This is a genomic window from Mycobacterium rhizamassiliense, from assembly GCF_900157375.1.
Taxonomy (GTDB): Bacteria; Actinomycetota; Actinomycetes; order Mycobacteriales; family Mycobacteriaceae; genus Mycobacterium; species Mycobacterium rhizamassiliense.
The window spans coordinates 3,546,116-3,660,716 of record NZ_LT721901.1 but is presented as its reverse complement, the minus strand read 5'-3'; the positions used below and the strand labels follow the sequence as shown (position 1 = coordinate 3,660,716).

General features: G+C 66.7%; 103 protein-coding genes, 1 tRNA gene, 3 rRNA genes and 2 pseudogenes (2 of these 109 cut by a window edge). 41 read left to right on the top strand and 68 right to left on the bottom strand.

The annotated features are described in order from the left end of the window. Together MRAB57_RS17825 and MRAB57_RS17820 are read right to left on the bottom strand one after the other, a co-directional pair. Positions 1–867, bottom strand: the 5' portion of a protein-coding gene (locus tag MRAB57_RS17825) for a cytochrome P450 (RefSeq protein WP_077088529.1). 354 nt of this gene lie to the left of the window's left edge; 867 of the gene's 1,221 nt are visible here — the first part of the coding sequence; it begins with the start codon at positions 865–867; its stop codon lies beyond the left edge, outside the window. Positions 868–878: 11 nt separating this feature from the next. Continuing rightward, on the bottom strand, positions 879–1,901 hold the full coding sequence (locus MRAB57_RS17820; RefSeq protein ID WP_077088528.1) for an LLM class F420-dependent oxidoreductase: 1,023 nt from the start codon (positions 1,899–1,901) through the stop codon (positions 879–881). Between the two features lie 87 nt (positions 1,902–1,988). On the opposite strand from MRAB57_RS17820, the gene MRAB57_RS17815 reads away from it, so the two are divergent. Then, positions 1,989–3,494, top strand: a complete 1,506-nt coding sequence (locus MRAB57_RS17815) for an acyl-CoA carboxylase subunit beta (protein WP_077088527.1) — start codon at positions 1,989–1,991, stop codon at positions 3,492–3,494. Here MRAB57_RS17815 and MRAB57_RS17810 read toward each other — a convergent pair. From MRAB57_RS17810 to MRAB57_RS17795, 4 genes are read right to left on the bottom strand one after another with little or no spacing between them, the layout of a single operon-like run. Further along, complete coding sequence (locus tag MRAB57_RS17810) at positions 3,491–4,534, bottom strand: TIGR03857 family LLM class F420-dependent oxidoreductase (protein WP_077088526.1); 1,044 nt, start codon at positions 4,532–4,534, stop codon at positions 3,491–3,493. The two genes, MRAB57_RS17815 and MRAB57_RS17810, sit on opposite strands and share 4 nt — an antisense overlap. Continuing rightward, positions 4,527–5,669, bottom strand: coding sequence for an alpha/beta hydrolase family protein (locus MRAB57_RS17805; protein ID WP_077088525.1), 1,143 nt, complete (start codon positions 5,667–5,669; stop codon positions 4,527–4,529). Before MRAB57_RS17805 ends, MRAB57_RS17810 begins: the two co-directional genes overlap by 8 nt. Positions 5,670–5,688: 19 nt before the next feature. Further along, entirely contained in the window at positions 5,689–7,317 is a 1,629-nt protein-coding gene (locus MRAB57_RS17800) for a flavin-containing monooxygenase (protein WP_077088524.1), read from the bottom strand. Beyond that, positions 7,307–7,768 carry a nuclear transport factor 2 family protein gene (locus tag MRAB57_RS17795; RefSeq protein WP_077088523.1) on the bottom strand — a complete coding sequence of 154 codons (462 nt, stop codon included), beginning with the start codon at positions 7,766–7,768 and terminating at the stop codon, positions 7,307–7,309. The genes MRAB57_RS17800 and MRAB57_RS17795 overlap by 11 nt, the downstream gene beginning before the upstream one ends. 88 nt (positions 7,769–7,856) lie before the next feature. On the opposite strand from MRAB57_RS17795, the gene MRAB57_RS17790 reads away from it, so the two are divergent. From MRAB57_RS17790 to MRAB57_RS17765, 6 genes are read left to right on the top strand one after another with little or no spacing between them, the layout of a single operon-like run. Then, positions 7,857–8,864 carry a Rieske 2Fe-2S domain-containing protein gene (locus MRAB57_RS17790; protein WP_077088522.1) on the top strand — a complete coding sequence of 336 codons (1,008 nt, stop codon included), beginning with the start codon at positions 7,857–7,859 and terminating at the stop codon, positions 8,862–8,864. Further along, on the top strand, positions 8,861–9,490 hold the full coding sequence (locus MRAB57_RS17785) for a cysteine hydrolase family protein (RefSeq protein WP_077088521.1): 630 nt from the start codon (positions 8,861–8,863) through the stop codon (positions 9,488–9,490). Before MRAB57_RS17790 ends, MRAB57_RS17785 begins: the two co-directional genes overlap by 4 nt. Further along, positions 9,487–10,107 carry a PaaI family thioesterase gene (locus MRAB57_RS17780; RefSeq protein WP_077088520.1) on the top strand — a complete coding sequence of 207 codons (621 nt, stop codon included), beginning with the start codon at positions 9,487–9,489 and terminating at the stop codon, positions 10,105–10,107. Before MRAB57_RS17785 ends, MRAB57_RS17780 begins: the two co-directional genes overlap by 4 nt. 8 nt (positions 10,108–10,115) lie before the next feature. After that, the gene (locus MRAB57_RS17775; protein ID WP_077088519.1) at positions 10,116–11,771 is read left to right on the top strand and encodes an acyl-CoA synthetase; all 1,656 of its coding nucleotides are present in this window, start codon (positions 10,116–10,118) and stop codon (positions 11,769–11,771) included. Positions 11,772–11,785: 14 nt separating this feature from the next. Then, positions 11,786–12,256, top strand: coding sequence for an SRPBCC family protein (locus MRAB57_RS17770; RefSeq protein ID WP_077088518.1), 471 nt, complete (start codon positions 11,786–11,788; stop codon positions 12,254–12,256). Continuing rightward, positions 12,253–13,077 carry an SDR family NAD(P)-dependent oxidoreductase gene (locus tag MRAB57_RS17765; RefSeq protein WP_077088517.1) on the top strand — a complete coding sequence of 275 codons (825 nt, stop codon included), beginning with the start codon at positions 12,253–12,255 and terminating at the stop codon, positions 13,075–13,077. Before MRAB57_RS17770 ends, MRAB57_RS17765 begins: the two co-directional genes overlap by 4 nt. On the opposite strand, the gene MRAB57_RS17760 is transcribed toward MRAB57_RS17765, so the two are convergent. Beyond that, positions 13,046–14,500 carry a coniferyl aldehyde dehydrogenase gene (locus tag MRAB57_RS17760; RefSeq protein ID WP_077090663.1) on the bottom strand — a complete coding sequence of 485 codons (1,455 nt, stop codon included), beginning with the start codon at positions 14,498–14,500 and terminating at the stop codon, positions 13,046–13,048. The genes MRAB57_RS17765 and MRAB57_RS17760 overlap by 32 nt on opposite strands. 188 nt (positions 14,501–14,688) lie before the next feature. On the opposite strand from MRAB57_RS17760, the gene MRAB57_RS17755 reads away from it, so the two are divergent. The 4 genes from MRAB57_RS17755 to MRAB57_RS17740 are packed head-to-tail and all read left to right on the top strand — an operon-like array spanning position 14,689 to position 19,117. Then, entirely contained in the window at positions 14,689–15,900 is a 1,212-nt protein-coding gene (locus MRAB57_RS17755) for a cytochrome P450 (RefSeq protein WP_077088516.1), read from the top strand. A 22-nt stretch (positions 15,901–15,922) separates the two neighbouring features. Continuing rightward, positions 15,923–17,140: a CaiB/BaiF CoA transferase family protein gene (locus tag MRAB57_RS17750; protein ID WP_077090662.1), complete on the top strand. Its 1,218-nt coding sequence runs from the start codon at positions 15,923–15,925 to the stop codon at positions 17,138–17,140. Further along, the gene (locus MRAB57_RS17745; RefSeq protein WP_077088515.1) at positions 17,137–17,943 is read left to right on the top strand and encodes a thioesterase family protein; all 807 of its coding nucleotides are present in this window, start codon (positions 17,137–17,139) and stop codon (positions 17,941–17,943) included. Before MRAB57_RS17750 ends, MRAB57_RS17745 begins: the two co-directional genes overlap by 4 nt. A gap of 25 nt (positions 17,944–17,968) precedes the next feature. Continuing rightward, positions 17,969–19,117, top strand: a complete 1,149-nt coding sequence (locus MRAB57_RS17740; RefSeq protein WP_077088514.1) for a thiolase family protein — start codon at positions 17,969–17,971, stop codon at positions 19,115–19,117. A 136-nt stretch (positions 19,118–19,253) separates the two neighbouring features. Here MRAB57_RS17740 and MRAB57_RS17735 read toward each other — a convergent pair whose 3' ends face one another. The 7 genes from MRAB57_RS17735 to MRAB57_RS17705 form a co-directional block, all read right to left on the bottom strand. After that, positions 19,254–20,447, bottom strand: a complete 1,194-nt coding sequence (locus MRAB57_RS17735; protein WP_077088513.1) for an acyl-CoA dehydrogenase family protein — start codon at positions 20,445–20,447, stop codon at positions 19,254–19,256. A 25-nt stretch (positions 20,448–20,472) separates the two neighbouring features. Continuing rightward, entirely contained in the window at positions 20,473–21,537 is a 1,065-nt protein-coding gene (locus MRAB57_RS17730) for an acyl-CoA dehydrogenase family protein (RefSeq protein ID WP_077088512.1), read from the bottom strand. Positions 21,538–21,539: 2 nt separating this feature from the next. Beyond that, positions 21,540–22,391 (bottom strand): amidohydrolase family protein, encoded by an 852-nt coding sequence (locus MRAB57_RS17725; RefSeq protein ID WP_077088511.1) that lies wholly within the window; start codon positions 22,389–22,391, stop codon positions 21,540–21,542. After that, entirely contained in the window at positions 22,388–24,007 is a 1,620-nt protein-coding gene (locus MRAB57_RS17720) for an acyl-CoA synthetase (RefSeq protein WP_077088510.1), read from the bottom strand. The genes MRAB57_RS17725 and MRAB57_RS17720 overlap by 4 nt, the downstream gene beginning before the upstream one ends. A 12-nt stretch (positions 24,008–24,019) precedes the next feature. Then, positions 24,020–25,222: an amidohydrolase family protein gene (locus MRAB57_RS17715; protein ID WP_077088509.1), complete on the bottom strand. Its 1,203-nt coding sequence runs from the start codon at positions 25,220–25,222 to the stop codon at positions 24,020–24,022. Positions 25,223–25,241: 19 nt separating this feature from the next. Continuing rightward, positions 25,242–26,084 carry an enoyl-CoA hydratase gene (locus tag MRAB57_RS17710; RefSeq protein ID WP_077088508.1) on the bottom strand — a complete coding sequence of 281 codons (843 nt, stop codon included), beginning with the start codon at positions 26,082–26,084 and terminating at the stop codon, positions 25,242–25,244. A gap of 217 nt (positions 26,085–26,301) precedes the next feature. After that, a complete protein-coding gene (locus MRAB57_RS17705) occupies positions 26,302–26,574 on the bottom strand; it encodes a GlsB/YeaQ/YmgE family stress response membrane protein (protein WP_077090661.1) in 273 nt (90 codons plus the stop codon). Positions 26,575–26,652: 78 nt separating this feature from the next. On the opposite strand from MRAB57_RS17705, the gene MRAB57_RS17700 reads away from it, so the two are divergent. Continuing rightward, entirely contained in the window at positions 26,653–26,928 is a 276-nt protein-coding gene (locus MRAB57_RS17700; protein WP_077088507.1) for a hypothetical protein, read from the top strand. Between the two features lie 29 nt (positions 26,929–26,957). Here the strand turns inward: MRAB57_RS17700 and MRAB57_RS17695 are convergent, their stop codons facing one another. Together MRAB57_RS17695 and MRAB57_RS17690 are read right to left on the bottom strand one after the other, a co-directional pair. Continuing rightward, on the bottom strand, positions 26,958–27,965 hold the full coding sequence (locus MRAB57_RS17695; protein WP_077088506.1) for a dihydrodipicolinate synthase family protein: 1,008 nt from the start codon (positions 27,963–27,965) through the stop codon (positions 26,958–26,960). A gap of 34 nt (positions 27,966–27,999) precedes the next feature. Continuing rightward, entirely contained in the window at positions 28,000–28,797 is a 798-nt protein-coding gene (locus MRAB57_RS17690; protein WP_077088505.1) for an SDR family NAD(P)-dependent oxidoreductase, read from the bottom strand. A gap of 254 nt (positions 28,798–29,051) precedes the next feature. Here MRAB57_RS17690 and MRAB57_RS17685 point away from each other — a divergent pair, with 254 nt between their 5' ends. Beyond that, entirely contained in the window at positions 29,052–29,855 is an 804-nt protein-coding gene (locus MRAB57_RS17685; protein ID WP_077088504.1) for a TetR/AcrR family transcriptional regulator, read from the top strand. Between the two features lie 28 nt (positions 29,856–29,883). On the opposite strand, the gene MRAB57_RS17680 is transcribed toward MRAB57_RS17685, so the two are convergent. Both MRAB57_RS17680 and MRAB57_RS17675 read right to left on the bottom strand, forming a co-directional pair. Then, complete coding sequence (locus MRAB57_RS17680; RefSeq protein ID WP_077088503.1) at positions 29,884–30,762, bottom strand: enoyl-CoA hydratase/isomerase family protein; 879 nt, start codon at positions 30,760–30,762, stop codon at positions 29,884–29,886. After that, a complete protein-coding gene (locus tag MRAB57_RS17675; protein ID WP_077088502.1) occupies positions 30,759–31,436 on the bottom strand; it encodes a hotdog family protein in 678 nt (225 codons plus the stop codon). Before MRAB57_RS17675 ends, MRAB57_RS17680 begins: the two co-directional genes overlap by 4 nt. A 207-nt stretch (positions 31,437–31,643) precedes the next feature. Between MRAB57_RS17675 and MRAB57_RS17670 the strand changes: the two genes are divergently transcribed. From MRAB57_RS17670 to MRAB57_RS17645, 6 genes are read left to right on the top strand one after another with little or no spacing between them, the layout of a single operon-like run. Continuing rightward, entirely contained in the window at positions 31,644–32,465 is an 822-nt protein-coding gene (locus MRAB57_RS17670) for an enoyl-CoA hydratase/isomerase family protein (protein WP_077088501.1), read from the top strand. 47 nt (positions 32,466–32,512) lie between these two features. Continuing rightward, positions 32,513–33,325: an enoyl-CoA hydratase/isomerase family protein gene (locus tag MRAB57_RS17665; RefSeq protein WP_077088500.1), complete on the top strand. Its 813-nt coding sequence runs from the start codon at positions 32,513–32,515 to the stop codon at positions 33,323–33,325. Continuing rightward, positions 33,316–34,116, top strand: coding sequence for an enoyl-CoA hydratase/isomerase family protein (locus MRAB57_RS17660; RefSeq protein ID WP_077088499.1), 801 nt, complete (start codon positions 33,316–33,318; stop codon positions 34,114–34,116). The genes MRAB57_RS17665 and MRAB57_RS17660 overlap by 10 nt, the downstream gene beginning before the upstream one ends. Further along, entirely contained in the window at positions 34,116–35,594 is a 1,479-nt protein-coding gene (locus MRAB57_RS17655) for a class I adenylate-forming enzyme family protein (RefSeq protein WP_077088498.1), read from the top strand. Before MRAB57_RS17660 ends, MRAB57_RS17655 begins: the two co-directional genes overlap by 1 nt. Beyond that, positions 35,584–37,110, top strand: a complete 1,527-nt coding sequence (locus MRAB57_RS17650; RefSeq protein ID WP_077088497.1) for a class I adenylate-forming enzyme family protein — start codon at positions 35,584–35,586, stop codon at positions 37,108–37,110. Before MRAB57_RS17655 ends, MRAB57_RS17650 begins: the two co-directional genes overlap by 11 nt. After that, complete coding sequence (locus MRAB57_RS17645) at positions 37,103–38,635, top strand: class I adenylate-forming enzyme family protein (RefSeq protein WP_077088496.1); 1,533 nt, start codon at positions 37,103–37,105, stop codon at positions 38,633–38,635. The genes MRAB57_RS17650 and MRAB57_RS17645 overlap by 8 nt, the downstream gene beginning before the upstream one ends. Here the strand turns inward: MRAB57_RS17645 and MRAB57_RS17640 are convergent. The 7 genes from MRAB57_RS17640 to fabG all read right to left on the bottom strand — a co-directional run bounded on the left by MRAB57_RS17640 (position 38,632) and on the right by fabG (position 44,739). Next, positions 38,632–39,000, bottom strand: coding sequence for an Rv1352/Rv1906c domain-containing protein (locus tag MRAB57_RS17640; RefSeq protein ID WP_077088495.1), 369 nt, complete (start codon positions 38,998–39,000; stop codon positions 38,632–38,634). The two genes, MRAB57_RS17645 and MRAB57_RS17640, sit on opposite strands and share 4 nt — an antisense overlap. Positions 39,001–39,072: 72 nt before the next feature. Further along, positions 39,073–39,687 carry a hypothetical protein gene (locus tag MRAB57_RS17635; RefSeq protein WP_077088494.1) on the bottom strand — a complete coding sequence of 205 codons (615 nt, stop codon included), beginning with the start codon at positions 39,685–39,687 and terminating at the stop codon, positions 39,073–39,075. Positions 39,688–39,698: 11 nt separating this feature from the next. Continuing rightward, entirely contained in the window at positions 39,699–40,376 is a 678-nt protein-coding gene (locus MRAB57_RS17630; protein WP_077088493.1) for a GntR family transcriptional regulator, read from the bottom strand. Between the two features lie 4 nt (positions 40,377–40,380). Then, positions 40,381–41,574, bottom strand: coding sequence for an acyl-CoA dehydrogenase family protein (locus tag MRAB57_RS17625; protein WP_077088492.1), 1,194 nt, complete (start codon positions 41,572–41,574; stop codon positions 40,381–40,383). After that, the gene (locus tag MRAB57_RS17620) at positions 41,571–42,767 is read right to left on the bottom strand and encodes a CoA transferase (protein ID WP_077088491.1); all 1,197 of its coding nucleotides are present in this window, start codon (positions 42,765–42,767) and stop codon (positions 41,571–41,573) included. The genes MRAB57_RS17625 and MRAB57_RS17620 overlap by 4 nt, the downstream gene beginning before the upstream one ends. Continuing rightward, a complete protein-coding gene (locus MRAB57_RS17615) occupies positions 42,764–43,978 on the bottom strand; it encodes an acetyl-CoA C-acetyltransferase (RefSeq protein ID WP_077088490.1) in 1,215 nt (404 codons plus the stop codon). The genes MRAB57_RS17620 and MRAB57_RS17615 overlap by 4 nt, the downstream gene beginning before the upstream one ends. Before the next feature lie 11 nt (positions 43,979–43,989). After that, positions 43,990–44,739 carry a 3-oxoacyl-ACP reductase FabG gene (gene fabG, locus MRAB57_RS17610; RefSeq protein ID WP_077088489.1) on the bottom strand — a complete coding sequence of 250 codons (750 nt, stop codon included), beginning with the start codon at positions 44,737–44,739 and terminating at the stop codon, positions 43,990–43,992. 169 nt (positions 44,740–44,908) lie between these two features. Between fabG and MRAB57_RS17605 the strand changes: the two genes are divergently transcribed. From MRAB57_RS17605 to MRAB57_RS17595, 3 genes are all read left to right on the top strand, one after another. Further along, positions 44,909–46,102: an acyl-CoA dehydrogenase family protein gene (locus MRAB57_RS17605; RefSeq protein WP_077088488.1), complete on the top strand. Its 1,194-nt coding sequence runs from the start codon at positions 44,909–44,911 to the stop codon at positions 46,100–46,102. Beyond that, positions 46,102–46,923: a mycofactocin-coupled SDR family oxidoreductase gene (locus MRAB57_RS17600; protein ID WP_077088487.1), complete on the top strand. Its 822-nt coding sequence runs from the start codon at positions 46,102–46,104 to the stop codon at positions 46,921–46,923. Before MRAB57_RS17605 ends, MRAB57_RS17600 begins: the two co-directional genes overlap by 1 nt. Positions 46,924–47,077: 154 nt before the next feature. After that, positions 47,078–48,931 carry a fatty acyl-AMP ligase gene (locus tag MRAB57_RS17595; RefSeq protein WP_077088486.1) on the top strand — a complete coding sequence of 618 codons (1,854 nt, stop codon included), beginning with the start codon at positions 47,078–47,080 and terminating at the stop codon, positions 48,929–48,931. Here the strand turns inward: MRAB57_RS17595 and MRAB57_RS17590 are convergent. From MRAB57_RS17590 to MRAB57_RS17575, 4 genes are all read right to left on the bottom strand, one after another. Continuing rightward, on the bottom strand, positions 48,928–50,007 hold the full coding sequence (locus MRAB57_RS17590) for a phosphotransferase family protein (RefSeq protein WP_077088485.1): 1,080 nt from the start codon (positions 50,005–50,007) through the stop codon (positions 48,928–48,930). The genes MRAB57_RS17595 and MRAB57_RS17590 overlap by 4 nt on opposite strands. Positions 50,008–50,092: 85 nt before the next feature. Continuing rightward, complete coding sequence (locus tag MRAB57_RS17585; protein WP_077088484.1) at positions 50,093–51,853, bottom strand: ABC transporter ATP-binding protein; 1,761 nt, start codon at positions 51,851–51,853, stop codon at positions 50,093–50,095. Continuing rightward, a complete protein-coding gene (locus tag MRAB57_RS17580) occupies positions 51,850–54,459 on the bottom strand; it encodes an ABC transporter ATP-binding protein/permease (RefSeq protein ID WP_077088483.1) in 2,610 nt (869 codons plus the stop codon). Before MRAB57_RS17580 ends, MRAB57_RS17585 begins: the two co-directional genes overlap by 4 nt. A gap of 124 nt (positions 54,460–54,583) precedes the next feature. After that, positions 54,584–54,665: transfer RNA gene (locus MRAB57_RS17575), tRNA-Leu, on the bottom strand. Between the two features lie 131 nt (positions 54,666–54,796). On the opposite strand from MRAB57_RS17575, the gene MRAB57_RS17570 reads away from it, so the two are divergent. Beyond that, positions 54,797–55,429, top strand: coding sequence for a GNAT family N-acetyltransferase (locus MRAB57_RS17570; protein WP_077088482.1), 633 nt, complete (start codon positions 54,797–54,799; stop codon positions 55,427–55,429). Here MRAB57_RS17570 and mbtN read toward each other — a convergent pair. The 3 genes from mbtN to MRAB57_RS17555 are packed head-to-tail and all read right to left on the bottom strand — an operon-like array spanning position 55,396 to position 58,382. Further along, a complete protein-coding gene (gene mbtN, locus MRAB57_RS17565) occupies positions 55,396–56,559 on the bottom strand; it encodes a mycobactin biosynthesis acyl-ACP dehydrogenase MbtN (RefSeq protein ID WP_077088481.1) in 1,164 nt (387 codons plus the stop codon). The genes MRAB57_RS17570 and mbtN overlap by 34 nt on opposite strands. 1 nt (position 56,560) lies before the next feature. After that, positions 56,561–58,135, bottom strand: coding sequence for a long-chain-fatty acid--ACP ligase MbtM (gene mbtM, locus MRAB57_RS17560; RefSeq protein WP_077088480.1), 1,575 nt, complete (start codon positions 58,133–58,135; stop codon positions 56,561–56,563). Beyond that, positions 58,128–58,382, bottom strand: coding sequence for an acyl carrier protein (locus tag MRAB57_RS17555; RefSeq protein ID WP_083743443.1), 255 nt, complete (start codon positions 58,380–58,382; stop codon positions 58,128–58,130). The genes mbtM and MRAB57_RS17555 overlap by 8 nt, the downstream gene beginning before the upstream one ends. 176 nt (positions 58,383–58,558) lie before the next feature. On the opposite strand from MRAB57_RS17555, the gene MRAB57_RS17550 reads away from it, so the two are divergent. Both MRAB57_RS17550 and MRAB57_RS17545 read left to right on the top strand, forming a co-directional pair. Next, a complete protein-coding gene (locus tag MRAB57_RS17550; protein ID WP_077088478.1) occupies positions 58,559–58,903 on the top strand; it encodes a hypothetical protein in 345 nt (114 codons plus the stop codon). After that, on the top strand, positions 58,900–59,244 hold the full coding sequence (locus tag MRAB57_RS17545) for a DUF3817 domain-containing protein (RefSeq protein WP_077088477.1): 345 nt from the start codon (positions 58,900–58,902) through the stop codon (positions 59,242–59,244). The genes MRAB57_RS17550 and MRAB57_RS17545 overlap by 4 nt, the downstream gene beginning before the upstream one ends. A 23-nt stretch (positions 59,245–59,267) precedes the next feature. Here the strand turns inward: MRAB57_RS17545 and rdgB are convergent, their stop codons facing one another. After that, positions 59,268–59,924: an RdgB/HAM1 family non-canonical purine NTP pyrophosphatase gene (rdgB, locus tag MRAB57_RS17540; protein WP_077088476.1), complete on the bottom strand. Its 657-nt coding sequence runs from the start codon at positions 59,922–59,924 to the stop codon at positions 59,268–59,270. A gap of 72 nt (positions 59,925–59,996) precedes the next feature. Between rdgB and MRAB57_RS17535 the strand changes: the two genes are divergently transcribed. Further along, complete coding sequence (locus tag MRAB57_RS17535; protein ID WP_077088475.1) at positions 59,997–60,440, top strand: nitroreductase family deazaflavin-dependent oxidoreductase; 444 nt, start codon at positions 59,997–59,999, stop codon at positions 60,438–60,440. A 10-nt stretch (positions 60,441–60,450) separates the two neighbouring features. On the opposite strand, the gene rph is transcribed toward MRAB57_RS17535, so the two are convergent. From rph to clpS, 7 genes and pseudogenes are all read right to left on the bottom strand, one after another. Further along, positions 60,451–61,230, bottom strand: a complete 780-nt coding sequence (rph, locus tag MRAB57_RS17530; protein WP_077088474.1) for a ribonuclease PH — start codon at positions 61,228–61,230, stop codon at positions 60,451–60,453. Positions 61,231–61,287: 57 nt separating this feature from the next. After that, on the bottom strand, positions 61,288–62,070 hold the full coding sequence (locus tag MRAB57_RS17525; RefSeq protein WP_077088473.1) for a cyclic nucleotide-degrading phosphodiesterase: 783 nt from the start codon (positions 62,068–62,070) through the stop codon (positions 61,288–61,290). 74 nt (positions 62,071–62,144) lie between these two features. Beyond that, positions 62,145–62,963 (bottom strand): glutamate racemase, encoded by an 819-nt coding sequence (murI, locus tag MRAB57_RS17520; protein ID WP_077088472.1) that lies wholly within the window; start codon positions 62,961–62,963, stop codon positions 62,145–62,147. Beyond that, the gene (locus MRAB57_RS17515; RefSeq protein ID WP_077088471.1) at positions 62,960–63,628 is read right to left on the bottom strand and encodes a rhomboid family intramembrane serine protease; all 669 of its coding nucleotides are present in this window, start codon (positions 63,626–63,628) and stop codon (positions 62,960–62,962) included. The genes murI and MRAB57_RS17515 overlap by 4 nt, the downstream gene beginning before the upstream one ends. A gap of 65 nt (positions 63,629–63,693) precedes the next feature. Next, a pseudogene (locus MRAB57_RS17510) lies at positions 63,694–64,700 on the bottom strand (P1 family peptidase). Further along, positions 64,697–65,281: an oxidative stress transcriptional regulator AosR gene (aosR, locus tag MRAB57_RS17505; RefSeq protein ID WP_077088470.1), complete on the bottom strand. Its 585-nt coding sequence runs from the start codon at positions 65,279–65,281 to the stop codon at positions 64,697–64,699. Before aosR ends, MRAB57_RS17510 begins: the two are co-directional and overlap by 4 nt. A gap of 24 nt (positions 65,282–65,305) precedes the next feature. Then, a complete protein-coding gene (clpS, locus tag MRAB57_RS17500) occupies positions 65,306–65,611 on the bottom strand; it encodes an ATP-dependent Clp protease adapter ClpS (protein WP_077088469.1) in 306 nt (101 codons plus the stop codon). Positions 65,612–65,667: 56 nt separating this feature from the next. On the opposite strand from clpS, the gene MRAB57_RS17495 reads away from it, so the two are divergent. Both MRAB57_RS17495 and MRAB57_RS17490 read left to right on the top strand, forming a co-directional pair. Next, on the top strand, positions 65,668–66,984 hold the full coding sequence (locus tag MRAB57_RS17495; RefSeq protein ID WP_077088468.1) for a nicotinate phosphoribosyltransferase: 1,317 nt from the start codon (positions 65,668–65,670) through the stop codon (positions 66,982–66,984). After that, on the top strand, positions 66,981–69,014 hold the full coding sequence (locus tag MRAB57_RS17490; RefSeq protein ID WP_108638101.1) for an ATP-dependent DNA helicase: 2,034 nt from the start codon (positions 66,981–66,983) through the stop codon (positions 69,012–69,014). Before MRAB57_RS17495 ends, MRAB57_RS17490 begins: the two co-directional genes overlap by 4 nt. Positions 69,015–69,020: 6 nt before the next feature. Here MRAB57_RS17490 and glgP read toward each other — a convergent pair whose 3' ends face one another. After that, positions 69,021–71,645 carry an alpha-glucan family phosphorylase gene (gene glgP, locus MRAB57_RS17485; protein WP_077088467.1) on the bottom strand — a complete coding sequence of 875 codons (2,625 nt, stop codon included), beginning with the start codon at positions 71,643–71,645 and terminating at the stop codon, positions 69,021–69,023. A gap of 230 nt (positions 71,646–71,875) precedes the next feature. On the opposite strand from glgP, the gene MRAB57_RS17480 reads away from it, so the two are divergent. After that, on the top strand, positions 71,876–73,966 hold the full coding sequence (locus tag MRAB57_RS17480; RefSeq protein ID WP_216823747.1) for an alpha-1,4-glucan--maltose-1-phosphate maltosyltransferase: 2,091 nt from the start codon (positions 71,876–71,878) through the stop codon (positions 73,964–73,966). Positions 73,967–73,990: 24 nt separating this feature from the next. Then, positions 73,991–76,195 (top strand): 1,4-alpha-glucan branching protein GlgB, encoded by a 2,205-nt coding sequence (glgB, locus tag MRAB57_RS17475; protein WP_077088465.1) that lies wholly within the window; start codon positions 73,991–73,993, stop codon positions 76,193–76,195. 1 nt (position 76,196) lies between these two features. Here the strand turns inward: glgB and MRAB57_RS17470 are convergent, their stop codons facing one another. Beyond that, positions 76,197–77,120, bottom strand: coding sequence for a thioredoxin family protein (locus MRAB57_RS17470; protein ID WP_077088464.1), 924 nt, complete (start codon positions 77,118–77,120; stop codon positions 76,197–76,199). Positions 77,121–77,298: 178 nt separating this feature from the next. Beyond that, positions 77,299–78,480, bottom strand: a complete 1,182-nt coding sequence (locus MRAB57_RS17465; protein WP_077088463.1) for an acetyl-CoA C-acetyltransferase — start codon at positions 78,478–78,480, stop codon at positions 77,299–77,301. An 81-nt stretch (positions 78,481–78,561) separates the two neighbouring features. Here MRAB57_RS17465 and mce point away from each other — a divergent pair, with 81 nt between their 5' ends. After that, positions 78,562–79,017 (top strand): methylmalonyl-CoA epimerase, encoded by a 456-nt coding sequence (mce, locus tag MRAB57_RS17460; RefSeq protein ID WP_077088462.1) that lies wholly within the window; start codon positions 78,562–78,564, stop codon positions 79,015–79,017. Positions 79,018–79,028: 11 nt separating this feature from the next. On the opposite strand, the gene MRAB57_RS17455 is transcribed toward mce, so the two are convergent. Beyond that, positions 79,029–79,337: a hypothetical protein gene (locus MRAB57_RS17455; RefSeq protein ID WP_077088461.1), complete on the bottom strand. Its 309-nt coding sequence runs from the start codon at positions 79,335–79,337 to the stop codon at positions 79,029–79,031. A gap of 24 nt (positions 79,338–79,361) precedes the next feature. Beyond that, positions 79,362–80,033: an endonuclease NucS gene (gene nucS / locus MRAB57_RS17450; RefSeq protein WP_077088460.1), complete on the bottom strand. Its 672-nt coding sequence runs from the start codon at positions 80,031–80,033 to the stop codon at positions 79,362–79,364. Positions 80,034–80,077: 44 nt separating this feature from the next. Here nucS and MRAB57_RS17445 point away from each other — a divergent pair, with 44 nt between their 5' ends. The 5 genes from MRAB57_RS17445 (at position 80,078) to MRAB57_RS17425 (ending at position 87,705) form a co-directional block, all read left to right on the top strand. Continuing rightward, complete coding sequence (locus MRAB57_RS17445) at positions 80,078–81,685, top strand: adenylate/guanylate cyclase domain-containing protein (protein ID WP_077088459.1); 1,608 nt, start codon at positions 80,078–80,080, stop codon at positions 81,683–81,685. A 396-nt stretch (positions 81,686–82,081) separates the two neighbouring features. Beyond that, positions 82,082–83,476, top strand: a complete 1,395-nt coding sequence (locus tag MRAB57_RS17440) for a condensation domain-containing protein (protein WP_077088458.1) — start codon at positions 82,082–82,084, stop codon at positions 83,474–83,476. Between the two features lie 7 nt (positions 83,477–83,483). Then, the gene (locus MRAB57_RS17435) at positions 83,484–85,118 is read left to right on the top strand and encodes an ABC transporter permease (RefSeq protein WP_077090659.1); all 1,635 of its coding nucleotides are present in this window, start codon (positions 83,484–83,486) and stop codon (positions 85,116–85,118) included. Beyond that, on the top strand, positions 85,115–86,455 hold the full coding sequence (locus MRAB57_RS17430; protein WP_077088457.1) for a hypothetical protein: 1,341 nt from the start codon (positions 85,115–85,117) through the stop codon (positions 86,453–86,455). The genes MRAB57_RS17435 and MRAB57_RS17430 overlap by 4 nt, the downstream gene beginning before the upstream one ends. Then, a complete protein-coding gene (locus MRAB57_RS17425) occupies positions 86,455–87,705 on the top strand; it encodes a hypothetical protein (protein WP_077090658.1) in 1,251 nt (416 codons plus the stop codon). The genes MRAB57_RS17430 and MRAB57_RS17425 overlap by 1 nt, the downstream gene beginning before the upstream one ends. Before the next feature lie 10 nt (positions 87,706–87,715). Here MRAB57_RS17425 and MRAB57_RS17420 read toward each other — a convergent pair whose 3' ends face one another. Both MRAB57_RS17420 and MRAB57_RS17415 read right to left on the bottom strand, forming a co-directional pair. Further along, a complete protein-coding gene (locus tag MRAB57_RS17420) occupies positions 87,716–87,985 on the bottom strand; it encodes a hypothetical protein (protein WP_077088456.1) in 270 nt (89 codons plus the stop codon). A 153-nt stretch (positions 87,986–88,138) separates the two neighbouring features. Further along, positions 88,139–88,468, bottom strand: coding sequence for a hypothetical protein (locus MRAB57_RS17415; protein ID WP_077088455.1), 330 nt, complete (start codon positions 88,466–88,468; stop codon positions 88,139–88,141). A 150-nt stretch (positions 88,469–88,618) separates the two neighbouring features. Between MRAB57_RS17415 and MRAB57_RS17410 the strand changes: the two genes are divergently transcribed. Continuing rightward, positions 88,619–89,551 (top strand): TauD/TfdA dioxygenase family protein, encoded by a 933-nt coding sequence (locus MRAB57_RS17410; RefSeq protein ID WP_077088454.1) that lies wholly within the window; start codon positions 88,619–88,621, stop codon positions 89,549–89,551. Positions 89,552–89,562: 11 nt separating this feature from the next. Here MRAB57_RS17410 and MRAB57_RS17405 read toward each other — a convergent pair whose 3' ends face one another. Continuing rightward, the gene (locus MRAB57_RS17405) at positions 89,563–90,426 is read right to left on the bottom strand and encodes an acyl-CoA thioesterase (RefSeq protein WP_083743442.1); all 864 of its coding nucleotides are present in this window, start codon (positions 90,424–90,426) and stop codon (positions 89,563–89,565) included. Between the two features lie 141 nt (positions 90,427–90,567). On the opposite strand from MRAB57_RS17405, the gene MRAB57_RS17400 reads away from it, so the two are divergent. Further along, positions 90,568–91,599 (top strand): fused (3R)-hydroxyacyl-ACP dehydratase subunits HadA/HadB, encoded by a 1,032-nt coding sequence (locus MRAB57_RS17400; protein WP_077088453.1) that lies wholly within the window; start codon positions 90,568–90,570, stop codon positions 91,597–91,599. Positions 91,600–91,608: 9 nt separating this feature from the next. On the opposite strand, the pseudogene MRAB57_RS17395 reads toward MRAB57_RS17400, so the two are convergent. Further along, positions 91,609–92,331 (bottom strand): annotated as a pseudogene (locus MRAB57_RS17395) (emopamil-binding protein). Between the two features lie 209 nt (positions 92,332–92,540). Between MRAB57_RS17395 and MRAB57_RS17390 the strand changes: the two are divergent. Then, positions 92,541–94,028, top strand: a complete 1,488-nt coding sequence (locus tag MRAB57_RS17390) for a DNA-3-methyladenine glycosylase 2 family protein (protein WP_077088452.1) — start codon at positions 92,541–92,543, stop codon at positions 94,026–94,028. Beyond that, positions 94,025–94,516, top strand: coding sequence for a methylated-DNA--[protein]-cysteine S-methyltransferase (locus MRAB57_RS17385; RefSeq protein ID WP_077088451.1), 492 nt, complete (start codon positions 94,025–94,027; stop codon positions 94,514–94,516). Before MRAB57_RS17390 ends, MRAB57_RS17385 begins: the two co-directional genes overlap by 4 nt. A gap of 46 nt (positions 94,517–94,562) precedes the next feature. Here MRAB57_RS17385 and rrf read toward each other — a convergent pair. The 4 genes from rrf to murA form a co-directional block, all read right to left on the bottom strand. Then, positions 94,563–94,675 (bottom strand): 5S ribosomal RNA (gene rrf / locus MRAB57_RS17380). A gap of 90 nt (positions 94,676–94,765) precedes the next feature. After that, a 23S ribosomal RNA gene (locus MRAB57_RS17375) occupies positions 94,766–97,852 on the bottom strand. Positions 97,853–98,125: 273 nt separating this feature from the next. Then, positions 98,126–99,644: ribosomal RNA gene (locus tag MRAB57_RS17370) — 16S ribosomal RNA — on the bottom strand. Together the 16S, 23S and 5S rRNA genes form the textbook arrangement of a ribosomal RNA operon. A 380-nt stretch (positions 99,645–100,024) precedes the next feature. Then, entirely contained in the window at positions 100,025–101,278 is a 1,254-nt protein-coding gene (gene murA, locus MRAB57_RS17365) for a UDP-N-acetylglucosamine 1-carboxyvinyltransferase (RefSeq protein WP_077090656.1), read from the bottom strand. A 69-nt stretch (positions 101,279–101,347) separates the two neighbouring features. Here murA and MRAB57_RS17360 point away from each other — a divergent pair, with 69 nt between their 5' ends. Beyond that, entirely contained in the window at positions 101,348–101,923 is a 576-nt protein-coding gene (locus MRAB57_RS17360; RefSeq protein ID WP_077088450.1) for a cob(I)yrinic acid a,c-diamide adenosyltransferase, read from the top strand. A 19-nt stretch (positions 101,924–101,942) separates the two neighbouring features. Here MRAB57_RS17360 and MRAB57_RS17355 read toward each other — a convergent pair whose 3' ends face one another. The 15 genes from MRAB57_RS17355 to rpmE form a co-directional block, all read right to left on the bottom strand. After that, the gene (locus MRAB57_RS17355; RefSeq protein WP_077088449.1) at positions 101,943–102,386 is read right to left on the bottom strand and encodes a DUF2550 domain-containing protein; all 444 of its coding nucleotides are present in this window, start codon (positions 102,384–102,386) and stop codon (positions 101,943–101,945) included. A gap of 6 nt (positions 102,387–102,392) precedes the next feature. Further along, on the bottom strand, positions 102,393–102,758 hold the full coding sequence (locus MRAB57_RS17350; protein WP_077088448.1) for a F0F1 ATP synthase subunit epsilon: 366 nt from the start codon (positions 102,756–102,758) through the stop codon (positions 102,393–102,395). Positions 102,759–102,787: 29 nt separating this feature from the next. Next, complete coding sequence (gene atpD, locus MRAB57_RS17345) at positions 102,788–104,239, bottom strand: F0F1 ATP synthase subunit beta (RefSeq protein WP_077088447.1); 1,452 nt, start codon at positions 104,237–104,239, stop codon at positions 102,788–102,790. Between the two features lie 22 nt (positions 104,240–104,261). Then, positions 104,262–105,182: a F0F1 ATP synthase subunit gamma gene (locus tag MRAB57_RS17340; protein ID WP_077088446.1), complete on the bottom strand. Its 921-nt coding sequence runs from the start codon at positions 105,180–105,182 to the stop codon at positions 104,262–104,264. Between the two features lie 6 nt (positions 105,183–105,188). Further along, positions 105,189–106,862: a F0F1 ATP synthase subunit alpha gene (gene atpA, locus MRAB57_RS17335; protein WP_077088445.1), complete on the bottom strand. Its 1,674-nt coding sequence runs from the start codon at positions 106,860–106,862 to the stop codon at positions 105,189–105,191. Positions 106,863–106,906: 44 nt separating this feature from the next. Next, positions 106,907–108,247, bottom strand: coding sequence for a F0F1 ATP synthase subunit B/delta (locus MRAB57_RS17330; protein WP_077088444.1), 1,341 nt, complete (start codon positions 108,245–108,247; stop codon positions 106,907–106,909). A 7-nt stretch (positions 108,248–108,254) separates the two neighbouring features. Beyond that, on the bottom strand, positions 108,255–108,758 hold the full coding sequence (locus MRAB57_RS17325) for a F0F1 ATP synthase subunit B (RefSeq protein WP_077088443.1): 504 nt from the start codon (positions 108,756–108,758) through the stop codon (positions 108,255–108,257). Between the two features lie 8 nt (positions 108,759–108,766). Further along, the gene (locus MRAB57_RS17320) at positions 108,767–109,018 is read right to left on the bottom strand and encodes a F0F1 ATP synthase subunit C (protein ID WP_077088442.1); all 252 of its coding nucleotides are present in this window, start codon (positions 109,016–109,018) and stop codon (positions 108,767–108,769) included. A gap of 44 nt (positions 109,019–109,062) precedes the next feature. After that, entirely contained in the window at positions 109,063–109,815 is a 753-nt protein-coding gene (atpB, locus tag MRAB57_RS17315; protein ID WP_077090655.1) for a F0F1 ATP synthase subunit A, read from the bottom strand. Next, positions 109,808–110,254 carry an ATP synthase subunit I gene (locus MRAB57_RS17310; protein ID WP_077088441.1) on the bottom strand — a complete coding sequence of 149 codons (447 nt, stop codon included), beginning with the start codon at positions 110,252–110,254 and terminating at the stop codon, positions 109,808–109,810. Before MRAB57_RS17310 ends, atpB begins: the two co-directional genes overlap by 8 nt. Before the next feature lie 225 nt (positions 110,255–110,479). Further along, complete coding sequence (locus MRAB57_RS17305) at positions 110,480–111,667, bottom strand: glycosyltransferase family 4 protein (protein WP_077090654.1); 1,188 nt, start codon at positions 111,665–111,667, stop codon at positions 110,480–110,482. Between the two features lie 83 nt (positions 111,668–111,750). Then, positions 111,751–112,404, bottom strand: a complete 654-nt coding sequence (locus MRAB57_RS17300) for an L-threonylcarbamoyladenylate synthase (RefSeq protein WP_077088440.1) — start codon at positions 112,402–112,404, stop codon at positions 111,751–111,753. Further along, positions 112,397–113,245: a peptide chain release factor N(5)-glutamine methyltransferase gene (gene prmC / locus MRAB57_RS17295; protein ID WP_077088439.1), complete on the bottom strand. Its 849-nt coding sequence runs from the start codon at positions 113,243–113,245 to the stop codon at positions 112,397–112,399. The genes MRAB57_RS17300 and prmC overlap by 8 nt, the downstream gene beginning before the upstream one ends. Beyond that, the gene (prfA, locus tag MRAB57_RS17290) at positions 113,242–114,315 is read right to left on the bottom strand and encodes a peptide chain release factor 1 (RefSeq protein ID WP_077088438.1); all 1,074 of its coding nucleotides are present in this window, start codon (positions 114,313–114,315) and stop codon (positions 113,242–113,244) included. Before prfA ends, prmC begins: the two co-directional genes overlap by 4 nt. 115 nt (positions 114,316–114,430) lie before the next feature. Continuing rightward, positions 114,431–114,601, bottom strand: partial view of a 50S ribosomal protein L31 gene (gene rpmE / locus MRAB57_RS17285; protein ID WP_077088437.1) — the 3' portion only. It continues 66 nt past the right edge of the window; 171 of the gene's 237 nt are visible here — the last part of the coding sequence; the start codon falls outside the window, past its right edge; its stop codon occupies positions 114,431–114,433.

Genomic DNA, 114,601 nt, shown 5'->3' with positions numbered 1-114,601 from the left:
GACCCAGCGGATCATCTCCTCGGTGGCCAACGGCATCAGGTCCGGGTTGTCGCGCAACCGGTCGAGCTGGTCGGGGTTCTCGATGAGTGCCTGGAGGCCGCCGGAGATCGTCGCACTGGTGGTGTCGTGGCCGGCGGTGGCGACGATCAGGTAGTAGGACACGGTCTCGATGTCCGAGAGCGGCTCGCCGTCCACGCGGGCGTTGGCGATCGCCGAGGCCAGGTCCTCGGTCGGATGCTCACGGCGCGCGGCGGTCACGCCGTTGAAGTAACCGAACATGTCGAGCAGCGCGGGGATCTGATCCTCGCTCGAGGTACCGCGTTTGAATTCCGAGTCGTCGCTGCCGAACAGCTCCTGGGTGAGCTTGAGCATGCGGGCGAAGTCGGCCTCCGGGATGCCCAGCAGCGACATGATCACGTACAGCGGGTAATTCACCGCGACCTGCTGGACGAAGTCGCATTCGGGACCGACGGCCAACATCTTGTCGACATAGATTTTGGCGAGTTCGCCGACGCGCATCTTCAACGCGCGCATCGCCTTTGGGCGGAACCAGTCGGAGCCGATCGCGCGTATCACCCGGTGCTGCGGGTCGTCCAGGTGAATCAGCGTGCGCACCCCGGCGTTGGCCTGCAGCTCGTCGCCCACGGTGGTGGTCAGGACCGGGCGCGGCCAGTTGGTGAACAACATGTTCTCGCGCTCGATGTCCATGATGTCGGCGTGTTTGGTGATCGCCCAGAACGGTTTGTAGTCCGGCACCTCGACCCAGGAGACCGGCCCGTTGGCGCGCAGGTGAGTCAACGCCGCGTGCAGCCGCTTCTCGTCGGTGTACGCCAGCGGATCGGCCAACACCTTCCCGGCGCCGTCCATCGTCGTTGTGCTCACTGGCGAAACTCCTTCATTGCTACGGTGATACAGGGCTGCGAAGCGGTCATGAAGATCGGCAGGACGCGATCGACCACGCCCTCGCAACGACGCCGCAGGGCGGCGCCGACCTCGCCGACCGAGCCGACGACGGCGAAGGTCGTGAGCATCTCGTCGTCGATCAGCGAGGCCATCGCATCCCACTCCCCCTCCTTGGAGAGCCGGTTCAATTCCTCGTGCAGGTCGCCCCAGCCGTGCAGCTCGAGAACCTTGCGATAGGCCGGCGTGGAGCCGTAGAAGGCGATCTGCTTGCGCACCGCGGCGGTGGCGGTCTGCAGCTCGGCGTCGGTCTCGCCGGTGGCCACCAGCACCTCGGCCGACACCTCGACATCGCTGCGTTGCCGGCCGGCACTCTGCAGTCCGCGCAGCAGGGCGGGCGTGGTGACGTCGGTGATGTACCGCTTGGACACCATCGGGTGGCCGAGGTGGCCGTCGGCGACCTCGCCGCACATTTCGGTCATCACCTCGCCGACCGCCGCGATGAAGACCTTCGGCTTCGGGTAGGGCTGCGGCTCGGGCGTGAACATCGGGGTCATGATCTTGTGCGTGTAGAAGTCGCCCTCGAAGCGGAGCTTGCTGCCGTCGCGCCAGGCGTCCCAGATCGCGTGCATCGCCGAGACGAATTCACGCATCCGGCGGGCCGGATGACTCCACGGCATGCTGAACCGCTTCTCGATGTGGGGCTGAATCTGGGTGCCCAGGCCGAGGATGAACCGGCCCTTCGAGTACGCCTGCAGATCCCAGCCGATGTTCGCGACGATCATCGGATTGCGGGCGAACGCCACGGCGATGTTGGTGCCGACTTCGAGCCGCGACGTGTGCTCGGCGGCGAGCAGCAGCGGCAGGAAAGGGTCGTGACTGGTCTCGGGAGTCCAGCCCCCGTCGTAGCCCTGCTGTTCCAGTGCGCCGGCCGCTTCGGCCGCGCGTGTCAGTTGATTGGGAATGCCGCCGTCGATCTTGAGGCGGGGGCCGTCAGGCATGCGGGTAACTTTACAGTAAGCAATCCAGTATGTGACCCTGCAGACCTGGGCGCGCACGATCGCACCCGCAAGAGGTAGGACTGACGCATGACAAAACCCCCGGATTGGGAGGAAACGCTCTCCGACCTTGCCCGCCGGCGTCAGCACGCGCGGGGCATGGGCGGACCCGAGCGGCTCGACAAGCACCGCGGCAAGGGCAAGCTCGACGCCCGTGCGCGCATCGACCTGCTCCTCGACCCGGGTACCTTCCGCGAAATCGGCACGCTCGTCGGCGGCGAGGTCGCGTCCGACGCATTGATCGTCGGTTCGGGCTCGATCAACGGCTCGCCGGTGATGCTGGGCGCCGAGGACTTCACCACGATGGCCGGCAGCATCGGCCCCGGCGGCAACTCCAAGCGCTTCCGCATCGCCGAGCTGGCGCTGCGCGACAAGACCCCGCTGATCATGCTGCTCGAGGGCGCCGGCTTTCGCCCCGGCGGCGGGCACTACGGCCGCGCCCCGACCGACCTCCTCGCCCAGGCACAGTGCTCCGGCAAGGTGCCAACGGTGGCCGCGGTGCTGGGTCCCTCGGCCGGGCACGGCGCGCTGGTGGCACCGGTGTGCGACTTCCGGATCATGAGCCAGCAGGGAGCGATCTTCACCGCGGGGCCGCCAGTCGTCAAAGAGTCAACCGGAGAAGACATTTCGAAAGAGGACCTCGGCGGTCCGGTCACCTCCTTGCCCAGCGGGGTGATCCATAACGTCGCCGACGACGACGAAGCTGTCATCGCGGACATCCGGCGCTACCTGTCGTACTTCCCGCCAAGCGCATGGTCGTATCCGCCGTCGCTGCCCGCCTCTGAAGCGGGGGCAGACACCCAGCCGCGCGCGACGCCGGAACTGCTCGACATCGTTTCGCGCGACAACCGCCGCGTTTACGACATGCGCGCGGTGCTCGACGTGGTCTTCGACCGGCCGGACTGGTTCGAAGTCCAGCCGCAGTACGGCAAAGCGATCATCTGCGCGCTGGCCCATCTCGGTGGTCATCCGGTCGCGGTCGTCGCGAACCAGCCCAATGTGCTCGCCGGCTCCATCGACGCAAATGCCGCGGACAAGGCGGCGCACTTCATCATGGTGGCCGACTCATTCCACCTGCCGCTCATCTTCTTTGCGGACAATCCCGGCATGCTGCCCGGCAGCCGGTCCGAACGCAGCGGCGTGCTGCGCGCAGGCGCGCGGATGTTCGCCGCCCAGACGGCGGCCACCACGGTGAAGCTGCACGTGACGCTGCGCAAGGCGTACGGGTTCGGCTCGATGGTCATGTCGCTGTTGGGTTTTGACAGCCAGTCCGCGACGTTCGCCTACCCGGGCGCGACGATGGGCGCCATGAGCGCGGCCGCGCTGGGCCGGGCGACGCACGCCGGCGAGGATGTCACCGCGAAGCTGCGTGACGCCGAGTTGCAGGCGTCCTTCCGCTCGGCTGAAAGCATGGGATTCGACGAATTGATCGATCCCCGCGAGACCCGAGACGCCCTGCTGGCTTCGTTGCTTCGCGGATTGTCGGCGCGGCAGGCGGCCGCCGAGCCGGTGAGCCGGACGGTGATTCTGCCCTAATCGCCTGCGCGGTACGCCGTGACGACCGGCTCCAGCTCGTCGGGGGTCGCGCCGTGCATGATCACCGCGTCGGCGCCGTAGTCGAACTCCTTGCGGATCCGCTCCACGCACTGCTGCGACGACCCGGTGGCCGACGGTTCCAACCACTCGTCGGGGATCAGCGTCGCGATGTGTTCGATCTGCTCGGGGGTGGCCTTGTGGTCGATCCCGCCCGCGATCGACGTGACCACCGGATCACCCCGGAACCGTTCCAGCACAGCCGGATCCCACTTGTTGGTCTGCACCAGCAGATCGCCGTAGCCCTGCAGATAGGTGGCCAGGCGCGCGACGGTCTTCTTCAGTCGCAGCTGCTCGGGCAGGTGGTCGCCGACGGTGGCGAAGCACGACCACACCCGAACACTGTCGGGATCGCGGCCCGCCTTCTCCGCGGCGGACTTCACGGTTTTGACGCAGCGCCGCAACGTTTCCGGGGTGAAGTAGGTGTGCAGGATGACGTCGTCGAACGCGCGGCCCCCGAGCTCGAGGGTGTTGGGCCCGAAAGCCACCAGCGCCAACCGAATGTCCTCGTTGAAGTCCGGGTCGAGGAACAGGATGGGGTACTTACCCATCGGGCCCTCGTGGTTGAAGATCAGCTCGCCGTGGAACAGCCGGCGCATCACCTGCGCCCAGTCCTCCATCTGCGCCGTGGTGACCGCCGGTATGCCGAAGGCCCCGTAGATCGCCGCGATGCCGCGCCCGATGCCCAGCGTGAAACGACCCCCGGAAAGTCGGTGCATGGTGGTCGCCCACGACCCGGTGATCAGTGGGTGGCGGGTGTTGTGATTGGTTGCGGCGGTGGCGATTTGCATGCGGTTGGTCACCGCGCACGCGGCCCCGACGAGCGACGATGCCTCCTTGACGTTCCAGCGCTCGGAGATGAACGCGGTGCCAAAGCCCAGCTCCTCGCCGCGGCGGGCTTCGTCCATCAGGGTTGCCGGGCCCTCACCGCCGGCGCCGGCCAGCAGGTAGTAACCCAATTCGTCGAGCGCCCGATCACTCAATTCCGAACTCCTTGTTGGTAGCAATCGCCGAGCGCAGGAATCGCTCGGTCACCCGCTGCACGCGGCGGGAGAAGATGTGGCCGACGTGGCCGCCGTCGTACCAGTACAGCTGGCCGCCCCACCGCTCCTGCAACGCATACGTGGGCTCGCGCATGGCCATTCGGTCGTGCCACGCCCCGACGATGAGCCGGCGTTCCGGCGGCGGTGCGGGGTCGGTCGCCAGCGGGTCGATCACCGACGTCAGCTGCGCGACGACCGGAGACCCCAGCAGTTCGCGGAATTCGCCGCGGCCATCGCCGAAGCGCGACAGGTGCCGCGCGATCATGCCGTTGAGCCCGAGGATCGGCGTGTACAGGCCCACCGCGTCGACCTGACGCTCCAGGTGCGAAACCAGCGCCGCCACCGGGGTGCCCATCGAAATCCCCGATACCACAACGGCGCTGGCCTGCGGCTGCACCCACCGCACCACCGCGCGCACCTCCGACACCGAGCGCATCATGCCGGCGACGTTGCCCAGCGGATCCATGTCCGGATAGGCCGGCCACTCACGGCGCCGCACGCCGTGGCCCGGCTGCACCGGCATGGCGACGTTGAACCCCAGCTGGTGATGGATCCGGCCGATCCGGGACAGCACCAGGTCCTCAGTGCCGCCCTGTCCGGCGCCGTGCACCCAGACCAGCCATGGCCGGGGGCCGTCGGTGTGCCGGCACACGTGCACCACCGCCCGCGCCGGGCCGCCGAGCCCCTCGGCTTCCAGCGTCCTCGGCAGCGCGGGATCATGCTCGAACGTCATCCGCTCGTAGGCAAGTCGGCCGACTCGCCGCCGCTGCACCGCGGTGGCCCGCAGCGGCGCGGGCTCGGCGTGCGCGCCGTCGATGCCCAGCGCCGACAACTCCTCGGCCGCCGGCTCGCACTCGCTCAGCGGCCGCACCCGGTCGGTCAGGTTGCCACCCAGCAGCGAAAAGCCAGTCAGCGCAAGCTCGTCGAGCATGACCTCGCCGAACTGGCGCACGCCGCGCAGCGACGCCGGGACCCAGCCGGTCGACTCGTTGAGGCCCGCCACCGTGCGGGGAACCACCATGCCCAGTTCGCGGGTGATGTCCCTGGAACGTTTCGCCAGCGAAAATCCCGCCATGCCGCTCACCTTAAACCAGCTAACTCAGCTTGAAACCGGTATATCCGCCCGCCGCGATCTCGTCGCAGCGGCGGCGGTATTCGGGGATCCCGCCGGTATAGCCCATGTACATCCGTTTCTTGCCGGGCACGTTGCCGCCGTTGTACCAAGAACTGCAGGACGGGTGCACCAGCACGGTCGACGCCACCAGCGAAGTGGCGTGGTCGATCCACTCCTGCTGCGCGGTGGCCAGCGCCTCGATGGTCCGAATCCCGTTGCCGCGCAAATGCGCAATGCATTCGCTGATCCACTCGACATGTTGCTCGAGCGCGGCGACGAAGTTGGTGGCCGCACTCGGGCTGCCGGGGCCCTGGATGGTGAACAGGTTCGGGAAGCCCGCGACCGCGAGCCCCAGATACGATAGCGGGCCCTCGCTGGCCCAGAACTCGCCGAGCGCCAGCCCGTCGCGGCCGCGGACATCGATGCGGGACAGCGCGCCGGTCATCGCGTCGAACCCGGTCGCGTAGACGATCACGTCCAGCTCGTAGGAGTCGTCCTCGGTGCGGATACCGGTCGGCGTCACCTCGCGGATCGGCGACTTGCGCAGGTCGACGAGCGTGACGTTGTCGCGGTTGAAGGTCTCGTAGTAACCCTGGTCGATGATCGGACGCTTGCAGGCGAACGGATGCACGGGCACTAGCGAGGCCGCGGTCCGCGGGTCCTTGACGATGCGGGCCACCGCCTCGCCATACAGCTGGGCGGCCATCTGGTTGGCCTCGATGTCGAAGAAGATGTCGCCCCAGTTGAGGGCCCCCATCACGCCGTTCTCCTCGATGGCGCGCAGTTGCTCTTCGCGGGTCGCCGACTTCAGCGGCGGCCGCACCAGCATCTCGAGCAGCACCGAGAACGCGCTCAGCCGCGCCGCCCCGATGGGATGCTCGCGCTGCGCGGCCCGGATTTCGCCGTAGCGGGCCTTCATCTCGTCCAGCTCGCCGTCTCCGAACCGGTGCACGCGCCACGGCAAGGTGTATGCCGGTGAGCGCTGAAACACGCAGAGCTGCAACGCTTCCCGGGCGACGACGGGAATCAGCTGGATGCCGGTCGAACCGGTGCCGATGACGCCGACCCGCAGCCCGGTTAGATCGAAGCCCTCCTTGGGCCAGCGGCTGGTGTACAGCGAGGTCCCGGCGAATGCGTCCATGCCCGGAATGTCGGGTTCCAGCGGAGCCGACAGGATGCCGGTGGCGGCGACCACGAACGGGGCCACATACGACTCGCCCGATTCGGTGCGCACCACCCAGACGGCGGCCTCCTCGTCGTAAGCCATCGCGACGACCCGGGTGTTGAACGTGATGTCGCGGCGAAGGTCCAGCCGGTCGGCCACGAAATTCAGGTATGCCTCGATCTCGGGCTGCGCGGGCATCGACTCCGTCCAGACCCACTCCTGCTGAATCTCTTCGGAGAAGCTGTAGGAGTACTCAATGCTCTCGATGTCGCAGCGGGCGCCCGGGTAGCGGTTGAACAGCCATGTGCCGCCGACATTTTCGGCCGCCTCGAGCACCCGAACCCGGATGCCGAGCTGCCGCAGCCGATGCAGCATGTAGAGGCCGGAGAATCCGGCGCCGATCACCAGCGCGTCGTAATGCCCCGCCTCGCCGTCAACTGCCATTGCCACCACTCATCCTCAGGATCGTCCGGGTCAGGTGCAGCGTCTTGATCCGCCAGCAACCGTCGCGCTTTTCGTAGGTCTCGTGGTAGTGACCGGCGCCGTGCAGCTGGCCGCCGTCGGCGAAGAACAGCATGTCTTCCATCGCCCAGATGCCCGTCGCGGTGGTCGCCGAGGTCAGCGCCAGCTCCGGGGTGTGGCAGTGGTGCACCGTGGCCACGCCTTCCAGGCCGCCCAGCACCATCGGCACGAAGTTGTCGACGCCCTCGATCGGCGCGGCGGTCTGGGGATCGGCACCCGCGACGCCGACGGCCATGTCCAGCGTGACCACCAGGTCGGGGGTGAACACGCCGCGCCAGGATTCGACGTCCTTGGTGTCCAGAAAGCGGCAATAACGCGCCTTCAGCTGCCGAAGCTCTTCCAGCTCGTCGGCCGGCGGGACGACCTGACTCATATAGCTCCTTGCCGCGCGTGCGGGGACTCTGCTGAAATCTATACTGTAACGGACTTAGTATCAGCCAAACTACTACGGGAGCGCAGCCGTGAAGGTCCCATTCACCTGGAAAGTCACCGGGTGGTTCATGGTCGGATGGTCGCCGGAATTCCCCGTCGGCGAGGTCCGGCCGCTGCACTACTTCGGCGAGGATCTCGTCGCCTACCGCGACGAGTCCGGCGAGCTGCACGTGCTCGAGGCGCACTGCAAACACCTCGGCGCGCACATCGGCCACGGCGGCAAGGTACTCGGCGACTGCGTCGAGTGCCCGTTCCACGGGTGGCGCTGGGGCCCGGACGGCACCAACCGCTACATCCCGTATCAGCCCGACAAGCCCAACCGCGCGCTACGGCTGCGGGTCTATCCCGTCGCCGAGCAGTACGACTGCGTGTTCGTCTGGCACCACCCCGACGGCCTCGAGCCGCAGTGGGAGATGCCGGACATCTTTCACAAGTTCCCGCAATTCGAAACGGATCCGGCCGCCTACTACCGGGCCTACCCGGAGTTCTCCCGGCGCGCGGAGCGCGAACCGGTGCATCCGCAGATCGTGGCGGAGAACGCGCCCGACAGCGCGCATTTCGAGTACGTCCACCACGCCACCGTGACGCCGCGGGTCTTGGATTGGAAGATCGTCGACCAGGAGTGGCAGTTCATCGCCGGCTGGCCGGACGCGCGCAGCGACAACCCCGACGACCTCGCGTTGCGGTTCCACAGCCACCTGTTCGGCCTCGGCGGGGCGATCAGCGTGTTCGAGGGCGCGCAGAATCACCGGCTGATCTTCACCTGCACGCCGGTCGACGACGAGTGCTCGGACCTGTTCTATTCGATCTGGTGGCCGCGAGTCCCGGGCGATGACGCCGCCGTGCCGGAGGGCAAGCTGCGCGACCTGATCGAAAACCAGTTCCTGTCCACCGTTTTCGACGATCTGCAGATCTGGCGCTACCAGAAGTATGTGGAACGTCCGGCGCTGTCCAAGGTGGACGCGAAAGGCTATATGGCACTGCGGAAATGGGCGGCGCAGTTCTACGACGCAGAGCCCGTGGGCGCCCCAGCATGACGGCGGGGCTGGCGGGGTTGGCCGCACCCGAGCACACCGCGATCGTCACCCAGGAGTGTCAGGGCGCGGTGATGGGTCCCGACGCCGGGCTGGCGATGCTCGCCGACGAGGCGCGCCGCGAGGCGCTGCCCAACATCGCACGGTTGCTGCCCGCGGCGCGAGCGGCCGGGGTGCGCGTGGTGCACTGCCTGGTGCAGCGGCGGCCCGACGGGTTGGGCTCCAACCACAACGCGAAGATCTTCGCGATGGGCGGCGGCAATCGGGTGGACATCACGCCCGGCACGCCGGGCGCCGAGCTGCTGCCCGAATTAGGGCCGGAGCCAACGGATTTGGTGCTGCGCCGCTGGCACGGCGTGGGTCCGATGGGCGGCACCGACCTGGACGCGGTGCTGCGCAACCTCGGGGTGTCGACCATTGTCGTGGTCGGCGTCTCGCTGAACATCGCCATCCCCAACCTCGTCATGGACGCAGTCAACGCCGCCTACCGGGTGATCCTCCCCCGCGACGCGGTGGCCGGCATTCCCGCCGAATATGGTGCAGCGATGATCGCCAACACGCTGTCGCTGCTATCCACCGTCACCAGTACCGACGACCTGCTCCAGGCATGGGCCGAAGGACCGCGATGACCGAAACGGCACCGGAGGTGCGCGGCGGATTTCCCGACGTCAGGCCGGTCGAGGACGCCCCCGACGAACTGGGCCCGTTCGTCGCAGCGCTGCGCCGCCTGCAGGACCTCACCGTGTCCAGCAAGCCGGACCCCGCCCTGTGGGCCGCCGCCACGGAGCACCTCGAGAACGCCTGCGCGCTGCTGGACGGCCACCAGGTCCCCGAGACCGAGGCCGTGGCCGGCCGGGTGCTGACCCTGCCGGGGTTGGCCCATCCCCTGATGCCGCCCTGGCTGGTGACCGATTCCGGTCCCGACGGCGTCACGATGGCCGGTCATTTCACCACGGCGCATATCGGCGGGAACCGGGCCGTGCACGGCGGCATGATCCCGCTGTTCTACGACTGGCTGCTCGGGATGGTGGTGTCCACCGCGGACATCCGCCCGACCCGCACGGCCTACCTGCATGTCGACTACCGCAAGATCACCCCGATCGACGAGCCGCTGACGGCCCAGGGCCGCATCTCTCGCGTCGACGGCAGGAAGGTTTTCATTGACGCTACTATGACATCTGCCGATGGAAGCCTGCTCAGCGAAGCCAACGGCCTGATGGTCCGTTTGCTCCCGCACCAGCCGTAAGAGGGACGATGTCAAAGAACGCAACACAATTCACGGTTCCGGCCGTCGCGAAGGCCGTCGCGGGCGCAATCGGAGACCGCGAGCTACTGATCCAGGGCGAACAGCGATACACCTACGCGCAGGCGGTCGAGCGGGCGAACCATCTCGCCGCATACCTGCACTCCCGCGGGCTGGGCTGCCACACCGAGCGCTCTACCCTCGGCGGCCACGAGGCGGGCCAGGACCTGCTCGGCCTGTATGCCTACAACGGAAACGAGTTCGTCGAGGCGCTGCTCGGCGCTTTCGGAGCGCGCGTCGCCCCGTTCAACGTCAACTTCCGCTACGTCAAGAGCGAGCTCGCCTACCTGCTCAAGGATTCCGGCGCGACCGCCCTGCTCTACCACGCCGCGTTCGCCCCTCGAGTGGCCGAAGTGCTGCCCGAGCTTCCCCAGCTGCGCGTACTGATCCAGATCGCCGACGATTCCGGCAACGAATTACTCTACGGTGCAACCGATTACGAGGACGCCATCGCGCAGGGCGCACGGCTGGCGCAGCCGGAACTGCAGCATTCACCCGACGACTTGTACGTCCTGTACACGGGTGGCACCACGGGCATGCCCAAGGGCGTGCTGTGGCGCCAGCACGACATCTTCATGACGTCGTTCGGCGGGCGCAATCTGATGACCGGTGAGCCCTTCGGCTCCATCGACGAAATCGTGGCCGCGTTGGCGCCGGGGCCCGGCACCAAGTTGATGGTCCTGCCGCCGCTGATCCATGGCGCGGCCCAGTGGAGCGTGATGACGGCGATCACGACGGGACAATCCGTGGTCTTCCCCACCGTCATCGACCACTTGGACGCCGATGACGTCGTGCGCACCATCGAACGCGAGAAGGTTTCGGTGGTGACCGTGGTCGGCGATGCGATGGCGCGTCCCCTGGTCGCCGCCATCGAGAAGGGCATCGCCGACGTGTCGTCGTTGGCCGTCGTGGCCAACGGTGGCGCGTTGCTGACCCCGTTCGTCAAGCAACGGCTGATCGAGGTGCTGCCGAGCGCGATCGTGGTCGACGGTGTCGGGTCCTCGGAGACCGGCGCGCAGATGCATCACCTGTCGACGTCGGGTGCCGTGTCGACCGGCACCTTCAACGCCGGGCCCGACTCCTTCGTGGTAGCAGAGGATTTGGCCACGCTGCTCCAACCGGGCCACGAGGGCAACGGCTGGCTGGCGCAACGGGGTTACATTCCGCTGGGCTACAAGGGCGACGCCGCCAAGACGGCCAAGACCTTTCCGGTCATCGACGGGGTGCGCTACGCGGTACCCGGCGACCGAGCGCGGCACCACGAGGGCGGCCACATCGAATTGCTGGGCCGCGACTCGGTGACCATCAACTCCGGCGGCGAGAAGATCTTCGTCGAAGAGGTGGAGACCGCGATCGCCTCGCACCCGGCCGTGGCCGACGTGGTGGTCGCGGGCCGGCCGAGCGAGCGCTGGGGCCAGGAAGTGGTCGCGGTGGTCGCGCTGGCCGAGGGGGCGGCTGCCGACGCCGACGAACTGGTGGCCCACGCGTCAAACTCGTTGGCGCGCTACAAGCTTCCCAAAGCGGTGGTATTCCGTCCGGTCATCGAGCGCAGCCCGTCGGGCAAGGCCGATTACCGGTGGGCGCGTGAGCAGGCGGAGAATGGCTAAACCTGGGAGTGACAATGGCGTTGCTGCAGAAGGACGAGACCGTGAGCGCGTCGACCGAGGTGCGAGCCTCGCCCGACGAGATCTACGCCCTGGTCTCTGACGTCACCCGAATCCCGCAGTGGAGCCCTGAGACGGCCCGCGTCGAATGGCTTGCGCCCGATCGGTTTCGGGCGTGGAACCGCCGCCGGCTGGGCAGGTGGCGAACCACCGCGCGCGTCGTCGAGGCCGAGCCCGGACGCCGGTTCGCCTTCGTCGTGCAGGCCATGGGTGGCGACTGGACGCGGTGGACGTGGGACATCGAACCCGTCGGCGGCATGACCCGGCTTACCGAGACGTGTCAGATGTGCGTCCCACTGCCGCTCGGCGCCCTGGCCTTCGAGAGGCTCTTCCTGTTCGTGTGGGACCGCCGCACGGACCTACAGCGCAACATTGCGCTTTCCGTGGACCGCATCCGGGGGATCGTCGAAGCAGGAGTGCAGGCATGAAATACCAAGGGCACGTTGCCGTCGTCACCGGGGCCGGGTCGGGCATCGGCCGGGCGCTGACCCTCGCGCTCGCGCGCGACGGGGCACACGTGGCCGCCTCCGATATCGACGCCAGGGGCCTGGCCGAAACCCGGGAGGCCTGCCCGGCCGGCCGGGTGTCCACGTATGCGCTCGACGTCACCGATCGGGCCGCGGTGCTCGCACACGCCGACCAGGTGCGCGGCGAACTCGGTCCGGCCTCAATGCTGTTCAACAATGCCGGGGTGGACCTGTTCGCCGGTGTGGCCGACATGTCCTGGAAAGACCTCGACTGGCTGATCGGGATCAACATCGGCGGGGTGCTCAACGGGACCAAGGCCTTCCTGCCGCAGTTGATCGAGGCCGGCTCGCCGCGCCGGCCGTCACGATTGGTCAACCTGTCCAGCGCCTTCGGGCTGATCGCGGTTCCGTATCAGGGCGCCTACAGCATGTCGAAGTTCGCGGTGCGCGGCCTCACCGAGGCGCTGCGTCAGGAGATGATCATGGAGAGCCGCCCGGTGACCGTGCACTGCGTGCACCCGGGGGTGGTGAAAACCAACTTCGGGGCGAATATGCGCACGGCGGACGGCGAGGATCCCGAGATGGCGACCAAAATGTTCGACCGCGCGGCGCTGACGTCCGCCACCAAGGCGGCCCGGCTCATTCTGCGCGGGGCCGACAAGAACCGCGCCCGGATCCTCATCGGGGCCGACGGCCGCGTGATGGCGGCGATGCCGCGCCTGCTTGGCGCGGGATACTCGGGGCTGCTGGCTAGGGCCGGGAAACTGGCCGACTCGCGCTGAGCCGACGGCGGTTGCGGGCCTTCGTTATTCGCATCATGACGTCGGCATACATCAGCATCGGCTTGCCGAACGGCGGCGCCGCGCTTCCGGTGACGCTGAACGGCAGGTCGCTGCCCACCACCGTCCGGTGATGGCTGAACGTGTCGAAGCCGGCCTTGCCGTGGTAGGCCCCCATCCCGCTGCGGCCCACCCCGCCGAACGGCGCCGCCGACGGAATCATCTGTGCGGCAAAGTCGTTGCGGGCCACGCCGCCGCTGCGGGTATTGCGCACGAAGGCGCGGAAGTCGGCATCGTCTGGCCCGTACCAGTAGGCCACCAGCGGCGCCGGCCGTTGATTGATGTAGTCGATGGCCTCGCCCAGTTGGGCATATCCCTTCACGACGAGGACAGGGCCGAAGACCTCCTCGTTCGCGATCTTCATGGTGTCGTCGATATCGCGGACGATGGTGGGCGCGATCTTGCGGGTGCCCGGGTCCGGCAGCAGCTCCCCTTCCGGTGCAACGGTTTCCACGCTGGCGCCGTTGGCCCGCGCGTCGTCGACCAGACCGACGACGCGGTCGAAATTGGCTCGGTTGACCGACGAGCAGTAGTCGTCGTTGGAAATGATGCTGCCGAACATGCCGCGCAACGTGTCCCGCGCGGTGTCGACAAACGCCTCGAGCCGATCCTCCGGAACGAAGACGTAGTCGGGGCACACGCAGACCTGTCCGCCGTTGACCATGCGGCCCTGCGCGATCCGCGTTGCCGATCGGCGGACATCGGCGTTCGGTGCGACGACGACGGGGTTCTTGCCACCCAGCTCGAGGGTCACCGGGACCAGATTTTGCGCCGCGGCCCGTTGCACCTGGGCACCGACCGACGGCGAACCGGTGAAAAACAGGTGGTCGAACGGCAGCGACGAGAAGGCGGCCGCCACCTCGGGTCCGCCGGTGACGACGTCGAGCTCGGTCTGATCGAAGTAATTGGGTGCCGTCGCCCGCATCAGCTCGGCGGTGTTGGCGGTGACCTCCGACATCTTGATCATCACCCGGTTACCGGCCGCGAAGGCGGTCGCCGCCGGCAGCACCACGAGATTGAGGGGAAAGTTCCACGGGCCGATGATTCCGACCACCCCGAGCGGGGAGGGCTGCACTTCGGCGCGCAGTCCGCCGAGGCGCGCCGCCCGCATCAGCTTGGTGGCACGCATCCATTGAGCGACATGGGATCTCGTGTGCTCGATGACCGAGACCATGCCGATCACCTCGGTGAACAAGGTGGCGGCCTTGGAGCGGGTGCCGAAATCGGCGGCCATCGCGTCGACGAACGCGTCGGTGTTGTCCAGGACCAGCGCCATCAGTCGGTCGATCCGGTTGCGGCGGATGCCGACACCGGGCGGCCCGTCCCGCACAAAGGCTTGTCGCTGCCGCTGCAGCGTGGCGCCCATGGCGGCACGTTGCCGATCGGCGATGTTGTCAGCGTGTGCATCGACTGTGCTCATGACCCACCTCTTGCGACCGCGGTTCTGCAGGGATAGAACTAACACCCTGCCGATATTGCCTACTGTAATAATTACAGTAGGATTCTACGCAAAGGACTGCCCGCTCGGGCTGACATCGAGATCCCGGAGATCAGGTGACGACCCACGTTCACGAGGCCGCCGGAACCGGCGACCAAACCGTCGACCAGCGCGACCCCTACCCCTACTTCGCCCGCAAGCGCCGGGAGTCGTCCGGCGTCTTTCACGGCACCGTCATGGACTATTCCAAGACCCCCGAGTCGCTGATGCCGAAACGTGAGTACTCCGCGGTGTCGTTCAACGCGGTGAACACGGTCTTTCGTGACGGCCGGATCTTCAGCTCGGCGCCCTACGACAAGACGATCGGCCTGTTCATGGGTCCGACCATTCTCGCGATGGAGGGCAAGACGCACCGCGAGCATCGCAACCTGGTGTCGGCGGCGTTCAAGTCCAAGGCGCTGGCCAAGTGGGAACCGGAGATCGTGCGGCCGATCTGCAACGAGCTGATCGACGAATTCATCGACAAGGGCGAAGCCGACCTGGTCCGGAATTTCACCTTCGAGTTCCCCACCCGCGTGATCGCCCGGCTGCTGGGGCTGCCGGACGATGACGTCCCGATGTTCCGCAAGCGGGCCGTGCAGTTGATCAGCTACCACGTCAACTATGAGCGGGCCTTCGAGGCGTCGGCGGCCCTCAAGGATTACTTCCAGGAGCAGATCGACAAGCGCAGATCCAAGCCCACCGAGGACATCATCGGCGACCTGGTCTCCGCCGAGATCGACGGCGAAAAGCTCAGCGACGAAGCCATCTATTCGTTCCTGCGTCTGCTGCTGCCCGCCGGGCTGGAGACCACCTACCGGTCCTCGGGAAACCTGCTGCACCTGTTGCTCACGCATCCCGACCAATTCGCCGCGGTGCAGGCGGACCCGGAGCTGATCCCCAAGGCGATCGAGGAGGGTCTGCGCTTCGAGACACCGCTGACCACCGTGCAACGGTTCACCACCGAAGAGGTTGAACTGGAAGGGATTACGATCCCGGCGCGCGCCGTGGTCGGGGTGTGCATCGGTTCGGCGAACCGCGATGAGCAGCGTTGGGAGCGATCCGAGGAGTTCGACATCTTCCGCAAGGCCACACCGCACATCTCCTTCGCCGCGGGTGAACACACCTGCCTGGGCTTGCACCTGGCCCGGCTGGAGACCCGCGTCGCGATCGGCTGCCTGCTCGGCCGGTTGACCAACTTCAACCTGCTGACCGACGACGACCCGCACATCCACGGGCAGCCCTTCCGTTCGCCGACCGCCCTACCGGTCACCTTCGACGCCAAGTAGGGTCCCGAAAATGGTCAAGGTAATGCAGGGCTTCCGGGTCCTCGAGGTCGCGCAGTTCACGTTCGTTCCGGCGGCGGGAGCCATCCTCGCCGACTGGGGTGCCGACGTCCTCAAAATCGAGCACCCGGTCCGCGGCGACACCCAGCGCGGTTTCCTCAACATGGGCGGCATCCAGGTCGACCCGAACCGGCACCCGCTGATGGAGCATCCCAACCGGGGCAAGCGCAGTGTCGGCGTCGATATTTCGACGCCGGGTGGCCAGGAAGTGATCTACGAACTGGCCAAGACCGCCGATGTGTTCCTCACCAACTACATGCCGTCGGTCAGGCAGAAGAACAAGATCGACGTCGAGCACATTCGCGCGGTGAACCCCAACATCATCTATGCGCGCGGTAGCGCCTACGGCGACAAGGGCGCCGAGCGCGACATCGGCGGCTACGACGGGACGGCGTTCTGGACGCGCAGCGGCGTAGGGTACGCCCTGACGCCCGAGGAATTGGGCGGCGCACTGGGACAGGGCATTCCGGCGTTCGGCGATTCCATCGGCGGCATGTTCATCGCCGGCGGAATCTCGGCCGCACTGCTGCATCGCGAGCGCACCGGCGAGGCCGTCGAGCTCGACGTGTCGTTGCTGAGCACCGCGTGGTGGGCTGCGGGCGCGAGCATGACGCAGGGTATGGAGACCGGCGAAGTGATGCGCACGTTCATGCCGGGCTCCGCCGCCGCGATGTCGGTGAACCCTTTCATGGGCAACTACCTGACCTCCGACGGCGGCACGATCAACCTGTGCATCATCAGCCCGACGGGCTTGATCCGCGACACCTTCGAGCACCTCGGCATCCCGGAGGCGGCCGATGACGAGCGCTTCTCCGAGGTGCTCCCGCTCATCCAGAATGCGAGTGCGGCCGCCGAACTGATCTCAAACGCCTTCGCCGCCAAACCATTTGAGTATTGGCGCCAGCACCTCAAGACGATGAAGGGTCAGTGGGCGCCGTTCCAGAGCCTCATCGACCTCGCCTCCGACGACCAGGCCATCGCCAACGACATGATCTCCGAGGTCGAGCTCGCCAGCGGCGGCGCACCGTTCAAGGTCGTGCGCGGGCCGGTCCAGTTCAACCACGAGCCTCTGGAAACCACTAGGGCCCCACAAGCCTCCGAGCACACCGAGCTCGTCCTGATGGAGATCGGCATGGACTGGGATCGCATCGAGGAACTCAAGAACGCCGGGGCCATCGCTTGACCGACGCCTACTACGAACTTGTCGATCCACACGATTCGCGCGGCGAGAGGTTCAGCCCGTCCGATCATGTGATCAGCACGTGGGGGCCGGGCATGCAGAATGCCGCACCGGTTTCGGCGCTGCTGGTGCGGGCACTCGAGCGCTGCTCACCGCGCGACGACACCAGGTTGAGCCGCGTCGTCGTCGATCTCCTCGGCCCGGTCCCCGTCACCGACCAGTTGTGGGTTCGCGCACGCGTCGAGCGCCCGGGCAACAAGATCGAGTTGCTCAACGCCGACATGCTGGCGCCCGGGCCGGACGGAGAGCCTCGCCCGGTCGCCAGAGCGATCGCCTGGCGATTCCAGCGGAGCGACGCCGAGGAGCTGTTCTCCACACCGACCGCCCCGCTGCGGCCGCTCAGCGAGGGCCGGTCCCGCCTCCCCGACGACGACACCAACCAGACCTACATCCAGAGCCTGGATTGGCGCTGGCTCAACGACATCCTCAACGACTCACCCGGGGAGTGCTGGGCCAGGCCGCTCGTCGACCTCGTCAAGGGCGAGTCCATGACGCCGATGGAGCGGCTGTTCGCGGTGGCCGACGTCGCCAACGGCATGGGCAGCGGGCTCAGCCTCGGCGACTGGACGTTTCTCAACACCGATCTCACGGTGCACGTCCACCGTGTTCCCGAGGGCGAGTGGATCGGCGTCCAAGCCGAAAACCATTACGGGCGAGACGGAGTCGGCGTATCCCGCGGCACCCTGTTCGACGAGCACGGAGCGGTGGCCGCGCTGCAGCAGGCCCAGCTGGTGCGCCGCCGTTAGCGCCGCCTGAGACAAGGAGATACAGATGACCAACGATGTCGCCATCATCGGGGTGGGCCTACACCCGTTCGGTCGCTTCGAGGGCAAGTCGGCGATGCAGATGGGCGTCGACGCCATCCTCGCCGCGGTCGCCGATGCCGGCGTGGCCTGGAAGGACGTCGAGTTCGCCACCGGCGGCAGCTGGACCGTGGCCAATCCGGACGCGATCGTCGGCATGCTCGGGCTGACGGGCATCCCGTTCACGAACGTGTTCAACGCCTGCGCAACGGCGGCCAGTGCGGCGAAGGCGTGCGCCGACGGAATCCGGCTGGGCGACTACGACATCGGCATCGCCGTCGGGCTGGACAAGCACCCCCGCGGCGCCTTCACGGAGGATCCCGCGCTGGTGGGCATGCCGCGGTGGTATGCGGAGAACGGGCAGTACCTGACCACCCAGTTCTTCGGCATGAAGGCGAATCGCTATCTGCACGAGCACAATATCTCCCAGCAGACGCTCGCCAAGGCCGCCGCCAAGAACTTCCGCAACGGCGCGTTGAACCCCAACGCGTTCCGTCGCAAGCCGATCTCCGAAGAAGACATCCTCAGCTCGACGATGCTCAATTACCCGCTGACGCAATACATGTTCTGCGCGCCCGACGAAGGCGCCGCGGCGGTGGTGATGTGCCGGGCCGACATCGCGCACCGCTACACGTCCAAGCCGGTCTACCTGCGGGCCGTGGAAGTCCGCACCCGCCGCTACGGCGCCTACGAGGTCAACACCACCTTCGCGCCGGTCGAGGAGGACGTCGCGCCAACGGTCTACGCCGCGCGCGCCGCGTTCGAGAAGGCCAGCGTCGCACCGACGGACGTCGACGTGATCCAGTTGCAGGACACCGATGCCGGTGCCGAGATCATCCACATGGCCGAGTGCGGATTCTGCGAACACGGCGAGCAGGAGAAGCTGTTGGCCGACGGCGCCACCGAGATCGGTGGCCCGATGCCGATCAACACCGATGGCGGGCTGATCGCCAACGGTGAACCCATCGGCGCCTCCGGGCTGCGCCAGATCCATGAGATCGTCCGCCAGCTCCGGGGAGAGGCCGGCGATCGCCAGGTGCCCGGCAATCCGAAGGTCGGGTTCACCCAGTTGTACGGCGCCCCGGGCACCGCCGCGGCTACCATCTTGACCACCTGAGTTCGGCGAGCAGACGCAGAATCGCACTGCGCGACGAGATTTCACGCGATTCTGCGTCTGCTCGCGAAAGAAAGGGACCCGGCCGCGGGCAACCCGCCGGCGCTCGCGAGCGCGTAAGCGACTGCAGGCGTACGGCTTACGAGACCTTCGCCGCCGGCGGTGCGTAACTGGGCTTGCCCAGCCCGAGCACGTGCTGGGCGATCATGTTGCGGAACACCTCGAGGGTCCCGCCGTAGATCCCGACCAGCGGCGCGAAGCGGTACGAGTACTCCGCGCTGCCGTCATCGGCGGCGCCGTCGGCCCCGAACGGCAGCGCCGCCGCGGCCCCGTGCAGGTCCATCAGCTCCGGCGAGATGTCCCGCATTGTTTGTGCGTTGGCGACGCGTCCGAAGATGCTCGACGCACTCAGCGCCGCCTCGATCCGGGCGAAGCTGCGTCCCAGGCGATATGCCACCGATTTGTCATCGATAGGCCGGTGTCCGTTGGGATCCGGCTGAGCGAGCCGCACCACCGCCTTGTCCAGCGCCGTGGCCATGAAGCCGGCCTGGTGCATCATGATCGAGTTGTCCTGCAGCCCATCGGGTGCGGCCGCCACGGCGCCGTGCTCGACGTTGAGCGGCTCGCGCAGCACCGTCCAGCCGCCGTTGACGTCGCCGAGCCGGTACTTGTCGTCGACCCGGACGTCGCTGTAATAGACGATGTTGGTGCGGTCACCATCGACCGTCCGAATGCCCTGGATCTCGATGCCGGGTAGGTCCAGCGGGACGAGAAACATGGTGAGGCTCTTGTGTTTCCGCGCCTCGGGGTCGGTGTTGGTGATCAGGAAGACGTACTGGCACTTGTGCGCGCCAGTGGTGAACATCTTCGAGCCGTTGATCACCCAACTGTCACCGTCGCGCACCGCGCGCGTCTTGCAAGTGGCGATGTCGGAGCCACCTTCGGGTTCGGTGTAGCCCAGGCACAGTCGGACGTGGCCGCTGAACACCTTGGGCATCACGTCCGCGACGAGCTCGGGTTTGCCGAATTTCTCCACCGAGCGCGCCACCATCGAGGTCGTTCCCCAGGTCACCCACGGCACATGCACGCGGCGCTTCTCCAGCTCCCAGATTCGCCGCTGCACCCGGCTGAACCCGCCGTCGGACGACGGCTTCCACTCCTTTTCCAGGTAGCCGGCGGCGCCCAGAGCCAGATGCACGCCCTCGTCGAAATTGTCGCCGGTCTCGCGGTCGCGGCGCCGGACCTCGTCGGTCACGTGCGTTGCCAAAAAGCTTCGCGCCTCGTCGAAAAAGGCCCTGTCGTCGTCGGCTAGCTCGACGCGGGAGAAATCCATCGGTTGGCTCCTGTCCTACGTTTTCTTAGGCCCGCACGGCCTGCGCCGCGCCTTCGCGGGCGGTCACGATCTCGGCGACGCGCAGGGCGGTGGCCCCGGGGTCGCCCCCGGCCAGCGGCCAGCCCCGGGCGCGCACCAGGTACGCGGTCGCGGCGGCCTCCGACGAAACACCAAGTCCGCCTTGGATGTGCACAGCCATCGTGGCCGCCTTGGCCGCCTCTTCCGCCATGAACACGAACGCCGACGGCGCCAGCTCGGGACGCTCGTCGGGCTCGTTGTCCAGGAACCACGCGGCGCGGCGCGCCAAGTTACGTCCGCTTTGGACGGTAATGGCCATGTTCGCCAGCGGGTGCGAGATGCCCTGCAACGTGGAGATGGGCACACCCAGCGTGTAGCGACTCTTGGCGAACTCGGCCGCGATAGTCATCGTCTCCTCGACCAGGCCCACCAGCGCCGCGGCGGTCAGCAGCCGCCATTCATCCAGCGCGAGTTCGTACTTCGTCAGCGCGTCGGGCCCGCTGGCCACCACCGTTCGGGTGTCGGCGGCCGCCGGGTCCACCCACGCCATCGGCAGCCGACCGATGTTGTCGACCTTGGCCGGGCGGGTGCCGAAGGTCAGCCGCACGATGTCGTCACCGTCGCGCACGATGATGTGGTCGGCGATCGATCCGGTAGGAATCAGGCGCGCACCGGACACGCTGTCGATCCGCGCGTCCAGCGCGGCGAGCTGGTCCCCGTTGACGACGCCCGCGGCCTCATCGCCCAGTGCATCCAGGCTGGCCAGCAGCCGGGCGGCACAGACGTGGTCGATCCACGGCACCGGCGCCAGCGACCGGCCGATCTCCTCGGCCACCAGGGTCAGGTCCACCAGTGTCGCGCCGTCCCCGCCGCACGACTCCGGCAGCGCCATGGTCGTGGCGCCCATCGCGCACAGCCGCTCCCAAAGGTCCTTGTCGAAGCCGGAAGCCTCTGCGGCGCGGACCGTTTCGATCGGGCAGTGCGTCTTGAAAAACTGCTTGTAGACAGTCTGCAAATCGACATGGTGTTCGGACAGGCTGTAATCGATCCTGCGCAGTTCGTAGCGGTCCATCGTCAGTGCTCCTCGTGCGGGTTCTGCGGCTGGGCGCCGAAGAAGAATTCCTCTGCATTGTTATAGAGGTAGTTGTCCAACACCTCGGCGGGAAGGTCCAGGGCGCGGGCTTCGGGGATCACCCGGCGCATCCGCAGCACCGGCCAGTCCGACGCGTAGATCACCTTGTTCGGCCCCCGGGTCCGCATGTAGTGCAGCAGGCTTTCCGGTAGCCGCTTGGGCGACCATGCCGACGTCATCAGGCGCAGGTTCTCGTACTTGATCAGCAGGCGGATCGCGACGTCCCACCACGGGTCGGCGCCGTGGATCATGCACAGCTTCAGTTCGGGGAAGCGCACGCACACCCGGTCCAGGTGGATGGGGTTCTGCACCTCGCCGGGGATCGGCGGCCCGGGGATGCCGGTGTTGACGCAGAGCGGGAGCTCCAGTTCCGCGCACTTGGCGTAGAGCGGGTAGTACACGGCATCGCTGGGCGGGTACAGGCCGTCGCCCCAAAAGCTCGGTCCCACTACGGCATACGCGACCGGCAGGTCGTCGCGGATGGCGGCCAACTCGCGCAGCGGCTGCACGGGACGCAGCAGGTTGATGCCGCCGATCGCCAGGGCGAACCGATCGGGCTTGGCGTCGACGAATTTGCGCGCGGTCGTCGACGGCGTAGCCAGGTTGTCCATCAGGATCGCCTTGCGCACGCCTTGCTCGTCCATCTCGTCGAGCAGCTCCGACAGATCGACGGGCGCGAACATTGATTTCGGGCCCTTGAAGTAGTCGTCGCGAACCTTGAGCATCCAGGTGGGCTGCGACCCGGTCTCGCCGAAGTGCACGTTGAGTAGGCAGTCGATCACTTTTTCGGTCATGCCGGAATCTCCTGTAGTGCAGCCTGCTTGGCCCAGCGGTAGTTCGGCTTGCCGTTGCCGAGGCGCTGAACCTGCTCGACGAACAGGATCACCTTAGGCGCCTTGAAGTGGGCCAGCTGCGACTTGCACAGCGCGGCGAGCTCGGCTTCCTCGACGGCATCGGCGCCCGGTTGCAGCGCGACCAGCGCGACGATCTCCTGGCCCCACCGGTCGCTGGGCCGACCCACCACCAGCGCGTCGGCGACGCCGGGATGCGTGCGCAGCACCTCCTCGACCTCTTCGACGAAGACCTTTTCACCGCCGGTGTTCACCACCAGCGAGTCGCGCCCGTACAGGCGCAGGGTGCCGTCTTTTTCGATGCTCGCCCGGTCGCCGGGGATCACCACCCGCGTGCCGTCGATCTCCGGGAAGGTGCTCTTGGTGGCGTCGGCATCGTTGAAGTAGCCCAACGGGATTCGGCCGCTGCGGGCCACCCACCCGATCTCGGGATCACCCGGTGCCAGGAACCTGCTGCGATCCTCCGATATCACCGCTCCGCCCTCGCGGAACTGGAACGTCTCGCTCTGCGTGCCGCCCGAGCTGTGCCCGAAGCCCATGTTCCCGGACTCCGACGAGCCGTACCCGTCGATGATCGTCACCTGCGGCAGCTTTTCCATCAGCGCGCGCTTGAACTTGGGATTCGTTGCGGCCCCGCCGGTACCGATGCCGTTCAGCGTCGACAGGTCGTAGGAGCCGCGTTGCAATTCGGCGACCAGCGGGCCGGCGTAGGCGTCGCCGACCATGGTCATCAACCCGACCTTTTCGCGCTCGGCGGTCTCCCACACCGCGCGCACGTCCAGCTTGCCCCGGCCGTCGTAGAGCACCACCGTCAGCCCGTTCATGATGGCGGAGAAAGCGGTCCACATGCCGGCGGCGTGCATCAGCGGCGAGACGGCGAACCACGGCGCTCCGCCCCCGCGCACCTTGGCGTGGATCTCGTCGACGCTGGCGTGGTCGGCGCCCACCATCGACGCCACATACATGTCGCTTTGCCGCCACAGCACACCCTTGGGGCGCCCGGTCGTCCCGCCGGTGCACATCATGATCAGGTCGTCGGGCGATCCGGGTGCTGGAGTTCCGGAACCCCCTTGCGCCAGTGCGTCATCCAGCGATACGGCGCCCGGCAGTTCGGCGGCGTCGCTGCCGTCGTCGATCGAGATCAGCAGCTCGGTGCCGTCGGGCGGCAGCACCTCGGCGAACCGCTCACCGAGCGACCGGTGGTAGATGATGCCCCGGGGCCGCACGTAGGACAGCAGGTCTGCGATCTCCCGCGGCGAGTAGCTGTAGTTCACGTTGACCGGGACCACCCGGGCCTTCAGGCACGCGATCACCGCGTCCGGGTACAGGTCGTTGTACATGATGAGCGCGACCCGGTCCTGACCACACTCCCAGCGGTTCAGCGTGTCTCGCTCCTGGTGCGCCCCAAAGCCGTTGGCGCTCAAGAAGTTAGCCAATCCGCTGGTGCGGCTCGCGGACTCGGCGAAGGTGCTGCGCCGCGACCCGCACACCGTCATCAAGCGGTCACCGATGACGTCGGCGATGGCGTCCAGAACTGATCCGACGGTCCATTCACTCACGGGCCGGGCTACCTACGCCGCCACTGTGGTTTTGACGCCCAGTAGGTCCAACGCGTTGTCGCGCATGATCTTTCGGACATCCGATTCGCCGAACGCGGTGAGCTCCTCGGCGAACGACACCGGGGTCTCGAGACCCTCGCCGTGCGGCCAGTCGGAGCCGAACAGGATCTTGTCGACGCCGATGACCTCGGCGAGCTCCGGCAGGTCGTCCTCGTAGTAGGGGGCGACCCACACGTTGTTGCGCAACTGCTCCACCGGGTCCTCGGGGAAGTAGCGGGGCTGGGTGTTGGCCGCCTTCTTGAGGCGCTTGACCAGCCGGTGGACGAAGTAGGAGCCGTTTTCGATGCTGACCGCCTTGAGCTTCGGATGGCGGGTGAACACACCGTGCACGATCATCGAGGCCATCGTGTCGTGGATGGCGCGGTCGTCCAGGAGCACGTTTTCCAGCGGATCCTTGGCGCCGAAGCCCTCGAACTTCGCCTTGCCGCCCCACGCCGCCGCGATGTGCAGATAGCCGCTGTCGGACAGGTGGAATCCCACCGGCACCCCCGCCTCGGCCAGCCGGGCCCAGACCGGGTCGTGGCTGCGATCGCCCAGCGACCGCGGCTTGACCGCACCGGGCACCGGCGCCGGACGCACCAACACCAGCTTGGCGCCGCGCGCCAATACGAAGTCCACCTCGGCGAGCGCCTTGGACGGATCGGCCAGCGAGATGATCGGCGCGGCGATGATCCGGCGATCCGGACGGTCGAAGCCCCAGTCCTCGTCGAGCCACAGGTTGAACGCGTGCACCGACGCCATCGTCGCGTCGATGTCGTGCTTGAGCGCCTCCTCGACGCCGCACCCGAACGTCGGCAGCATGAACACCGTGTCGATGTCCTGGGTGTCCATCACCGCGATGCGGGCATCGCGGTTCTGGTACTCGGGGTGCTCGCCGAGCCGCTCGACCTTCATCAGCGATGCCGGGTCGACGCCCTCGGGGATCTCACCGCGGAACAACAGGTCCAGGCAACCGGGCACGATGATCGGGTCGAAGGTGGGGTTCGGGATGAAGTGGTTGACCTCGCCCCCGATCACGGCCAGGGTGCGCTTGCCCTGACTGACCATCTGCACACCGCGGGCCTTGAACTCCTTGTCCAGGTGGCGGGTGAACGAGTCGACTGGCTCGTAGTAGTGGTTGTCGACGTCAATCGCCTTGTAGCTCAGGCTATTCATGATCTTTCCTTCCCGGGTACTAAGCGTCTGTGGGACTGAGCGCAGGGAACTGCGGGGCCCGCTTCTCGAGGAAGCTGGTGATCCCTTCGATGACGTCCGGCCGCGACATTGCCTCGCGCACCAGGACTTCGGAGAGGTCGTTCGCCGCCACGACATCGCGGGCGTCGTCGCCGTAGACCTGGCGCTTGATCACCGCCATCGATGCCGGCGAGCAGTTCGCGGCTAGGTCCTCGGCGTACTCCATGACACGCTTCATCAGGTCGTCGGCCGCCACGACCTCTTTCACCAGACCCAGCTCGACGGCCTCGTCGGCGAGGAATGTTCGGCCGCTGAGTAGCAAGTCAAGGGCGACGGCCATGCCGGTCAGGCGCGGAAGGATCCAGGAGACGCCGAATTCGGCGATCAGCCCGCGGCGCGCGAACACCGCACCGAACTTGGCGCCGGCGGCGGCGAACCGGACGTCGCACATCAGCGCCTGGGTGAAGCCGATGCCGACGCACGCACCGTTGACGGCGGCGATGACGGGCTTGCGCAGGGTGGTCACGAAGTGGGGTGGCCGCTCGCCGACCAACTCGGCGAGGTTCGTCTCGCCGGCCTTCTCCATCGATTCGCCGACTTTGGCCGCCCCGCCCGACGCGCCCAGGTAGGCGCCGGCGCAGAATCCCCTGCCACGGCCGGTCAGCACGATCACCCGAATCGCGGGGTCGGATTCGGCACGGTCGATGGCGGCATAGAACCCGGCGGCGATGTCGGGGCCCCACGCGTTGAGTCGGTCCGGCCGGTTGAACGTCAGGATCGCGACGCCGCTGCCGGTGGCCTCGTAGAGCACCGCTTCGTCGGAAGCACCGTCGCTGCCGGACATGTCCCGCGGCACCTCCTCATGCTTTAACTACCGAATTCGCTGGGCTTTGTACCCATACTGTATACCTATCGGTAGCGCGTTCCACAACTGCCGCCGGGACCCCGCGAACGCCGGCCAAACAGCAACTTTCGGGGGCCTGAACCGGCGCTCGGGACCGCGTGGCCGGGGCCGCCGCACGGCGCTGGAAACACAACGGGCCGAACGGGATTGGTGGCCGCTACCGGGATGCCCGGCCCCCGGTGATGACCTTGACGATCCCCAGCAAGATGACCGCCCCCGCCAGACACGTCATGAACGAGAACAGCAGGCCGCCGCCGGCCACGTCGACCCCGAACCCCCGCAGCAGAAATCCGCCGATCAGGCCGCCGATGATCCCGACGGCGATGTTGAGCACGACGCCCATCTGGGCATCGGTCCCCATGAGCTTGCTGCCGACCCAGCCCGCCAGGCCGCCGATGATGATCCAGCCGATGACACCGAGAGTGAGCATGGTCTCACGGTATGCCCCGCCGACCGTCTTGGTAAGCCCGCGGGTTTGGGCCGGCATTGCGCGGGTTACCGACACCTCATGAACTCGACGACGAAGAAAATTGCCCACCGCCTGCGGCAGGCGCGGGTGGCCATGCTGCGCACGCAGTTGGCGTTGACCGGCGCCCAGATCCTGTTCTGGTTGACGCTGATCGGTGTCGTCCTCGGCGTCGCGGCCCGGGTGCTCAAGGGCCGGCGCCGCGCCGGTGCGCACGCGGCGGGGAGCACCCCGTCGCCGGCAAGCTTTCCCGCCGCGAGCGACCGGGAGGCGACACCCACCCATTCGGGGGGTGGACAGGCCGCCCAGGGTGAGTGACTTATCCCCTGTGCCGCAACGGTTTTCGCCTACGCGGCAATGAGCCCCAGCCGTCGATAGGCGCTCTCGATCTGCGCCTTGGCTTCGGGCGGAAGCATGGCCTGCGGCGGCCGGGAATCCGGATAGGCGCCGATCGGCAGCCCCAGCAGCGAGGCGGCGTACTTGAACGCGCCACCCCAGTGCGTGAAGTAGTCCGCGCGTCCCGGATAGCAGGTCCACCACGAGCCGATGTCCAGGTCGAACTGGTCCATGCCGGATTCGCGGCCGTAGTCCATCGCCTCGAGCAGCTTGTCGTTAAGCACCAGATCCCAATACTCGGAGAACTGTCGTCGCTGCGGCGTCTCGAAGAGGTAGCCGGCGGTGCCCAACTGCGCCGGGCAGACGATGCCGGCGCGCAACCATCCCGCGCGGTACACGGTCCGGTCACACTCCCAGACCGCCAGGCCGGGCGCCAGCTCGTGCAGCCGGCGGCTCGCCTCCGGGCGGAAGGCGCCCTCCTTGGTGGCGCACACGGCGGGAACCTCGTCGTAGATCCGCGCGCTTTCGGCCGGGGTCAACACGTAGCCCGAGGACGGGGAGTTGAACATGCCCAACGCGATATCGGTGCGCTCGCCGATGTACTTGAAGAACCTCAGCACGCCCTCGCCGCCGTGGGCCTCCATCATCGGCGTCTGGATGTAGGCGATGTCGGCGCCCGCCTGCTGGGCGTGCTGCGTCAGCTCCAGGCAGTCCTTCGCCGACATCGCCGCCGTACACGCCTGCACGACGACGCCCGGGTTCAGGGCGCGCGCCTCCTCGATCGCCACCTCCAACAGGCGTTTGCGTTCGTCCATGGTCAGCGACCAGAACTCGGCGATGCCGCTGGTGCACCACAACATCGGGTGTCCGAGGTCGCCGACGCAGTAGCGCACCAACGTACGATAGGCGTCCCAGTCGATGTCGTCGCCATCCGTACCGCAGAACGGGGTATAGAGCGAATCCCCTATCCCCCGCAGCGCACTGCGCGCCCACGCGCGCGCCTCGTTAGCCGTTGCCATCGTCCACTCCTTCTGTCGGCCAACCGATTTCGGGTCAGGTGAAGTCTGAACCACCATCGACGTTGATGTTCGCCCCGGTCATATACGAGTTGCGGCGCGACGCCAGGAACGCGGCGACCGGCCCGATCTCCTCGGGCAGCCCGGCCCGCGGCATGTGCGCGGGATGCCCGAAGTGCTTGTCGATGGCCTGCATCAGGGCGTACGGGTCGTTGCCGTCGACGTCGACCGACTTCGCCCACCCGACCAGCGATTCGGACGCGATGCTGCCCGGCGAGACGACATTGACCAGGATTTCGTCCTTGGCCAACAACAACGACAGGTTCTTCGACACGCTGGTGAGCATCGACTTGGCGGCGGTATACGCGGGCAGCATCACGCTTTGCCGCTGCGTCGAGTGCGCCGAAAAATTCACGATCCGCGCCCATTCCGCCTTGCGCAGCAGCGGAAGTGCCGTGCGCACGCAGCGCACCATTCCCAGCACACCGTCTTCCACGGATTGCAGCCACTGCTCGTCGGAGAGTTGCTCGAAGTTGCCCGCCGCACCCGGGCCGACGGTGTTGATGAGCACATTGAGCTCGCCGCCCCAGCGCTCGCCGAGTTCGGCGAACGCCGTCGTCACCTGCTCCGCGTCTCCGATGTCGACGGCCAGGCCCACCGCGTCCGGGCTGCCGCGACCCGTCAGGTCTTCGACGGCGCTGTCCAGGACCGCCTGCGTCCGGCCGATCACCGCGACCCGCGCGCCGTCTTCGGCAAGGCAGCGAGCCGTGGCCAAACCCATACCGCGACTGCCACCCACTACGGCGGCCGTGGCATTCGCCAGCCCTAAATCCATGGCTTCAGCCCGGTCATATTCGCCCGCCCAGGTGTATTACCAAAAAGCCTACGATAGGTATTACAGTAGCAGACAGAAAAACGCACGAGAGCCGCCAGAACGGATGGCCACCGGCAACGTTGAGGGTGATAACGGAACGGCGACACGCCGATGTATACGCAGGTGAGAGCCTATCCGCCGGTAGATTCTTCAGTGACCGGTAATAAAGCTCTTTCGACCGCATGTACAAGCTATTTTGACGGAGGTGCCGGGCAGTGGCAAAGCAGGCAACCGGCGATAAGCGCCAGCGGCGCGAACGCGGGTCCATCAATCCCGACGACATCATCAGTGGCGCATTCGAACTCGCGGAGCAGGTGTCGATAGACAACCTGAGCATGCCGCTGCTGGGCAAACATCTCGGCGTCGGCGTCACCAGCATCTACTGGTACTTCCGCAAGAAGGACGACCTGCTCAACGCGATGACCGACCGCGCCCTGAGCAAGTACGTGTTCGCCACGCCCTATGTCGAGGCCAGCGACTGGCGCGAAACGTTACGAAACCACGCGCGGTTGATGCGTAAGACGTTTATGGGCAACCCAATTCTGTGCGACCTGATTTTGATTCGGGCCGCGCTGAGCCCGAAGGCGGCGCGAATGGGCGCCCAGGAGATGGAGAAGGCGGTGTCCAATCTGGTCGAGGCCGGTCTGTCGCCGGAGGACGCCTTCGACACGTACTCCGCGGTCTCGGTGCACGTCCGCGGATCGGTGGTGCTGCAGCGGCTCTACGAGAAGAACCAGTCGTCGGACCTCGGACCGCGCGCCATCGAGGACGCCGTGTCCATCGACCCGGAAAAGACCCCGTTGCTCTCCCAGGTGACCCGCATCGGCCACCGGATCGGGGCGCCCGACGAAACGAATTTCGAGTACGGCCTCACCTGCATCCTCGACCACGCCAGCAGCTTGATCGACGAGACCGCGGGCTCCAGCGGGAAGGCCGCCAAGTCGGCGCCGTCCCGGGCGCGCAAGGCGACCAAGTCGTCCGCGCCGCGGGGACGGGCCAAGGCCGCGGCGGACCGCTAGGCCGCGCCGGAACCTGCGAATCCGGTTGTCAGGCTTCCGGTTCCGGCACGTGGAAGTGCTCGTCGCGTAGCCGGAACGCCTCCTTTGTGCCGTGCTGGGCGCGGGTCTTGACGAAGTTGAACTCGTCGGGCCCGAATTGCAGGTTGGTGCCGTAGGCGTGGAAGAGGTAGCTCGCGACCTCCTCGCCGTTGTACGCCTGGCTCTGCTCGACCATGCGGAACGCCTCCTTGGCGATCACGACGCCGTCGGCGGGCATCTTCGCGACCTTCTCCGCCCAGTATCGGGCCCGAGCGGTCACGGCGCCGGAATCGCATGTCTCGGTGAAGATTCCGAGGTGTTCGAGCTCGCCGGCCTCGACGATGTCACCGGTCAGCAGCAGGCGCCTGGCCAGCACCGGACCCAGCCGATGAAAGAACATGTGCAGGCTGCCCAGCGCCGGGCCCAGGAAGCGCGTTGCCGGCATGCCGATCTTCGTGTCGCGCGCGATCACCGAGATGTCGGTCATCAGCGCCATCTCGAAGCCGCCGCCCAGGGCGTAGCCCGAGATCTCCCCCACCGTCACCTTCGGGAAGCCCATGAAGTTGTGGTAGAAGCTAAATGACTTGCGGTCCACGGTAAGTCGCCTGCGCTGGCTGGGCCGGCGCTTGGCCGCGGCCTCGCTCTTGTCGCCGTACCAGCCGTACGCGTTGTTCATGTCGGCGCCGGTGGAAAACACGCCCTCGGCCCCGCGCAGCAGCACCACGATGATGTCGTCGTCGTCGGCCACCCGATCCAGGCAGCGGCCGACCTCTTCGCGCATCGCGGCGTCATAGGAGTTGCGTTGCTTGGGATTGTTGAGTGTGATCGTGGCGATCCGCCGGTCGGGATCGACCTCGAAAAGCACCCGATCGTCGTTCGAGGCAGTCATCTAGCGGACTCCTTTCGCCGCCTCCCGAATCTGTATCCGGTCAGTTTGTCTGGCTGCGACGCCAGGGTGTTCACCTCGCCGAGGCAGAGCACTTCGTCGCCGAGCAGCAGCCGCGCCGTCGATGCGATGCCCCGCTCGACCTCCGCCCGGACGATGTCGAAGCGCAGCTCGGTCAGCAGCGGCGTCGGCCTGCGGAAGGTCACGTTGAGCGACCGCGTCTTGCCGGACAGCCCCATGACGCAGCTGTGATGCTGGATCACGCAGTCGAAGAAGACGGCGATGAAGCCGCCATGCACGAGGCCCGGAGGTCCCTCGTAGGTCAGCGGGAACACGACCCGGCCGTCGGCCCTGTCGGCGTCGAGGGAATCGAAGGAATACTCGGGAAACGACGGGTTGTAGGCGCCGATGTCGGTGGCATGGTTGAGATAAACACGGCGCGGATCGTCGTCGGCCTCACCGATGCGCGGCGCGCTGTCGGTCGGTGCCGCGGCCGCCAACTCACTTTCCCACTCACCGAACTTCGCCAGCATCGCGTCGACCGTGGGGTGCGGATGTTCGAGCGAGAGCAGCAACGAGCTCAGCCGCCTCATCGCGGCGGCGGCCGCCACGGTCTGAGCGAGGGGCGTCTCGCCGAATTTCGCGTCGTCGGCGCGCACCGGTGTCCCCTCACCCATTGGCGCCGCTCCTCTCCCCCGCAACCGGGAGGTACCCCCACATCGCTTTCCGCTCTGCATCGTCGCCGGCGCGGACCATGCCACCCTCTTCCACCGGTTTCGCCCGGTTGTTCCGTCGGCAGCGTTTCCTTGATAACTTATACAGGGTAACAATCGTATTGCCTACTGTATGGGTAACCGTATCTCCGAGAAAGGCCGGATCCGACGGTGAGTCATGAGGCCGAGACCGCCGACGCCGAGGGTTCGGTGACCGCGCGCCGCGACGGCGCGATTCTGCGGCTCACCCTCGACCGCCCGGCGCAACGTAATTCGTTGAACCGGTTGATGATCGAGACTTTGATCGATGCGCTGACCGACGCCGCCGCCGACGATGCGTTGCGCGCGATTCACCTGCGCGGTGCGGGCGAGCACTTCTGTGCCGGGGCCGATTGGGTGGCCACCAACAGCAGCGGGGGCCAACGCCCGCGCACCGGCGATCTGGTGCGCCGAATTCCGCACGCCGCCCACCGGTTGATCGAGTTGATCCACACGATCCAATTGCCGGTGGTGTGCAGCGTGCGGGGATGGGCGGTGGGCATCGGCTGCAACCTCGCGCTGGCCGCTGATTTCACGGTGGCCGCCACCGATGCCACGTTCTGGGAACCGTTCATCGACCGTGGGTTCAGCCCGGATTCGGGTTCGACCTGGCTGCTGCCGCGGCTGGTCGGCGTCGCACGCGCGCGGCGCATGCTGTTGCTCGGCGAGAAGGTCAGCGCGGCCGACGCGGCCGATTGGGGCTTGATCCACCAAGTCGCCGACCCGGCCGCGCTGGACGCGGCCGCCGACGAACTGCTGCAGCGCCTGGCCGGCGGGCCGACCGTGGCGCTCGGGCTGGCCAAGCAGGCGCTGAACTTCGGTCAGCATGCGACATTGAGCCAATCCCTGACACAAGAACTCTATAACCTCGAACTATCATGCCGCACAAGCGATTTCAAAGAGGGCCTGGAGGCCTTTCGGCAGCGACGTGCGCCGAAGTTCGATGGACGCTGACCAGATAGGCTTCCGATCGCATCGGGCGCCACACGAAGGGAACACGAATGCCTGCTGACTCGTTCGACACCATCAAATACGAGGTCGACGGTCACACCGCAACGGTCACGCTGAACCGGCCGGAGGCGCTCAATGCCCTGAGCCCGCACATGGTCTCCGAGCTGCGGGCCGCGTACGCCGAGGCGGAAAACGACGACAACGTCTGGCTCACCATCGTGACCGGCACCGGGCGCGCGTTCTGCAGCGGCGCGGACGTCGGGGAAATCCCCGAAGACGGCAAGGTGATTTACGAGCGGCCGTACCTGTCGACCTACGACCAGTGGGAGGCTCCGCAGGAGGGCACCCCGCCGTTTCGCACGATGGCCAAGCCGGTGATCACCGCCGTGAACGGAATCTGCTGCGGCGCCGGCATGGACTGGGTCACGACGACCGACATCGTCATCGCCTCTGAGCAGGCCACCTTCTTCGACCCGCACGTCAGCATCGGCCTGGTCGCCGGACGCGAACTGGTGCGGATATCCCGGGTGCTGCCCCGCTCGATCGCCCTGCGGATGGCGTTGATGGGAAAACACGAGCGGATGAGCGCGCAGCGGGCCTACGAGCTCGGATTGATCAGCGAGGTCGTCGAGCACGACCGCCTGCTGGACCGGGCCCGCGAGATCGCCGACATCGTCAACTCCAATGCGCCGCTGGCGGTCCGGGGCACTCGGCTCGCGATTCTCAAGGGCCTGAATGTGCCGCTGCACGAGGCTGAGATCATGGCTGAGACCTTCCGCGAGCGGGTGCTGCGGACCGAGGACGCGGCCGAGGGCCCGAAAGCCTTTATGGAAAAGCGCAAACCGAATTGGCAATGCCGATGAAGTTCGACACCATCCTCCTCGACGTCGACGCGCACGACCACGTCGCCACCATCACGCTGAATCGACCCGATCAGCTGAACGCGTTCAACCGCGCCATGTGCGAGGAGATGGCGCAGGCCTGGCGCGCCGTCAAGCTGGACGAATCGGTGCACGCGGTGGTGTTGCGGGCCGCCGGGACACGGGCGTTCAGCGCGGGGCTGGACATCAAGTCACCGTACGGACAGCCCGAAAACGTGTGGAATCACGAGGATCCCGGTGAGTTGCTCAGCCCCAAGTGGCAGAAGATGTGGAAGCCGGTGGTGTGCGCCGTACAGGGCATGTGCACCGCAGGTGCGTTCTACTTCCTCAACGAATCCGATGTCGTCATCTGCTCCGACGACGCAACATTTTTCGATTCGCACGTGTCCGCGGGGCTGGTCTGCGCCCTGGAACCGATCGGCCTGATGCGGCGCGTCGGCCTGGGCGAGACATTGCGGATTGCGTTGATGGGCAACGACGAGCGCGTCAGCTCCGACACCGCGTTGCGGATCGGACTGGTGTCGGAGGTGGTCTCCCCCGACCGGCTGTGGGGCCGTGCCCACGAGATCGCCGCGACGATCGCCGCCAAGCCACCGACCGCCACCCAGGGCACCGTGAAGGCGATCTGGGAATCGCTGGACAAGCCGTACCGCGCCGCGATGGAACAGGGGCTGATCTATACCCGGCTGGGCAACCCCCTCGGCACTGCCGAGCTGGCGGCGCAGCGCAACGCCAAGGACAAGGACGCCAAGCGCGACCCGAAGATCCGGTGATGAGCGCCCACCCGTTGAGTCAACGCATCGCCGGCGTGCTGGACTTACAGCCCGGCGCGCAGGCGATCGAATACGACGGCCGCTGGTTCTCCTGGGATCAGGTCCGCGGCGCCGCGCATCACATCGCTTCCGTCACAGCTGAATACAGCGGAAGTCCACAGATCGGGATGCTGTTGCGGAACCGCCCTGGCCACGTGGCGGCGTTCCTGGGAGTGCTGCTGGCCGGCGGTACCGTCGTCACGATCAATCCGTCCCGCGGCGATGCGCGCACCCGAGACGATGTCGCCGCCCTGCAGCTACCCCTGATCGTCGGCGAACACGGTGACCTGGCCACGCTGGTCGGCCCCCAGACTCCGACGCTGCCGATCTCGGGTCTGTTGGACGAGGCCGACGCGGGACGGCGCAATGCCGGCGTGACCGCCCGGCAGGACGTCGCGGTGCGGATGTTGACCAGCGGAACGACCGGCCCGCCCAAGCGGGTTGACCTCAGCTACGACATGTTGGCCCGCAGCGTGATGGGCTCCGACCCGGCCGGCGCCCCGGCGCCCACCGAACTGCGCCGCGGTGTGGCGATCATGAATTCCCCGCTGGTGCACATCGGCGGTGTCTTCCGGGTGCTGCAATGCGTCGCCGAGGCAAGGCCTTTCGTCCTGCTGGAACGGTTCGAACTCAACGCCTGGGCCAGGGCGGTGCGCACGCACCGACCCCGCGCGGTATCGCTGGTGCCGGCCGCGCTGCGCACGGTGCTGCACTCCGACCTGCCGCGAGCCGACCTGGACAGCATCCGCGCCGTCACCTGCGGCACGGCGCCGCTGTCGGCCGATGACGCCGACGCGTTCACCGAGAAGTACGGCATCCCGGTCCTGACCTCCTATGCCGCAACCGAATTCGGCGGCGGCGTGGCCGGGTGGACCCTGGCCGATTACCAGCAGTACTGGCGGGCCAAGCGCGGCAGCGTCGGGCGGGCCAACCCGGGCGCGCAGCTGCGGGTGGTCGACGACGCCGGCGCACAGCTCGGACCCGATCAGGTCGGGCTGCTCGAGGTAAAGCCGGGACAGCTGGGCCCGTCGACGCGCTGGATCCGCACCACCGACATGGCGCGCATCGACGCCGACGGCTTCGTCTGGATCGTCGGGAGGGCCGATCAGGCGATCATCCGGGGTGGTTTCAAGGTGATGCCCGACGACGTCCGCGTCGCGCTGGAGGGCCACCCCGCGGTGGCGGGCGCGGCCGTGATCGGGCGACCCGACGACCGCCTCGGCGAGACGCCCGTTGCGATGGTGGAACTGCGTGAGTCCGCTTCGGCCGACGCCGATGCCTTGGTGGAGTTCCTGCGAACACGGCTGGCGCGCTACGAGATTCCCACCGACATCGCGATCGTGCCCACGATCCCGCGCACCCCGTCGGGTAAGGCCGACCTGGGCGCGATCCGCAGCTTCTTCGCGCAGTCCGCCCCACCCGCCGACCATGCCCGGTGAGGTGACGGTCGCCGAAATCCTGCGGCACCAGGCCGGCTCGCGGGCCGGCCACCCGCTGTTGGTGTGTGACCGCGACCGCATCGGCTATGCGGAGGCCGATCGCCGGTCGGCGGAGCTGGCGCGCGGGCTGATCGCCCTGGGTGCCGGCAAGGGAACGCACGTCGGGCTGCTCTACCCCAACGGCACCGAATTCGTCGTCGGCATGCTGGCGGCCGCCCGGATCGGTGCCGTGGTGATCCCGATCTCCACGTTCGTCACCGCGCGCGAGCTGCGCGAGCAGCTGGTCGACAGCGACACACAGATCCTGTTGTCCGCGGCGTCCTTTCGCTCCCACGACTATGTTCAACGACTGTCCGAGGTCCTTGCGGAGACCGATTTCGAGTCCCGGTTGTTTTGTCCAGCGGCGCCGCAATTGCGCTACGTCACGATCACTCACGAGCCGGTGTACCGGCGAGCCGACGCCATCGCCCCGGAGCTGCTGCGGGCGATGGAAGACGACGTCGCCGGCTGCGATCCAGTGGCCATCGTGTACACCTCCGGGTCGACCGCCGCCCCCAAAGGGGTGCTGCACACGCACGCCGCGCTGATCGAACACCAGCGGAACCTCAACGAGATCCGCGGTTTGGCGGCCGAGGACAGGCTGTTCTGCAATTCGCCGTTCTTCTGGATCGGTGGGTTCGCGTTCGCACTGCTGGCCACGCTGGTCGCCGGCTCGACACTGGTGTGCTCCAATGCCACCGACCCCGCCGCGACGCTCGACTTGCTGGAGGCCGAAAAGCCCACCATCACGAACGGTTTCGCGGCCGGCGTCGCGCAGCTGGCCGGACACCCCAGCTTCGCCGGCCGTGATCTGTCGTCGATGCGCCGGGGCAACCTGTACCCGATCATGGCCGCCGAGGCCCGGCCCGCCGACCCCGAGCTGCGGCACAACATGCTCGGGATGACCGAAGCCGGAAGCGTCCTCCTGATCGACGGGGACGAGTCCGACCAACCCGAAGCGCGCCGCGGATCGTTCGGCAGGCCCGCACCCGGATTCCAGACGATGACCGTCGACGGCGAACTGTGCATCCGCGGTCCGCATGTGATGCAGCGGTACTACAAACGCAGCCGTGAAGAGTGCTTCGACGCTGACGGCTGGTTTCATACCGGAGATCTCGTGCGGGTGGACTCTGACGGCTTCGTCTATTTCACCGGCCGCAGCGGCGCCATGATCAAGTCGGCGGGCGCCAACGTTTCACCGCCCGAGGTGGAGAGGGCGATCGCGCGGGCCACCGGCGGAATGGTGGCCTACGCCATCGGAATCCCCGATTCGAGGCGCGGTCAACTCGTCGTGGCCGTCGTCGCCGTGCCGGATGGCGCCGTCTTCGACGAGGCGGCGCTGCGCGAACGGCTTAAGGGCGAGCTGTCCGCCTATAAGATCCCGAGCCGCATCATCGCGGTGCGCAGCGCCGAAATCCCCTTGCGATCCAGCGGCAAGGTCGACACGCAGCGACTGAGGAAGCTGTTCGATGCCTGAATCGACCGCCCGCACCATCGACGAACTGGTCAGGTGGCATGCCGCTCACGACGGCGACAAGCCGATGGTGATCGACCCCGCTGCCCGAATCAGCTACCGCGAACTCGACGACAGCACAGCCGATTTGGCGGCGCGATTCGTCGAGGCCGGTGTAGGCAAGGGCACCAGGGTCGGGCTCATCATGCCCAACAGCACCCGGTGGGCGCAGGTCGCCATCGCGCTCACCCGCATCGGCGCCGTCCTGGTGCCGTTGAGCACGTTGCTGCAGGCCGGCGAGCTCGCCACGCAGCTGCGCGTCGCGGCGGTGCAGTTCCTGGTCAGCGTCGAGGAGTTCCGCGGGCACCGCTACCTCGACGACCTCGAGGCCGTGCCGCAAACCGAACTTCCTGCCCTACAGCGGGTTTGGACGGCCGAACAGCTCGACGATGCACCGGCGAGCGATGCGGCCCGGCGGCTCATCGAAGTGATGACACAGACCGTCACGCCCGCCGACCCACTGGTGATCATGTTCACCTCGGGCAGCAGCGGAACACCGAAGGGCGTCATCCACTCGCACGGCAGCGCGTTGGGCGCCGTGCGGTCGGGCCTCGCGGCGCGCTGCATCGGCTCCGACACGCGCCTGTATCTGCCGATGCCGTTCTTCTGGGTGGGCGGGTTCGGCAGCGGAGTCCTGTCCGCGCTGCTGGCCGGAGCCACCCTGGTGACCGAGGAGCTACCGCGGCCCGAGACCACGCTGCGGCTGCTGGAACGCGAAGGGGTCACGCTGTTTCGGGGTTGGCCCGATCAGGCCGAGACGCTGGCACGGCACGCGACGTCGGCCGGCATCGAGCTGCCCGCGTTGCGGCCCGGGAGCCTCGAGGCCCTGCTGCCACCGGACCAGCGCGCGAAGCCCGGCGCACGGGCGTCCCTGTTCGGGATGACCGAGGCGTTCGGGCCGTACTGCGGCTACCCCGCTGACACCGACATGCCCGGATCCGCCTGGGGCAGCTGCGGAAAGCCGTTCGCGGGCATGGAGGTTCGTATCGTCGATGTCGAGACGGGCGAGCCGGTGCCCACCGGGACCGCCGGCATGATCCAGATCCGCGGGCCGCACACGCTGCGCGGAATCTGCGGACGCAGCCGAGAAGAGCTGTTCACCCCCGACGGCTACTACCCCACCGGCGACCTGGGCCAGCTCGACGACGACGGATTCCTTTTCTACCGCGGGCGATCCGACGACATGTTCAAGGTCAGCGGCGCGACCGTCTACCCGAGCGAGGTGGAACGCGCGCTACGCGCGATCGACGGCGTCGACGCAGCGTTCGTCACCAATGTGCCCGGCGCGGCCGGCGAACGCGTCGGCGCGGCGGTGGTGTGCCGCGCGCTGACCGCCGAGCAGCTGCGGGACCGTGCGCGCGGGTTGCTGAGCGCTTTCAAGGTGCCGGCTGTGTGGCTGCTTTTGGATTCCGATGATGACGTGCCGCGCGGTGGCACCGGCAAGGTCGACGTCCGCCGGCTGCGTGAGCTGTTGAGCGACCAGCCCTAGGGCACCCGCGTCCAGGGCTCACAGTTCTGCGACTCGAAGGCCTTGATCGTCGTGTTGATATTCGCGAACATCGGGCCGACGGACATATTCGTCTGCACTACATGGTCTTTGTTCGCATCGGGCGTGCTGTAGGTGAACCACGCGCACATCGAGTCCTGGGTCGGCACATTGTTTATCCAGACTCCGAACGTCGACGCCGTACCGCTCGTGTGGTACAGACCCGGGGCGATGTCACGCCCGACGACAAAGACACCGTTGCCGGGGATCGGGTCGAGTTGGTCGGCAACCGCCGGCGGCGCGAGGGCAATGGCCGTCATGATTGCCACAGATGCGGCCGATGCGCGAAGCGCGAGCTTTGAGGCCATTTTTCTGCTCTCTATATGGTTGCCCACCCAGAGAGAAGCCTATGCGCAGCGAGGTCGCGCAACAAGAGATGGCTACAGCCCGGCGTACCAGTGCTTCTGTAGCTCCGGGTAGCGAGCTTCGAGGGCGAATCCCACATTGATGTTCGCGACGTGAATGTCGAGCAGCCGGCTTCGTCCGTCGCGATCCCCCGGGTCCCCAGGACGTCGCAGAGCGACCGACTTCACCCCCGCGAAATCGACCGCGTCGATCCAGAATTGCAGGTCCGTACCGACTTGATCCGCGGTCACGCCTTGGCGGCGGATCCCGCCATCATCGGTGAGATTGAACGACGCCTTTGACGGGTTGTCCCGATCCGAATCAGAGCCGCTGCCTGGAAACGTCACCGCCAGCGACACCAGGTGCTCGGCGAAGCCGCCGCGGTCGACCTGCGTGACGCATCGCCGTCCGATCTCCGCGGCCGCCGCCGGCGAGATGGTTCGATCGACCTCGACGTTGAGGTCGAAGGAGGCGCCGCGATCTAGGGAGTTGACGTAGTGCGGCTGTACCTCCTTGACGCCGGGCATGACCCGCACGTTCGCCGCGATCGCCTCGGCCTGCCGTTGCCGGTCGGGGAAGCCCGTGCATCCGGTCCCGCATGCGGACAAGACGATGACGATCAGCGCCGGAACCGCGAACCGCGCACGCATCGTCAACCGCCTCAGTCGGATTCCACCACCACGCCGCGGGCAACGAGGTGATCGATCAGCGGAACCGCGCCGGCCGCAAGGTGTTCCGACATAGCCGAACGGGAAAGCGTTTCGTCGTGCAGCTCGAGCGCGTCCAGGATCTGCCGATGGTCCTGAACCGATTGGCCGGGCCATCCCTCGATCGCCGGGAACACCGACTCGGGCGCGTAGCGGGTGATCTGCAACATCAACTGAGCGAGCTTCGGTGAATCCGCCGCGACATTGATGGCCCGGTGGAACTCGTGGTTGAGGCGAACGGTCCGCTCGTGGTCATCACCGGCGTAGGCCTTCTCCAGTTCGGCCTGAATCTCCTTGAGCTCGAGCAGCTGCTCGGGGCTGATGTTGACCGCGGCCCGGGCGGCCAGCTCGCCGCCGACGTGGGCCTGCACGTTCGCGACGTCGGTGACGTCGCGGCCGGTGACGGGCAACACCGCGAAACCGCGGTGTGGCTGCTGGGCGATCAGGCCTTCGGCGCGCAGCGCGAACAACGCCTCGCGCACGGGCGTGACGCTGATGCCCAACTCCGCGGCCAACTGGTCCAGCCGGACGTAGGTGCCCGCGGCGTAGCTGCCGTCGAAGATCCTGCCGCGGATAAGGCGCGCGACATCATCCGAAAGATGCGGCCGCGCAGCGAAATCCGGAACGCTCATCGGTTCACACCTGGTACTCGGCGAGTAGTCGCTTGCTGATGATGTTCTTCTGGATCTCGCTGGTGCCCTCGCCGATGAGTAGGAACGGCGCGTCGCGCATCAGCCGCTCGATCTCGTACTCCTTGGAGTAGCCGTAGCCGCCGTGGATCCGGAAGCTCTGCTGGGTGACCTCGGTGCAGTACTCGCTGCACAGGTATTTGGCCATGCCGGCGGCGACGTCGTTGCGCTCTCCCGAGTCTTTGAGCCGCGCCGCGTTGACCATCATCAGATGTGCCGCCTCGACTTTGGTTGCCATTTCGGCGAGTTGGAAGGCGATGGCCTGGTGCTCGGCGATCGGTTTGCCGAACGTCTCGCGTTGTTGCGCGTAACGCACCGCGAGCTCGAAGGCGCGAAGCCCGACACCACACGCACGCGCCGACACGTTGACGCGGCCCACCTCGATGCCGTCCATCATCTGGAAGAAGCCCTGCCCGGTGGTGCCGCCGAGGACGTCGTCGGCACTGGCCGCATAACCGTCGAAGATCATCTCGGTGGTTTCGATGCCCTTGTAACCCAGCTTGTCGATCTTGCCCGGGATGTGCAGGCCCGGCGCGACTTCGCCGAAGCCCGTTGGCTTTTCGACCAGGAAGGCGGTGAGATTGCGGTGCGGCTTGTCCGACCCCTCGTCGGTGCGCACCAGGACCGCGACCAGCGTGGAGGTGGCGCCGTTGGTCAGCCACATCTTCTGGCCGTTGATGGTGTAGTTGCCGTCGGCATTGCGCGCCGCCCGGGTCCGGATCGCGGCGACATCGGAACCCAGCTCCGGCTCCGACATCGAAAAGGCGCCCCGGGTCTCACCGGCCGCCATCCGCGGCAGGAAGCGCTGCTTCTGCTCGTCGGTGCCGTGCTGGCGCAGCATGTAGGCCACGATGAAATGCGTGTTGAGAACGCCGGATACGCTCATCCAGCCGCGCGCCAGCTCTTCGACACACAGCGCATAGGTCAGTAGCGACTCACCCAGTCCGCCGTATTCCTGCGGGATCATCAGCCCGAACAGGCCCATCTCGCGCATCTGGTCGACGATGTGCTGGGGGTAGGTGTCGCCCCGCTCCAGTTCGGCCGCGTTCGGGATGACTTCCTTTTCGACGAATTGCCTTACCGTCGAGATGATCTCGGTCTGAAACTCGGTCAGGCCAAGGGTTTGGGCGAGTTTGGTCATGCGCTGTGATCTCCGATCGTCTTCGCGTCCGTCAAACGGGCAATGTCGGCGGCCGTCAATCCCAACCGCTCGGTCAGCACGTCGGCTGTATCTTGGCCCAGCGCCGACGCGGCAGCGCTGGCGGGATGTGTGCCGTCGAAGGCCGCGGGCAGGCCTGGGGCGTAATACTCGCCGAGGCCAGGTTGGGCCAATCGGGAAAACAGCGGATTCGCAGTCACCTTCGGGCCCGCGGCGACCTCGGCGAACGTGCGGTACCGCTCGAACAACACGCTGGTATCCGACAGCGCCACGGCGATCTCGTCGGCGCTGTGATCGCCGAACCAGGTGGCGAACAGACCGGAAAGCACCTCGCGATAGCGGTAGCGGTCGCCTTCGACGGCGAAGTCCACGCCCAACGCCTCGGCGAGCGCCGACACAGCCGCCTCGGTGCCCGTCACCTTAACCAGGTCGCGAAAGTGCCTGCCGGTCAAGAGGACAACCATGAACGCGGCGCCGTCGCCGCTGGTGAAGTCCTGACCGTACTGGCCGTAGATCGCGTTGCCCAGCCGCTCGCGTTCGGTGCCGATCACTTGCGGCTCGGTCAACAGCCCCAGGTTGCCGGCCGTGGCCAGCGCGACGTCCTCCAGCGCCAGGCTGATGCGCGTGCCCGCGCCGGACTGGTCACGACGGCGCAGCGCGGCGACGACGCCCAGCGCGGCGTACAGGCCGCAGCAGACATCCCAGGCCGGCAGCACATGGTTGATCGGGCCGGCGTGGCTGGCCGGGCCGGTGACGAGTGGGTATCCGAGTCCCGCGTTGACGGTGTAGTCCACCCCGGTGGAGCCGTCGCGGCGCCCCAGCAGCTGCACGTGGATGACGTCGGGACGCTTGGCGGCCAGCGACTCGTAGCTCAACCAGGGCAATACCGCGTTGGTCACGACGATGCCATCGCCCTCGACGATCAGCCGGTGAACCAGCTCCTGGCCGTCCGGTGAACGCAGATCGATGGTGGCCGAGCGCTTTCCCTTGTTCAGCCCGGTCCAGTAGATCGACGTGCCGTCGGCGCTGAGCGGCCAGCGGTGGACGTCGGAGGCACCGCCGATCGGGTCGACGCGGATCACCTGCGCACCAAGCTGATTCAGCGTCACACCGCACAGAGGTGCGGCGACGAAGCTGGACACCTCGACGACGGTGATCCCAGTCAGCGGGTTCATGCCGACGCGACGCGTTCGAAGACCGCGGCCAGGCCCTGGCCGCCACCGATGCACATGGTCTCCAGCCCGTAGCGCGCCTGGCGGCGATTGAGCTCGCGCGCCAGCGTCGCCAGCATCCGGCCGCCGGTCGCACCGACCGGATGCCCCAGCGAGATCCCCGAGCCGTGCACGTTGGTCCGGTCGTGGTCGGCCGGACCGAAGTTCCACGCCCGCATCACCGCAAGCGCTTGTGCGGCAAAGGCTTCGTTGAGTTCGATGAGGTCGATGTCGGACAGGCTCAGGCCCGCCTTGCCCAGGGCGACCTCCGTCGCGGGCACCGGACCGATGCCCATGACGTTGGGCGCTACTCCCGCGGAGCCCCACGACACCAGGCGGACCAAGGGGGTCAGGCCGTACTCGGCGGCCTTCTCCGGCGTCGTCACCACGCACATCGACGCCGCGTCGTTCTGCCCGCTCGCATTCCCGGCCGTGACCGTCGACTCCGGATCATCCTTGAGCAGAACGGGTTTCAGCTTGCCCAGCGACTCTACCGACGTGTCGGCGCGCGGATGCTCGTCGGTGTCGATCAGCTCCTCGCCACTGCGGGTGCGCACCGCAACCGGAATGATCTCGTCGGACAGGATGCCGTCCTTCTGCGCGGCCACGGCGCACTGATGCGACCGCACCGCGAGTTCGTCCTGCTCCAGCCGTGAGATGCCGTACTCCCGGCGCAGGTTCTCGGCGGTCTCCAGCATCCCGCCGGGAACGGGGTAGTGCCGGCCGCCGGCGGTGGTGCGGCCGCGGGCCAGGCCGTCGTGCACCTGCACGCCGTTGCGTGCGCCCCAACGCATGTCGGTGGAGTAGAAGGCGACGTTGCTCATGCTCTCGCAGCCGCCGGCCACGACGAGGTCGCTGTCGCCGCTGCCCACCTGCAGACAGCCCTGGATCACCGACTGCAGCCCGGAGCCGCAGCGGCGGTCGACCTGCATGCCGGGGACCGTCACCGGCAGGCCGGCATCCAGCGCCACCACGCGCCCGATCGCCGGCGCATCGCTGTTCGGGTAGCAGTGCCCGAGAATCACGTCGTGCACCGCGTCGGGCGCCAGCCCGGTGCGCTCCAGCAGGCCCTTGAGCGCGGCGACGCCGAGGTCAACGGCGGTAAGGGACTTGAACATTCCGCCGTAGCGGCCGATCGGTGTCCGGACCGGCTCACAGATCACGGTTTCGCGCATTTTCCGACCTCTCAGAGGTGCCGACCGCCGGTGATTTCCATGACGGTGCCGGTCATGTACGACGACAGATCGGAGGCCAGGAACAGCGCCACGCTGGCAACCTCGCTGGGCTCACCCGCGCGGCCCAACGGCACCTCGGCGACCTTCGAATCCCAAATGCGCTGCGGCATGGCCTCCGTCATCGCGGAACGGATCAGCCCGGGGGCGATCGCGTTCACCCGAACCCCAAGGTAGGCAAGCTCTTTGGCGGCAGCCTTGGTCATGCCGACGATCCCGGCCTTGGCGGCGGAGTAGTTGGTCTGGCCGATCATGCCGACCTTGCCCGACACCGACGACATGTTGATGATGGAGCCCCGCTTGTTCTCCCGCATGATCGCGGCCGCCAGCCGGATGCCGTTCCAGGTCCCCTTCAGGTGCACCGAGATGACCTTGTCGAAATCCTCCTCGGTCATCTTGCGCATCGTCGCGTCCCGGGTGATCCCCGCGTTGTTGACCATGATGTCCAGCCCGCCGAAGCGCTCGATCGCGGTCTGGATCATCTTTTCGACGTCGGACGCCTGCGTGACGTCGCACTGGACCGCGACCGCGACCTCGTCGCCGCCGAGTTGTTTGGCCACGGCCTGGGTCGCCTCGAGATTGACGTCACCGAGCACCACCCGCGCCCCCTCGGCGACAAAACGTTCTGCGATGGCCAGCCCGAGCCCCTGCGCTCCACCAGTGATCACCGCGGTCTGACCGCTTAGCAACGACACCTCGTTCACACATCCTTACCTGTAATCGCGACAGCCCGGGGGCCCGACGATCGAATATCATATTTCATATAGGATCGCCTCCGATACCAGGCTCACGCCCGTCCGGGCCGACGCCTTGCCGCGCCCGCCTCGATGGCGCGACGGTTGGAAGAACAAGGCCGGAGAGGAGCGTCCATCGATGAGCACTGCCGACATTCCGGAAGTATCCGATGAGGATTTCCGGGAAATCCTCGCGCAGACACGCGAATTCGTCCGCACCGCGGTGGTTCCGCGCGAGCAGGAGATCCTCGACGAGGACCGGGTGCCGGACGACCTGCGCGAGCAGGCCAAGAAGATGGGGCTGTTCGGCTACGCGATCCCCCAGCAGTGGGGCGGCCTCGGCCTGAATCTCATGCAAGACGTCGACCTGGCAATGGAATTGGGTTACACGTCGCTGGCGCTGCGGTCGATGTTCGGAACCAACAACGGCATCGCCGGACAGGTGCTCGTCGCGTTCGGCACCGACGAGCAGAAGGCCCGCTGGCTGGAGCCCATCGCGACGGGCGAGGTCGTCGCCTCGTTTGCGCTGACCGAGCCGGGAGCCGGCTCCAACCCCGCCGGCCTGCGCACGAAAGCCGTTCGCGACAAAGATGATTGGGTGATCACCGGCCAAAAGCGCTTCATCACCAACGCACCCGTCGCGAACCTGTTCGTGGTGTTCGCGCGCACCCGCCCGGCCGACGAGCAAGGCCCGGGCATCGCCGTCTTCCTCGTCCCCGCGGACGCCGCGGGTGTCGAGGTGGGCGCCAAGGACGCCAAGATGGGCCAGGAAGGCGCATGGACGGCCGACGTCAGCTTCGACGACGTCCGCGTCGGCGCCGATGCGCTGGTCGGCGGCAGCGAGGACGTCGGCTACCGGGCCGCCATGACCTCGCTGGCGCGCGGGCGGGTCCACATCGCCGCGCTCGCGGTCGGCGCCGCCATGCGCGCGCTCGACGAGTCCGTCGAATACGCGGCCACCGCGACGCAGGGCGGCGCGCCGATCGGCAGCTTCCAATTGGTGCAGGCCATGCTCGCCGACCAGCAGACCGGGGTGATGGCCGGCCGCGCGCTGGTCCGCGAGGCCGCGCGACTGTGGGTGAGCGGCGAGGACCGCCGGGTCGCGCCATCGGCGGCGAAGGTGTTCTGCACCGAAATGGCCGGCCGGGTCGCGGATCTCGCGGTGCAGGTGCATGGCGGCAGCGGCTACATGCGTGGCGTCCCGGTCGAACGCATCTACCGCGACGTGCGACTGCTGCGGCTCTACGAGGGCACCAGCGAGATTCAACGTCTGATCATCGGGTCGAACCTCGTGAAGGCGGCCCAACGAGCGACCACATCGAAGGAGCGCTAATGACCGGAAGGCTCGAGGGCCGGGTGGCTTTCATCACCGGAGCCGCACGCGGCCAGGGCCGTGCCCACGCGGTGCGGATGGCCCAGGAAGGCGCCGACATCATCGCCGTCGACATCGCCGGCAAGCTGCCGACCTGCGTCCCCTACGATCCGGCGACCGAGGAAGATCTCGCCGAAACCGTTCGCCTGGTCGAGGAGACGAACCGCCGGATCCTCGCCTCGGTTGTCGACACCCGCGACCTGGCGGCGCTGCGCAAGGCCGTCGAAGAGGGGGTCGCCGCGTTCGGGCGTCTCGACATCATCGTGGCCAACGCCGGTGTCGCGGCACCGCAAGCATGGAACGAGATCACGTCCGACGACTTCGACGATGTGCTCGGCATCAACGTCAAGGGCACCTGGAACACCGTCATGGCAGGGGCCGACAAGATCATCGAGGGCGGCCGCGGCGGCTCGATCATCCTGATCAGTTCGGCGGCCGGAATGAAGATGCAGCCCTTCATGATTCACTACACCGCCAGCAAACATGCCGTCACGGGGATGGCGCGCGCGTTCGCCGCCGAGTTGGGCAAGCACTCCATTCGGGTCAACAGTGTGCATCCGGGTCCGGTGAACACCGCGATGGGATCCGGCGACATGGTTACGGCCGTCGGCAAGACCATGGAGACCAACCCGCAGCTGTCGCATGTGCTGACACCGTTCCTGCCCGACTGGATGGCCGAACCCGAGGAGATCGCCGACACCGTCTGCTGGCTGGCCAGCGACGAGTCGCGCAAGGTCACCGCGGCCCGGATCCCCGTCGACCAGGGCTCCACGCAGTACTGACCGCGGGCGTAGGCAAACTGCCGGTAGACGCCAGAGCCGGTCCTGCCCACTACGCAGCTAATGGCGCGAGCTACATCACATTGTTATAAAAACGTGATGGGCGTCACGTCTTGCGGTCAACCACGAAAATTTATCCGCCTCTTATTCTTTGTTCATGGGTCGGAACCCCTCGCCGACGACTGTTGTTGAGTCCGTGGCTGATCTCAACGACTATGTCCATGCCGACGGCAGCATCGTCATCCCCGATGGCGTGACGCTGACCTCGTTCTTCGACCGAAATCGCCGGGCACTGGGCGACAGTCCGGCGTATCGGTTCATCGATTACGCGAAGGACCACGACGGCCGCATCATCGACCTGAGCTGGAACGAACTGTGGACGCAGGTCCGCGCGATCGGCGCGCGCCTGCAGCAGATCACCCGCCCGGGCGACCGGGTGGCGATCGTGGCGCCGCAGGGCGTCGAATACGTGGCGTCGTTCTTCGCCGCGATTCACGCGGGCAACGTCGCGGTCCCGCTCTTCGCGCCGACCTTGACCGGGCACGCGGAACGGTTGACGGCGGTGCTGACCGATGCCCGGCCATCGGTGGTGCTGACCACCAGCGCGGCGGCCGAGTCGGTGCGGGAGTTCCTGCGCACGCATCCGGTGGCGGGTCGGCCGCGGATGATCGCCGTCGACGCCATCCCCGCCACGCTCGCTTCGATGTTCACCGAACCGACGGTCGGCACTGACGACCTCGCCTACCTGCAGTACACCTCCGGATCGACGCGCATCCCCGCCGGCGTGGAGATCACCCATCGGGCCGTGTGCACGAATGTGGTGCAGATATCCCTTGGCGCTCACCTGGATCGGGGAATCCGCAGCGTCAGTTGGCTGCCGCTGTACCACGACATGGGCCTGCTGATGCTCATGTTCCCGGCGCTGTGCGGCGGATACCTGGTGATGCTGGACCCCATGGCCTTTGTCCGCCGCCCATTCCGTTGGATCAAGCAGCTGAGCGCGGAGGCCGCGTACGGCCGGACGTTTGCCGCGGCCCCGAACTTCGCCTACGAGTTGACCGCGGAACGTGGGCTGCCACCCGCCGGTGAGACCATCGACCTCACCAACGTCGTGGGCCTGCTCAACGGCTCTGAGCCCGTGACGATTTCGGCGATCGAGAAATTCACCGATGCGTTCGCGCCCTACGGCCTGCCCAGGACGGCGATCAAGCCGTCCTACGGGATGGCCGAGGCGACGCTCGGCGTGGCTACACTCGCCCCGGAGGCCGCCGCCAGCGCCGTCTACTTCGACCGCGCCGAGCTCGCGGGCGGGCGCGCGGTGGTCGTCGCACCGGACACCGCGGGCGCGGTCGCCCACGTCTCCCCCGGACCGGTGATGCCGGACCAGTGGGCGGTCATCACCACCCCCGAAGGCGCGGAGGCCGCCGATGGCCAGGTCGGCGAAATCTGGCTGCACGGCAACAACATCGGCCGCGGCTACTTTCGGCGCGAAGAGGAAACCCAGCACACCTTCGGCAACAAGCTGCAGTCCCGGCTCGAGCACGGCAGCCGCGCCGAAGGCGCCCCGGACAACGGCTGCTGGCTTGCCACAGGCGATCTCGGCGTCTACGTCGACGATCAGCTGTACCTGACCGGCCGCCTCAAAGACCTGATCATCGTCGACGGCCGCAATCACTACCCGCACGACATCGAGACGACGGTCAGTCACGCGTCGGGCGGCATCCGCACCGGGTACGTCGCCGCATTCTCGGTTTCCGCCGACGCCCTGGACACTCCGGACGGCAGCGCCGCCGAGCAGCTCGTCGTGGTCGCCGAACGTGCCGCGGGCGGCGGGCGGACCGATCCGGCTGAGGTCGAGGCAGCCGTCCGCGCGGCGGTCTCCCGTGAGCATCATCTCCGGGTCGCGGACCTGCGGCTGGTTGCGGCGGGCAGCATCCCCCGCACCACCAGCGGCAAACTGGCCCGCAATGCCTGCCGCACTGAGTATCTCGCCGGCCGGTTCAGCCGCTAACGCGAAATCAGTTCCACCGTCTTGAGATCGCGGAACGCCTGGCAGCCGCGCGCCAGCATGGTCAGCACCATGTCGTCGCCACGCTCGGTGGAGGTGGCGAAGGCGAATCCCAACGCCGAGATCAGCAGGGCCTGAATGACACCGAGACGGTAGTCGCGCCAACAGGTTTCGCGGTCGTAGCCGGTGACGCCGTAGCCCAACAGTGCGCGGTGGTATTCGTCCACCAGGTCGCTTTCGATCTCCCCGCGCAGCCGCGAATCCAGGCTGGTCGCGGTGAAATAGGCGAGATCCCTGGCCGGAAGGCCCACGCCGAGCGTCTGCCAGTCGACCACGCTCACCCAGCTGTGGCCCGGATCGAACAACAGGTTGTCGAGCCGGTAGTCGCCGTGCAGCAGCGCGAACCGGTGCCACTCGGTCATCAGCCAGGGCGTGATCAAACCCATTGCGGTGCTGAAGGTCTCGCGATCCTCGGCCGTCATCCGGTCGCCGAGCTTTTCCAGGGTGATGTCGGCGCTCATCTTGGCCACCTCGCCCATGCCCGCGGCTCCCGCCTCGTCCGGGCGGCTGAACGCGATGCCGGGCACGTCGAGCCAGAACGGGTCGCACCAGGTTGGCCCGTGCAGCCCGGCAAGGGCCACCACCGCCAACCTCGCCTCCTGCTCGCCGCAGCCCGCGATCTGGTCGCCCTGGGCGGCCGGCGCCTGATCGGCGAGCAACAACGCGTAGTCCATCGCGTCGTCGCTGATCTCGCAGTAGAAGCAGTCCGGCGTCGGCACCTGCACCCGGTCGGCCACCGTGGCGTAGAACGAGCACTCGCTGCGATACCCGATGACGACCCGGTCGCGCACGGCATCGTCCTGCGCCGGCAGCTTGATCACGAACGTCTGCGGTAGCTCACCCGGATCCCCGGCATAGCTGGCCGTCACGCGGTAGGTCGCCCCGGTCTGCCCGGTGCCGATGGCAACGACGTCGACACCGGACACCTCGACGGATGCGCCGCGTCCGCTCAGCGCCGTCGAGAGCCATTCGGCGGTCACGTCGGCCGGATAGCGCGGGATCGACACCACAGCACTCATGTACAAACGCCTCCAGTACTCCCCCGGTCCGACCGTCCCATGAACTGTAAGGCATACGGCAAGACCCGCGGGCGACGCCCGCGATTTAGTCGGCGAGGATGTGCCAGTCGGCGGCCTCGTGTTGCTGGCGCCAGAACTCGTCGAAACGTCCACCCGTGGCGAGCAATTCGTCGACCGTGCCGTCCTCGACGATTTTGCCGTTGTCGACGAACAGGACGCGGTCGGCGTGGCGGATGCTGCCCAGCCGGTGGGCGACGATGACGCGGGTGCGCGACTGAGGATCGGCGGTGAGCGCATCGACCACCGCGGCCTCGTTCTCGGTGTCCAGGGCGCTGGTGGCCTCGTCGACCAACAGCAGCGGTGCCGGTTTCAGCAGCGCACGGGCGATGCTGACGCGTTGCCGCTCGCCGCCGGACAAGGCCGATCCGGCCTCGCCGACAACGGTCTGGGCCCCGTCGGGCAGCCGCCCGATCAGCTCGTCCACCCGCGCCAGCCGGATCGCTCCCGCCAGCCGATCGTCACCCGCGGCGGGGTCGCCGGCGAGGACGTTGTCACGGATCGTCCCGTGGAAGAGATACGGGTGCTGAAAGACCACGCTGCTGGCTCCCCGACGCGCCTTCGCGTCCAGCGTGGCGGCGTCGGCGCCGTCGAGCAGAACCCGCCCGCGGGTCGGCTGGTGCAGCCCGGCGATCAGCGCCAGGATCGTGCTCTTGCCGGAGCCCGACGGCCCGACAATGGCCGTCGTGGTTCCCGGCTGCAGCGAGAAGCTGACACCGTCGAGGACCGGCGCGCTGGCGCCGTCGTAGCCGAAGGCCACGTCGTCGAATTCGATGACGGGGGCCTTAAATTCGTCGCGAGCTCCGTCGCGGGCGTCGGGCAGCGTGCCGGCTCCGGCGGGGATGACGGGCGCGTCGAGCACGCCCCGGATGCGGTCGAGGGTGGCGCGGGTGCTCTCCAGCGCCGGCGCGAGTTCGCTGACGGTGGTGAACGGCTCCAGGTAGCGCGCGATCACCACGATCAGGGCGATCGCCTCGGCGACGGTGAGCGTGCCGTTGACGGTCAGCACCGTGGTGGCGCCGGCCAGCAGGATCAGGGCCAGCTGGCTGGCGATGCTGAACAGCAACTGGCCCGGGATCTGCATGCCGAGCAGGCGCATCGTCGCGCTGTGCTGGGCGGCGAGCGCGGAGCCCACCAGGCTGCGGGCCGGCTCGACCCGTCGCGCGGCGCGCAGCGCCTGCTGAGTGCGGGCGAATTCGATGATCCGCTCGGTGAGCACGGTGTTGGCGTCGCCGGCCGCGGCGTCGGCTCGCCGCGTCAGCCGCGCCGAGGCCCACAGCGCCCCCAACATCAACGGCACCCCGGCCAGCGCGGCGGCCGCCAGCTGCCACGAGATGGGCAGCAGCGCCAGCGCGATGACCGCGGGCAGCAGCACCGCCGTGGTCAGCGGCGTCAGCAGGTTGACCACCAGGCCGACGAGCTCGGGGCCGGTTGCCGCGATCGCCTGCCGGGACACGGCGGTGTTGTCGGCGGTGAACCAGTCGAGCCGGACCTGCGGCAGCCGGTCGGCGACGTCGTGCTGCGTGTGGTCGAGGACGGCGAAGCCCAGGTCGAAACCGATCCGCGCGGTCATGGTGTCGACCACCCACCCGATCACGGTGGCGGCGGTGAGCCAGCCCAGCCAGGCCAGCGCATGGCGCGGGGTGTCGCTGAACAGCGCCCCCACCAACGGGACGAGCAGGACGGCGCCGACCGCACGCACGACGACCGACACGAAGGCGAGCAACGCGTAGGCGGTCACCTTGCCGCGCAGGTCGGCGGGAACCAGGCCTATCCAGGTGCGGATCATGGGGTGACCTCCTGTACCGCGCCGGTCGCGGCCACCGGGTTGCCCTGGCCCGTCGCCCACAGCCGGCTGTATCGTCCGTCGGCGGCCAGCAGCTCGTCGTGGGTGCCGCGCTCGACGATCCGTCCGTGATCGAGCACGACGATCTGGTCGGCGCGGGTGATGGTGTGCAACCGGTGGGCGATCACCAGCACGGTGCGGTCATGGGTGAGCCGGTTAAGCGCTTGTTGCACAAGGTATTCCGATTCCGGGTCGGCGAAGGCCGTGGCCTCGTCGAGGATCAGCACCGGGGTGTCGGCCAGGATCGCGCGAGCGATGGTGAGGCGCTGCCGCTCGCCGCCCGATAGCGCGGAACTGGCGCCCAGCACGGTGTCGTAGCCGTCGGGCAGCCGCAGCACGCGGTCATGGATCTGCGCCTCACGGGCCGCGGCCTGAATCTGTTCGATGGTGGCGTCGGGGACGGCCAGCGCGATGTTCTCGGCGACCGTGCCGTGCACCAGCTGGGTCTCCTGCAGCACGAAACCGACGCACGCGTAGAGCTCGTCGGCGCTCAGCGACCGGATATCTTGTCCCCCAACGCGTATCGCGCCGTCCTCGACGTCGTGGAACCGGGCCAACAGCGCCGCCAGGGTGGACTTGCCGGAGCCGGACGGGCCGACGAGCGCGGTGACCGTGCCCGGCCTCAGTTCCAGCGACACGTCCTGGATCACCGGAACGCCGGGGCGATAGCTGAATCCGATGCGGTCGAATTGCACCGTGCCCGCTTGGTCGTCGGGCGCGCTGCCCGCGTCCCCTTGCACCGCGAGGTCGGGTTCGTCGAGCGCGACCTGCAACCGCCGCGCGGCCAGCATCCCGGCGCGGATGCCGCCGAGGCCGTAAGCGATGCCGAGGAGCCGGACGCCGAACGTGGTGCCCAGCAGCAGGAACGGCAGCAGGTTGACCGGATCCATCCGGTGCGTGACGACCAGCAGGGTTCCCGCGGTCGCGATCAGCCAGAGGAATGTCGAGGGCCTGGTGGTCAGATCCATCGCGGTCTTCTTGCCGGCCATCGGCCGCTGCCAGGCCACCAGGAACCCGATGTATTCGTCCAGGCGGCGCCGGAAGCTGGAGGCCGCCGCACCGCCGAAGACGCGAATCACCGGCTGGCCCTCGAGGTACGCGCCGGCCTCGCCGTTCATCCGCTCGGCCCACCGCTGCGCCTGGACGATCCGCGGGCCGGACTGGATGGTGAGCGACGACGTCATCACGCCGTAGACCAGCACCGGCCCGAAGAGCACCAGCGCGACGCGCCAGTCGACGACGAAGAGGTAGATCAACACCGCCACCGGCGCGACGACGGCGTTGACCGCGTCTGGGATGGCGTGGGTGACAAGATAGTGCAGCGACAGCGTGTCGTCGGACACCAGCTGCTTGATCGCGCCCGAGCCGCGCGCGGTGAACCAGCCCAGCGGCAGGCGAGACATCTTGCTCAGCAACCGCGAACGCAGGTCGCTGGCGAACCGCGCATCGACCACGTGCAACCAGAGCGTCAGCGCGGCGCCGAGCACCGTGCCGAGGCCCAGCACCGACACGGCCACGATGCCGACGTTCCACAGCCGCGACTCGTCGGCGCCGGTGGCCAGTAGTCGGGCCAACTCCACCAGCAAGACGAACGGCGCCAGCTGCACCAGCGTGATCACCGCCTGCAGGATGCCGGAGACGATCAGCGCCGACCGCAGTGGCGCCAGCAATCGGCCGGCGGCCTGAGCACGCCAACTTCCCTGGGCGGCCGCCGCCGCGGTCTGCGCCGGGGATAGCGACTCAGCTTGTGCCACAGCGGCTTCCGACTCGGTGGGCACCACGGTGTCGCCGCCGGAGTCGCCGCCACGGGTGGTGCCCATTTCGCGACCGGCGCTCCAATACGCCTGCGCGTGCACCTCGGACTTGGGGAATCCGAAGACATCGCGCAGCCGCTTACGGACATGCTTGAGCGACGTGGCCTCCGGCGTGGCCCAGGCATACCAGTTCGACCAGTGCCGGGTCTCGATCGCGTTCGCCAGCGACTGCTCGTCGCGGCGGGGAATCCAATGCACCCGCAGCCTTGGATGCGCGGCGATCGGGATCAGCGTGTCCCGGTCGTCGTGCTGCTCCAGATACATCTCAATGGGGACGTCGTCGGGAACCGTTCCGATGATGCCGTTCATCCCCGGAATGGATGCCGAGTCGCCGATCAACAGATAGCCGGCCGGTTGCTCCTCGGGTGCGGCGAAGCGCGACGAACCCATCAGCGACATCACTGCGATCGTCGCGCCCGGCTCGACGGTGCGCGCCCACTTCGACGCCGGACCGGCCGGCTCGTGCAGCACCACGTCGACCGCGAAGCGGCCGGCCTCGGCATCGGCCTCGGAGAGGGTGTAGGCGCGCTGGAACTCGGTATCGGACCCGTCCGGGTCGGGGAACCAGAATCGCAGCCACGCCGCGGGCTCGGCCTCCGCATCCTCGAACAGCGTCGGCGACACCATCCGGATCCGCACGAAATGGGGTGCGATCGGCACGGTTTCGAGCACCGTTGCCGTGTGATCGCGCGCCCCGAAGCCGCGCAATATCGCACCCTGGAACCCGCGTGCCATCAACGGTCCTCTCCCGCGGCGGCGAATTCCGCCACGCGCGCACACCGAAAGCCCTAAGTAAGGGTTGCCTTACCATAGCTTAAGGCCGGCGGCGGGGTCGAGGCGGCGACCAGGGTGCCAAGAGTGCGCGAGGGGGGACTCGAACCCCCACGTCCGAAGACACTGGAACCTAAATCCAGCGCGTATACCAATTCCGCCACTCGCGCATGGGCGTCCCACAGATTACCGTGCCCGCCGCTCCCCAGCTGCGCGAATTTCCAGCAAACTCTGACCAGTTAACTTCTATGGTATGCCTACCCTTATCCAGCGAATGTTCCTCGGGTAGGCTCAGCGCTCGATGACCGAAGCATCTGTGAGCAACCAGACCGACGAGACGTCGTACGTACTGGCGCGCGAACGTACGGACCTGCCCGAAGAGGTTGCGCGACTTGGCCGGCCACCGGTTCCCCTGCTGGAGTCGCCGTATGGGTTCCGCGTCGCGGAGCGCGCCGACGCGGAGATGGTGGCCGAGTGGATGAACCGCCCCCACCTCGCGGAGACCTGGGAGTACGACTGGCCGCTCGAGCGCTGGCAACGTCACATCGGTGCGCAGCTGGACGGGACCTATTCGCTGCCGTTGATCGCCACCCTGCGGGGTTCGGAGTGTGCCTACCTAGAGATCTACTGGGCCGCAAAAGATCTGATTTCGCGGCATTACGACGCCCACCCCTACGACGTGGGGCTGCACGCGGCCATCGCGGACCTGGGGTTGGTCAACCGCGGCTTCGGGCCCCGGCTGCTGCCCCGAATCATGGCCAGCGTCTTCGCGCGGGAGCCACGCTGTGGTCGAATCATGTTCGACCCCGACCACCGCAACACGGTCGTCCGCCGGCTCTGCGAGTACGTGGGATGCCGGTCTTTGGGCGAGCATGACGCGCCGAACCGCCGCATGGTGCTCTACGCGTTGGAGCGACCTATCCAATCCTCGTAGCCGGCGTGGTCGGCCTTCATGCCGGCCGCCACCAATTCCCAGAGCACTTCGTCGGTGCCGCCGCCGACCCGAGCCAGCTTCATGTCCCGCCACATCCGGCCCAGCGGTGTCTCGTCGACGAGATATCCCGAGCCGCCGAAGATGTGCATGCACTCGCCGATCACTTCTTCGCCGAGCCGCGCCGCCGTCACCTTGATTCCGGCGGCCGCGCGCAGATCGAGACGCCCCTGCACGGCAATGCCGTGTAGCGCGTAGCGCAACTGGTCGACGCGCGCTTGCAGGTCCGCCATGCGCAGCCGCAACGCCTGATGCTCGAACAGCGTGTGGCCGAATTGGCGGCGATTCATCATGCGGGCCAGGGTGATTCCGATGACCCGCTGGCACGAGGCCGCGACCTGCCCGGCGATCGACATCCGCTCGTGCGCCAGCCCCCAACTGATGGCCGCCAGACCGGTGCCGGCCCGCGCGACGAGCGCGTCGGCCGGAACCCAGGTGTCGATGTGGACCGCCGCGGTGTCCAACGGCCCCGCCCCGACCTTGTCGTAAGGCGGCTGCACGTCGACGTGAGTGGTCGGCACCGCCACCACCACGACGCTGCCGTGCCGGCTGTTCGGGTCGTGGTCGACGCTGCGCGCCACCACCATGATGTGGTCCGCGATGGGCGAAAGCGACACGAACTTCTTGATGCCGCGGACCTCGAAACCGCCGTCGCGCGAACGAACCTCGGTCTCGACGATCTGCAGGTCCGATCCGCCGGATTCCTCCGAGGCGCCGATGCACAGCACGGCCTCGCCGCGGATCGCTTGCTCGCAGATGTCTTTGAGGTAGTCCGACTTGCCGAAGCGGCGCAGGAGGGCAATGGCCGAGTCGTGCAGGCTGACACCCACTCCGATGCCGGCGGACGACAGGTGGCCCAGAGCCAGGGCGAGTTCGACGATCTTGCCGACGTCGGGCTGGGTTTGGTCGGTCCACTTGGCGGCGAAGACACCGCTTGCGCCGAGGTGCTCGATCAGCTTGCGCGGAAAGCGTTGCGCCGCTTCGGCTTCTGCGGTCCACTCGGTAACGCGGTCGTCGAACGCGTCGGTCAGCAGGGCGCGGTAGTCGGCATCGAAGACGGTCGTTGCGGTCATGTCAGTCCACCAGCTCGAGGGTGCGTCGCACCTCCAGGCGGCGCAGCTTGCCCGAGGAGGTGCGCGGCAGGGATCCCGGCGTCATGAAAACCACGTCGGCCGGCACGATTCCGCACACCGACGCGATGCGCTGAATCACCTCGGTGCGCGCCTGCGTCTCGTTCTCGCCGCGGAACTCGGCCGCGACGACCAGGCCGGGGCGCGCGGATCGCTCGCCGGTGCCCAGGGCGACAACGCAACCCTGGCGCACACCGCTGACCTGAGCCGCGATCAGCTCGATCTCGGTCGGAAAGATGTTGCGTCCCGCGATCGAGATGATCTCCTTGGCCCGGCCGCACACCACGAGGCCACCGTCGTCGAAGAAGCCCAAATCGCCCGTGGGGAACCAGTCGTCGCGGTCGAGGGGCGCCTGACCCAGGTAGCCGTCCATCATCGACGTGCCGCGAATCTCGATCTCACCGATCTCGCGATCCAGGTTCTCGGAGTAGCGATCGCTGGGGAGCACCCGTACCTCCATCCCAGGAACCGCCTCACCCAGGACCGGGTATTTGTGTGAGCCGCTGGCGTCGGAGACGGTGACGGTGTTCAATCCCACCCCCGACCCGGGCAGGGTCACCGCGCAAGTGGATTCGGCGAGGCCGTAGGACGGCGCGAGCGCACCCGCGTCGAATCCGAACGGCGCCATGGCTTCTGCGAATTTGGTAAACCCCTCGCAGTCCACCGGTTCCCCACCGTTGATCGCGACTCGCATGGCGCTGAGATCGACATCGGAGACCAGGCTGGCGTACTTGCCGAGGATGTTGAAGGCAAGGTTGGGCGCGGCGGTGAACGTCGCGCGGCTCTCAGACAGCCACTTCAGCCAGTTGAACGGCGATGCGGAGAACGCGGTCGGCGACGCCAACCACAGCGGCATCCCTGCCAGGGTCGACGCGAGCACGCAGGCGAGTCCCATGTCGTGAAACAGCGGCAGCCAGGAACACATCACATCGATCGACGCGTCCAAGGCAAACCGTTGATCGAGCCCACGCATGTTGCTGAGCACGGCGCCCGGGGAAAGCATCGCGGTCTTCGGAGATCCGGTCGATCCCGCGGTCCCCTGCAGAATCGCGTAGCCGGTGGCGTCGGCGTGGGGCAGGCCGGATGCAGACCGGTTGGTGTGCGCGGCCGTCGCGAGGTCCTCGACCGTAATATCCACGGGCGCAACGTCTTGCAGGCTTTCCAGCTGCAAGCCCTGGCTCAGCACCGCGGTGACGCCGATCCCGCGGAACCGGGCTAGCGTCGAGGACGCCCACTGCCGCAGCTCGGCGCCGCGCACCGGCCCGGGCAGGATCGAGATGGCCGCACCCGCGAGCCACGCGCCCTGGATCGCGGCGATGAACTCGACGCTCGGTTCGCCCACCAGACCGACGGCCGTGGGCCGATCGTGGTCGAGCAGCCAGGCCGCGACACCTTCGGCCAACCCGTGCACCTCAGGCCACGGGCGCCGGTGCCACCCCGACGTCTCCTTGTCGAAGACGGAAAGCTCGGTTGTTGCGGTCTGCATCGACCGCGTCATCGCCGCGGCGAGTTCACTCATTGCGGGATTTCGCCGCGATCGCCGCGTCCAGATCCCCGACCGTGTTGCAGGTCAGGAGTTCTTCCTCGGACAACGCGACACCGAGGCGGTCCTCGATGGCCACCATGCCCACAGCAAAGGCGACCGAGTCCAACCCGACGTCGTCGATCAACCTGGCGTCGGGGCTGACCCGGCTCATGTCGACATTGAGGTCTTCACGCAGAATGCTTTGCAGCGCAGAGGTCACCGCGGGCGACGAGGAGGCCATGGCGAAGGACCATAACAGGTCTAGGTAAGGCAAGGCTAGCCTAGTTCGAAAGTCTGAGAGCTACGCCACATCGGTCCTGGGCAAAGGCTTGACGCCATCGGCGCAGGGGACCCGGGTACCGTCAAGGGGTGTCCGCGGAGGCCCAGAGGAGGCGTCGCCGCCGGCCGGCACTGATCATGCTGGTGATCGTCGCGGCCTGCGGCTGCCTGGCGTTGGGCTGGTGGCAATGGACCCGGTACGAGTCTGTGTCAGGCACGGTCCAAAACCTCGGGTACGCCCTGCAGTGGCCGATGTTCGCGTGGTTCTGCGTTTACGCGTATCGCAAGTTCGTCCGCTATGAAGAGACGCCGCCCGAGCTTCACCGGCCCGGGGCGGTCACCGAGATACCCGCCGGGTTGCTGCCCGAACGCCCCACGGCCGCACCGCCGGCACCCGACGATCCCGCGCTGCGGGAGTACAACGCCTACCTGGCCGAGCTCGCGAAGAACGACACCGAAAAGCAGAACAGGACAACCGCATGACCACACCCGAAACACCCGGGGCCCCAGCAGTTCCCGCCAACCAAATCCGCACCGCGCTGCTCGGCTACCGGGTGATGGCGTGGACGACGGGTCTCTGGTTGATCGCGCTGTGCTACGAGATCGTCTCGCACCTCGTGTTTCACCGCGAGATCCGGTGGATCGAAGTGGTGCACGGCTGGGTGTATTTCGTCTACGTGCTGACGGCGTTCAATTTGGCGATCAAGGTCCGCTGGCCGATCGGCAAGACCGTCGGGGTGCTGCTGGCCGGAACCATCCCGCTGGTCGGCATCATCGTTGAGCACTTCCAGACCAAGGACGTCAAGGCGCGCTTCGGGCTCTAGTCGAAACTGCTTGCGGCTGAGTGCTATTGCGCCAACGCGCGCAGCGCCGGCACCAGCAGCGCCAGCGCGCGCCCGCGATGCGACGCCGCGTCCTTTTCCGTGGGGCTGAGTTCGGCCGCGCTGCGGCGACTGCCCTCGGGGACGAACACCGGGTCGTAGCCGAACCCACCGTCACCGCGTGGCTCGCGAGCGATCGTGCCCGGCCACTCGCCGCGGACGACGACCTCGCCGTCGGACGAGACCAGAGCGCAGGCCGACACGAAGGCCGCACCGCGTCGCGCGTCGGGCACGTCGCGCAACTGGGCCAGCAACAGCGCCGTGTTCGCGGCGTCCTCGCCATGGTTGCCCGCCCAGCGCGCCGACAGCACACCGGGCATCCCGTTGAGCGCGGCCACCTCCAGGCCGGAGTCGTCGGCCACGGTGGCCAGACCGGTGGCGGCGAACCCGTCGCGCGCCTTGGCCAACGCGTTCTCCTCAAATGTCGCACCGGTTTCCGGCGCCTCGTCGAACGGCGGGACGTCGTTGAGCGACACCAGCGTCAGGCCGGACAGCCCGGCCCCGTCGAGCACGCGGCGCAGTTCGGCCAGCTTCTTGGAGTTGCGGCTGGCGACCAGCAGGCGTGACGATCGCAAGGGCGGCGAAGCCGGGCGCAGCGGGTCGTCACCATCAGGCACGGTCATCACCCCGGCCACCTTACGGACTGCGAAACGCTCTTAAGGAATAGACAGGGCGACGAAGTAGCTTTCCCACGAGTGAGCCAAAAACCCGATAGCGAGACGCTCAAGGCGCTCAATAACAACATCGCCGACGAGTTTCGCGCCAACGCCGGCAAAGTCGGCGGGCGATTCGAGGGCAACGATCTGTTGCTACTGACTACGACGGGCGCCAAATCCGGCGATCCACGCGTCGCGCCCCTGGTGGTATTCCGTATCGACGGCAGGCTGCTGATCGTCGCGGGTTACGGTGGCGCCGACGTCAACCCGGGGTGGGTGCACAACCTGCGGGCCAACCCGCGGGCGCACGTCGAAGTCGCCACCGACTCGTTCGAGGTCGTCGCGCACGAGCTCGACGCGTCCGAACGTCAGGCGATCATCCCCAAGATCAACGCGGCCGTACCCGCGTTCGCGTTCGCAAACTACCAGTCGAAAACCACCCGCGCCATCCCGATATTCGAGCTGCAGCGGGACGAGTCGTGATCGAGCCGGGTCAGCTTCCGAAGCCCTTCGACGGCGGGGGCCCCTCGGGCAGCACGCCCGGGTACGGCAGCGCCAGCGCCTCGCGCTGCGCGGCGAACAACGTGTCGCAGGCGCCCAGCGCCATGTCGAGCAGCTTGTCCAGCGTCGAGCGTGGGAACGTCGCGCCCTCACCGGTCCCCTGGACCTCAACGAGTGTCCCGGTATCGGTGGCGACGACGTTCATGTCGACCTCGGCGCGCGAATCCTCCTCGTAGGGCAGGTCCACCCGGACCCGGCCGTCGACTACGCCGACGCTGACCGCCGCGATCGCGCACGACAGCGGCCGCGGATCGGAGAGCTTGCCGGCCGCCGACAGGTAGGCCACCGCGTCCGCCAACGCCACGTAGGCACCGGTGATCGCGGCGGTTCGGGTTCCGCCGTCGGCCTGCAGCACATCGCAGTCGACGGCAATCGTGTTCTCCCCCAACGCCGCCAGGCTGATGCACGCGCGCAGCGACCGGCCGATGAGCCGGCTGATCTCCTGGGTGCGGCCGGACAGGCGGCCCTTCACCGATTCCCGGTCGGAGCGAGTGTGGGTGGCCGACGGCAGCATCGCGTACTCCGCGGTCAGCCATCCCAGGCCCGAGCCCTTGCGCCAGCGGGGCACGCCCTCGGTGACGCTGGCCGTGCACAGCACCTTGGTCTGGCCGAATTCGATCAGCACCGAACCCGCGGGGTGCTCGGTGAAACCGCGGGTGATCGTCAGCGGGCGAAGCTCGTCGTCGAGGCGACCGTCTTCTCGTTTGGACACGACGCCAACCCTAGCCCGCAGCCGTCGAAGGCGGCCGTGTGGAGCTTGCGGGTGCGGTCAGACTCGCTCGGAGTGCCGGACGTCGAACGTCTCGCCGCACACCACCGCGTGCACCGGGCCGTCGAATTCGGCCTTGGCCTCGCTGATCACGTCCTCGCGCGAGGTCCACGGCGGGATGTGGGTGAGCAACAGCTCGCGGACACCGGCCTCGGCCGCGGCGCGGCCCGCGTCAGTGCCCGACAGGTGCAGGGCCGGCGGGCGGTCCGGCGCGTGCGTCCAGGACGCCTCGCAGAGGAAGACGTCCGCGTCGCGGGCCAGCTCGACGAGCTGGTCACACGTTCCGGTGTCGCCGCTGTAGACGAACGAGGCCCCACTGGGATCCGTGATACGCAGACCGTAGGACTCCGTGGGGTGCGCCACCACGCGCGGCGTCACCGTGAGCGCGCCGATGGTGACCGGCTCGCCGTCAACCCAGTGGTGCAGATCGAAGATGTCTGAGCAGTCGTCGATTTCCCCGCCGTAGGGTGACGACGCCGCGCCCAGGCGCGACCACGTGTCGCTTGGGCCGTACAGCAACGCCTTGCCCTCCGGCTTCGCCGGGTGATAGCGACGCCACACGAATAGCCCCGGCATGTCCAGGCAGTGGTCGGCATGCAGATGCGACAACAGCACGTGCACCGAGCCGGGATCCGCATAGCGCTGCAGCGCGCCCAGTACGCCCCCGCCGAAGTCGAGAACCAGCGGCGGGGTGTCCGGAGCCCGAAGCAGATAACCGGACGCGGGCGAGTCCGGGCCCACCACACTGCCCGAGCAGCCCAGGACGGTTATTCGCACGGACACTACTGTGCCATGCCCAGTCGCACCATGAGAAAAACATTGACGCATTGATGTGATCAGAATCTCTGAGAGTCCACCTAGAGGACACGAGATTGGTGGTGCGTCGGTTTAACTCCGATGACGGCGGGACCCAAAAATCTCGCCGCCAATTTGGTGAACGCCTGGGGGTCTCCGGTGGCTTCGAAGACTCGGGTCGCCGGCGGGGCGTCGTGCGGGCGAAGCAGGTCGCGCTCGGTGAGCACCCGCAGCACTTCCTTGGCTGTCTCCTCGGCGCTGGAAACCAGCGTCACGTTCTCGCCCATCGCCAGCTGGATCAGCCCCGACAGCAACGGGTAGTGCGTGCATCCCAACACCAGGGTGTCGACCTCGGCGTGCTGCAGCGGCTCGAGGTATCCCTCGGCCAGCCCCAGCACCTGACGCCCGCTGGTCACCCCGCGCTCGACGAAGTCGACGAACCGCGGGCAGGCCACCGCGGTGATCTCGGTGTCCCGGGCGGCGGCGAACGCGTCCTGGTATGCGTGCGACGTGATGGTGGCCTGTGTGCCGATCACACCGATGCGGCCGGTGCGGGTGGTGGCCACGGCGCGGCGCACCGCGGGCAGGATCACCTCGACCACGGGCACGTCGTAGCGTTCGCGGGCGTCCCGCAGGCACGCCGCCGACGCGGTGTTGCAGGCGATCACCAGCGCCTTGACGCCGCGGCCCACGAGATCGTCGCCGATGGCCAGCGCGTGCGCCCGAACCTCGGGGATGGTGAGCGGACCGTAGGGGCCGTTGGCGGTGTCACCGACGTAGATGATGTCCTCGTCGGGCAGCTGGTCGATGATCGCGCGGGCGACGGTCAGCCCCCCGACGCCGGAGTCGAAAACCCCGACGGGCGCCAGTGGCGGGCTCATGTCTGCTGCCGCGTCGCGGCGGCGCGCCGGCGTGCCCGCGCCTTGCGTTCGGGAGCCGCCAACACGTAGGCCGCCACGACCCCCGCGATGGCCCCGCACAGGTGGCCCTGCCAGGAGACCCCGCCGCACTGGCCGAGCACCGGCATGGCGCCGAGCAGGACACCGCCGTAGGCGAACAACACCACCAGCCCGATCGCGATGTCGACGAACCTGCGCACGAAGATCCCGAAGACCAGCAGGAAGGCCAGCCAGCCGAAGATCAGCCCGGAGGCGCCGATGTGGTCGGTCGGGCCGCAGCTGCTGCCCATGTCGCCGATGAGCCAGGTGCCGAAACCGCCCAGAATCCACACGATCGCGGTGGCCCAGACGAACCGGGACAGGCCGGCCAGCGTCATCAGGAACCCCAGCACCAGCAGCGGGAGGGTGTTGGCCATCAGGTGCGCCCAGTTGGCGTGCAGCACCGGGGCGAAGATGATGCCCCACAGGCCGTCGGCCTCCAGCGGCCTGATGCCGTTGGCGTCCAGGGAGTGCCGGGTCAGCTGATCGATCAGCTCGACGAGGTAGAGCAGCGCCACGAAGGTGAGAATCGTGGCCCCGCCGACCGCCCAGCTGGGCCTGGTCGGCTGCGTTGCGGGTGTGTGCTGACGTCCCGGGCTCATGCCCATTACCGCCCTTCTCGAGCGTCGTGCGCATCGTCCAGGTTACCGGCCTGACCAGCCCTTCGGTTCGCCTAGTGCCCGAACGCTGCGGGCAGCATGCCGCGGTAGGTCGGTATTCCGGCGACCGACTCGGCGGCCAGCACGCCGACCAGCACCGCACGCGCCAGGCAATCGGCCGCGGCCGCGCCGACCTCGGTCACCAGCCTGGTCTCCGGGGACATCGCGGCGGGCACGTCGGCCGGGGGCGGCACCTCGACCGCCCCGGTGGCCAGGGCGAACACCGTGTCGCCATCCAGCGGCGTGTGCGCGGGCCGGATGGTGCGCGCCAGCCCGTCCTGCGCGGCGATCGCGATCCGCCGGCACGCCGCCGGGCTCAGCGCGGCGTCGGTCGCAACGACCGCGATCGTGGTGTTCAGCGGCTCCAGCTTCGACGGCAGTTCGGCGAGCGCCTGGATCTGCTCGGCGGGCGGCGGCTTGAGCGCGAACTCGTCGATCGTGGCCGCCATCCACGGCAGGCCGGTGGTCCGGTCGACCACCTCACCCGCGGAGTTCACGACGACCACCGCGCCCACGGTCACGCCGGACGGCAGCGTCGTCCACCGGCACGGTCGGCCCGTGCCCCCACGCCCGCGCCGACCGTGCCGGTGGCCACGTCCCCGTCGGCCGCGACCTCACACGCCGCGTAGCCGAACTCCGCCGTCGGGCGGCAGTCCCAACCGCCGACGGGCAGATCGAAGATCACCGCGCCCGGCACGATCGGCACCACACCGCCGTCCATCGCGACGCCGCGTTCGCTTTCCTCCAGCCAGCGCATGATGCCGTCGGCGGCCGCCAGGCCGTAGGCGCTGCCGCCGGCGAGCAGCACGGCGTCCACGTACCGCATGGTGTTGGCGGGGTCGAGCAGATCGGTCTCCCGGGTTCCGGGGGCGCCGCCGCGGCAATCGACCGCGCCGACGGTCCCCGGCGGCGTCAGCACGACGGTCACCCCGCTGGCCCACCCGGCGCCCATCGACGCGCCGGGATCCAGCCGCTGGTAGTGGCCTACCCGGATGCCGCCGACGTCGGTGATCGAGTTCATCCGGCGGGCTTTCCCATGAGCACCAGGACCAGATACTCCTGCAACACGGTCAGCCATTGGTACACGTCGAAGTGGGTGGCCAGCGGATGGTCGTCCGGCAACCGCTCGGGGCCGTGCGGGCCGATCTCGAGCATCACGCCCAGGGTGAGCCGGATGTCGTTGACCGACGAAATCCACGCGTTCGCGGCATCCTCGGTGAGCTCGAAACGGCCACCGTCGTCCGGAACCGTGTCCAACAACTGTTGGGCCGCACCACGTTTGGCCTCGATAATCTGCGGTTCGTGCAGATTGCGCAGAGCGGCGTTGAGACTGTCGGAACTGTCGGCCAGCGGATCGCCGTCGTCGGATTTGTAGAAGTCCGGCAGTAACCGCCGCAGCGTCGGGTCGTCCGGGGATTCCGAGCTTCCGGTCTTGATACCGGTGATCTCTTCGAGTTCATCTGAGGGAGAAGAGGATTCGCGCTCGTCGAGCAGGCCGATCAGCGCGGTGCCGAGGTTTTTGAGCAGGGCCGCCTCGTGGGGCGCCAAGGCGGATCGAAATCGCGGACCCTCGGCGGTCTCGATTCGCTTCCATTTGCGCACAGGTAGCCCAGATGCCCTTGCGAGTCAGTGGTCCTGCTGCAGTGTCGCCCACAAACCGGCGGCATGCAGCTTGGACACGTCGACTTCCATTGACTCTCGGCTGCCCGCTGACACCACTGCCTTCCCTTCGTTATGCACCTGCAGCATCAGCTTGGTGGCATGCGGTTCGCTGTAGCCGAATAACTTCTGAAATACATACGTCACGTACGTCATCAGGTTGACCGGATCGTCCCAGACGATCGTGACCCAGGGACTGGCGGTGACGTCTACCGGAGCAGCCTCGCGCTGCCCGCTGGTGCCCGGCTTGGTAGGCGCTGACGCAACAACCATGGCCTCCAGGATACCGAGACCCGGCTTCCGCGCCGCCAGCCGTTACCGTTGGCAGGATGAACGAGCCGCTCTTAGCTGGGCTGCTGACGGACAAGTACGAGTTGACCATGCTGGCAGCGGCGCTGCGCGACGGCTCCGCCGATCGCCGAACCGCGTTCGAATTATTCGCCAGGCGCCTGCCCGCGGGCCGCCGTTACGGCGTGGTCGCCGGAACCGGCCGGTTACTGGAAGCGTTGCCGCAGTTCAGATTCGACGACGAGGCATGCCAGCTGCTGGCGCAATTCCTCGACCCGCAAACGGTCCGATATCTCCGGGATTTCCGATTCGGCGGCGACATCGACGGGTATGCCGAAGGTGAGCTGTATTTTCCCGGCTCCCCGGTGTTGACGGTGTGGGGCAGTTTCGCTGAGTGCGTGGTGCTCGAAACGCTGGCGTTGTCCATCTTCAACCACGACGTCGCGATCGCCTCGGCCGCGGCACGCATGGTCAGCGCCGGGGCCGAGCGCCCGCTGATCGACATGGGATCGCGGCGGACCCACGAACGCGCGGCCGTCGCGGCGGCCCGCGCCGCCTACCTCGCCGGCTTCGCCGCATCCTCCAACCTCGAGGCGCAGCGCCGCTACGGCATTCCCACCGAAGGCACCGCCGCCCACGCATTCACGATGCTGCACACCCGCGCCGATGCGTCGCTGGAAGCGGCCGAGCTGGCCGCGTTTCGCGCGCAGGTCGACGCGCTGGGCGTGGGCACAACGCTGCTGGTGGACACCTACGACGTGGCGACCGGGGTGGCCAACGCCGTCGCCGCCGCGGGGCCGGCGCTCGGCGCGGTGCGCATCGACTCCGGCGAACTGGGCGTGCTGGCCCGCCAGGTGCGCCGGCAGCTCGACGAGCTGGGCGCGACCAAGACCCGCATCGTGGTCTCCGGCGATCTCGACGAATTCTCCATCGCGGCGCTGCGTGCCGAGCCGGTGAACAGCTACGGCGTCGGCACGTCGCTGGTGACCGGCTCGGGCGCGCCGGCGGCGGGCATGGTCTACAAACTGGTCGAGGTGGACGGCATGCCGGTGCGCAAACGCAGCAGCCATAAGGAATCGGCGGGCGGCCACAAGGAGGCGCTGCGGCGATCCCGCTCGACCGGCACGATCACCGAAGAGATCGTGTACCCGGCGGGCCGCCCACCGGCCGGCGTCGAGCCCTGCCGCATGTTGACCGTCCCGCTGGTCCGCGACGGCGAGGCGGTGGCCGGCACCGGCGGCGCGGCCCTGGCGGCCGCCCGGGATCTGGTCGCATCGGGGCTGCACAGCCTGCCGTGGGAGGGTCTGAAATTGGCGAACGGCGAGCCGGCGATCCCGACAACACAAATCCCGGCCTGACCTCCACTACGGTCGACCACGTGTCCGCGTCCGTGCCCGAGCTGTTGGCCATCGCGGTGGCCGGGCTCGGCGGCAGCGAACGCGGCGGCCAGCTGCAGATGGCCACCGCGGTCGCGCAGGCCTTCGAGTCCGGTGAGCACCTCGTCGTGCAGGCCGGCACCGGCACCGGCAAGTCACTGGCGTACCTGGTTCCCGCGGTCCTGCACGCGATCGAAGACGACGAGCCGGTCGTGGTCTCCACCGCGACCATCGCCCTGCAGCGCCAGCTGGTCGACCGCGACCTGCCGCGGCTGGCCGATTCGCTCGCCGGCGCGCTCCCCCGGACGCCGCAGTTCGCCCTGCTGAAGGGGCGGCGAAACTATCTGTGCCTGAACAAGATTCACGGCGGCGCCATGGCCGGCGACGGCGAAGCCGACGAGGAACGGCCCCAGGAAGAACTGTTCAACCCGATGGCGGCCAGCGCGCTGGGCCGTGACGTGCAACGGCTGACCGCGTGGGCGTCGACGACCGACACCGGTGACCGCGACGACCTCAAGCCGGGCGTGCCGGACCGATCCTGGTCGCAGGTCAGCGTTTCCGCGCGCGAATGCATCGGCGTGGCCCGCTGCTCGTTCGGCTCGGAGTGCTTCTCGGAGCGGGCGCGCGGCCGGGCCGGTGCGGCCGACGTCGTCGTCACCAATCACGCCCTGCTGGCCATCGATGCGGTGTCCGAATCCTCCGTGTTGCCCGAGCACGCGCTGCTGGTGGTCGACGAAGCGCACGAGTTGGTGGACCGGGTGACGTCGGTGGCCACCGCGGAACTGTCGTCGGCCACGCTCGGGGTGGCGTCGCGACGGGTCGGCCGGCTCATCGGCCCGGAGCTGGTCGACCGCCTCGACGCCGCGTCGGCCACGCTGACGTCCGCGATTCACGACGGGACACCGGGTCGCATCGATCACCTCGACGACGAGCTCGCGACGTACCTGACCGCACTGCGCGACGCGGCGGGCGCGGCCCGGTCGGCGATCGAATCCACCAGCGACGCCAAGGCCGCATCGGCCCGCGCCGAGGCCGCGGCGGCGCTGAGCGAGATATCCGACACGGCATCGCGCATCCTGACGTCGTTCGTCCCCGCGATCCCCGATCGCGCCGACGTGGTCTGGCTCGAGCACGAGGACAACCGGGGCTCGCCGCGACCAGTGCTGCGCGTCGCTCCGCTGTCGGTCGCGGGACTGCTTCGCGGACAGGTGTTTTCGCGCTCGACGACGGTGCTCACCTCGGCGACCCTGACGCTGGGTGGATCCTTCGACGCGATGGCCGGGTCATGGGGTCTGGCCGGACCGGACGACAGCAGCGACCACCCGGCGTGGCGTGGCCTCGACGTCGGCTCGCCGTTCGAGCACGCCAAGGCGGGGATCCTCTACGTGGCCGCGCACCTGCCGCCGCCGGGCCGCGACGGCACCGGCTCGGCCGAGCAGCTCGGCGAGATCACCGGGCTCATCACCGCGGCCGGCGGGCGCACCCTGGGGCTGTTCTCGTCGATGCGGGCCGCGAAGGCCGCGGCCGAGGCCATGCGCGAGCGGCTGTCCACGCCGGTGCTATGCCAGGGCGACGACACCACCTCCGCACTGGTCGAGCGGTTCAGCGAGGATCCCGAAACCTCACTGTTCGGCACGCTGTCGCTGTGGCAGGGCGTCGACGTGCCGGGGCCGTCGCTGTCGCTGGTGCTCATCGACCGCATCCCGTTCCCGCGTCCGGACGATCCGCTGCTGGGTGCGCGGCAGCGCGCGGTGGCCGCGCGCGGCGGGAACGGTTTCATGGCCGTGTCCGCCACGCATGCGGCGCTGCTGCTGGCGCAGGGTTCCGGGCGGCTGCTGCGCCGCGTCAGCGACCGCGGGGTGGTCGCGGTGCTCGACTCGCGGATGGTCACCGCCGGCTACGGCGGCTACCTGCGGGCGTCGCTGCCGCCGTTCTGGCAGACCACCAACACCGAGCAGGTGCGCGCCGCGTTGCAGCGGCTGCGCAGCGCGCCGGACGACGCGACGGCCTGACGCCGGCTACCCGGCCAGGGTGACCAGACCGAGCTCGCTGCTCGACGACAGCATCGGGTGCTGCGGCAGCACCCGCACGGTGTATCCGACGGCTCCGGCCACCGGCAGCGGGGTCGTCGTCGAGAACACCTGATTGCCGCCCTCGGCGGTCCCGGTGTACGCCATCTCCACGGTGACCGGCTCCTGCAGCACATCGCCAGAGTCGACCCGGCCCACGACCGCCTGGACCGTGACCTCGTCGGGCGCCAGCCCCGCCAGCCGCACGGTCGCGGTCAGCGTGAGCTTCGAGCCGAGCAGCGGCGTATCCGGCAGACCGGTGCTGTCGACGTCGGTGATCGCGATCTTCGGCCACGCCTCTTCGACGCGCCGGCGGTAGGCGGTCAGCTCGCGGGCCGCGCCGCACTCACCGGTATCGTCGCCGGCGGGCGCGATCGTCCGGCGCAGCGACTCCGCGGCCGGCGTGTAGTACTGCTCGACGTAGTCGCGAACCATCCTGGACGCCAACACTTTCGGGCCCAGTGTCTGCACGGTGTGGCGGACCATTTCGATCCAGCGCTGCGGCACCCCATGCTCGTTGCGCTCGTAGAACTTTGGCGTCACCGCCTGTTCCAGCAGGCCGTACAGGGCGGCGGATTCGAGTTCGTCGCGCCGATTCTCGTCGGCCAATCCGTCGGCAGACGGTATCGCCCAACCGTTTTCGCCGTCGTACCACTCGTCCCACCAGCCGTCGCGGATCGACAGGTTCAACCCGCCGTTGAGCGCGCTCTTCATTCCCGAAGTGCCGCAAGCCTCCAGCGGCCGCAGCGGATTGTTCAGCCAGACGTCGCAGCCCCAGTACAACAGCCGCGCCATCGACATGTCGTAGTCGGGCAGAAACGCGATGCGGTGCCGCACTTCCGGGCGGTCGGCGAAACGCACCACTTGCTGGATCAGCGCCTTGCCGCCGTCGTCGGCCGGGTGCGACTTGCCGGCGACGATCAGCTGGATCGGCCGTTTCTCGTTGAGCAGCAGCTGCTCGAGACGGTCCGGATCGCTGAGCATCAACGTCAGCCGTTTGTAGGTCGGCACCCGCCGGGCGAATCCGACGGTGAGCACGTCGGGGTCGAATGCCGTGTTGATCCAACCCAATTCGGCGTTCGACGCGCCCCGCTCCAGCCACGAGTTGCGCAGCCGCAACCGGACGTCGTCGACCAGCTGTGCGCGCAGCTGCGAGCGGATCCACCACAGGTGTCCCTCGTCGACCTCGCGCAGCCGCAGCCAGACGCCGGGGTCGCTGAACGCCGCGTCGTCCGGCCCGGCCAGCTCGCGGCCCAGCTGCAGCCATTGCGGGGCCGCCCAGGTGCGCGCGTGGACCCCGTTGGTGATCGAGCCGATCGGCACCTCGGCGCGATCGAATCCCGGCCACAGCTCGTTGAACATGTCCCGGCTGACCCGGCCGTGCAGCTGCGAAACACCGTTGGCCCGCTGGGCAAGCCGCAGACCCATGTGCGCCATGTTGAACTTTTCCGGATCGTCCTCGGCGCCCAGCGCGAGCACCCGCGCGGTCGGCACGCCCGGCAACAACTCCGGCGCCGGATCCTCGACGGTCTCGCGCTCGAGATGGTCGTCGAAGTACTCCTGCACCATCTCGACGGGGAACCGGTCGATCCCCGCGGGCACCGGCGTGTGCGTGGTGAACACCGTGCTGGCCCGCACGACCGTCAGGGCGGTATCGAAGTCCAGTCCCGCATCGGTGATCAGCTCGCGGATGCGCTCGATGCCGAGGAACCCGGCGTGCCCCTCGTTCATGTGGAACACCTCGGGCGCGGGCCGGCCCTCGACGGCGGTGAACGCGCGAATCGCCCGCACGCCGCCGACGCCGGCCAGGATCTCCTGCTTGATCCGGTGTTCCTGGTCGCCGCCGTAGAGCCGGTCGGTGACGCCGCGCAGGTCGTGTTCGTTCTCCGGGACGTCGGAGTCCAGCAGCAGCAGCGGGACCCGCCCCACCTGCGCCACCCAGATCCGCGCGTTCAGCTGCGCCGAGTCGGGCAGCGACAGCTGCACCAGGACGGGGTCGCCGGCCGCGTCGGTGAGCAGGCGCAGGGGCAGCCCCTGCGGGTCCAGCGACGGGTAGGTCTCGTTTTGCCAGCCCTCGGCGCTCAGCGACTGCCGGAAGTAGCCGGAGCGGTAGTACAGGCCCACCGCGATCAGCGGCACGCCCAGGTCGGACGCCGACTTCAGGTGGTCGCCGGCAAGGATTCCCAGGCCGCCCGAGTAGTTGGGCAGCACCTCGGCGACACCGAACTCCATCGAGAAATACGCGATCCCCGCGGGCACCGCCACGCCGGCCTGCTGCTGTTGCTGGTACCAACGCGGACGGGTCAGGTAGTCGTCGAGCTCGCCCGCGAGTTCGTCGAGCCAGCGCAGGAACTCTTCGTCGAGCGCCAGTTCGTCGAGGCGAGTGGGGCTCACGGCGCCCAGTAACTCCACGGGATCGCGGCGGCAGCTGACCCACAGCTCCGGGTCGATCGTGGCGAACAAATCCTGCGTGGGTTTGTCCCACGACCACCGCAGATTCGTCGAAAGCTGTTCTAGCGCGGCGAGGCGTTCGGGCAGATGAGCGCGGACGGTAAAGCGGCGTAGGGCTTTCACACGTCCTTACCTTACTGAGGTTTGCGGGCCCTGCGGGGCGGCGGACTCACCGTTTGCCCCTAGGAGTGTGGCCAGACACTAGGGTGGGTATCGGGTACTTATTGGGGCCGCAACGACGCCTCCCCAGCAGAGGAAGTTCCCCACGAGAGGAAGTTTCCCGAGACGACAGGCTTTTCGCGGAGCATCGCACCGCGGACTGGCCGCAAACAATCGGATGAAACGGAGTGGTGGTGCCCGGTCGTGTCGAGATCGATAACGTCCAGCCCGTCGTTTCCTGCGGCGCATACCCCGCCAAGGCGGTCGTCGGCGAGGTAGTACCGGTCAGTGCCGCGGTGTGGCGAGAGGGCCACGACGCGGTGGCGGCGACCCTGGTGGTCCGCTACCTGGGCCCGCGCTACCCGCAGGTGACCGAAACCCGCCGAATCAAGGCGGTACAGGCGCCCGAGCGGGTGGCATCGACGCCCGAGAACGGCGTCGCGGAGCGGGTCAAACCGCTGGCGCTGCCCATGACGACAGGCCTGGAGCCCTACGTCTTCCACGGTCAGTTCACGCCCGACCGGGTCGGCCTGTGGACGTTCCGCGTCGACGGGTGGGGCGACCCCATCGAAACCTGGCGCCATGGCCTCATCGCCAAGCTGGACGCTGGCCAGGGCGAGACCGAACTGTCCAACGACCTGTTGGTCGGCGCCGCGCTGTTCGAGCGCGCCGCGACAGGCGTGCCGCGCGCAAGCCGTGAGCCGCTGCTGGCAGTGGCCGCCGCGCTGCGCGCCCCGGGCGATCCGGTGACGCGCACCGCGCTGGCGCTGGACCCCGAGACCGAGGAACTGCTGCACGCCTATCCGTTGCGGGACATCGTCACCCGCGGCGAGCAGTACGGCGTGTGGGTGGATCGGCCGCTGGCCAACTTCGGATCGTGGTACGAGATGTTCCCCCGGTCGACCGGCGGCTGGGACGCCGACGGCAACCCGGTGCACGGCACCTTCGCCACGGCGGCCGCCGAGCTCCCCCGCATCGCCGACATGGGATTCGACGTGGTCTACCTGCCACCGATTCATCCGATCGGCAAGGTACATCGTAAGGGCCGCAACAACTCTCCCACCGCCGCGCCGGGAGACGTCGGGTCACCGTGGGCGATCGGCAGCGACGAGGGCGGCCACGACGCCATTCACCCGAGCCTGGGCACCATCGACGATTTCGACGACTTCGTCGCCGCCGCACGCGATTTGGGCATGGAAGTCTCTTTGGACCTGGCGCTGCAGTGCGCACCGGATCACCCGTGGGCCCGCGATCACCGGCAGTGGTTCACCGAACTGCCGGACGGCACCATCGCCTACGCGGAGAATCCGCCGAAGAAATACCAGGACATCTATCCGCTCAACTTCGACAACGACCCCGCCGGGCTCTACGACGAGGTGTTGCGCGTGGTCCGGCACTGGATTAACCACGGCGTCAAGTTCTTTCGGGTCGACAACCCGCACACCAAGCCGCCGGACTTCTGGGCCTGGCTGATCGCTCAGGTCAAGGACACCGATCCCGACGTGCTCTTCCTGTCGGAGGCCTTCACGCCGCCGGCGCGCCAGTACGGCCTGGCCAAGCTCGGCTTCACGCAGTCCTACAGCTACTTCACCTGGCGCACCGCCAAATGGGAGCTGACCGAGTTCGGCAACGACATCGCCGCACTCGCGGACTTTCGCCGACCCAACCTGTTCGTCAATACGCCCGACATCCTGCACGCGATCCTGCAACACAACGGCCCCGGCATGTTCGCCGTCCGCGCGGTGCTGGCGGCGACGATGGGTCCGGCGTGGGGGGTGTACTCCGGCTTCGAGCTGTTCGAAAACCGCGCCGTGCGCGAGGGCAGCGAGGAATACCTCGACTCGGAGAAGTATGAGTTGCGGCCGCGGGACTACGCGGGCGCGCTGGCCGAGGGCCGTTCGCTCGAGCCGTTCATCAAGCAGCTCAACACGATTCGCCGGATACATCCGGCGTTGCAGCAGCTACGCACCATCCACTTCCACAGCGTCGACAACGACGCGTTGATGGCCTACAGCAAGTTCGATCCGACCACCGGCGACTGCGTATTGGTGGTGGTGACGCTCAACGCGTACGGGCCCGAGGAAGCCACGGTGTGGTTAGACATGGCCGCATTGGGTATGGAGCCATATGAGCGTTTTTGGGTGCGCGATGAGATCACCGGTCAAGAATTTCAGTGGGGGCAAGCGAATTACGTCCGCATCGATCCAGGGGTTGCGGTCGCCCACATCATCAACATGCCGATCATCCCGCAGAAATCCCGGGCCACGCTGCTGCGCAGGAGGTAAGAGCGCCCGAAAGGGGACACACTCATGAGTCGAACCGAGAGCCGAACCGACCAACTCGCCCGGGCACAGCTGGCGCCGGACGCGGCCGATATCGCCCGGCTGGTCGCGGGGACGCACCACAATCCGCACAGCATCCTGGGTGCCCACGAGTATGGCGACCACACCGTCATCCGGGCGTTTAGGCCGCATGCGACCGAGGTGGTCGCGATTGTGGGTGACGACCGGTTCCCGCTGCAGCACGTCGACGGCGGCTTGTTCGCGGTGGCGCTGCCGTTCACCGACCTCATCGACTACCGCCTGCAGATCGACTACGGATCGGGCCCGTACACCACGGCCGACGCCTATCGCTTCCTGCCCACCCTGGGCGAGGTCGACCTTCACCTGTTCGCCGAAGGCCGCCACGAGCGGCTCTGGGAAGTCCTTGGCGCCCATCCCCGTTCGTTCACCACGGCCGACGGCGTCGTCGAGGGCGTGTCGTTCGCCGTCTGGGCGCCCAACGCCCAAGGCATCAGCCTGATCGGCGAATTCAACGGCTGGACCGGCACCGAGGCCCAGATGCGGGTGCTGGGCTCCACGGGCGTGTGGGAACTGTTCTGGCCGGGATTCCCGGAGAACGGCCTGTACAAGTTCCGCGTGCACGGCGCCGACGGGGTGGTGACCGAGCGGGCCGACCCGATGGCCTTCGCCACGGAGGTGCCCCCGCACACGGCGTCCCGGGTCACGACGAGCAGCTACACCTGGGCCGACGACGACTGGATGACGCAGCGCGCGCAGCGCAACCCGGTCTTCGAGCCGATGAGCACCCTCGAGGTCCATCTCGGCTCATGGCGCCCCGGGCTCAGCTACCGCCAGCTCGCCCGCGAGCTGACGGATTACGTTGTGGAGAACGGCTTTACCCACGTCGAGCTGCTGCCGGTAGCCGAGCACCCGTTCGCCGGCTCGTGGGGGTACCAGGTCACGTCGTACTACGCGCCGACATCGCGGTTCGGCACCCCCGACGAGTTCCGGGCGCTCGTCGACGCCCTGCACCAGGCCGGGATCGGCGTCATCGTCGACTGGGTGCCCGCGCACTTCCCCAAGGACGCGTGGGCGCTGGGCCGGTTTGACGGCACCCCGCTCTACGAGCATTCCGACCCCACCCGCGGCGAGCAGTTGGACTGGGGCACATACGTGTTCGACTTCGGCCGTCGGGAAGTCCGCAACTTCCTGGTGGCCAACGCGTTGTACTGGCTCGAGCAGTACCACATCGACGGCCTGCGGGTGGACGCGGTCGCATCGATGCTGTACCTGGACTACTCGCGGCCGGCGGATGGCTGGACACCCAACATCTATGGCGGACGGGAAAACCTGGAGGCCGTGCAGTTCCTGCAGGAGATGAACGCGACGGCGCACAAGGCCGCGCCGGGCATCGTCACCATCGCCGAGGAGTCGACGTCTTGGCCGGGCGTCACGCGGCCGACCAGCCTTGGCGGCCTTGGCTTTTCGATGAAGTGGAACATGGGCTGGATGCACGACACGCTGGACTACATCAGCCGTGACCCGATCCACCGCAGCTACCACCACCACGAGATCACCTTCTCGATGCTCTATGCGTTCAGCGAGAACTTCGTGCTGCCGCTGAGCCACGACGAGGTGGTGCACGGCAAGGGCACGCTGTGGGGCCGCATGCCGGGCAACAACCACGTCAAGGCGTCCGGCGTGCGGAGCCTCCTGGCCTATCAGTGGGCACACCCGGGCAAGCAACTGTTGTTCATGGGCCAGGAGTTCGGTCAGCGCGCCGAGTGGTCGGAGGAGCGCGGGCTGGATTGGTGGCAGCTCGACGAGCAGGGCTTCTCCAACGGGGTGCTGCGCCTGGTGCGCGACATCAACGGCATCTACCAGAGCCACCCGGCGCTGTGGAGCCTGGACACCACGCCCGATGGCTATTCCTGGATCGACGCCAACGATTCCGGAAACAACGTGCTGAGCTTCCTGCGTTACGGCAAGGACGGTTCGGTCATGGCCTGCATCTTCAACTTCGCCGGAGCCGAGCACGGCGGCTACCGGCTGGGCCTGCCCGTCGCCGGGCGGTGGCGCGAGGTGCTCAACACGGACGCGACCATATACAACGGCTCGGGGATCGGGAATCTGGGCGGGGTCGACGCCACCGAGGAACCGTGGCACGGCCGTCCCGCGTCGGCGCTGTTGGTGCTGCCGCCCAACTCGGCGCTGTGGCTGGAGCCCGAGTAACTCAGTAGAGCGCGTTGGCGAGGTTGCGCCGGCCCGCCACGACCTCGGGGTCGGCGGGATCGAAGAGGTCGAAGAGTTCGATCAGCCGGGTGCGCACCGAGGTCCGCTCGTCGCCAGACGTGCTGCGCACCAACGTGATGAGGCGGTCGAACGCCGCATTCACGTCCTGATTGAGGATCTGCACGTCGGCCGCCGCGAATGCCGCTTCGATATCCGTGGGCGCCGCGTCCGCGACGGCCACGGCGTCCGGGCGCTGCGTGGTTGCGCGGCTGAGGAAGTCGATCTGCCGGATCGCGCCCTTGGCCTCGACGCTGCCCGGGTTCACCTCCAGGATCGCCTGATACGACTGCTTGGCCGCGTCGAAGTCGCCCGCCTCCAGATGCTGGCGCGCCTGCGCCAGCTCCGGGTCGACCTCCGCGGCGTCCTCGGAACCCGTTGCGCCCTTGAGCTTTCCGGCCGTCGCCGAGAGCAGGGAGTCCAGCCAGCGGCGCAGCTGGTCGGCGGGCTGGGGGCCCTGGAAGCTCGATACCGGCTGTCCCGCAGCCAATGCCACCACGGTCGGCACGGCCTCGACACCGAATATCTGGGCCACCCTGGGCGCCACGTCGACGTTGACCGTTCCCAGCGACCACTTGCCGGTGTCCTCGGCGGCCAACCCCGACAGCGTGTCGACCAGGTCGACGCACACCTCGCTGCGCGGCGACCACAACACCACCACGACCGGCACCTCGTCGGAACGCAGCAGCACGTCGTTCTCGAAATTGGCCTCGGTGATCTCGGTACCACCCACGGCACCCGACGGCGGCTGGACCGCCCGGTCGCCGGGCGCACCCGCCGGCGGGGACTGTTGGGCTCGCTGCTTGAGACCGGATAAGTCGACCGCACCCGTCAGCGCGGGCCCGATCGGAGGTCGCGGACGCGTCACGCCGTCAAGTCTGTCATGCGTGCCGGCTAACGATCCACCCGGTGGCGCCCAGGCTCATGCGCCGGCAAACAAATCCGAGATCGTCGCTCTACTGGCTGGTAACCAGGGCTTATGACCAAGATCACAACGGCACACGGAGATTCAGTTCCAGCAACGTCGGCGACACCACCGCGGCCAGCTAACCCGCCCGCAAAATCAGGGCGTCGCCCTGACCGCCCGCACCGCACAGCGCGGCGACCGCGTAGCCGCTACCGCGTCGCGCCAGCTCGAGAGCGGCGTGCAGCGTGATCCGGGCGCCGGACATGCCGATCGGGTGCCCGACCGCGATCGCCCCGCCGTTGACGTTGACGATCTCGGGGTCGATACCCAGCTCGCGCGTCGAGGCCAGCGAGACGGCGGCGAACGCCTCGTTGATCTCCACGACGTCCAGCTGGTCAGCAGTGATGCCCTCGCGGCTGAGCGCCTTCTTGATCGCGTTCGCCGGCTGCGACTGCAGCGTCGAGTCGGGGCCGGCGACCACGCCGTGAGCACCGATCTCGACAAGCCAGGTCAGGCCCAGTTCCTGCGCCTTTTCCTTGTTCATCACCACTACCGCGCAGGCGCCGTCGGAAATCTGCGACGCCGAGCCGGCGGTGATGGTGCCGTCCTTGCGGAAAGCCGGTTTGAGGCCGGCCAGCGAATCGGCCGTGGTGTTTGCGCGAATGCCCTCGTCCTCGCTGAACTGCAGCGGATCGCCCTTGCGCTGCGGAATGTTCACCGACACCACCTCGTCAGTGAAGACCCCGTCCTTCCACGCCGCCGCGGCCTTCTGATGCGACTGCGCAGCGAACTCGTCCTGCTCGGCGCGGGTGAACTTGTCCACGTCGTTGCGCTGCTCGGTGAGCGCGCCCATCGGCTGGTCCGTGAACACGTCGTGCAGGCCGTCGTAGGCCATGTGGTCCAGGACCGTCACGTCGCCGTATTTGTAGCCCGCCCGGCTGTCCATCAGCAGGTGCGGCGCCTTCGACATGGATTCCTGACCGCCGGCGACCACCACGTCGAACTCACCCGCACGAATGAGCTGGTCAGCCAGGGCGATCGCGTCGATGCCGGACAGGCACATCTTGTTGATCGTCAGCGCCGGGACGTCCCAGCCGATGCCCGCCGCCACGGCCGCCTGCCGGGCGGGCATCTGGCCGGCGCCGGCGGTCAGTACCTGGCCCATGATCACGTACTCGACCAACGAGGCCGGGACGTTGGCCTTTTCCAGCGCGCCGCTGATCGCGATGGCGCCCAGATCGCTGCCCGAGAAATCCTTCAGCGAACCCATCAACTTGCCGATCGGGGTCCGCGCTCCAGCAACGATCACCGACGTCGTCATCACAACCTCCTGGCCATGCGCGGCAGGCCAGTTCGGCCTCCCGGAGAAGCGCATTCTTTGCCGTCAGGTTACCTTTATGAGATGACGACCGATCAAGTTGACGCCCGTCACCTCCTCGCCACCTCCCTGGTGACCGGCCTCGATCACGTCGGCATTGCAGTCGCCGACCTAGACGCCGCCATCGCCTGGTACCACGACCACCTCGGCATGATCCTGGTGCACGAGGAAGTCAACGACGACCAGGGAATCCGCGAGGCGATGCTGGCCGTGCCCGGCACCAGCGCGCAGCTCCAGCTGATGGCCCCGCTGGACGACACGTCGACGATCGCGAAATTCATGGACAAGCGCGGACCTGGCATCCAGCAGATGGCCGTTCGGGTCAGCGATCTGGACACCATCTGCGAGCAGCTGCGCGAGCAGAACGTGCGGCTGGTCTACGACGCCGCCCGGCGCGGGACCGCGAACTCGCGGATCAATTTCATCCACCCCAAGGACGCCGGCGGCGTTCTGATCGAGCTCGTCGAGCCCGCTTCCTAGCTCGACCTAGATCACGACCACTTTCGGGTGGGGGTGCGGCTTGTTCGATTGGTCCAGCACGGCGTGTGCCAATGTCGCCGGTCCTCGACGCCGGTGTGCGACCCGCCCAGGTCCGAGCCCGTCGGCCACACCACCACATGAGCAGTGCCGGAACGGATTTCGTGGTCGCAGCCCGGGCAGCGGTACGTCTTGACGGCGCGGGCCGCGGCTATCGCGCGCACTTCGTATTCGTAGCCGTCGGGCCCCGTCTCCACCCGCCGCAAGGTCGACGACAGCGCGGGCGGCTGCTGTCGGCGGGGCGGTGTGCGGCGCCGGGCCATGCCGGCAAGTCTAATCCCCGGAACTCAGAACAGCCGGTACTCGTCGCTGTCCATTCCCCGCATCTTGTCGTAATCCAGTGTCAGGCAACGAATCCCGCGGTCGGTGGCTAAAGTTCGCGCCTGCGGCTTAATCTGCTGGGCGGCGAACACCCCCTTGACCGGTGCCAAAACGGTGTCCCGATTCAGCAATTCGAGATAGCGCGTCAGCTGCTCGACGCCGTCGATCTCGCCGCGCCGCTTGATCTCCACGGCGACCGAGCCGCCCCCCTCGTCGCGGCACAGCAGATCGACGGGCCCGATCGCGGTCATGTACTCGCGGCGCACCAACGTGTAGCCCTCACCGAGCAACTGCACGTGTTCGGCGAGCAACGCCTGCAGATGAGCCTCCACACCGTCCTTGACCAACCCGGGGTCGACACCCAGATCGTGGCTGGAGTCGTGCTCGATCTCCTCGACGGTGATGCGCAGCTGCTCACCCGCCTTGTTCTCGACGACCCACACCGGGGCTTCGCCGGTGGCCTCCTCGGTCAGCCAGCACGGCGGGCTCATCCAGTTGAGCGGCTTGTAGGCGCGGTCGTCGGCGTGCACGCTGACCGACCCGTCCGCCTTGAAGAGCAACAACCTGCGGGCCGACGGCAGATGCGCGGTGAGCCGGCCGACGTAGTCGACGGTGCACTGGGCGATCACTAGACGCACCCGACCACCTTAGAGGGCACCCGACAAATTAGGCTGACGCCACCATGTCGGCGAACAGGACCTTGGCGCAACGCTTGGGCCGGGTGCTCGAGACGGTAACCCGTCAGAGCGGCCGGCTCCAGGAGACGCCCGCCTACGGTTCCCTGCTGCTGGGGCGGGTCAGCGAGAGCCAGGCCCGCCGCCGGGTACGCATTCAGCTCATTTTGACCGTCTTCATCCTGGCGACGAACCTGATCGGGATCGGCGTGGCCGTCCTGCTGCTGGCCGTCGCGCTGCCCTCACCCAGCATCTTCAGCGACGCGCCGGCGTGGATCACCTTCGCCGTCGCGCCCGGATACGTAGCGGTCGCGCTGGCGCTCGGGGCCTACGGGATCACCCGCCGGACCATGACCGCACTGCGGTGGGCCATCGAAGAGCGCAAGCCGACCCTGGAAGACGAACGCCACACCTTCCTGGCGCCGTTCTGGCTGGCGCTCGGGGTGCTGGTCCTGTGGGGCGTCGGGGCGGCGCTGCTGACCACGCTCTACGGACTGACGAACAAGCTGTTCATCCCGATCGTGGGTTTCTCGGTGAGCTTCTGCGGCATCTTGGTGGCAACCGCGTCCTACCTGTTCGCCGAGTTCGCACTGCGGCCGGTGGCCGCCCAGGCCCTCGAGGCCGGCCAAGCGCCGCGGCGGCTGGCACCGGGCATCATGGGCCGGACCCTCACGGTCTGGCTGCTCGGGTCCGGCGTGCCGGTCCTCGGGATCATCGTCACCGCGCTGCTGGGCGGCGTGCTGCTCGACAACCTCAGCAAGACGCAACTGGCGGTCGCCGTCTTGGTGATATCCACTGCCGCACTGATCTTCGGCTTCGTGCTGATGTGGATCCTGTCCTGGCTGACCGCGACACCCGTCCGGGTGGTCCGTGCGGCGCTCAGGCGTGTCGAGAAGGGCGATTTGCGGGGCGACCTCGTCGTGTTCGACGGCACAGAGCTCGGCGAGCTGCAGCGCGGATTCAACGCGATGGTCGACGGCCTGCGCGAACGCGAGCGGGTGCGCGATCTCTTCGGTCGGCATGTCGGGCGCGAAGTCGCCCTGGCCGCCGAGCGTGAGCGCCCGAAACTGGGTGGGGAAGAACGGCATGTCGCCGTCGTGTTCATCGACATCATCGGCAGCACGCAGCTGGTGACGAGCCAACGGCCGGTCGATGTGGTGGGAGTACTCAACCGGTTTTTCGCGATCGTCGTCGAAGAGGTCGATCGACACCACGGGCTGGTCAACAAGTTCGAAGGCGACGCGTCGCTGGCGATCTTCGGCGCCCCGAATCGCCTGGACTGCCCCGAAGACGAAGCGCTGGCCGCCGCGCGCGCCATCTGCCACCGCATGGCCGACGAGATGCCCGAACTAACGGCCGGCATCGGCGTTTCCGCCGGGCAGGTGGTGGCCGGCAACGTCGGCGCCAAGGAACGATTTGAGTACACCGTCATCGGCGAGCCGGTCAACGAGGCGGCGAGGCTGTGCGAATTAGCCAAGTCGCACCCGGGCCGAATGCTGGCGACCGAGGACGTGGTGCGGGGAGCAAGCGAAAACGAGCGTGCCCGTTGGTCTTTGGGCGATACCGTGACGCTCCGCGGGCACGACCACCCCACCCGGCTTGCTTCGCTGGCGTAACGCGAGCACGCGAAATCTTTTCCCCATGACGAGGTTTCCCGATCTTTCGGCATTCTCGTCATCGCGGCGTCGCAGCGCTCAACGAGCGCGCACGCCGCGAGTCGGATAGTGTCATCGGCGTTCCTGGCAGAGTTCTGTGGTTTTGGGGGGAATTTTTTGATTCACCGCGCGAATTCGATGAGCGATTTAGGCTGTGGGACAGCGTGGACGACGTCCCTCAAACCACGGTGAGCATAAAGTTTCGTGCGCATTACCCGATGCAGTTAGCGCTGCGGCACTTCCTCGGATCTGCGTAACAAGACTTCCCTCGGCGCTCAACGTCATCGTGCGACTCATGCGCGGCGACGTTAATGTCTTCCGGACCGGCGTCGCGAGCGGACGAACGAAAGGGGGCGCATGTTTCTGGGGACGGTTGACGACTGGACAGCCGAGGGCACCGTCGTGTCCTGGTATCCCACGGCGAGCACGCATGCCTCCGCGGCCGAAGCGCTGGCCCACCCGGCGCCGGTGAGCCATCAGCAATCTCAGCATCTTCGTTATTACCGGCGCCAGGTCAGCCGCGGCCGCGATATCCCGCGGCTATGCATTGGCGCCTGGGAGATCGACGGCATTTGCGATATCCCCGCAATGACGCACGCCCTGAACACTCATCTGCGGCGGCACGACACATATCACGACCGGTTTGAATTCGGCGGCGACGAAGAAATCCTTCGCTATGTCATCGCCGAACCGGAGAAGATCACCGTGTCGCCAAAGGATCTGGGAAGGATGACCCCTTCCCAGATCCGCAAACTTATTCTGGATACGCCCGATCCCCTGCAATGGGACTGCTTTACCTTCGGGATCATTCAGGGGACCGACCAGTTCACCGTCTATATCGCCATCGACCACTTACGCGCCGATGGCATGTCGGCCGGGGTGATATTCCTCGACATCCAGACGATGTACTTCACCTCGCTGCAAAAGGCGCCGAGCGCACTCACGCCGGCGCCCAGCCATCGCGAATACAGCGCGAATCAGCGCTCCTACATCCGCAGCCTCACCGATGAGTCACCCGAGATCCGTTCGTGGCAGGCATTTCTCGTGGCGAACAACGGTTCCCTACCGAGATTTCCATTGGAACTGGGCGATGCGGCAGCCGATACACCCGGAGCCATCGACGTCTTCGACTTGATCGATGACGAGCAGGGTCGACGGTTCGAAGCCGCGTGCCGCGCCGCGGGAGCGCGCTTCAGCGGCGGTGTTTTCGCCTGCGCGGCCCTGGCTGAGCATCGATTGACCGGCGCCGCAACCTATTTCGGGCTCACCCCGTTCGACAACCGTCGAGATCTCGCCCACGCCACCGCGGTCGGCTGGCTGGCCAGCTTCGTGCCGCTGACGATTCCGACCGCCGGTGCGTCGTTCGACGAGGCGGCCAGCGCCGCCCAGGCGTCCTTCGACGCGAACACCACCCTCGGCGCGGTGCCGTACTACCACCTGCTCGAGACGCCGTACGATTCGTTGGGCCCCATCGAAGTTCCGGACCGTCCCGTCCCGATGCTGTCTTACATCGACATCCGCAAGCTGCCGTTCGGTCACAGCTTTGACGGCCTGCGGGCGGGCGTCTGGGGCGACAACCGGCTGTCGGAAACGGTGTGCATGTGGGTCAACCGCATGCACGAGAGAACGCAATTGGTGGTCGCGTACCCCGGAACGGACGTCGCCCGCAGATCCGTGCGACGCTACGTCGAGGCGATGCGTGCCGAGTTCACCCGGGTGTCTGATGCAATCCCGTCCCTCTGTAGCCCATAGCCCTTCGCTGCAAGCGCTCGCCGCACTGACCCTGCGCACGATATCGGGCGCCCGGCGCGACGCCGACTTGTTGTTTGCGGTCCTGGCACCCGTGGGCTGCTTCCTGGGCTTCACGTTGGTTCTCGGTTCCCTCATCGACACCGGACGGATGACGTATACGCAGTACGTCCTTCCGGTGGTCATCGTCCAGGCCATGCTGTTCGGTGCGATGACGACCGCCGACCGGGCGGCCCGGGATAGGTTGTCCGGCTTGGGGTTTCGCTTTCGCACCCTGCCGATTCCGGCAATTGTGCCGCTGGCCGCGCGGATGCTTTACTGCCTGCTGCGCGCCACGATCGCGCTGATCGCCAGTATCGCGATCGGCTGCGTGTTCGGCTTCCGCATGGCCGGCACCCCGGGCGATGCGGTCCTGTTTGCGCTCATCGTGATGGCGTTCGCGATGGCGGTGTGCCTCGGGGCCGACGCTCTGGGCTCCCGCGTGGGCTCCGTCGAGTCGTCCAGCCAACTGCTACTGCTACCCCAATTGCTGCTTGTCCTGCTGTCCACCGGTATCGCGCCGGCGGACTCATTTCCGCGGTGGCTGGGCGGGTTCGTTCGCTACCAGCCGGTGTCGCAGGTCACCGAGACGCTGCGGCAGCTTGCCGCCGGTCACGCCACGGCCACCGGCCTGACGGTGACGTGGGCGTGGTGCCTCGCGTTGCAGACGCTGTTCGGTGTGCTCGCGGTGCGGATGCAACGCCGTCATGGCGCAGGGCTTTCGGGCGCGTCCCGGCCCACCGGTGCGGCCTCCGCTGCCGAACAGACCTGCGCCGCTCCGGTGCTAACGGCGAATATGGATGCGGGGAAAGGAATTTCGGCCCGGGCATCGCTGGTGGCATTCGTCACGCAAAGCGGCCTGGAGGCGGGGCGGCTGCTGCGCCGCTGGCGACGCGACCCGATTGTCGCGGTGCAAGCGTTGTTGTTTCCCACCCTGCTCCTCATCGTCTACAAATTGCTGATCGGCAAGGCGGTGCTGGCCGTCACCGGGCACGACAGCCTGTACGGCTTGGTGCCGATGTGTGCGGTCGTCGGCGCCATTTTCGGAACCCTCGGCGCCGGCCTGGCATTGCCTGCGGAGCGCGAGTCCGGCCTGCTGGCTCGGCTGTGGGTACAGCCGGTTCACCGCGCCAGCGCCCTGGCGGGCCGACTGATCGCCGAGGTCGCCCGCGCCACCGTGTCCGCGATAGTGCTCACGATCTTCGGGATCGCTTTGGGTCTGCGATTCACCTACGGCTGGATCGGGGTGCCGGCCTTTGTACTACTGCCGGTGGCGATTTCGGCCGGAATGGCCACGGTGGTGATCGCGATCGCGACTCGCGCGGACGGCAAGGCGATGGTGACCTGGCTGGGCGCGGGCTGCATCGTGCTGCTGTTCCTCAATACCGGCGTCGCGCCGGCCGAGGTGTTTCCGGGCTGGCTGCAACCGGTGGTGCGCTTCCAGCCGATCTCACCGACCATCGAGGCGATGCGCGCGCTCGCGGCGGGCGGACCGGTGCTCGGGCCGCTCTGGCAGGCGGCCCTGTGGGCCGGCGCCCTCGTCGCGGTGTTCGCGCCGGTGGCGGTGCGCGGATATCGCGCGGCGGCCGAAGTGGGCGGCCAGTGACGCGGCTGGGACTGCTGGACCAGGCCGCCTTCCTGCGACTGCGTGCCACCGGTCAAGGCAGCACGGTGCAATGCACGTGGGTCTACGACCGCGGCGTCAACCTCGACGATTTGCAAACCTTCAGAGACAATCTCGGCGCCGGCCTGCTCGGGCGCCGCATCGAGCGCTCGCCGGTGCCCTTCGGCCGTCATCGCTGGGTGCTCGACGGCCACTCGCCGGACATCGCGCACGAACCGCGGCAGCCGCGAGGCGAGATCGGCGCATGGATCGAACGGCGCTCACAGGTGCCCGTCGACCCCGAGCACGGCCCGACGTTTCACCTCGGCCTGCTGCCATTGGACGACGGCGGCACCGCGGTCACCCTGGTGGCATCGCACTGCGTCACCGATGGACGCGCCCTGGCACTGGCCATGGCCGAGGCGGCCAATGGGCAAGAACGCAATCTTGGCTATTCGCAGGCCAATTCACGCGGCCGCTGGCAAGCGGTGCGCGAAGACCTCGTCGACGCCATACTCACCCTGCCGGCGGCTCTGCGAGCCCTGGTCGCGACCCTGGTGATATTGCTCAGGGTCTCGTCGGCTCGCCAGCGACAGCCACCGGCACCAGCGTCCGAGGCCCCCAACGCCATTGGCCAGGACCAGCACACGTTCTCGTCGGTGACGGTCTACACCGACCCCGCGGCATGGGAAGCGCGTGCGCGCGGCCTGAACGGAAGCAGCAACGCGCTATTCGTCGCGTTCGCCGCCCGCCTGGCGCACCGAATGGGCAGGGTGCTTCCCGACGGAAACTCCGTGACGGTCGTGCTGCCGGTCAGCGACCGCAGCGCCGACGACGACCGCGCCAACGCGCTGACCTCGATCACGCTCACCGTCGACGGCCAGGCGGTGGCCAACGACCTCAGCGGCGTGCGCGCCGACATCAAGCGGCTGCTGACGTCCCAGGAGCAACAGCCCAACGAAATGCTCGCCGGGCTGCCACTCATCCCGTTCACGCCACAATGGCTGGTCCGGCGCGCCGAGGGCATCGCCATGTCGACCGCGGAGCTGCCGGTGGGCTGCTCCAACCTCGGAACCCTCGACCCCGCCATCGGCCGCATCGACGGCACGGATGCGACCGAGGTCTCGATGCGGCTAGCCGAGCAGGGCATCACGCCGTCCCGCATCGAACAGGCGTACGGCCAATTGTTCTGCGGCACTGCGACGATCAATGAAAACCGCTTTCTCACCGTCGTCTCGTACCAGAGCGGCGTGGGCACCACCGTCACGCGCGAGCTCGCGTGCGACGCCCTGGCCGACCTGCAGCTGTCCGCGACCACCGGCTACGAGTGCCGGGCCTGATGGTCACCCTGGGCATCGAGGCGAACGACCCTGCGCGCAGGCTTCTTTACGCGGGCATCGCCGCCGCGGTTGCGGCCTGGACCGCCATCGTGTTGTGGTTCGCGATCAAGATCCTTCCGCTCGACGTGTACTGGATGTCGTATTACTCCGCCGACTACACACACGGCTTCGTCCGTCGCGGCCTGGCCGGTGAGCTGGCCGAGTTAATCCCCGGACACTATTTCGCGGCCGCGTTCGGGCTGCGGTGGCTGACGACCATCGTCTACCTATGCGGCCTCGCCGCCGTCACGGGAGTGGTGCTCTTCAGCCGCCACCGGTCCGAGCGCAGGCTCATGGTCGCAATGGTGATCCCGTTGCTGCCGTTCGGCGTTCCGTTCGCGGCATTGTCCGCTCGGCCGGACCTGTTCGGCGCGGCGGCCCTGGCGTTATTCGGCTCGGCGTTGGCGTTCACCCGTTCGGGGACCGTCGCCACCGGGTGGTGTGCGGCCTACGGCGCCGCGATCGCGGTGTTGACGCTCGTGCACGAGGCGATAGGGCTGCAGTTCGCGTTGGGCGCCGTGCTGGCGATCATCGTCCTCGGCGGCGCACCGGAAGCCTCGCGGCGCGTCGGCCTGCTGTTGGCCGTGCTACCCGGGGTCGTCACCACGTCCGTCGTCGCGGTGTTCGGCCGCCACGACGTCGCCGCTGCGCTGTGTGCCGCGGTTCCGCATCACCCGATGCCCAACCCGTTGGCCACGGTAATCTCGCCGGCGACGCTGTGGCACTACGTGATTGAGGGGCGGCCAAGTCAAACCGACTATCACGACTGGGTCTGCCGCAACGTAATGCCGAGTTACGACAACGGAATCGTGGACGCTATCCGCACCGTCGGCCACGTCGGGTTTCTCGGCCTCTCGGTATCCTTGATCTTCGGGGCCGCCGCCGTCGCGGCGACGATGTACGGGCTCAGTGGGCTATCGGGTGTCCCGCTGCGCGCGTTCGCCGAGGCGCTGCGGGGCCGGATGGCCTGGGTAGCCTTCGGGTTGCTGCTGCTCGTCCCGGTTTTCCTGACCGGGTTCGACTGGACCCGGTGGCTGACGATCGCGGGGTTCGATGCCGCGATCGTGTTCCTTCTGTTTGCGGCGCGCAGACCGGAGATCGAGCGGCCACCCACGCGAAAAACGTTGCGGCTGTTCGCTCTTCTGGCCGTCGCCTTCGCGCTGATCCCGGTTGGTGCGGTTCCCGGGTTCGGCGGACCGCGGTTGGTCTAGCCGACCGCCGCTACAGTCGAAACATCTCGCGCGACATCGCGGCATCCTCGAGGAAGACCTCGCGACGCGGATGGCGATACTCCTGCTTCGGTGCGCGGTGCCGCGTGCCGGTCTGCATCCGGGTACGCGTGGCCTCGATGACGGCGGAAATCCAGTCCTGGACCCGGTGCCCAACAGTTCTGCGCGGCAACGGAAATACCGAGCCAGCGCCAGCGTGTGCGGTGTGGGTTGCCCGGAGGAACCCGACCCCGTACCGTCCCATCGCTCCGATGTCAGCCATCGGATCGCGCCTCGTGTCGTGTCATACCTAAAAACTACGAAGCCGACGGGCCACGCACATCGGGCCGGAGTTCGATCTTGATCTACGACCGTGGTAGGAGACCGGCTACGCCCTACGGCTGACACGGGCGTCACTTCGCCGCCGAACGCAGCCCTACCCGAGCTGTACGGTGACCTTCACTCGGCCCTTCGCATCGCGAGTGGCGGTCGCGTGCCCGGTGCGGTCGGCACCCCGAAAATTCAGCAACGTGAGCTCGGAGCCGCTGCCCAGAAAGTTTCGCCACCAGGTCTTGCCATTCGGGCCCGCCACGTTGATCGTGACGACGTTGCCGCGCCCGAGATAGCCGACCGGTATCTCGATGGTGTTCCCGGAGCGCCGGCCCGTATAGCGCACGACAACGAGCCCCTGTCCGACCAGACGCCCCAGCACGGGCGCGTTGATCAGGCTGACCGCAAACCGGTTGATGACGGATCCCGCAGACATGCGAGCCACGCTAGTGGCGGGCGTTCGGCGGGGCCAGTTCGCAGCCCGATCGGCAAGGTTTTCGCTGCTCAGCTCGGCGGCCAAGATGGTCTGGTGGCGGCGGCCGCCCGAGGTGTATACAGTTGACTACACGTAGCTAGAGGAGGCATCATGGGCAGCGACTTTCGTGTGGTGAAGCTGGGCGAGAATATCGGGGCTCGCATCGACGGCGTGCAGCTCGGCGCGCTCGACGCCGAAACCGCGGCGGCCGTCAATCAAGCGCTCCTGACGCACAAGGTGGTGTTCTTCCGCGGGCAGCACCACCTGGACGACGACGCCCACCACGCCTTCGCGGAAAGCCTCGGCGTGCCCACCACCCCGCATCCGACCTTGAAGTTCGAGGGCAGCCGGGTCATGCGGCTGGAGTCCGTCGGAGGGGGCGGCGCCAACCAGTGGCACACCGACGTGACCTTCGTCGATCGACCACCGAAAGCCTCGATCCTTCGCGCCGTCGAACTGCCGCCCTATGGCGGCACCACCACCTGGGCCTCGACCGTCGCCGCCTACCGCCAGCTCCCCCGGCCGCTGCAGAACCTCGCGGAAGACCTGTGGGCCATGCACAACAACGCGTTCGACTACGCCCAGGCCGACCCCGCCAAGTTGGCTGCGGCGCAAGCCAATCCCGAAGCGCTGCAGAAATACGCGGCCGAATTCCAGTCCACCCATTACGAAACGCATCACCCGGTGGTGCGCGTGCACCCAGAAACCAGCGAAAAGGCGCTGCTGCTAGGCTCTTTCGTCAAGTCCGTCCTCGGGCTAAACGGCGCCGAGTCGCAGGCGCTGTACCGGATCTTCCAGGACCGCATCACCTGGCTGGAAAACACGATTCGATGGAACTGGGAACTCGGCGACGTCGCGATGTGGGACAACCGCGCCACCCAGCACTACGCCGTGTCCGACTACGGCGATCAGCCGCGCCGCATGCACCGCATCACGCTGGCCGGCGACATTCCCGTCAGCGTCCGCGGCGAACGCAGCCGGGCCATCCAGGGTGACGCCAGCGAGTATTCGGTGATCGACACACCGAAAACGCTTGTCGCATAACGAATCTCAAATCAGGCGGTGGTCGAACCTCGGCCGAAGTAGAGCTCCTGGGTCGCGATGCACACGAGCTCGCCCGTGCGGTTGTACATCGTCGACGTCGTCAGCCCCCGGCCGGCGACGCCGCTGGACGAAATCTGGTCAGACAGCACCCAGTCCGCCAGGTCGACCGGACGGTGAAACCACAGTGCATGGTCGATGAGTGCATTAAAGGTGCTCACCGGCGTGGCCCGCCGCATGACCAGTGCGGGCTCGACCATCGTGATACCGGACAGATAGGTCAGCAGGCAATCGTGCAGCACCTCGTTGTCCGCGACGACACCGTTGGGCCGCCACCACATTCGCAACCGCGGCGACGCTTCGGCGAGGTCGACGGCAACCCGCGGTGGGGCATCGACGTAGCGCAGGTCGAAGGGTCGCGGCTCGACCCAAAAGCCGTCCAACTCGCCGGCGTAGGCCGCCAGCTGCTCCTGCACCGGCGGAAGCGACTCCGGATCGGCGACATCGGGCATCGGTTGCTGGTAGTCGAGCGAGCCGAACGGCTCGTTGAAGGACGCGAGGGCCTCGAGCAGGATCTGGCCGTCCTGGAGGGCCGTGATCTTGCGGGTGGAGAGCGCACCGCCGTCGCGGGCCACGTCGACATGCAAGTCGACCGGGTTACGGGCATCGCCGGCGCGCAGGTAATAGACATGAACGCTGTGGGGTCGGCGGCCCGGCGCAGTCAGGCTTGCCGCCATCAGGGCCTGGGCGGCGATGTGGCCGCCGGCGATGTGGTGGCTCCCATTGTCCAACTGCGTGGCGACGAAGTGGTGGTCGTCGACCCGGCTGACGTCGAGCGTGGCGATGACGTCGGCCAATGTCGGCCAGCGGAAACTCACTCGGGCAATCCTTTCGTTGCCGGCGAGCGGTTCGGCAAGCGGCAGGACGAAGTGTATCGGCGCGCGTTGCCGCAGGGTCGGCGCGTTAGTGTGTTCCGATCGGCCTCCGTGAACAGGCCGGGAGAAAAGTTGGGCAAATCGATGACCGCAGCACCAGAGACGTCGGCGCTCGAAGCGCGGGTCGGCCACCACTATCAGATGGACAACACCTACCTGGTCGGCCGCGAGAAGGTGCGCGAGTACGCCCGGGCGGTGCAGGACTATCACCCCGCCCACTGGGACGTCGCCGCCGCCGCCGAGCTGGGCTATTCGGGCCTGGTGGCGCCGCTGACCTTTACCTCGGTCCCGGGCATGACCTGTAACCGCAGGATGTTCGAGTCGGTGGTCGTCGGATACGACACCTACCTGCAGACCGAGGAAGTCTTCGAGCAACACCGGCCGATCGTGGCCGGCGACGAATTGGTCGTCGACGTCGAATTGACGTCGGTGCGCAGGACGGCCGGCAGGGATTTCATCACCGTCACCAATACCTTCACCGACACCGATGGCGAATGCGTGCACACCCTGCACACCACGGTCGTCGGCGTCACGGCCGAAGACGTCGATCCCGCGGTCAAGACGGCCGTGCCGAAGATCATGATGCACGACGTGGACATCCTCTCCGTCGGCGAATCAGAGGCCGGGTATGAGAAGACGGTGCGCCCCGAGGGCGAGGTTCGGATCGCGCGAGGAGGCGCCACCCGCACGCCGGGGACGCGGACCTTCGAGGACCTGAAGGCCGGTGACGAGCTGCCGGTGCACCATGCCCGGCTGTCCCGTGGCGACCTGGTCAACTACGCCGGGGTGGCCGGCGACGCGAATCCGATTCACTGGGACGAGAGCCTCGCCAAGCTGGCCGGGCTGCCCGATGTCATCGCCCACGGAATGCTCACGATGGGCCTGGGCGCCGGATTCGCCTCGGCCTGGTCGGGCGATCCCGGTGCGGTGACCCGCTACACGATCCGACTGTCGCAGCCCGCAATCGTGTCGGCCTCCGAGGGCGCCGACATCGAGTACAGCGGCAAGATCAAATCCCTCGACCCGGAAACCCGTAGCGGTGTCGTCCTGGTCGGCGCGAAGTCCGGCGGCCGAAAGATTTTCGGCCTGGCGACGCTGAACATGCGCTTCCGCTGACCCGTCCCGCTAGGCCGGTTCCACGAGTGCCGCGGGGTCCTGCGCGGCGGCGACCGCCGCTTGGCGGGTCAGGTGATCGACGAGGTAGTAGATCGCGTACAGCACGAAGTACGGCAACACCAGGTATGGCACATTTTCGCCAATGAACTTGAACCACAAGCCAAATGCGCCCTGACCGATGTCGGCGAAGCCCGCGCGGACCTCGGCGACGTAGTAGGCGGTCGTGCCGGTGATCAGGACGGCGACGCCGAAGAAGCTCAGCCACAGGCAACGAATCCGCGACTCGACGGGCAGGTCGCGGCGCAGCATCCGCGTCCACACGACGAAGAGCAGAATCCCGACGAGAACCGCGCCGAACTCCAGGCCGAAGATGAAGTTGTCGTCACTGCGGTAACGCGTGTCCGCCAGGCCGTACTGCCACCACAACCAGCGCCAGCCCGGATCCGCCGTCGCCGTCCAGAGGTTGAACGGATGGCCGATCAAAAACGGCAGTTCGTAGGTGAGCTGACTCCCGGCCGTCAATGGGATGTAGACCATGATCAGCTCCGCGCACAACGCCAACCGGGACCGCTGCTCCCCCGGCGCCTTCTAGAACAAGATGAACGGCAACACGATGACCGGGATCCCGAAGATCAGGTTCGCTATCACGTCGACGGTGAAACTGGGTGCCACCAGCCCAAAACCGGATGCGATCGTCATGAAGACGAACACGGCACCGACGAACGAGAACATGACGGCGAAGATCTTCAAGCGATGGGGCGCGAACGGGCGGGCCAGATCCGGATGGCTGAGCTGCACTGCAAAACCTCCGAGTAAGGGAATATCAGGTACTTGATATTAACTCCTTTAGGCGCCGGTGGGGCTAGGTCCGGACAAGAAGCTCCGACGGTCGTGTCGCTTTTCCGCCAGTCTTGTCGGTCCACGGGTGTAACTGTGGAGGCGTGCATGAGGATTTTGACCGCTGTTACCGGGCGGTGCAGTCCAAGGACGCCCGGTTCGACGGCTGGTTCGTCACCGCAGTGCTGACGACCGGCATCTACTGCCGGCCCAGCTGCCCCGTGCACCCGCCCTTCGCCCGCAATGTGCGGTTCTATCCGACCGCGGCGGCCGCCCAACGGGCCGGCTTCCGGGCATGCAAGCGGTGCCGGCCGGACGCGACGCCGGGCTCGCCGCAGTGGAACGTGCGCGGGGACGTCGTCGCGCGGACGATGCGGCTCATCGCCGACGGCACGGTCGACCGTGAGGGCGTCGGCGGCCTCGCGGCCCACCTCGGATACACCACGCGACAGCTGGAGCGGCTGCTGCAGGCCGAGGTCGGTGCCGGACCGCTGGCGCTGGCCCGCGCGCAACGCGCGCAGACCGCCCGCGTGCTGATCGAGACCACCGACCTGCCGTTCGGCGACATCGCTTTTGCCGCAGGCTTTTCCAGCATCCGGCAATTCAACGACACCGTGCGCCTGGTGTTCGAATCCACGCCCTCGTCGCTGCGCAAGCGGGCGGCCGTTCGGCGCGGATCCGACACCGCAGCACCCGGAACGGTGTGCCTGCGGCTGCCGGTTCGCATGCCCTTCGCCTACGAGGGCGTGTTCGGTCACCTGGCCGCCGGCGCCGTACCCGGTTGCGAGGAAGTCCGCGACGGCGCCTACCGACGCAGCCTGCGGCTCCCCTTCGGAAACGCCATCGTCGCGTTGACGCCCACGGTCGACCACGTCCGCTGCGTGCTGACCCTCGACGACTTCCGCGATCTCACCACCGCGACTGCCCGCTGCCGTCGGCTACTGGATCTCGACGCCGACCCCGAAGCGGTCTTGGACGCGCTGAGCCGCGACCCCGACCTCGCGCCGGTGGTGGCAAAGGCGCCGGGACAACGCATTCCGCGCACGGTCGACGAGGCGGAACTCGCGGTGCGCGCGGTGCTGGGGCAGCAGGTATCGACCAAGGCCGCGAGAACCCATGCCGGCAGGCTGGTTGCGGCCTATGGGCGACCGGTGCAAGACCCCGACGGCGCCTTGACCCGCACGTTCCCGTCGGTCGACGAGCTCGCCGAGATCGATCCCCGCCATCTGGCGGTGCCCAAGGCCCGGCAGCGGACGCTGAGCGCCCTGATCGCCGGCCTGGCCGACAAGAGCGTGATCCTGGACGCGGGCAGCGACTGGGACTGTGCGCGTTCACAATTGCTCGCGCTGCCGGGAATTGGCCCCTGGACCGCCGAGGTGATCGCGATGCGCGGGCTTGGCGATCCGGATGCGTTCCCCGCGAGCGACCTCGGCCTCCAGCTGGCCGCCAAGCGGCTGGGCCTGCCGACGCATCAGCCGGCCCTGATCGAGCGCAGCGCCCGTTGGCGGCCCTGGCGCTCGTATGCCACCCAGCACTTGTGGACCACGCTCGAGCATCCGGTCAACGATTGGCCACCACAGGAGGTCGCATGATCCAGTACCGCACCATCGACAGCCCGATCGGGCTCCTGACTCTCGCCGGGTGCGGCTCGGTGCTGTCCAATCTTCGAATGGTCGACCAGACGTATGAGCCCAGCCGTACCGACTGGTCGCCCGACCAGCAGGCTTTCGACAAAGCCGTCGAACAGCTGCGCGCGTATTTCGCCGGCGAGCTCACCGCTTTCGACCTGGACCTGGATCTACAGGGCACCGAGTTTCAGCGGCGAGTCTGGCGAGCACTGCTGACGATCCCCTACGGCGAAACCCGATCCTACGGAGAAATCGCCGCACAAATCGGGGCGCCAGGCGCCGCACGCGCGGTCGGATTGGCCAATGGCCATAATCCGATTGCGATTATCGTTCCGTGCCATCGGGTCATTGGCGCCAATGGCAGCCTGACCGGATTCGGCGGCGGGCTCGGCCGAAAGCGAACGCTGCTCGATTTAGAAAAGCAACGAGCCAATTTGACGCTATTCGACTAAATAAAAATGCAAAAACACCCCCTTTGCAGGGGGTGTTTTTGTGTATGTTCGGCGGTGTCCTACTTTTCCACCCGACTGGGCAGTATCATTGGCGCTGACAGGCTTAGCTTCCGGGTTCGGAATGGGACCGGGCGTTTCCCTGTCGCTGTGGCCGCCGTAACTCTATTTATTTTTACCATTCAAGTGTTCTGGTGGGGGGTGTGGTATTCGCGCGACTAAAAGTCACGGAAAGAACAGTGGTTGCGATGTGTTGGTAAGTTTTCGGCCGGTTAGTGCCAGTTCCCTACACCCATTACTGGGCTTCCAGGTCTGACCTATCGATCCCGTAGTCTGCGGGGGGCCTTATCCCTCTAAAAGGGTGAGAAACCTGATCTTGGAGAAGGTTTCCCGCTTAGATGCTTTCAGCGGTTATCCTTTCCGAACGTGGCTATCCAGCCGTGCCCCTGGTGGGACAACTGGTATACCAGAGGTTCGTCCGTCCCGGTCCTCTCGTACTAGGGACAGGTTTCCTCAAGTTTCTGACGCGCGCGGCGGATAGAGACCGAACTGTCTCACGACGTTCTAAACCCAGCTCGCGTGCCGCTTTAATGGGCGAACAGCCCAACCCTTGGGACCTGCTCCAGCCCCAGGATGCGACGAGCCGACATCGAGGTGCCAAACCATCCCGTCGATATGGACTCTTGGGGAAGATCAGCCTGTTATCCCCGGGGTACCTTTTATCCGTTGAGCGACACCCCTTCCACTCGGGGGTGCCGGATCACTAATCCCGACTTTCGTCCCTGCTTGACTTGTAAGTCTCGCAGTCAAGCTCCCTTGTGCATTTACACTCAACACCTGATTGCCGTCCAGGTTGAGGGAACCTTTGGGCGCCTCCGTTACATTTTAGGAGGCAACCGCCCCAGTTAAACTACCCACCAGGCACTGTCCGTGAACCGGATATACGGTTCGACGTTAGGTGTCCAATACGATCAGAGTGGTATTTCAACAATGACTCCATACAAACTGGCGTCTGTATTTCACAGTCTCCCACCTATCCTACACAAACCGTACCGAACAACAATACCAAGCTATAGTGAAGGTCCCGGGGTCTTTTCGTCCTGCCGCGCGTAACGAGCATCTTTACTCGTAGTGCAATTTCGCCGAGTCTATGGTTGAGACAGTTGAGAAGTCGTTACGCCATTCGTGCAGGTCGGAACTTACCCGACAAGGAATTTCGCTACCTTAGGATGGTTATAGTTACCACCGCCGTTTACTGGGGCTTAAATTCTCCGCTTCACCCTTACGAGTTAACGGGTCCTCTTAACCTTCCAGCACCGGGCAGGCGTCAGTCCGTATACATCGTCTTGCGACTTCGCACGGACCTGTGTTTTTAGTAAACAGTCGCTTCTCACTGGTTTCTGCGACCGGTTTCCGCTCCCAGCGCAAGGCTGTTCACGGTGTACCGGCCCCCCTTCTCCCGAAGTTACGGGGGTATTTTGCCGAGTTCCTTAACCATAGTTATCTCGTACGCCTTGGTATTCTCTACCTGACCACCTGTGTTGGTTTGGGGTACGGGCCGTATGTGAACTCGCTAGAGGCTTTTCTTGGCAGCAGAGGATCACCGAATTCGCCTCAAACGGCTATGCATCACCTCTCAGGAATATGAACGACGGATTTGCCTATCGCTCTCCCTACAGGCTTGCCCCAGTATTACCACTGACTGGTACGGCTACCTTCCTGCGTCACCCCATTGCTTGACTACTACCAATTCGGGTCCCACGCAGCCGGCAGTCCTCGCACCCCGAAGGGATTGATAGATCACCATTTGGGTGGTTAGCAGAATTGATTCATCACGGGCGCTCATACACGGGTACGGGAATATCAACCCGTTGTCCATCGACTACGCCTGTCGGCCTCGCCTTAGGTCCCGACTCACCCTGGGCGGACTGGCCTGGCCCAGGAACCCTTGGTCTTTCGGCGGGCAAGGTTCTCACTTGCCTAATCGCTACTCATGCCTGCATTCTCACTCCTCCACGCTCCACTATCGGTTACCCAACAGCTTCTCTGCAAGAAGGACGCTCCCCTACCCAACCTTGCGGTTGCCGCGACTTCGGCGGTGTGCTTGAGCCCCGCTACATTATCGGCGCACAATCACTTGACCAGTGAGCTATTACGCACTCTTTCAAGGGTGGCTGCTTCTAAGCCAACCTCCTGGTTGTCTTTGCGACTGCACATCCTTTTCCACTTAGCACACGCTTAGGGGCCTTAGTCGGCGATCTGGGCTGTTTCCCTTTCGACGTACGGAGCTTATCCCCCGCCGTCTCACTGCCACGCTATACACCACGGCATTCGGAGTTTGGCTGACGTCAGTAACCTAGTAGGGCCCATCGGCCATCCAGTAGCTCTACCTCCGTGGTGAAACACGTAACGCTGCACCTAAATGCATTTCGGGGAGAACCAGCTATCACGGAGTTTGATTGGCCTTTCACCCCTACCCACAGCTCATCCCCTCAGTCTTCAACCTAAGTGGGTTCGGGCCTCCACGCGGTCTTACCCGCGCTTCACCCTGGCCATGGGTAGATCACTCCGCTTCGGGTCCAGAACATGCCACTCAAGCGCCCTATTCAGACTCGCTTTCGCTGCGGCTACCCCACACGGGTTAACCTTGCGACATATCCCTGACTCGCAGGCTCATTCTTCAAAAGGCACGCCATCACCCCACGAGGAGGCTCTGACGGATTGTAGGCACACGGTTTCAGGTACTATTTCACTCCCCTCCCGGGGTACTTTTCACCATTCCCTCACGGTACTAATCCGCTATCGGTCATCGAGAAGTATTTAGGCTTACCGAGTGGTCTCGGCAGATTCACAGCAGATTTCACGGGCCCGCTGCTACTCGGGAGTCGATACAAGGCAGGTGACGAGTTTTCGCGTACCGGGCTCTCACCGTCTATGGCAGGCCGTCCCAGGCCATTTCCGCTAACTACGACACTTTCTAACTGCCCCTCAGCCAGGTAGAGCTGAGACATATCAATCCCACAACACCGCACACACAACCCCTACCCGGTTACACATGCGCGCGGTTTAGCCTGTTCCGCTTTCGCTCGCCACTACTAACGGAATCACAATTGTTTTCTTCTCCTACGGGTACTGAGATGTTTCACTTCCCCGCGTTACCTCCCGCACCCTATATATTCAGGTGCGGGTAACACGACATCACTCGTGCTGGGTTTCCCCATTCGGAAATCCTCGGATCAACGCTTGGTTGACAGCTCCCCGAGGCATATCGCAGCCTCCCACGTCCTTCATCGGCTCTCGATGCCAAGGCATCCACCATGTGCCCTTAAACACTTACTAACACAAAAATCATAAGAAATTACACAAATAAATACGTCACCACGAGGGCAACGCATTCATTAGATGCTCGCAACCACTATCCAATACTCAAACACCACACCCCACCACCAAGATGGAGGGACAAGCACTCGAACGCTCCGAGTGTTGTCTCAGGGCCCAATAGTGTGTCTGGCGATTGCCTGTTGTTGTGCACCCGGTTTTCGTCCACTACAGACGAGAACCCCTCACGGCTAACACCCCACCAATTGGAGTGTTTTTCGTGGTGCTCCTTAGAAAGGAGGTGATCCAGCCGCACCTTCCGGTACGGCTACCTTGTTACGACTTCGTCCCAATCGCCGATCCCACCTTCGACAGCTCCCTCCAAAAGGTTAGGCCACTGGCTTCGGGTGTTACCGACTTTCATGACGTGACGGGCGGTGTGTACAAGGCCCGGGAACGTATTCACCGCAGCGTTGCTGATCTGCGATTACTAGCGACTCCGACTTCACGGGGTCGAGTTGCAGACCCCGATCCGAACTGAGACCGGCTTTAAAAGGATTCGCTTAACCTTGCGGCATCGCAGCCCTTTGTACCGGCCATTGTAGCATGTGTGAAGCCCTGGACATAAGGGGCATGATGACTTGACGTCATCCCCACCTTCCTCCGAGTTGACCCCGGCAGTCTCTCACGAGTCCCCGGCATTACCCGCTGGCAACATAAGATAAGGGTTGCGCTCGTTGCGGGACTTAACCCAACATCTCACGACACGAGCTGACGACAGCCATGCACCACCTGCACACAGGCCACAAGGGAACTGATATCTCTACCAGCGTCCTGTGCATGTCAAACCCAGGTAAGGTTCTTCGCGTTGCATCGAATTAATCCACATGCTCCGCCGCTTGTGCGGGCCCCCGTCAATTCCTTTGAGTTTTAGCCTTGCGGCCGTACTCCCCAGGCGGGGTACTTAATGCGTTAGCTACGGCACGGATTCCAAGGAAGGAAACCCACACCTAGTACCCACCGTTTACGGCGTGGACTACCAGGGTATCTAATCCTGTTCGCTCCCCACGCTTTCGCTCCTCAGCGTCAGTTACTGCCCAGAGACCCGCCTTCGCCACCGGTGTTCCTCCTGATATCTGCGCATTCCACCGCTACACCAGGAATTCCAGTCTCCCCTGCAGTACTCCAGTCTGCCCGTATCGCCCGCACGCCGAGGGTTAAGCCCCCGGTTTTCACGAACAACGCGACAAACCACCTACGAGCTCTTTACGCCCAGTAATTCCGGACAACGCTCGCACCCTACGTATTACCGCGGCTGCTGGCACGTAGTTGGCCGGTGCTTCTTCTGCAGGTACCGTCACTTGCGCTTCGTCCCTGCTGAAAGAGGTTTACAACCCGAAGGCCGTCATCCCCCACGCGGCGTCGCTGCATCAGGCTTGCGCCCATTGTGCAATATTCCCCACTGCTGCCTCCCGTAGGAGTCTGGGCCGTATCTCAGTCCCAGTGTGGCCGGACACCCTCTCAGGCCGGCTACCCGTCGTCGCCTTGGTAGGCCGTCACCCCACCAACAAGCTGATAGGCCGCGGGCCCATCCCACACCGCAAAAGCTTTCCACCACAAAGCATGCGCTAAGTGGTCCTATTCGGTATTAGACCCAGTTTCCCAGGCTTATCCCGAAGTGCAGGGCAGATTACCCACGTGTTACTCACCCGTTCGCCACTCGAGTACCCCCGAAGGGGCCTTTCCGTTCGACTTGCATGTGTTAAGCACGCCGCCAGCGTTCGTCCTGAGCCAGGATCAAACTCTCCAAACAAAATCTCCTCGATAAACGAGGTGAATTTCAAATCAGAGAAAATCTGACCTAACAAAAAGACGCCATATAACTGGCATCAAAAAACGACCATACTCACACACGGGGAGTGTAAAAGTATGGTCAAAAAAACAACAACAAACAAAAACACCAAACACACTATTGAGTTCTCAAACAACACTTCTTGCTTGTTTCGCCCGCTTCGGGGCAACCCTGCCAGCTTAATACAAACCCGGCAGTGGAGTCAACTCCCAATTTTCTGCGGTCTCGATGTCCGCGGCGGGAGTTGCCGTGCCAGGTTAGTACCAGTCCGGCGAAGGAGTCAAGGCCTCGGTCTCGGTCTCCTTCGAGGGGTGACCGCGCCTGTGGGGCACTGACTTTGGTTACTGTACCCGCTCGATCTCCGCTCCCAAAATCGCCAGGTTTTCCACGAACAATGGGTAGCCGCGATCGATGTGGAACACGTCGTGGACCTCGGTGTCGCCGTCGGCGACGAGCCCGGCGAGTACCAGGCCGGCGCCGGCCCGGATATCCGAGCACCACACCGGGGCGCTGGACAATTGCGGGAGGCCGCGCACCACGGCGTGATGCCCGTCCGTGCGGGCATCGGCGCCGAGCCTGATCATTTCCTCGACGAAACGGAAGCGTGCTTCGAACACGTTTTCCGTGATCATCGACGTACCGTCGGCGATCGACGCCAGCGCGATCGCCATCGGCTGCAGGTCGGTCGGAAATCCGGGGAACGGCAGCGTGGCCACGTTGACGGCCTTCGGACGCTCGTACTGAGTCACCCGGAAACTATTGTCGGTTTGGGTGACCGTGGCGCCCGCGTCGTGCAGCTTATGCAGCACCACCTGCAGGTGCGCGGGGTCGATGCCGGTGATCGAGATATCGCCGCGGGTGATCGCGGCGGCGATGCCCCAGGTGGCGGCGACGATGCGGTCCCCGATCACGCGGTGCTCGGTGGGATATAGCCGCGGAACTCCGGTGATGGTCATCGTCGGCGAGCCGGCGCCTTCGACCTGGGCGCCCATTTGGTTGAGCATCGTGCACAGGTCGACCACGTCGGGTTCGCGGGCCGCGTTGTGAATCGTGGTGACGCCCTCGGCCACCACGGCGGCCATCAGGATGTTCTCGGTGGCCCCCACCGACGGGAACTCGAGCTGAATCTCCGCGCCCCGCAAGGTATCTGCCTGCGCGACGACGCAACCGTGCTCGATATTGCACTGCGCGCCCAGTTGGCGCAGGCCGGCCTGATGCATGTCCAGCGGGCGCGATCCGATCGCATCACCGCCGGGCAGGGCGACCTTGGCACGCTTGCACCGCCCGACCAGCGGCCCCAGCACACAGACCGAGGCGCGAAACTGCCGTACCGCCGCGAAGTCCGCGTCGTACTTGGGTTCGTCCGGCGAGGTGATGCGGGCGACGTCGCCGTCGAGCTCAACGGTGGCACCCAGGCCGCGCAGCACCTCGGCCATCAGCGGGACGTCGAGGATGTCGGGGCAATTGGTGATGGTGCTGGTGCCTTCGGCCAGCAAAGTGGCGGCCATCAGCTTGAGCACGCTGTTCTTGGCGCCCCCTACAGCGACTTCACCTGACAACCGGTTGCCGCCGGTCACCACGAATCGCTCTGCCACCCGCATCAGTCTAGTGATGCGGTTTCGGCTTGTCAGTCAGCCTGGTCGGTCGCCGAGTACGGTTTGTTCATGGCAGTACACCTGACCCGCATCTATACGCGGACCGGCGACGACGGAACCACGGGATTGAGCGACTTCTCACGGGTTTCGAAGAACGATCCGCGTCTGGCCGCGTATGCGGACTGTGACGAGGCGAACTCCGCGATCGGCGTGGCGATCGCACTCGGTCAGCCCGACCAGAAAATCGCTGATGTGCTGCGGCAAATACAGAATGACCTATTCGACGCCGGCGCGGACCTCTCGACCCCGGTGGTGCCCGATCCCGAGCATCCGCCGCTGCGGGTTCCGCAGGCCTACATCGATCGCCTCGAGGGCTGGTGCGACACCTTCAACGAGCCCCTGCCCGCGCTGAATTCCTTTGTGCTGCCGGGCGGTTCGGCGCTCTCGGCGCTGCTGCACGTGGCGCGGACCATCGTGCGTCGCGCCGAACGGTCGGCGTGGGCCGCCGTCGACGCTCACCAGGACGGCGTCAGCGTGCTACCCGCGAAGTACCTGAACCGGCTGTCGGATCTGCTCTTCATCCTGTCGCGGGTGGCCAATCCCGATGGGGATGTCCTGTGGCAGCCGGGCGGGCAAAAGCGATAGTCCCGCAAGTGATTCCTCGCTAGACGCTGCGCTTACGGGCGCGCGGTGACGGACGCGACTCCAGCCAGGACAGGAACGCGGTCAGCGCACCCTGGTCGAGCGCCAGCTCGTAGCCCGACCTGCGGTCCTGGGTGGTGTCGCGCAGTTCCAATACGACGATCTCGTCGGTCATGATGTCGAATTCGTCGCCGCGTGGCGCCCGCCGGGCGACGATCTCCACGCCGCGCCGGCCCAGGCGGCGATCCGGCCACAAGCGCAGGCTCGACAGCCGATAGAAGGCCGCTTCACCGCCGCGGTAGCGAATCACCCCGTGCCGCCAGCCGTGACCGCGGACCGCGGGGATATCGCGCATGATCCCGGCCGTTCCGCCCTGTCGCAGCTTCCACAGCCGGTAGCTCAGGGCGAGGACCGCCACCCCCAGCACTAGTACCAGCACGACCATGCCGACCATGGACGCGCTCATCGGCGGTTAGTCAATCGCGCCGACGGCGCGCAGCCTCGCGCGTCCTCTGGCGGCAATCCGGGGATCGTCGGACTCCGAGTCCGACTTGGCGGCGCTCTCGTCGATCTCCGAAGCGAACTCTGCGGATTCGGCGAGAATGGTCACGGTCTCCTCGGTAACCGAAAGGAACCCACCATCCACAGCGATCCGCAGATCGTCTTCGCCTTCCCGTTCGACACGCACCATCGCGTCGTCGACCAACTGGGCGACCAGCGGGATATGGCGGGGCAGGATTCCGATGTCGCCGGCGGTGGTGCGAGTAAACAAGAACGTTCCCTCACCCGACCAAATCTTGCGGTCGACAGAGACGATCTCAACGTTCAATTCGGCCATGCCACACCACCTTTCGACTCGGCCTGAGGTTAGAGCTTCGCACCGAGGGTCTCGGCCTTCTTCGCCAGGTCGTCCAGGCCCCCGATCAAGAAGAAAGCCTGCTCCGGCACGTGGTCGAAATCGCCCTTGCTCAGGCGGTCGAACGCCTCGATGGTCTCCTTCACCGGGACCGTCGAACCCGGCTGTCCGGTGAACTGTTCGGCCGCCATCATGTTCTGCGAGAGGAACCGCTCGATGCGACGGGCTCGGTTGACCAATTGCTTGTCCTCTTCGGACAACTCGTCGATACCGAGGATCGCGATGATGTCCTGAAGGTCCTTGTAGCGCTGCAGGATTCGAATGACCTCCTGCGCAACGCGGTAGTGCTCGTCACCGACGATACTTGGGTCCAGGATGGTCGAGCTCGAGGCCAGCGGGTCCACGGCAGGGAAGATGCCCTTGGAGAACACCGAACGCGACAGCTCGGTGGTGGCGTCCAGGTGGGCGAACGTGGTCGCCGGCGCCGGGTCGGTGTAGTCGTCAGCCGGCACGTACACCGCTTGCATCGAGGTGATCGACTTGCCACGCGTCGAGGTGATGCGCTCCTGCAGCTCGCCCATTTCGTCGGCGAGGGTGGGCTGGTAACCCACGGCCGACGGCATCCGGCCAAGCAGCGTGGACACTTCTGAGCCGGCCTGGGTGAATCGGAAGATGTTGTCGATGAACAGCAGCACGTCCTTGCCCGCTTCGTCACGGAACCATTCCGCCATGGTCAGCGCGGACAGCGCGACTCGCATACGGGTACCGGGCGGCTCGTCCATCTGACCGAACACCAGCGCGGTGTCCTTGAGCACGTCGGCTTCCTTGAGCTCGACCCACAGGTCGTTGCCCTCGCGGGTGCGCTCCCCCACGCCCGCGAATACCGAAGTACCGGAGAAGTTTCGGGCAATACGGTTGATCATCTCCTGAATGAGCACCGTCTTGCCCACGCCGGCACCGCCGAACAGCGCGATCTTGCCACCGCGCACGTACGGGGTGAGGAGGTCGACCACCTTCAGCCCGGTCTCGAGCATCTCGGTGCGGGGTTCGAGGTCCTCGAAGGCCGGCGGCTTGCGGTGAATCGACCAGTGCTCGAAGTCTTCGCCGTATCCCGGCTTGTCCAGGCAGTGTCCCAGGGCGTTGAAAACGTGGCCCTTGACGTCCTCCCCGACCGGCACCGTGATCGAGTTGCCGGTGTCGGTCACAGCGACGCCGCGCACCAGGCCGTCGGTGGGCTGCATCGAGATCGTGCGCACCAAGTTGTCGCCGAGGTGGTTCGCCACCTCCAACGTGAGGGTCTTCTTGAGCTCCTCGAACGTGACCTCGGCGTGCAATGCGTTGAACAGCGCGGGGACCGAACCCCGCGGGAACTCGACGTCGACGACCGGTCCGGTCACCCGTACCACGCGGCCGCTGGTGTCCGAGTTGGTCGGCTTGTCGGTCTTCTCGGCAGTAGCACTCATATCTTTTTCGCTTCCTTGTGGGCTACTTAGCGGCGTCGGCGAGCGCGTTTGCGCCACCGACGATTTCGCTGATTTCTTGGGTAATCTGGGCCTGCCGCTCGCGGTTAGCCTCTAGCGTCAGAGCCTTGATGAGGTCGTCGGCGTTGTCGGTGGCCGACTTCATCGCCCGCTGACGCGATGCCAGCTCCGATGCGGCGGACTCGAGCATGGATGAATAAACCCGCGTGGTCAGGTAGCGCGGGAGCAACGCCTCGAACAGCGTCGTCGCGTCCGGCTCGAACGAGTACAGGGTGCGCGGCCCGGGGTCTTCCTCGACATACTCCACCACCAATGGAGCCATCCGGTGGGCCACCGCCGTCTGCGACATCATCGACTTGAACTCCGAGTACACGATGTGCAGTTCGTCGACGCCTTGCACATCGTCGGCCTGCAGATCGTCGTCATCGCCGGCGCCCTTCATGAACGCATCCACCAAGGTCGAACCGATCTCCGCGGCGTTCTCGTACTGGGGTTGCTCGGAAAAGCCGGTCCATGACTCGGCAATGTCCCAGTTCCGGAAGGTGTAATAGTTCTGCGCCTTGCGGCCCACCGTGTAGAGAACCGGCTCTTTCCCCTCATCTCGCAGCTGGGCGAAAAGCTGCTCGGATCGACGGAAGATGCCGGAGTTGTAGGCGCCGCACAGACCGCGGTCAGACGACACCACCAGAACACCGGCCCGTCTCGGCTCGGCGCGCTCGACGAGCAACGGATGGTCCAGAGCGGCTTCGCCGGCCAGGGTGGTCAGCATCCGGGTGATCTCGAAGGCGTATGGCCGGGCGGATTCGAGCCGATTCTGCGCCTTGGGAAGGCGCGAGGTGGCGATCAACTCCTGGGCCTTGGTGATCTTCTTGATCGAGCCCGCAGAGCGGATCCGCCCGCGTAGTTCGCGAAGTGTGGCAGCCATCGATAGCTACTTCTTATCCTTCTTGGACTCGCTCTTGCTGTCCGTGTCCTTGGGCTCAGCCTTTTTGACCTTGACCGATTCCTTGTCGTCGACGTCCTTGGCCTCGGCATGCTCGTCCGGCACCACCGACCCACCACCCGTTGCCGCGAAGCCCTTCTTGAAGTGCTTGATGACCTCGGTGAGCGCGTCGGCGTTTTCCTCACTGAGCTTCTGGCTCTTGCGGATCTCCTCGAGGATTTTCTCCTCGGAGCCCCGGATGTGGTCCAGCAGTTCGGTTTCGAACCGCCTGACATCCTCGACCGGCACCGAGTCCACGTGGCCGCCGGTGCCCAGGAACATCGAAACCACTTGCTCCTCGACGGGCATCGGCTGGTTCTGCGGTTGCTTGAGCAACTCGACCAACCGCGCGCCCCGCTCCAACTGCGCCTTCGAGGTGGCGTCCAGATCAGAGGCGAACGCGGCGAAGGACTCCAATTCGCGGTACTGCGACAGGTCCAGGCGGAGACTTCCGGCCACCTCTTTCATGGCCTTGATCTGTGCCGCGCCGCCGACCCGGGACACGGACACGCCGACGTTGATGGCGGGCCGGACACCCTGGTTGAACAGGTCGGTCTCCAAGAAGCACTGTCCGTCGGTGATCGAGATGACGTTCGTCGGGATGTAGGCCGAGATGTCGTTGGCCTTGGTCTCGATGATCGGCAACCCGGTCAGCGAACCGGCACCGAGCTCGTCCGAGAGCTTCCCGCAGCGCTCGAGCAGCCGCGAGTGCAGATAGAAGACGTCACCGGGATAGGCCTCGCGCCCGGGCGGGCGGCGCAGCAGCAGTGAGATCGCGCGGTACGCCTCGGCCTGCTTGGTCAGGTCGTCGAAGACGATCAGCACATGCTTGCCCTGGTACATCCAGTGCTGAGCGATCGCCGAACCCGCATACGGCGCAAGCCATTTGAAGCCCGCGGCATCCGAGGCCGGCGCCGCGACGATGGTGGTGTAGTCCATCGCGCCGCCCTCTTCCAGCGTGCGACGCACGGACGCGATGGTGGTGCCCTTTTGCCCGATGGCCACGTAGACGCAGCGCACCTGCTTTTTCTCGTCGCCCGTCTCCCAGTTCTGGCGCTGGTTGAGGATCGTGTCGACACAGACCGTGGTCTTGCCGGTCTTGCGGTCGCCGATGATCAGCTGACGCTGGCCGCGGCCGATCGGTGTCATGGCGTCGATGGCCTTGATACCGGTCTGCAGCGGCTCACTGACGCTCTGCCGCTGCACCACTGAGGGCGCCTGTAGTTCCAGCGCGCGGCGCGTCTCGGGTTCGATGTCGCCGCCGCCGTCGATCGGCTGGCCCAGCGGGTTGACCACCCGGCCCAGGAAATTGTCACCGACGGGGACCGACAGGACCTCGTTGGTGCGCTTGACCTGCTGGCCTTGTTCGATCTTCTCGAAGTCACCGAGGATCACCGTGCCGACGCTGTGCTCGTCGAGGTTGAGGGCGACGCCGAGGACCCCGCCGGGGAATTCGAGCAGCTCCTGGGTCATCACCGACGGCAAACCCTCGACGTGCGCGATGCCGTCTCCGGCGTCGATGACGGTGCCGACCTCCTCGCGGGAGGTTTCGGAGGTGAAGGACTCTACATACTCTTCGATCGCGCTCTGGATGTCATTAGCGGAGATCGTCAACTCGGCCATAGCTTTTCGTCTTCCTACTTCGATTATTGCTGACTAGTTCGTCTTCACTCGGGCAGTCGAGCCTCGGCGGCGGTCAGACGGGACGAGAGCGTCCCGTCGATCACTTCGTCGGCCACGGAGATGAGGAGCCCACCCAGCAGCGTGGCGTCGATCTGCAGCTGCACGGCCACCGGATGACCATAGATGCGGCTGAGCACCTCGGTGAGGCGAGTGCGCTGGGCGTCGCCGAGCTCGGCCGCCGCGCTTACCTGCGCGACTACTTCGTTGCGCCGCGCCACCGCCGCTTCGGCCAGGAACATCACGGCATCGTCGGCCGATTGACCCCTCAGCAGCTCAATTGTCTGGGAGAGCAACGCGTTCGTGATCCTGTTGCTTCTGCCGGTCGCGCTTTTGAGCACATTGCGCAGCAACTCGACTCGGCCGTCCGAGGGAGCCCCGTACTCGCCCAGGAGGACGGAAAGGCGTGGCTGCGATTCCAGGATTCGGGCAAAGCGGAACAACTGCTCTTCGACCTCGTCGACGCGATCCTCGCGGGCGGCGACTTCCAACAGCGCTTGTCGCGCCACGTGTTCGATGGAGTCGATCAGGTCGGAATTGGCAGACCATCGCTCCGATACGGCTGCCCTCAGCAGCTCCAGGGTGGGATCGCCGACCTTCCCGGACAGCAGCCGCTCGAGCAACCTGACCCTGGGCGCGGCGTCTTCGGAAGGCAAGGTGAGATACCGGGTGACGACGATTTCGCCGTTCAACATTTTGGCCACCGGAACCAGCTCAGCGGCAAGCTTTTCCAAGCCTTGGACGTCGAGATCCTTGGCTATGGTGTCGAACCGGTCCGTGACGCTTTTCAGCGCCCGCCGACTGGCCGAGCGAACCCTCGCCATCAAGGGGTACTTGACGTCGGCCGCTGCCGGCGCCATGGCATCGAGCTCGTCCAGGAAGCGATCGACGGTGGCCGCCTGCTGCGTCGCGTCGGCGACATAGTTGCGCACCAATTCCTCTGCCTGGCGCACGGATTCGTGACCAAGCTCGAGGCGAAGCTGACGAGTCATCTGCGTCCGCAGCAATTCGATCTGTCGGGCACCCTGTCCCGTGATGCGCTCCGACTCGATGTCGGCCTGAGCGCGTAGTAGCTCGGTGATGCGCTCGGCGTCGACCTTCGCCTCTTCGACGACCTCGTTGGCTTCCGATTCGGCGGCCTGCACCGCCTTGCTGTGGGCCGCAGTCGATTCGGTCAAACGTTCGGCGGCCGCCGCCGAGTCATCCAGCTGCTGGCGCACCGAGTTCTGTTGCGCCGCCATCATGTTGCGAACCGGCGGCACAACAAAGCGCACGACCAAGAAGACAATGGCCGCAAACCCGACCAGCTGCCCGATAAATGTCGACATCCTCTGATTACCTTGTCGCGGTTGAGCTTGTGACGTCCACGCCGAGGATCCGGCTGGCGAGCGTCGCCGACATCGTCGCCACGTTGGCACGCAGATCCAATTCCACGGTGTCCCTTTCCCGCTTCAATTGCTCGGCGGCCATCTGTAACGTCGACGAGATCTGCTGTTCGGCACGGGCGCGCGCATCCTCGACCACCTTGCGGCCTTCCGCGCGGGCGTTGTCGCGTAGCGACGACGCTTGCACGCGGGCTTCCTTCATCGCCTTGTCGTAGTCGGCTTGCGCCGCTTCGAACTGCTCGGCCGACTTCTTGTTATCGGCAACGGTCTTGGCGACCATCGCATCGCGGTCGTGCAGCACCCGCAGTATCGGCGGCACCACGAAAGTGCCAATGATGCCGAGCACGATAAGGAAGATGGCCAGCACGAAGAAAAAGGTGCCGTTCGGTACGAGGAAGTTGTTTCCCTCTGCTACCTGGCGGGATGCCAGAACACTCAGATGCGCGTCACCCATCACACGAACTAGCCGACGGGTGTGGCGAAGACGAACAACGCCATGAACGCCAGGTTGATGAAGTAGGCCGCCTCAACCAGACCGACGGTGATGAAGAACGGCGTGAAGAGCCGCCCCTGCGCCTCGGGCTGCCGGGCAACACCTGAGATCAGCGCATTACCGGCAATACCGTCACCGATACCGGCGCCGATCGCGCCGCCGCCCATGATCAGTCCGCCGCCGATGAGAGCTGCGGCAGCAACTTGAGGGTCAAGTGCCATTCTTTCCTCCTATATATAGCTGGGTTTCCAACTCCGGACAGTTGTTAGTGATGGTCTTCGTCTAGCTCCATCGCCTGGCTGAAGTACAGGACGGTCAGCAGCGCGAAGATGAAAGCTTGGATGGCGCCGACGAACAGGTCGAACGATTTCCAGATCGCGTTCGGCAGCCACATGATGTACGGCGGAAACATCGCGATGAGCGCGACCAGAATGCCGCCGGCGAAAATATTGCCGAAGAGTCGGAGCGACAACGAGATCGGCTTGGCGAGTTCCTCGACGACGTTGATCGGCGCGAGGACCGTCACGTGACCCTTGAGCACCTTGAGTGGGTGTCCGACGATGCCCCGGCGCCAAATCCCGGCCGCGTGGTAGCAGACGAAAACGAACAACGCCAACGCCAGCACGTAGTTGATGTCGGCGGCCGCCGACGAGAGTAGCTCGGTGGTCTTTCCGCTCTTTTCGGTGTACTGCAGCGGGAGGACCGACAGCCAGTTCGAGATCAAGATGAACACGAAGATCGTCACCGCGAGCGGCAGCACGAACGGCGCGACCCGCATGCCGATGGCGCTTTCCACCTGGTTGCGCATCTGGATCGTGATCGCCTCGAAGAACAGCTGTACCCCGCCCGGCACGTCCCTCGAGGTGACCTTGGAGCGCAGGTAGAACGCCATGGTGATCACGATCACCGCGGCGATGGCGGTCGACAAGATCGTGTCGGTGTTGACGGTCATGCCAAGCCAGGTGGCTTTGTGATGCTCGCCGACCTCGATCTGGGCGGCCAGGATGGACTCAGTGATCACTGGCGCTCCCCCCTTCCGTCCCTTCGGTTCCGGTGCGCAGCTTCTTCCAGACCGGCAGCGCGGTCGAGAGCACAAGCAACACCTGGAACAGTGCCAGGCCAAACAGCACGCCCAATCCGGCGGGCCGGAAAACATAGGCAACGATCAGAGCGACCACGGTGATGATCGCGAGCCGCGTCGCCGAATTCAGCGCCATCGTGCTTTTCATCGGATGCTCTTTCGCGGTGATCGATGCGACCGAGCGGCGCACCAGAAGCGCATTGAGCAAACCGAGCAGCAGGCCGACGCCGAAGAACACCCCGACCATCACGTGACCGGACAGGGCGGCGATGAGAACAGCCACCGCGGTGATCGCGATGCTGAGCACAAATAGGCGAACCGGGCGGAATGCAACAGAGGGGAACACCAACGGCGCGTCCTGCGCTGGTGTCGTCACTGCAGCACCTCACTCCGGAGTTCTAGAGCGGAAACCATCCGACCGACCGATCGGTGGCTCGCCGAGCGTATCGCACGTCACAGTTGATTCGTGCAAGGGGTCGCTCCCTCTGTCGGTCGTGATCCGGCACCCTCGGTTCCGCGTCCGACGAGCCGGTTAGGCCGGCAACCCGCGAGGTTGTTTTCGGGGTTCTACCAGCACCGTACCACAAGTTAGAGGGTTCTACTACTGCCCGTCGTAGTCCTCGTCTTCGTAGTCGCGCCGGCGCAACAGTGGGACCGCCGTCGCGATGCCAGCAACCACGATCGCGCCCAGCATGACCGCGCCGGTATTGCGCGGCTTGAAAAAGATCGTGCTCGCCGCGCCGAACGCGACGATGCCCACCCATAAGTAGATGAGCAGTACCACCCGCCGATGCGAATGGCCGATCTGCAGCAGCCGGTGATGCAAATGCATCTTGTCGGGGCTGAAGGCGCTGCGGCCCGCGCGGGTGCGCCGGACGATGGCCAGCAGCAGGTCGAGCATCGGCACGAAGATCACCGCGGCCACCAGTAAGAACGGCGACAGCAAGGCGAACACGTCGCGGGCGCCATAGGCGTTCTGCGAGATGGGCCCGGCCGCCGTCGTGGACGCCGCGGCGAGCATCAAGCCGATCAGCATGGAACCGGAATCGCCCATGAAGATCTTGGCTTTATGGAAGTTGTGCGGCAGGAAGCCCAGGCACGCTCCAGCGAGCACCACCGAGATCACCGCGGGCGGATAGAACAGGACGTCGCCGCCGTGGTCGCGGAGCAGGCCGACCGAGAACATGCAGATCGCCAAGGCGGTGATGAGGCCTAGCCCGGCGGCCAACCCGTCGAGCCCGTCGACGAAGTTCATCGCATTGACGACGGAGACCGTCAGCGCCAGGGTGAGCAGGATCGAGGAGGCCTGGTCCAACACGATGGTGCCGACTCCCCCGAACGGGATGTACAGCACGCTCCACGCGACGCCCATGGTGACCAGCACGCTCGCCGCGGTGATCTGGCCGGCGAATTTCGTCAGCGCGTCCAGGCCCCAGCGGTCGTCGATGAGCCCGATGCCCATGATCACCGCGCCGGCCACCAGCACCGCGGGCATGCCGGTGGAGTAGACGAACCCGCGGGTGAGCGCGGGCAGCTGCGATGCCAGGAAGACCGCGGAGATCACGCCGACGAACATCGCGAGCCCGCCCATTCGGGGCGTGGGCGTCACGTGCACGTCGCGTTCGCGCGGGTAGGCGACCGCTCCCAATCGGGTGGCCAGCAGCCGGACGGGCCCGGTCACGAAGTAGGTGATGATCGCCGCGGTCAACCCGACGAGCGCGAGCTCACGCAGGGGAACGCCGGCGCCGCGATCAGACAGGGCGTGCAGACCGTCCATCAGGTTGCCCATCAGGCTGGCTGATTCGCTGGCCACCACGAGACCGTACGCCCCCTTCCTGAGACCTCATTACCAGTGCCGCTGCGGGATCGCCGCTACGCGGTCAACGTTTCGGGCTCCACTGCAAGCACTTCCGCGATCCGCTGGACGCTCACCGGGCCCGCTCGCAGGATGCGCGGGGTGAGGCCGGTCAGGTCGACGATCGTCGAGGCGGCGCCCTGCTCGGCGGGGCCGCCATCGAGGTAGACGTCGACGAGGTCGCCGAGTTGGCCGCGGGCGTCGTCGGCGTTCACCGCGGGCGGGCGACCGGAGACGTTCGCGCTGGAGACCGCCATCGGTCCCACCTCGCGCAGCAGTTCGATGGCGACCGGGTGCAGCGGCATCCGGAGCATGACGGTGCCGCGGGCGTCGCCGAGGTCCCATTGCAGCGACGGCGCCTGGCTCACGACCAGGCTCAGCGCGCCGGGCCAGAAGGCGCGGATCAGTTCGCGGGCGCCCTCGGGCATCGTGTAGACCAGGCCCTCGATGGTGTGCCACGAGCCGACCAGCACGCCGACGGGCATGTCGCGCCCGCGTCCCTTCGCCGCGAGCAGCGCCGCGACCGCGGTGCTGTCGAAGGCGTCGGCGGCGATGCCGTACACGGTGTCGGTCGGCATGACGACCAGACGGCCGCTCTTGAGGGCGCCTACGGCCGAGGCGATTCCGAGGGAACGCCGGTCGGCGTCGGCGCAGTCGAAGACTTCAGTCATTGGCGCCCCTCCTGACGGCCGTCACAAATCTCGGCCGGCCGGCCAGATCGCGGCTGGCCTGGATGCCTTCGAAAAGCCCTGCGCCCTGGATCGATTCGACGGTTTGCGCCGAGGTGGTGTCGTCGTGCTCGACGGCGAACGAGCCGCCGGGGCGCAGCCACCGTCCGGCGAGTGCCACCACCGCGGGAATCACCGCCATTCCGTCCGGGCCGCCAAACACCGCGTGCGCTGGATCATGTTGGGCCACTTCAGGTTCCACCGGCGAGCCGTCGGGAACGTAGGGCGGGTTCGATACGACCAGATCCACTCCCCCGTCCAGCTCGGCGAGTAGATTCGGGGTGGTGACGTCGGCGCGGATCAGTTCGACCGCGGTGTCAGCGGCGTTGCGGCGCGCGTAGTCCAGCGCGCCATCGGAATCGTCGACGCCGATGACGCGCGCACCCGGCCAATGCCGGGCCAGGGCGATGGCCAGCGCACCGGATCCGGTGCACAGGTCGACGATGACGGGCGTCGTCGGGAGTGGCTGCGCGGTGGCCCATGCCAGCATCGCCTCGGTCTCCGGACGGGGAGTGAACACCCCCGGCCCGACGTGCAGGGTCACCGGGCCGAACGCCACCGTCCCGGTGAGGTGCTGCAACGGCACCCGCCGCGAGCGCGCGGCGACCGCGTCGCGGTAGCGGCGCAGGAAGTCGTCGTCGATAGATTCGATCAGCGTCAGCCGGCCGCGTTCGGTACCGGCCAGGTAGGCAGCCAGCCGCTCGGCGTCGTGGCGGGCGGAGTCGATTCCCGCCTCGGCGAGTTGCGCCGCAGCACAATCGATTGCGCGCCGCAGCACGGTCATGCCTGTTGCAGCCGGGCTTGCTTGTCGGCGGCGCTCAGCGCATCGAACAACGCGTCCAGGTCGCCGTCGAGGACCTGATCGAGATTGTGCGCCTTGAAATTGATTCGGTGGTCGGCGATCCGGTTCTCCGGGAAGTTGTAGGTCCGGATCCGTTCGCTACGGTCCACGGTGCGGATTTGGCTCGCGCGGTCGGCCGACGCGTCGGCCGACGCCTGTTCCTCGGCGAGCGCCTGCAGCCGGGCGGCCAACACCTGCATCGCGCGAATCTTGTTCTGCAGCTGCGATCGTTCGTTCTGGCAGGTGACGACGACTCCGGTGGGCAGGTGGGTGATCCGCACCGCCGAGTCGGTGGTGTTGACGCCCTGCCCGCCCTTGCCCGACGAGCGGTAGACGTCGATGCGCAGATCCGACTCGTCGATCTGCACCTCGCCGACTTCCTCGGGTTCAGGATAGACAAGCACGCCAGCAGCCGAAGTATGCACGCGCCCTTGGGATTCCGTCACCGGGACCCGCTGCACACGGTGCACACCGCCCTCGAACTTCAATCGCGACCACACCCCGTCGGCCGAATCGCCCTTGCTGGCGATGGTCAGCGTCGCGTCCTTATAGCCGCCCAGGTCCGAGGTGGTTTCGTCGAGCACCGTCACGGTCCAGCCATGCCGCTCGGCGTAGCGGATGTACATCCTGGCCAGGTCGGCGGCGAACAATGCCGACTCCTCGCCCCCCTCGCCGGATTTGACCTCGAGCACCACATCGTCGGCATCGTGCGGGTCGCGCGGCGCCAGCATGTCGGTCAGCTGGGTGTCCAACTCGGCGACCCGAGTTTCCAGTTCGGTGACCTCGTCGGCGAACGATGCGTCGTCGGCGGCGAGCTCCCGCGCGGTCTCGAGGTCGCCGCGGGCGGCCGCCAGCTTGCGATGGGTCGCGACGATCGGGGCCAATCGGGCGAACCGTCGTCCGGCCTTGCGGGCCTCGTCGGGGTTGGAATGCAATTCGGGATCGGACAGCCGTTGCTCGAGCGCGGCGTGTTCGGCGAGCAGCACATCGATCGTCTGAACGGGCTGCGTCATCTCGCACCTCCTGCCACTGCTCTATTGCGTCTATTGCGCAAAGCTCATAGCCGCTGAACGCGAACCGACGCCCGGCCTGTGCGAGTTGCGCACAGTTCGGGCGTCGGCGGTACAGCTAGTTGTCCGCGTTCTCCGCGGCAGCGCCCTTGCGCTTGCCGTAGCGCTTCTCGAAGCGCGCCACGCGGCCACCGCTGTCCAGGATCTTCTGCTTGCCGGTGTAGAAGGGGTGGCACTGCGAGCAGACCTCGACGACGATGTTGCCGCCGGGCTTGGTGCTGCGGGTCTG

Bases quoted from the DNA above. Each gene is read 5' to 3' on its own strand.
- MRAB57_RS17595 (WP_077088486.1), top strand. From the start codon at position 47,078: ATGGGTCGGAACCCCTCGCCGACGACTGTTGTTGAGTCCGTGGCTGAT.
- atpD (WP_077088447.1), bottom strand. From the start codon at position 104,239: ATGAGTGCTACTGCCGAGAAGACCGACAAGCCGACCAACTCGGACACC.
- MRAB57_RS17355 (WP_077088449.1), bottom strand. From the start codon at position 102,386: ATGAGCGCGTCCATGGTCGGCATGGTCGTGCTGGTACTAGTGCTGGGG.
- MRAB57_RS17780 (WP_077088520.1), top strand. From the start codon at position 9,487: ATGACCGAAACGGCACCGGAGGTGCGCGGCGGATTTCCCGACGTCAGG.
- MRAB57_RS17635 (WP_077088494.1), bottom strand. From the start codon at position 39,687: ATGCGTGCGCGGTTCGCGGTTCCGGCGCTGATCGTCATCGTCTTGTCC.
- MRAB57_RS17570 (WP_077088482.1), top strand. From the start codon at position 54,797: ATGACCGAAGCATCTGTGAGCAACCAGACCGACGAGACGTCGTACGTA.
- MRAB57_RS17690 (WP_077088505.1), bottom strand. From the start codon at position 28,797: ATGGATTTAGGGCTGGCGAATGCCACGGCCGCCGTAGTGGGTGGCAGT.
- MRAB57_RS17650 (WP_077088497.1), top strand. From the start codon at position 35,584: ATGCCCGGTGAGGTGACGGTCGCCGAAATCCTGCGGCACCAGGCCGGC.
- MRAB57_RS17805 (WP_077088525.1), bottom strand. From the start codon at position 5,669: ATGGCGGGATTTTCGCTGGCGAAACGTTCCAGGGACATCACCCGCGAA.
- MRAB57_RS17815 (WP_077088527.1), top strand. From the start codon at position 1,989: ATGACAAAACCCCCGGATTGGGAGGAAACGCTCTCCGACCTTGCCCGC.
- MRAB57_RS17465 (WP_077088463.1), bottom strand. From the start codon at position 78,480: ATGACGACGTCGGTGATCGTTGCTGGAGCGCGGACCCCGATCGGCAAG.
- mbtN (WP_077088481.1), bottom strand. From the start codon at position 56,559: ATGACCGCAACGACCGTCTTCGATGCCGACTACCGCGCCCTGCTGACC.
- MRAB57_RS17760 (WP_077090663.1), bottom strand. From the start codon at position 14,500: ATGGGCGCCACGCTGCAGCGGCAGCGACAAGCCTTTGTGCGGGACGGG.
- murI (WP_077088472.1), bottom strand. From the start codon at position 62,963: ATGAGCCCGCCACTGGCGCCCGTCGGGGTTTTCGACTCCGGCGTCGGG.
- MRAB57_RS17695 (WP_077088506.1), bottom strand. From the start codon at position 27,965: ATGGCAACGGCTAACGAGGCGCGCGCGTGGGCGCGCAGTGCGCTGCGG.
- MRAB57_RS17785 (WP_077088521.1), top strand. From the start codon at position 8,861: ATGACGGCGGGGCTGGCGGGGTTGGCCGCACCCGAGCACACCGCGATC.
- MRAB57_RS17415 (WP_077088455.1), bottom strand. From the start codon at position 88,468: ATGTCTGCGGGATCCGTCATCAACCGGTTTGCGGTCAGCCTGATCAAC.
- MRAB57_RS17645 (WP_077088496.1), top strand. From the start codon at position 37,103: ATGCCTGAATCGACCGCCCGCACCATCGACGAACTGGTCAGGTGGCAT.
- MRAB57_RS17700 (WP_077088507.1), top strand. From the start codon at position 26,653: ATGAACTCGACGACGAAGAAAATTGCCCACCGCCTGCGGCAGGCGCGG.
- MRAB57_RS17445 (WP_077088459.1), top strand. From the start codon at position 80,078: ATGTCGGCGAACAGGACCTTGGCGCAACGCTTGGGCCGGGTGCTCGAG.
- MRAB57_RS17420 (WP_077088456.1), bottom strand. From the start codon at position 87,985: ATGGCTGACATCGGAGCGATGGGACGGTACGGGGTCGGGTTCCTCCGG.
- MRAB57_RS17730 (WP_077088512.1), bottom strand. From the start codon at position 21,537: ATGGACCGCTACGAACTGCGCAGGATCGATTACAGCCTGTCCGAACAC.
- MRAB57_RS17680 (WP_077088503.1), bottom strand. From the start codon at position 30,762: ATGACTGCCTCGAACGACGATCGGGTGCTTTTCGAGGTCGATCCCGAC.
- MRAB57_RS17320 (WP_077088442.1), bottom strand. From the start codon at position 109,018: ATGGCACTTGACCCTCAAGTTGCTGCCGCAGCTCTCATCGGCGGCGGA.
- MRAB57_RS17385 (WP_077088451.1), top strand. From the start codon at position 94,025: ATGATCCAGTACCGCACCATCGACAGCCCGATCGGGCTCCTGACTCTC.
- MRAB57_RS17740 (WP_077088514.1), top strand. From the start codon at position 17,969: ATGACCAACGATGTCGCCATCATCGGGGTGGGCCTACACCCGTTCGGT.
- MRAB57_RS17455 (WP_077088461.1), bottom strand. From the start codon at position 79,337: ATGGCCCGGCGCCGCACACCGCCCCGCCGACAGCAGCCGCCCGCGCTG.
- MRAB57_RS17350 (WP_077088448.1), bottom strand. From the start codon at position 102,758: ATGGCCGAATTGAACGTTGAGATCGTCTCTGTCGACCGCAAGATTTGG.
- MRAB57_RS17620 (WP_077088491.1), bottom strand. From the start codon at position 42,767: ATGAACCCGCTGACTGGGATCACCGTCGTCGAGGTGTCCAGCTTCGTC.
- MRAB57_RS17495 (WP_077088468.1), top strand. From the start codon at position 65,668: ATGAACGAGCCGCTCTTAGCTGGGCTGCTGACGGACAAGTACGAGTTG.
- MRAB57_RS17775 (WP_077088519.1), top strand. From the start codon at position 10,116: ATGTCAAAGAACGCAACACAATTCACGGTTCCGGCCGTCGCGAAGGCC.
- MRAB57_RS17630 (WP_077088493.1), bottom strand. From the start codon at position 40,376: ATGAGCGTTCCGGATTTCGCTGCGCGGCCGCATCTTTCGGATGATGTC.
- MRAB57_RS17590 (WP_077088485.1), bottom strand. From the start codon at position 50,007: ATGAGTGCTGTGGTGTCGATCCCGCGCTATCCGGCCGACGTGACCGCC.
- clpS (WP_077088469.1), bottom strand. From the start codon at position 65,611: ATGGTTGTTGCGTCAGCGCCTACCAAGCCGGGCACCAGCGGGCAGCGC.
- MRAB57_RS17325 (WP_077088443.1), bottom strand. From the start codon at position 108,758: ATGGGTGACGCGCATCTGAGTGTTCTGGCATCCCGCCAGGTAGCAGAG.
- prmC (WP_077088439.1), bottom strand. From the start codon at position 113,245: ATGACCGTGCTGCGGCGCGCAATCGATTGTGCTGCGGCGCAACTCGCC.
- MRAB57_RS17660 (WP_077088499.1), top strand. From the start codon at position 33,316: ATGCCGATGAAGTTCGACACCATCCTCCTCGACGTCGACGCGCACGAC.
- MRAB57_RS17425 (WP_077090658.1), top strand. From the start codon at position 86,455: ATGGTCACCCTGGGCATCGAGGCGAACGACCCTGCGCGCAGGCTTCTT.
- MRAB57_RS17625 (WP_077088492.1), bottom strand. From the start codon at position 41,574: ATGACCAAACTCGCCCAAACCCTTGGCCTGACCGAGTTTCAGACCGAG.
- MRAB57_RS17710 (WP_077088508.1), bottom strand. From the start codon at position 26,084: ATGTCCGGCAGCGACGGTGCTTCCGACGAAGCGGTGCTCTACGAGGCC.
- glgB (WP_077088465.1), top strand. From the start codon at position 73,991: ATGAGTCGAACCGAGAGCCGAACCGACCAACTCGCCCGGGCACAGCTG.
- MRAB57_RS17735 (WP_077088513.1), bottom strand. From the start codon at position 20,447: ATGGATTTCTCCCGCGTCGAGCTAGCCGACGACGACAGGGCCTTTTTC.
- mce (WP_077088462.1), top strand. From the start codon at position 78,562: ATGACGACCGATCAAGTTGACGCCCGTCACCTCCTCGCCACCTCCCTG.
- prfA (WP_077088438.1), bottom strand. From the start codon at position 114,315: ATGACGCAGCCCGTTCAGACGATCGATGTGCTGCTCGCCGAACACGCC.
- MRAB57_RS17300 (WP_077088440.1), bottom strand. From the start codon at position 112,404: ATGACTGAAGTCTTCGACTGCGCCGACGCCGACCGGCGTTCCCTCGGA.
- mbtM (WP_077088480.1), bottom strand. From the start codon at position 58,135: ATGAGTGAACTCGCCGCGGCGATGACGCGGTCGATGCAGACCGCAACA.
- MRAB57_RS17340 (WP_077088446.1), bottom strand. From the start codon at position 105,182: ATGGCTGCCACACTTCGCGAACTACGCGGGCGGATCCGCTCTGCGGGC.
- MRAB57_RS17410 (WP_077088454.1), top strand. From the start codon at position 88,619: ATGGGCAGCGACTTTCGTGTGGTGAAGCTGGGCGAGAATATCGGGGCT.
- atpA (WP_077088445.1), bottom strand. From the start codon at position 106,862: ATGGCCGAGTTGACGATCTCCGCTAATGACATCCAGAGCGCGATCGAA.
- MRAB57_RS17665 (WP_077088500.1), top strand. From the start codon at position 32,513: ATGCCTGCTGACTCGTTCGACACCATCAAATACGAGGTCGACGGTCAC.
- MRAB57_RS17725 (WP_077088511.1), bottom strand. From the start codon at position 22,391: ATGACCGAAAAAGTGATCGACTGCCTACTCAACGTGCACTTCGGCGAG.
- MRAB57_RS17330 (WP_077088444.1), bottom strand. From the start codon at position 108,247: ATGTCGACATTTATCGGGCAGCTGGTCGGGTTTGCGGCCATTGTCTTC.
- MRAB57_RS17550 (WP_077088478.1), top strand. From the start codon at position 58,559: ATGCTGGTGATCGTCGCGGCCTGCGGCTGCCTGGCGTTGGGCTGGTGG.
- MRAB57_RS17705 (WP_077090661.1), bottom strand. From the start codon at position 26,574: ATGCTCACTCTCGGTGTCATCGGCTGGATCATCATCGGCGGCCTGGCG.
- MRAB57_RS17585 (WP_077088484.1), bottom strand. From the start codon at position 51,853: ATGATCCGCACCTGGATAGGCCTGGTTCCCGCCGACCTGCGCGGCAAG.
- MRAB57_RS17655 (WP_077088498.1), top strand. From the start codon at position 34,116: ATGAGCGCCCACCCGTTGAGTCAACGCATCGCCGGCGTGCTGGACTTA.
- MRAB57_RS17765 (WP_077088517.1), top strand. From the start codon at position 12,253: ATGAAATACCAAGGGCACGTTGCCGTCGTCACCGGGGCCGGGTCGGGC.
- MRAB57_RS17515 (WP_077088471.1), bottom strand. From the start codon at position 63,628: ATGGGCATGAGCCCGGGACGTCAGCACACACCCGCAACGCAGCCGACC.
- MRAB57_RS17400 (WP_077088453.1), top strand. From the start codon at position 90,568: ATGACCGCAGCACCAGAGACGTCGGCGCTCGAAGCGCGGGTCGGCCAC.
- MRAB57_RS17305 (WP_077090654.1), bottom strand. From the start codon at position 111,667: ATGGGCAACCTGATGGACGGTCTGCACGCCCTGTCTGATCGCGGCGCC.
- MRAB57_RS17770 (WP_077088518.1), top strand. From the start codon at position 11,786: ATGGCGTTGCTGCAGAAGGACGAGACCGTGAGCGCGTCGACCGAGGTG.
- MRAB57_RS17440 (WP_077088458.1), top strand. From the start codon at position 82,082: ATGTTTCTGGGGACGGTTGACGACTGGACAGCCGAGGGCACCGTCGTG.
- MRAB57_RS17820 (WP_077088528.1), bottom strand. From the start codon at position 1,901: ATGCCTGACGGCCCCCGCCTCAAGATCGACGGCGGCATTCCCAATCAA.
- MRAB57_RS17605 (WP_077088488.1), top strand. From the start codon at position 44,909: ATGAGCACTGCCGACATTCCGGAAGTATCCGATGAGGATTTCCGGGAA.
- MRAB57_RS17715 (WP_077088509.1), bottom strand. From the start codon at position 25,222: ATGAATAGCCTGAGCTACAAGGCGATTGACGTCGACAACCACTACTAC.
- MRAB57_RS17800 (WP_077088524.1), bottom strand. From the start codon at position 7,317: ATGGCAGTTGACGGCGAGGCGGGGCATTACGACGCGCTGGTGATCGGC.
- MRAB57_RS17675 (WP_077088502.1), bottom strand. From the start codon at position 31,436: ATGGGTGAGGGGACACCGGTGCGCGCCGACGACGCGAAATTCGGCGAG.
- MRAB57_RS17640 (WP_077088495.1), bottom strand. From the start codon at position 39,000: ATGGCCTCAAAGCTCGCGCTTCGCGCATCGGCCGCATCTGTGGCAATC.
- MRAB57_RS17360 (WP_077088450.1), top strand. From the start codon at position 101,348: ATGGCAGTACACCTGACCCGCATCTATACGCGGACCGGCGACGACGGA.
- MRAB57_RS17615 (WP_077088490.1), bottom strand. From the start codon at position 43,978: ATGCGCGAAACCGTGATCTGTGAGCCGGTCCGGACACCGATCGGCCGC.
- MRAB57_RS17795 (WP_077088523.1), bottom strand. From the start codon at position 7,768: ATGAGTCAGGTCGTCCCGCCGGCCGACGAGCTGGAAGAGCTTCGGCAG.
- rdgB (WP_077088476.1), bottom strand. From the start codon at position 59,924: ATGACCGTGCCTGATGGTGACGACCCGCTGCGCCCGGCTTCGCCGCCC.
- MRAB57_RS17600 (WP_077088487.1), top strand. From the start codon at position 46,102: ATGACCGGAAGGCTCGAGGGCCGGGTGGCTTTCATCACCGGAGCCGCA.
- MRAB57_RS17545 (WP_077088477.1), top strand. From the start codon at position 58,900: ATGACCACACCCGAAACACCCGGGGCCCCAGCAGTTCCCGCCAACCAA.
- MRAB57_RS17555 (WP_083743443.1), bottom strand. From the start codon at position 58,382: ATGGCCTCCTCGTCGCCCGCGGTGACCTCTGCGCTGCAAAGCATTCTG.
- MRAB57_RS17580 (WP_077088483.1), bottom strand. From the start codon at position 54,459: ATGGCACGCGGGTTCCAGGGTGCGATATTGCGCGGCTTCGGGGCGCGC.
- MRAB57_RS17750 (WP_077090662.1), top strand. From the start codon at position 15,923: ATGCAGGGCTTCCGGGTCCTCGAGGTCGCGCAGTTCACGTTCGTTCCG.